The organism is Streptomyces tropicalis (assembly GCF_029269835.1).
Lineage (GTDB): Bacteria > Actinomycetota > Actinomycetes > Streptomycetales > Streptomycetaceae > Streptomyces > Streptomyces tropicalis.
This window is the reverse complement of the sequence record NZ_JARJBB010000001.1, coordinates 685555-799634: the sequence shown is the minus strand read 5'-3', so window position 1 is coordinate 799634 and position 114080 is coordinate 685555. Positions and strand designations below refer to the sequence as shown.

Here is a 114080-nt window from a genome sequence, read left to right as displayed (position 1 = left end):
GTAGACGTCCGGGTCGAGGCGCGAGGACGCCTCGAACGTCGTGCCCTTGGCCCGGAAGCGCGAGCCCACCAGGTAGGAGGCGGCGCCGTAGCGCTCCACCACCCGGCGCTTGCGGGCGATCCAGGCGTCGTTGTCGGGCGTGGAGCCGGGCAGCGCCGCGTGGAAGAGCTGCTGGCCCGCGCGGTGGATGTCGACGGCGACCGGGGCCTGCCGCTCCCGGGCCAGCTCCACCAGCAGCGATCCGAGCGCCCAGGCGTCGTCGTGGGTGAACCGGCGGAAGACCAGGCGGCGTTCCTGCGCCTCCAGTTCCTCCACGGTGGGCGTGCTCTCCGCCGCGGCCCCCGGGGAGGCCGTCTTGTCGCTGCTCACAGGGTGACCTCCACACGGTCGCGGGTGGAGCGGCGGGCCGCTTCGAGGACGTCGAGCGCGGCTGCCGCCTCCCGTGCCGTCACCGGGTTCGGGGCGCCCTCGCGCAGCGCGGCGGCGACGGCGGCGTAGTACGCGGGGTAGTCGCCCGGCAGCGTCGGCACGGCGCTCCCGCCGCCGGTCACCGGGGACTCGCCGGCGCCCAGCCGGCCCCACAGCTCCTCGGGCTCGGCACCCCAGCCGGGCCCGGTGCCGGGGCGGCCGCCCTCGCGCAGCGCCGCCTCCTGCGGGTCCAGGCCGTACTTGACGAAGCCGGCCCGCGAGCCGAGCACCCGGAAGCGCGGGCCGAGCTGGGCGGCCGTGGCGGACACGTGGAGGTGGGAGCGGACGCCACCGGCGTGGGTGACGGCGATGAACGTGTCGTCGTCGGCCTCGGCGCCCGGCCGGCGGACGTCCGCCTCCGCGTAGACGGCGGTCGCGGGGCCGAACAGCACCAGGGCCTGGTCGACGACGTGGCTGCCGAGGTCGTAGAGCAGGCCGCCGATCTCGGCGGGGTCACCGGACTCGCGCCAGCCGCCCTTGGGCCGCGGCCGCCACCGCTCGAACCGGGACTCGAACCGCCATACGTCCCCCAGGCCGCCGTCGGCGATCAGCCGGCGCAGGGTGAGGAAGTCGTTGTCCCAGCGGCGGTTCTGGAAGACCGAGAGCAGCAGGCCGCGTCGTTCGGCCAGGGCGGCCAGGTCCCGCGCCTCGGCCGCGGTGCCGGCGACCGGCTTGTCCACGACCACCGGCAGACCGGCCTCCAGGGCGGCGCTGGCCAGTGGGACGTGCGTCTTGTTGGGGGAGGCCACGACGACCAGGTCGAGGTCGCCGGCCCGGTCGAGCAGCTCCTCGGGGCGGGCCACGACGCGGACGTCCGGGAACTCCGCCAGGGCCTGCGCCCGGCGCTCGGGGTTCGAGGTGACGACCGTGTCCAGGGCCAGGCCCTCGGTCGCGGCGATCAGCGGGGCGTGGAAGACGGAGCCCGCGAGGCCGTAGCCGACGAGGCCGACGCGCAGGGGGGTACCGGTCAGGGGCGTGCCAGTCATGCGCCCTACTTTCGCAACGCTGTTGCCAAAGTGCAAGCGCGGGGGACAATGAGGGAGCGGTCGGCTGATCGGGCGGCCGGCGGAAGGGCGGCACGGTGACGGGGACGGCGGGGACGGCGGGGATGGCGGGCATGCGGAGCGCGGCGACGGGGGCGAACCTGCTGGCGCTGCGCAGCCACAACACCGCCCTGGTGCTCGACCTGCTGCGCGCCGCCGGTGCGCAGGGCATCAGCCGGCTGGAGCTGGCCGAGCGGACCGGGCTCACCCCGCAGGCGGTCAGCAAGATCACCGCACGGCTCCGCGAGGACGGACTGGCGGCGGAGGCGGGACGGCGGGCGTCGACCGGGGGCAAGCCGCGGACGGTGCTGCGCCTGGTGCCGGAGGCGGCGCACGCCGTGGGCGTGCACGTCGACCGGGACGAGGTGCGCACGGTCCTGGCCGACCTCGACGGCACCGTGGTCGGCGAACGCCGCCGCCCGCTGGACCTCGGGGATCCCGCGGACCGCGTGGTGGAGGGCGTGGCCGCCGAGGTCGAGGCACTGGTGGCGCAGGTGCTGGGGGGAGCGGGGGAGTCCACGTCGCCGGCGGCCGGGGCCGGCCCCCGCGGGGGCGCGCGCCTCGGCCCCGGCGCGGGGGCCCTCCTCCCCGATTCCGGTTCCGGCGCGGGTACGTTCCCCGACTCCGGTCCCGGCCCGGGTGTGCTCCTCGCGGCCGGTCCCGGCGAGGGCGCGCTCCCCGGATCCGGTCCTCGCGCGGGCGCCCTCCCCGCCGCCGGTTCGCTGCTCGGGGTCGGGGTGGCGCTGCCCGGCCCGCTCGACCACGTCCGGGGCGTGCTGCACCGGGTGACGGGGTTCCCGCAGTGGGACGGCCATCCGCTGCGCGACGCGCTGGCCCGGCGGCTCGGCGTGCCCGTGGTGGTCGACAAGGACACCAACGCGGCCGCCCTGGGACTCGCGGTCGCGGGCGAGGGCGGTTCCTTCGCGTACCTGCACCTCGGGACCGGGCTCGGCGCCGGTCTGGTGATCGGCGGGCACGTGCACCGCGGGCCGCGGACCGGGGCCGGTGAGTTCGGGCACCAGGTGATCCAGCTGGACGGCCCGCCGTGCGGCTGCGGTGACCGCGGCTGCATCGAGGCGCTGTGCCTGGCCGCCGTGGAGCGCGGCGAGGCGGGGGAGGCGGCCCGCGTCCTGGGCGCCGGGGCGGCGAACCTCGTGGGGCTCCTCGACATCGACCTGGTCCTCCTCGGCGGCCGAACGGTCGCCGCCGCGCCGGACGCGTTCCGGGCGGGCGTGGCCGCGGTGCTGGGTGCGCGCGCCCGGCGCGAGGGGCTCCCGGCCCGCGCCGTCCCCGTGCGTATCGCGCCCGGCGGCGCACGCGGGGTCGCGGAGGGCGCGGCCCAGTTGCTGCTGGCGCCGCTGTTCGGCCGGGGGGAGGCGTAGGACCCGGCACGCCGGGCTGGAGGCCCGCCCGGGGTGCCGCCGGTACCGGCCCGCCCGGAGGCACCGCCCGCGGCCGCGCGCCGGTCTGCGACGATCCCGGGGTGGACTACCCGAACGACCAGGCGCCCGGCGCCCCCGTCCGCGCCGGCATCCCGGAGCACGGCCGCATTCCGAAGTACTACGCGGTGAAGGCGCGGATCGGCCACCTCGTCGCGCAGCTCGGCGAGGGGCGGCCGATCCCCACCGAGCGCGACCTGTCGGAGGAGTACGGGGTCGCCCGCGAGACCGTGCGCCAGGCGCTGCGCGAGCTGGTCCTGGAGGGCAGGCTGCGCCGCCGTGGGCGGGGCACCGTCGTCGCCGGGCCCAAGCTGGAGCAGCCGCTGTCCCTGGCCAGCTACACCGAGGGCGTCCGGCGCCAGGGGCGCACCCCCGGGCGGGCCCTCGTGGGCCTGGAGCAGTTCCCCTGCCCGGACGCCCTCGCCGCCGAGACGGGGCTCACCCGGGGCACGCCCGTGTGGCACCTGGAGCGCGTGCTGCTCGCCGACGACGAGCGGGTCGGCCTGGAGAGCACCTACGTGGCGGTGGACCGCGTCCCCCGCCTGGACGCCGACTTCGACCCCGACTCCTCCTTCTACGCCTACCTGCGGGAACGGGGCGTCGTCTTCGGCGACGCCGACGAGCGGATCGAGACGGTGCTCGCCACGCCCCGCGAGGCGCTGCTCGTCGGCACGCCCCCGGCCCTGCCGATGCTGCTGATGCACCGCGTGTCCCGGGACGCCGAGGGGCTCCCGCTGGAACGGGTACGGACGCTGTACCGCGGGGACCGCTTCTCCTTCTCGACGCATCTGCGCGGCTGAGCGGCGGCCGCCTGCGCCGCCCCGCGCCGCGGCCGGAGCCGCGACCACCGGCCCGCGACATGAACCGCCCCGCGACATGAACCGCCCCGCGACCTGTACCGCCCCGCCCCGCGATCTGCACCGCCCCGCGCCGCGACCTGCGGCGCGCAGAGGCCCGCAGCCTGCGCGGTGCCGCGCCTCGCGCACGGGTCCGCCGCGGGGCGGTGCCCGTGCGAGCCGCCCGGTCCGGACCGGTCCGGACGGTGTCGTCGTCCGACCGCCATTTCATCACGAATGGATAACGGGTCTAGCCCAATCGCGATCGTCTCGGTCAGGCTCGGAACGACAGCCGAATGTCTCCGGTTTCCGACCCCGAGGAGCGTTGCCGTCGTGAGAGTGATCGTCGTGGGAGCGGGCGTGGTAGGCACCATGCACGCGTGGCAGGCCGTGGCGCGCGGCCACGAGGTGGTGCAGATCGAGCGCGAGGCCGAGGCCCGCGGCGCCTCGCTGCGCAACTTCGGGCAGATCTGGGTGAGCGGCCGCGCGGGCGGGGAGGAGCTGGACACCGCACTGCGGGCGCGGGAGCTGTGGGAGGAGATCGGCGCCCGCGTCCCGGCGCTCGGCTTCCGTGCCAACGGCTCCCTCACCCCGGTCCGCGGAGCCCTGGAGCTCGCCGTCGCCGAGGCGGCGGCGGCCCGCGAGGACGCCGCCGCCCGCGGGCACGAGCTGCTCACCCCCGCCGAGGCGCGCGCCCTCAACCCCGCCCTGCGGGGCGCCTTCGACGCGGCCCTGTACTGCGAGCGCGACGCGGCCGTGGAACCCCGCACCGCCCAGCTCGCCCTGCGCGCCGAGCTGCTCGCCTCCCCGCGCTACACCTTCCTGCCCGGCCGCGAGGTCCGCGACGTCGTCGGCGCGGGAGCCGTGCGCGACGACCACGGCGAGCTGCACACGGGCGACGCGGTGGTGCTGTGCACGGGTGCCTGGCTCGGCGGCCTGGTGCGGGAACTGGCCGGGCCCGGCCTGCCCGTGCGCCGGGTGCGGCTGCAGATGATGCAGACCGACCCGCTCGGCGAGCCGCTGCCGACCTCGGTCGCCGACGCGGACAGCTTCCGCTACTACCCCGCGTACGCCTCCGCGGCGCTCGACGAGCTGAACGCCCGCCGGCCGCAGCCGGAGACCGCCGCCGAGCACCGCATGCAGCTGCTCATGGTGCAGCGTGCCGACGGCGGGCTGACCATCGGCGACACCCACGCGTACGAGCACCCCTTCGCCTTCGACACCGTCGAGGACCCCTACGAGCACCTCACCTCGGTCGTGGAGTCCCTGCTGGGCCGCCCGCTGCCGAGGATCCGGCGCCGCTGGGCCGGGGTGTACGCCCAGTGCACCGACCCCGGCCGGGTGGTGCACCGGCAGCAGGTCCGCGACCGCGCGTGGCTGGTGACCGGGCCCGGCGGACGCGGCATGACGTGCTCGCCCGCCGTCGCCGAGCAGACCGCTGACGAACTGGGCTGGTGAGAGAGATGACGTCCGAGAACCGGCAGACCGCAGCACGCGGCACCGACACCGACGCCGACACCGGGGGCGCCGCCGGCATCAGGCTGGTCGTCCTGGACATGGCCGGCACCACCGTCGCCGACGGCGGCCTGGTCGAACTCGCCTTCGACGCGGCCGCGCGCGAGCTGGGCGTCGAGCCCGGCTCCGCCGACCACGCCGGGAAGCTCGCCCATGTCCGCGCCACCATGGGCGAGTCCAAGATCTCCGTCTTCCGGCACCTCTTCGGGGACGAGACATGCGCCCGGCGCGCGAACGACGTCTTCGAGCGGGCCTACGGCGCACTCGTCGCGGACGGCCGTATCGCCCCCGTCCCCGGCGCCCGCGAGACCATCGAGCGGCTGCGCGCGGACGGCCTCGGCGTCGTCCTGACGACCGGCTTCGCCCGCGTCACCCAGGACGCGATCCTCGACGCGCTCGGCTGGCGCGACCTCGTGCCGCTGACGCTCTGCCCGGCGGACGCGGGCGGGCGCGGGCGCCCCTTCCCGGACATGGTGCTGGAGGCGTTCCTGCGGACCGGGGCCGCCGACGACGTGCGCCGGGTCGCCGTCGTGGGCGACACCTCCTACGACGTGCTCAGCGGCCTGCGGGCCGGGGCGGGCCTGGTGGCGGGCGTGCGCACCGGGGCCCACGGGGACGCCGAGTTCCGGGCGGCCGGTGCCACGCACGTCCTCGACTCGGTCGCCGCGCTGCCCGCCCTGCTCGCCGGGGACCGCTGAGGGCGTCCGCCCGGGGACGGACATCCGCTCCGGCTCCGTCACGGCCGTCCGCGACCGGCCCACCCCACCCGGCGGGGAGGCACCCCCACCCGGCGGGGAGGCGCCCCCACCCGGCGGGGAGGCACCGAGACCGGGGGTGCTCCGGGGTGCGGGACGGCCGGGAGCCCTTTCCGGCCACGGCACTAGGCTGGGCTCCCGCAGGCCCGCGTACGGCAGGAGATCGCGCACATGGCAGACCGCAAGCCCGTCGAGTCGTGGCTCACCGACATGGACGGCGTCCTGATCCACGAAGGCGTGCCGATCCCCGGGGCCGACGCCTTCCTGAAGAAGCTGCGTGAGACCGGCCGGCCGTTCCTGGTCCTCACCAACAACTCCATCTACACCCAGCGCGACCTGCACGCCCGGCTGCGGCGGATGGGCCTGGACGTGCCGGTGCAGAACATCTGGACCTCGGCCCTGGCCACCGCGCAGTTCCTGGACGACCAGCGGCCCGGCGGCAGCGCCTACGTCATCGGCGAGGCCGGGCTGACCACCGCGCTGCACGACGTCGGCTACATCCTCACCGACCACGACCCCGACTTCGTGATCCTCGGCGAGACCCGGACCTACTCCTTCGAGGCCATGACGAAGGCGGTGCGCCTCATCAACGACGGGGCCCGCTTCATCGCCACCAACCCCGACAACGTCGGCCCCTCGGCGGAGGGCGCCCTGCCCGCGACCGGCTCGGTGGCGGCCCTGATCACCGCGGCCACCGGCAAGAAGCCGTACTTCGTCGGCAAGCCCAACCCGCTGATGATGCGGGCCGGGCTGAACGCGCTCGGCGCGCACTCGGAGACCTCCGCCATGATCGGGGACCGGATGGACACCGACGTGCTGGCGGGCCTGGAGGCCGGGATGCGGACCGTCCTGGTGCTGACCGGCGTGACCCGGCCCGCGGACGTCGACCGGTACCCGTTCCGGCCGTCCGAGACCGTCGACTCCATCGCCGACCTGGTCGACCGGATCTGACCCGGCCACTCAAACCTTTTTCACCCGCACGGAGCAGCGACTCCGGTGCTGCGGGTGCGGGCCGGGCCCCCGGGGCGTGTGCTGGTGCACGGAGGTCTCACGATGGGTTCACTTCGCCTCACGCTCTGCACAGGGGTCCTCGCGGCCACCGCCCTCGCCCCGGCCGCCGCCACCGGGGTCCGGTCCGCACCCCCGCCGTCCCCGCCCCCGGGCACCGCCGTCCGGCCCGCCGCCGCGCAGGCGGCCGCGCATTCCCCGTTCGCCCGGATCCCGGCGGGGCCGGCCGCCGCTCCGGCCGCCCCCGCCGGGCCCGTCGCCCCGGTGTTCGCCCCCGTCGCCGGTGCCGCGCACGTCACCTCGGCCGTGCCCGGCGCGGCCCACGCGGTGACCGGGCTGCTCCTCGCCGGGGCCGCCGCTGTCGCCGTCGCCTTCCTGCCCCGGGCGCTCGGCTCGGCGCGCTCCGACGGGACCCGCCCGGAGGGTGCGGACCGTACGGAGCGGCCGGACCGGGAGCGGCCCTGAGGCCGGAGTCCGGGCAAGCGAAAGGCCCCTCGCGTGTGCGAGGGGCCTTTCGGTGCGTGCGCCGCCAGGGACTCGAACCCCGGACCCGCTGATTAAGAGTCAGCTGCTCTAACCAACTGAGCTAGCGGCGCCTGCTGACGACGTTAACTCTACATGACGGGCACAGGTGATCCCGACCGCCGGTGGGCGGACCGGGATGCGGAGGCGGCGGGCCGGGCGCCCCGGCCCTCCCCGGGGGGTGCCGGGTACATCATTCGGACCGTCAACATGCGCGCCCGCGCGACCGTTGTGAGACTGATCAACGTGCACCGATCAGGACATAGCCATATCAAATGTGAGGTACCTCGCATGGGGCCTCCGGTGTTCGAGGACACCGACCCCGGAAGCGACTGCGACTGCCCCGGCTGCGTCCACGGCCGGGGCGCCCGGCCGCACCTCCCGGCCCGGCCCGCCGCCCCCCGCGCGTTCGTCGTGGCGGCCGTCACCGCCGCGGCCCTCGGTGCGGCGGGCCAGGCGGCCGCGGCCGACGCGCCCTCCCCGCCGCCCCGGGACCCGGCCGGCGACGACGCCGCGACCCCCCAGGGCCAGGTGGGTCCGCTGTTCGGCTCGGACGGCACCGACGGCCGTACCGAGTCCGGTGACGCCCTCCCCACGACGAACCGTGCGCAGATCATCGAGCGGGCCCTCCGCTGGGTCGACGCGAAGGTGCCGTACCGCACGTCCGCGTACTGGTCGGACGGGTACCGCCAGGACTGCTCCGGCTTCGTCTCGATGGCCTGGCGCCTGCCCGGCAACGAGTGGACCGGCAGCCTCGGCCGGTACGGCGTCAGGATCACCAAGGCGCAGCTCCAGCCCGGCGACATGCTGCTCTTCCACAATGCGGCCAACCCGCAGAAGGGCTCGCACGTGGTGCTCTTCGGCGGCTGGACCGACCGCACCCGCACCGCCTACGTGGCCTACGAGCAGACGCCGCCGCACGCCCGGCGCAAGGTCACCCCGTACGCCTACTGGGTCAACTCCAGCCATTACGTCCCCTATCGCTACAAGGGTCTCGTCGCGCGCACGGCCGGGGCGCCTGTCACGGAAGCGGCGTACCCGGGGGCGCGCTCCTTCGGGCCCGGTGCCGACAACGCGTCCGTGACCCGGCTCGGCCGGATGCTCGTCGGCCGGGGCGCCCGCACCTCCTACGCCGAGGGGCCGGGACCGCGCTGGTCCGATGCGGACCGCCGGGCCACCGCGGCGTTCCAGCGCGCGCAGGGCTGGACCGGGGTGGACGCCGACGGGCTGCCCGGCCCGGCGACCTGGCGGCTGCTGGTCACCGGCACGGGCCGGGACGTCCCGGCCGCGCCCGGCGGATCCGGTCCCCCCGCCTCCCACGGGGTGTCCGGCTACCCGGGCGGCGCGCCCTTCCGGCCCGGCGCCGACAGCCCCTACGTCACCCGGCTGGGCAGGCGGCTGGTGGAGAAGGGGTACGGCCGGTTCTACACGACCGGCCCGGGACCGCACTGGTCGGAGGCGGACCGCAGGGCCGTGGCGGCCTTCCAGCGCGCCCAGGGCTGGCGCGGCGGTGCGGCCGACGGCCATCCGGGGCCGGAGACCTGGCGCCGCCTCTTCGCGTGACCCACCGTCCTGAACCGCCCGGCGCGGAGGCTGGAGGCAGGTATGAGCACGACGTCCACGTCCCACACACCCGAGCCCGGTGGTTGCGGGAAGCCGGGATGCACGGACGGCCAGGCGTCCCGCCCCGCCCGCCTCATCCACAACGAGGCGACCACCGAGATCCCCGTCCACCTGCTGTTCCGCGACGACCCCGACCCGGCGCCGCTGCCGCTGCGGCCCGCGGTCGTCGGACGCCGGCACGGCACCGGCGAGCAGCCGCGGCTGCGGCACGGCACCTCGCCGCCGGCCGCGACGCTCCCGGAGCCGGAGGCCGGACCGGCGGAGCGTCCGGCGCGGGTGCTGCCCGGCACGGTGGGCGTCCTCGCCGGGGCGACCGGTGCAGCGGGCTGCGTGATCACTTCCTGGTGGGCGGGGGCGCTGCCGCCGCTCGCCGCGGAGGCGCTGCGGCTTCCGCCCGGTGCGGGCGCCGGGATCGGGCTGCCGCAGTGGGCCGCCTACGCGGGGGCCGGCGCGCTCGGCGTGCTCGGCTTCGGCGGCCTGGCCCGGGGGCGGACCGGACGCGCCTGGGTGCTCGACCTGTTCGGGCGCTACCGGGGCACCGTCCGGCGCACCGGCCTGATGTGGGTGAACCCGCTGGTGCGGCGCCGCCGGGTGGACGTGCGGCTGCGGCACTGGCGCAGCGACCCCATGCCGGGCGCCGACGGGAGCGGGGTGGCGGTGCGGGCGGTGGTGCTCGCGGTGTGGCGGGTGCGGGACACCGCGCGGGCCGTGTTCGGCATCGACGACCACGAGGCGTACCTGCGGGCGTGCGTGGAGGCCGCACTCGCCCGGGTGGCGGTGGAGCCGCCGGGGGGCGGCGGGCGTGGCTCGGTGGAGGCCGTGGGGGAGGCGCTGACCCGGATGGTGGCGCGGGATGCGGCGCCGGTCGGGCTGGAGGTGCTCTCGGTGCGACCGGCGCTCGTCGAGTACGCGCCCGAGGTGGCGGCGGCGATGCACCGGCGCAGCATCGCCGCGCTGGACGCCCGCCACCGGGCCAGCGTGCTGACCTCCGTCGTGGACTCGGTGGAGGACACGGTGACCCGGCTGACCGTGCGCGGCCTGGTCGAACTGGACGACTACGAACGCAAGGTCCTGGTGCGGGATTTGACGGTCGCGTTCTGCGCGGGGCGCCGCGAATCCGCCCCGTGAACGGTATGGACACGTTCACCGCACGACCATAATCTGAGATTTGGTCTAGACCTGCACGGCTCACCGAACCCCCCACGTTCTCCAGGAGCGGCAGCATGCGCACCAAGGCCACGTTGTACGCCGCCGTGCTCGGCCTCACGACCGCCGGAGCCCTCGTGCTCTCCACCGGCGGCGCCACCGGCCACGGCTACACCGACCTCCCCGTCAGCCGGCAGAGGCTCTGCGCCAACGGCACCGTGCCGAACTGCGGCGACATCCAGTGGGAGCCGCAGAGCGTCGAGGGACCCAAGGGCTTCCCGGCCTCCGGCCCCGCCGACGGACGGATCTGTTCCGCGGGCAACACCCGCTTCGCCCGGCTCGACGCCCCGCGCACCCCCTCGGGCGGCGCCTGGCCGGTCACCCGGGTCACCGGCGGCCAGAGCTACACCTTCCGCTGGCAGTTCACGGCCATGCACGCCACGACCGACTTCACCTACTACGTCACCCGGCAGGGCTGGGACCAGGACCACGCTCTGACCCGTGCCGACCTCACCCCCACGCCGTTCCTGACGGTGCCCTACGGAGGGCGGCGCCCGCCCGCCACGCTCAGCCACAGCGGCGTCCTGCCGACCGGGCTCACCGGCCACCACGTCATCCTCGCGGTCTGGACGGTCGCCGACACCGGGAACGCCTTCTACGCCTGCTCCGACGTCACCTTCTGACCCCCGCGGTTCGTGCGCCGAGCTCTGAGCTTTCCTTGAGGCGCCGGCCGGGCCCCGCCGGGTAGCTTCCTGCCACGGCGGCCGGGGGGCCGGCGCACCGACCTCGGGGGATCTTCATGGATGTGGTGTTCTACGCCCTGCCGTCCGTCATCGCGGCCGCGGCCCTGTACGCCGCCTACCGCGCGGTGCGCCGCTGGGCGCGGCTGCGGCGCGTGTGGGCCGACGGCCTGACGGCCGAGGGCCGCTGCCTGCGGGTGTACACCACCGCCCGCGGCGGCGGCCACCACAGCTCCGTCAGCACCGTGCTGCGCCACGTGTACGAGTTCACCTCACGGGACGGAGTGCGGGTGCGGTTCGAGGAGGAGGGCGGCCCGGGGACCGTGCTGGAGGGGGACACCGTCACCGTCCACTACGCCGAGGGCCGGGAGGACGTCGTCGCCACGGCGCAGCGGCCCAGGCTCGTGCACAGCGCGCTTCTCACGCTGTTCACCCTCGCCGTCCTCGGCACGGTCGTCGCGTTCTGCGTCGCCTTCATGGCGACCTACTCCGTCGTCTTCACCGGCGGGGACTCGCCGGGCTTCTAGGGCGTCCCCCACGCCGCCGCCGCGACGACGAAGGAGCCCCCTCGCTCGCGCGAGGGGGCTCCTTCGGTGGTGCGCCGCCAGGGACTCGAACCCCGGACCCGCTGATTAAGAGTCAGCTGCTCTAACCAACTGAGCTAGCGGCGCATGACTCCCGCCGTCCGCTCACGCGGCCGGCGACGAAGAAAATAATACCCGGTCCCCGGGAGTGCTCCCGACCACCCCCGCGGCCGCGGCGCGGAGGGCCCGAGGACGTCCGCGGGGCGGGCCCCGGGGCCCAGGGCCTTTCTTTCGGATCAGGTCGGCTTCCGCCGGCGGCGCCTTGCCATGGGGTCGTGCCAGACCCCGCGTCCCCCGGCAAGATCCGAAAGAGAGGCCCTAAAGCGTCAGGGAGAGCAGTACCGGTGCCGCGCTGCGGTTCAGCTCGTCGGCGGCCCTCCGCAGCCGGTGGGCGTGCTCGACGGGGAGCGACAGCGCCAGGCAGCCCACCGCGGAGCCCGCGGTGATCGGCACGGCCGCGCAGACCGTGCCGATCGCGTACTCCTGCAGGTCGAGCACCGGCACCGTGGCCGGCTGTGCCTCCAGGCGGGCCAGCAGCAGCCTGTCGCTGGTCATGGTGCGCGAGGTCAGCCGGGCCGGCCGGTGCCGGGCGAGGTGGTCGCGGCGGCCGTCGTGGTCGAGCTGGGTCAGCAGGCTCTTGCCCACCGCGGTGGCGTGGGCCGACTGCCGGAAGTCCACCCACTCGTTGACCGCCGGGGTGGCCGGACCGTCCGCGTACTGGGTGACCTCCACCTCGCCGTCCACGTACCGGCTGATGTAGACCGCCGCGCCCACCGAGTCGCGCAGCCGGTCCAGGTTCCGCTGGAGCTGCCCGCGCAGGGCCTCGGCCCGCCCGTGGGCCGAGGCGAGGCGGGTCAGGGCGTCCCCGGTGACGTAGGCGCCGTCGGCGGCCTGCTCCACGTACGCCTCCCGGCGCAGCATCCGCAGCAGTGCGCCGAGCCGCTCGGGGCCGAGGCCCGTGGAGCGGGACAGCAGGCCGGTGGTCGCCCCGCCCGGTCGCTGCGCCACGGTCTCCAGGACGCGCAGGGCGTCCTGCACCGAGTGGTGCGGGGCGGTCGGCTCGTGCATCAGCGCCACGGTTTCCCCCTGCGCTCGCTTCCTGGGCCGTGATCCGATCGGCGAATCACTCCCACGATAACGGGCAAACGCCCTGAGCGGAGCGGGTGTTGGCGAGAATGTGCCCCCGTGGCCCGCGCTGCCGGACCCCTGGCACATGCCAGGGTCACGACCCGGCGCGCGGACCTCGGCCGATGTCCGGGGCGCCGCCCGGACTCAGAGCACGGCGCTGAGGAATTCCCGCGTCCGCTCCTGTTCCGGGTCGCCGAACAGCTTCTCCGGAGGGCCCGACTCGATGACCCGGCCCGCGTCGAACATCAGCACCTGGTCGGATATGTCACGGGCGAAGTTCATCTCGTGGGTCACGCAGAGCATCGTGATGTCGGTGCTGCGGGCGATGTCGCGCAGCAGGTCGAGCACGCCCGCGACCAGCTCCGGGTCGAGCGCGGAGGTCACCTCGTCCAGGAGCAGCACCCGCGGCCGCATCGCCAGCGCCCGGGCGATGGCGACGCGCTGCTGCTGCCCGCCGGACAGCTGCGTCGGGCGGGCGTCGCACTTGTCGGCCAGGCCCACCAGGTCCAGCAGCTCGCGGGCCCGGACCTCCGCCTCGTCCCGGGACAGGCCGAGGACGGTGACGGGCGCCTCGGTGATGTTGCGCAGCACGGTCATGTTCGGGAACAGGTTGAACTGCTGGAAGACCATCCCGATCTTCTTCCGCGCCTCGCGGCGCTCCTTCTCCGACGCCGGGAAGAGCTGCTCCCCGTCGACGGTGATCGTGCCCTCGTCGGGCTTCGTGAGCGTCATCAGCAGCCGCAGGATCGTCGTCTTGCCGGAGCCGGACGGGCCGATCAGCGTGACGTGCTTGCCGGGGTCCACGGTGAAGTCGAGCCGGTCCAGCACGGTGGTGCCGCCGAAGCGCTTGGTGACCTGGTCGAGGCGGATCAGCTCCCGGCCGCCCGCGGGGGCGGCGCCGGCCGGGTTCGGAAGTGCGGTGTCAGCGGGCAAGACGACGCTCCAGGGCTCGCAGGAGGAGGGAGGCGGGGTAGGCGACGAGGATGAAGGCGATGCCGACGGCCACGATCGGCTCGTTCATGTGGAAGGTCCGCGAACCGTACTGGCGGGCCTGGCCGAGCATCTCCAGCACGCCGATGGTCATCAGCATCGGCGAGTCCTTGAGCATCGCGATGACGTAGTTGCCCAGGGCGGGCGCGACGCGGCGCAGCGCCTGGGGGAGGACCACCGCGGTCCAGGTGCGCGAGCGGGGCAGGCTGAGCGCGGTCGCCGCCTCCCACTGGCCCACCGGCACGCCGTCGATGCCGGCGCGGTACACCTCCGCGGTGTACGTCGAGTAGTGCAGCCCCAGGCCGATCACGCCCGTGGCCATCGCCGACAGGGTCAGGCCCCACTCCGGCAGGACGTAGAAGAAGAAGAACAGCTGCACCAGCAGCGGGGTGTTGCGGATGAACTCCGTGACCGCGGTGACCGGCCAGCGCACGGCACGCAGCGGCGAGCGCTGGGCGAGCGCCCAGACCAGGCCGAGGGCGAACGCGATCAGCGTGCCCAGGACCAGGGCCTGCAGCGTCACCAGCAGGCCGTGCCCGAAGGCGGGCAGGAAGTCGTCCAGCGTGGACCAGTTCCAGTTCACGACGCACCTCCGGGGGCCGACGCGCTCGGGGCGGCGTCACGCCGCCGGTCCGGGCCGGACTGCGCGGCCGCCGCGGGCTCCGGGGACGGACCCCGCCCGACGCCGGCCTTGGCCCGGCGCTCCACCAGGCGCATGGCGCGGGTGAGGAGGAAGGCGAGCACGAAGTACATGACGAGGACCACGGAGTAGACGGGCGCGCTCCGGCCGGTGGCGTTGCGCACCAGCTGGGCCCCGAAGGTGATGTCGCCGACGCCGAGCACCGACACCAGGGCGGTCCCCTTCAGCAGCTCGATCAGCAGGTTGTTGAAGGGCGGGACCATCTCGGGCCAGGCCTGCGGCAGCACGATCTTCCGCAGCCGCTGGGCCGGGGTGAAGCCGAGCGCCACGCCCGCCTCCCGCTGCCCCTGGGGCACCGCCGCCACCGCGCCCCGGACGACTTCGGAGCCGTAGGCGCCGTAGGTGCAGCCGAGGGTGAGCACCGCGGCCCACATCGGCACGAGCTGCCAGCCCAGGGTGAGCGGCACCACGAAGAACACCCAGATCATCAGCACCAGCGCCGAGGTGCCGCGGAAGAGCTCGAAGTAGGCGCCGGAGACGATGCGCACGATCCGCAGCCGGTGGGTGCGGGCCAGGCCCACGGCGAAGGCGACGGCCGCGCCGAGCGCGGCACTGAACACGGTCAACTGGACGGTGACCCACACCCCGTGGAGCAGGATCCCCCAGAGTCCCGGACTGATCTCGCTCATGACCGGCACTTCTCCTCGGCCGTGAGCTTCGTCATCTGCTGCTCGGTGAAACCGAACGGCCGCATGACCTGGAGCAGTTCGCCGCTGCGCTTCATCTTGTGCAGCTCCCGGTTGAAGGCGTCGCGCAGGTTGCGCTCGGGCCTGCGGAAGGCGAAGCCGCCGGCGTCGACCACCGGTTTGCCGTCCACCAGCGGTGTGACCTCGCCGGTCGCCTCCGCCTTGGTGCTGCGGGTCTGCCGCACCACGTTGCGGACCGTGACGGCGGTGCCCGCGAAGACGTCCACCCGGCCCTGTTCGACGGCGAGGAGACCGGCCAGCTGGTCGGGCAGGGTGTCGATGTGCTTCACCCCGGCGGCCTTGGCGTAGTCGATCTCCGCGTAGCCGATCCCGGTCGCCAGGCGGGCCCCGGCCCGGGCGACGTCGGCGTAGGTGTGCAGCTTCTTCGGGTTGCCCCGGGCCACGATGAAGGCGTCCTTCATCTGGTACTCCGGGTCGGCGAAGATGACCTGGCCGCAGCGCTCCGGGGTGATGTACATGCCGGCGGCGACCACGTCGAACTGGAGCGAGTTCAGGCCGAAGATGAGCGAGCCGAACTCCGTCGGGAAGGGCTCGACGCGCTCGACGCCGAGTCTGCGGAAGATGCGGGCGGCGATCGCGGGCGCGGACCCCGTGACCTCGCCGTCCTTGCCTATGTAGCCGTAGGGCTGCTCGCCCGCGATGCCGAGGCGCACGGTGCCCCTGGCCCGCAACTGCCCGAGCAGGTCACCGCCGTCCCCGGTGTCCGCGGCGGCCACCCGGCTGCATCCGCTGCTCGCGCCGATCGCGCCGGCCGTGGCCAGGGCGGCGGCGCCGGTGAGCAGGGCGCGGCGGCCAAGCCCGGGGCCGGCGGGGCGTCTTGCGCCGTCGTGATGTGACTGGACTGGAACCATGGGCGCGTCGCTACCCCGGCCCGTCGCGGGTATTCCGAACGGTTTCCGTCTCCCCACGGTTCCTTCACGGGGTACGCCCGAGCCCGCTGTCCGGGTGCCCGCGGGCGGCACCCGCATGCCCGCGGGCACACCCGTCCCGCCCGGGCGTCGCGCGGGTCTCCGGGCGGCACCCCTCGGCCAACCCGGTCACAACGGGGGCGGCGGCCCGCCGACGGGGTACCCGAGCCAGGGGGCCACCGCGCCGCCGCCCCACGCGGCCCGCACCGGCCCGTACCGCCGCCACGACAGCAGGAAGGCTGGACATGACCGCACTCGGAGTCCTCTACCCGGGCCACCTGGCCGAGGACGACTACCCCCGCATCGAGCAGCTCCTCGGCAGCGACATCCGGGTGGACCTCGTCCACACCCCGGCCGAGGACCCGCGCCGCGCGAGCGCCTCCCGCGGGGCGGGCGGCGCGCCGGGACCGGCCGCGGGCGTCGAGGGGCTGCGGCTGTCCGGCGCGGAGGCGGTGGTGTCGGCCTGCTCCGGCGGCGGCTTCGCCGACGGCTGGGACGGCGCCCACGAACGCGTCCGGTCGCTGGCCCGCGCGGCCGGCATGCCGGCCTCCGCGACCGCCTTCGCCTTCGTCCACGCGGCCGGTGAGGTCGGCGCGCGCCGGGTCGCGGTCGCCACCACAGGCGGCGCGGACACCGGCTCCCTCGTCGCGGACTTCCTGCGGGCCGCGGGGCTGGAGGTCGTCGCCGCCCACGGCGCCGGGCCCCTCGCACCCGAGGAGACGGCCGCCTGGGGCGAGACGGAGATCCTCGCCCTGGCGCGGGAGGCCGACACCGCCGGCGCCGACGCGGTCCTCCTCACCGACACCGCCCTGCACACCGCCTCCCACCTCACCGCGCTGGAGAAGGACCTCGGCAAGCCCGTGCTCACCGCGCACCAGGTCACCGTGTGGGAGGGGCTGCGCCTGACCGACCGCCGGGTGAACGCCCCCGCCCTCGGCGCGCTCTTCACCCGGGAGCCGATCGTGCAGGCCTGACACCCCCCGGCGGACCCGCACGGGGAACACGCGGGGACCGTCTCCTGTTGTCTCCGGGCAGGACAACGCACGGCCACGAACAGGAGGCACCCCCCGTGTCGGCAGACGAGATCCGCGGCGAGGCCCACGGCACCGCACCCGTACCCCTCTCCGTCCTGGACCTGGTCACCGTGGGGGCGGGCCGCACGGCCACCGACGCCCTGCGCACCTCGGTCGCCCTCTCCCGCCTCGCCGAAACCCGCGGCTTCCACCGCTACTGGGTCGCCGAGCACCACTCCATGCCCGGCGTCGCCTCCTCGTCCCCGGCCGTGATCCTCGCCCACCTCGCGGCCCACACCTCCCGCATCCGGCTCGGCTCGGGCGGGGTCATGCTGCCCAACCACGCCCCCCTGGTGATCGCCGAGCAGTTCGGCACCCTGGAGGCCATGGCCCCCGGCCGCGTCGACCTCGGCCTCGGCCGCGCCCCCGGCACCGACGGCGCCACGGCGGCCGCCCTGCGCCGCACCGACCGGCTGAACGAGGGCGCCGACGACTTCCCGCAGCAGCTCGCCGAACTGACCCGCTTCCTCGACGACGACTTCCCCGACGGCCACCCCTACGCCCGGATCCACGCCGTGCCCGGCCCCGTCCAGGCGACCTCCCCCGGCGGCGTCCAGTCGGCGCACCGCCCGCCGATATGGCTGCTCGGCTCCTCCGGCTTCAGCGCCCGGCTGGCCGGCGCGCTCGGGCTGCCCTTCGCCTTCGCCCACCACTTCTCCGCGCACAACACCGTCCCGGCGCTCGACCTCTACCGCGAGTCCTTCCGGCCGGGCGAGGTCCTCGACGCCCCCTACGCCCTGATCGGCGTCGCCGCCCTCGCCACCGACGAGGAGAAGGAGGCCCGCCGCCAGGTGCGGGCCGCCGCGCTCAACATGGTCCGGCTGCGCACCGGCCGCCCCGGCCTCGTCCCCACCCCGGAGGAGGCGGAGGCGTACGACTTCAGCCCCATGGAGGAGGAGTTCGTCTCCTCCTGGACGGCCAACGTGGTGCACGGCACCGCCGACGAGGTACGCGCCGGGCTCGACGACCTCCACAAGCGCACCGGCGCCGACGAGCTGATGATCACCGGCAACGCCCACAGCGGCGAGCTGCGCCTGCGCTCCTACGAGCTGCTCGCCGACGCCTACGGCCTCCCGGTGGCCGGACCGGCCTAGGTTCTGTCTGGAGTTCGGATCACGATTCGGTGGATCGTCTGCGCGCCGAGGCCCGGTCTTGATAGATCGTCAGTCATGGCGCGAGACGATCTCACCGACGAGCACTGGGCCCTGATCGAGCCCCATCTCCCGATCGCCGCGGTCGGACCCATCCCCGACCTGCGGAAACACTTCAACGCGGTGATGTGGCGCTTCCGCACCGGCAGCCCCTGGCGCGACCTGCCGAACGAGTTCGGGCCCTGGCAAAGCACTTACGACCGCTTCCGGATCTGGGTGGGGCAGGGCGCCTTCCAGCACCTGATGGAGGCGTTGATCGCCGAGGCAGCCGCGCGCGGTGAGACCGACATGGGCCTGGTCAGCGTGGACTCCGCCACGTCTCGGGCCCACCACCACGCCGCCGGGATGATCCTCGACGCGAAGCAGTTGGCGGCCCTGGAGGCGGCCGTCGAGTCCGAAAAGGGGGCACCCCGAAGGAACAAGAGCCGCGAGAGGGGCAATCCGACGCCGACGGCCGCACTGAACGGCGCCGGACCCGCCGACGGCACCGCGCCCGCTTGAAGGCTGCTGAGCTGGGGCGCTCCCGGGGCGGGTTGACCAGCAAAATCCACCTGGCGGCCGACCGGCGCTGCCGCCCACTGGCGTTCGTCCTCACGCCCGGACAGGCCGGCGACAGCCCGCAGCTCGTCCCGGTCCTGGAGCGGATCAAGGTGCGCGGGCCGGTCGGACGCCCGAAGACCCGGCCGGACGCGGTGGCCGCCGACAAGGCGTACTCCTCCCGCCGCAACCGCCGCTACCTGCGAGGACGAGGGATCCGCGGGGTGGTCCCGGAGAAGGTCGACCAGGCCGCCAACCGCAAGAAGCGCGGCTCGCATGGCGGCCGCCCCGTCAGCCACGACGCGGGCTTGTACACCGAACGCAACACCGTGGAGCGGTGCATCAACCGCCTGCGGAACTGGCGCGGCGTAGCGACCCGCTTCGACAAGACCCCGCAGAGCTACGAGGCCGGACTCCACCTGTGCGGTGCGATGCTCTGGCTCCGCAGCATCGCACCGCACTCATGATCAAACTCCAGACAGGACCTAGTGCTGCGACCCGGAAGGTCACCGGCTCGCGGCGTCCGGCACGGCACCTCGCTGCGTCGTCGCCTCACCCGGGTACATCCCGTACGCGGGCGACGCTCCGCCCTGCGATGCTCCCCCGCAGCCTGAACGGCGTGGGAGGTGCCCCCGGCACCGGACGCCGCGAGCATCCCGGCACACCCTTCCGGCCACAGCACTAGCCGGGGTGCACCCGGGACGGGCCGCCCGGCCCGCCCGGGGTCCGGGACTCAGGGGCGGCGGCAGGCGGTGCCGCCCAGCAGGTCGGAGATACGATCCGCCGTCACCGGGCGGGAGTACAGCCAGCCCTGCCCGGTGTCGCAGCCGATGCGGCGCAGCCGGCTGGCCTGGTCGGAGGTCTCCACGCACTCCGCGGTCACCGTCAGCCCCAGCCGGTGGGCCAGCTGGATCATCGCCTCGACGACGACCTCGTCGGCCGGGTTGGCGTGCTCGGCGGCGCCGTCCCGCTCCTCGTACTGGAAGCCCCGCACGAAGGACCCGTCCAGCTTCAGCACCGACACCGGCAGGCGGCTGAGGTAGGACAGGTTCGAGTAGCCGGTGCCGAAGTCGTCGATGGCGATGCCCACGCCCATGTCGTTCAGCGCCTGCAGTGCCTGGATCGGGCGGCCGCCGGAGCCCATCACGGCCGACTCGGTCAGCTCCAGCTGCAGCAGGCGCGGCTCCAGGCCCGTCTCCGCGAGCACCTCCGCCACGTCGGAGACCAGGTCGGAGTCCCAGACCTGGCGGACCGCCACGTTGACGCTGACGAAGATCGGCGGCTCGCCCGGGTGGTCCAGCTGCCAGCGGCGGGCCTGGCGGCAGGCGGTGGCCAGGATCCACCGCCCGAGCGGCACGATCGACCCGTCCTCCTCCGCCAGTTGGATGAACCGATTCGGCGTCAGCACCCCGAACTGCGGGTGCCGCCAGCGGACGAGGGCCTCCACCCCGCGCAGCCGCCCGTCCCCCATGCCCACCAGCGGCTGGTACTCCAGCGTGAACTCGCCGCGGTCGATCGCCGCGCGGAGCGTGGAGACCAGGGCCTGGCGGGTCATGCGGTGCGCGTTGCGCTCCGGATCGAACAGGGTCCAGCGGGCCCTGCCGTCCGCCTTCGCCCAGTAGAGCGTCGTGTCCGCGGCCTGCATCAGCGCGGTCGCCGTGGTGCCGGCCGCGTGCCGCTCGACCACGCCGATCGACGCCGACACCGACAGGCGCCGCCCGGAGATCTCGAACGGGCTCTGCAGCGCCGTCAGCACCGACTCGGCGAGCGCCGCGAGATGCTCGGTGCCGGTGGAGTCCTCCACCAGCAGCGCGAACTCGTCCCCGCCGAGGCGGGCGGCCAGGGGCGCGCTCGTCCGGCCGTGGCCCGCCGCGTCGGCGCAGGCGTTCAGCCGCTCGGCCACCGCGGCGAGCAGCCGGTCCCCGACGTGGTGGCCGAGGGTGTCGTTGATCGCCTTGAAGCCGTCCAGGTCCAGGTAGCACAGGCCGATCCGGCCGGTCCCGCCCTGCTCTCCGGCCCCGGCCTCCAGCGCGGCCGACAGGCGTTCGAAGAAGAGGGTGCGGTTGGGCAGCCGGGTCACCGGGTCGTGCATCCGCAAGTGCCGGAGCCGGGCCTGCAGTTCCCGCCGGGCGCTGACGTCGGCGACGGACAGCAGCAGGGTGCCGGACGCCGGCGGTGCCAGGGGCACGAGGGTGACCTGGACCCACAGCCCGTGGCCGTCGGGGTGCTTGAGGCGCCGGGTGCAGCGCAGCCGGGACCGGCTGCCGTGCAGCACCTCGTGGTAGGCGTGCCAGGTGCGGGCGTCGGACACCAGGTCGACCAGGTCGGCGGCGGGCTGCCCGGCGAGTTCGGCGGGGACCGCCCCGACGAGCAGGCCGAAGGAGTCGTTCGCGCTGACGACCAGGCCCTCGCGGTCCACGACGGCCATCGCCAGGGGCGCCGCGGCGAAGGCGGCCCGGACGGGTTCCGGACCGGCTGCCTCCGGCGGACCGGACGCCGTCCCGGCCGTGTCCGCCGGCCCGCCCGCAGCCGAGGCGGTGTCCTCCGGCCCGGCCGGGGGCTCCGGGGGCGCCGGAGAAGTGGGGGGCGGTTCCGCCAAGCCGGTGACGGCGGCGCCCGCCGGACGGATCGCGGCGGCGACGCGGACGGCGGCGCCGGCCGGCGGCTCACCGGGGACGGACCCGGCCGGCCCGGCACCCGGAGGACCCGAGATGTCACTCCCGGTGACGGTCGGCCGGATGAGGTCTGCCGCGGGCGTCGGCCCTTCGGACGTTCCGCTCACTGCTCGCTCCCGCAGTGCACTCGGTGTTCGTATCGGTCTCGTCGGGTTGGCCGACCGGGTGACGATCGACCGCTCGGCCCGTGTCCGCGCAGGAAAGTGCCACCAAAGTGTGCCGATCATAGAGGCTTGCGCGCGACCCCTTCCAGCCACTTCCCGGCCTCCCTCGGCGACCCGCCCCGGTGGCAGATCGTTTCTGCCCACACCTGGCCGGGTTCTTGAGCCGGTCGACCACTTGTGACGTTCCGTGAGTGGTCCGGGGGTGTCGCTTCTCCACGCCGGGGTGGCGAGGGGATCCACGGGCCGGAGTCCTCTCACCCTTCCGGTGCAGACAAACAGGGCGTACATAGACAAACTCGCACAGTCTGGATGCGGTGTCCCCGCGAACCGCTCCCGGAGGTGTCCGTGCCGCGTCAGCTCCCCCCGAAGGCCCCCGGCCGTGGGTGGCTCCCGGGGTGCGCCGGGGCTGGAGCGTGGCGCCGACTGCGCAGCGCGGCGGCCGTGTTCACGGTCCTGTCCGCCGTCGCGGCGACGTCGATCCTGAGCGGGCCCTCGGTCGCCGAGCCGTTCTCGGCGGCCGCCTGCGCACTCCAGCGCAGCGACGCACACCACTCGGAGGGCGTCGACACCTGGAACGCCTCCTACACCCGGCCCACCCACCCGCTCGACGCCGTCCTGGTGTTCCTGTCCTTCCCGGACTCCACCCCGCACACCACGCCGGCCGAACTGACCGCCGACCACTTCCCCGCGACCAGCCGCTTCTACGCGCAGGCGTCGTACGGCCGGTTCACCCTGCGCCCGCACCCCGTGCCGCACTGGATCCGGATGCCGAAGCCGTCCACCGCGTACGCGATACACCGGGACTGGGACGCCCGGGACCGGGCCGCCTACCTGCGCGACGCGGTCGCGGCGGCCGACCCGCAGGTCGACTTCTCGCGCTTCGGCGTCGTCTACTTCGTGGCCGACCCGGACGCGCCCGGCGTCGACTCCGACGCCACGAAGGTCGTCAACCTGGACACCCCGCTGCACGCCGACGGCACCGACATCGACCGGGTGGTGACGGTCTTCGAGCGGCACCCGCCGGACCGGCTGGTGCTCGCCCACGAGACCGGCCACGTGTTCGACCTGCCCGACCTGTACCACCGGCCCGCGGACGGCAAGGGCGACTGGGACACCTACGTCGGCGACTGGGACCTGATGGGCAGCCAGTTCGCGCTGTCCCCGGACTTCTTCGCCTGGCACAAGTGGCGGCTCGGCTGGCTGGACCCCCGCCAGGTGGCGTGCGTACGGGGGACCGGGACGACCCGGCTGACGCTGGAGCCGGTGGAGGAGGGCCCGGCGGACGCGGGGCGCGCTCCGGTCGCCACGGCCGGGGCGCCGGCGTTCGGGACCGGCGACGGGACGAAGCTGGCGGTGGTGCGGACCGGCAGCGACAGCGCCCTGGCCTTCGAGGCGCGGACCTCGCTGGGCGTCGACTCCGAGGGGTGCCGCCAGGGCGTGCTGGTGTACCGGGTGCGCAGCGGCGCGGAGTCCGGCGGCGGCCCCGTCGAAGTGGTCGACGCCCACCCGCACTCCTCGGCCTGCTGGGAGACCTCGGTCTATCCGCCGCTCGCGGACGCCCCGGTCGCCGAGGGGGAGACCTTCACCGTGCCGGGTGACGGGGTCCGCGTCGAGGTGGAGTCCCGCACGCCCTCCGGCGCCTACACGGTCGAGATCACGCCCGGATGAGCCGCGAACGGCGAGGGCGCATACGAAGATGGCGAGACCGCTCGCGTGTACCGCGAAATGGTCTCGCCATCGTCACCGTGCGCCGCCAGGGACTCGAACCCCGGACCCGCTGATTAAGAGTCAGCTGCTCTAACCAACTGAGCTAGCGGCGCCTGCTGACGTCGTAGACCTTAGCATCCTGATCGGCGCGAGGAAAAATCGAAATCCGTACGGCCGACCGGGCCGCCCGCACGGCCGCCCACAGCAGGATCTCGGGGCCCGGCAGCCAGGGGCTGCGGGTGTCCGGGGCGACGAGCCAGCGCGATGCCGGGGGTGCGGGAGAGGGGTCCGCGGCGCGGGTCCCGGCACGCGGGGCGGGGACGGTCACGGCGTCGCCGGTGCCGTGGCACAGCAGCGGCGGGACCGGCCCCGTACGGCTCTCCGCCCGGTCCCGGGACCCCCACTCCTCCCAGTGCAGCAGCGACGGCAGCCGCTGGGCGGTGCCCGGCGCGGCGAACAGCAGCATCCGCCCCCGGTGGACGGCCACCGGCCCGGACCCCGGGCCTTCGCTCCACAGCCGGTCCAGCATCCGGCGGCCGAAGATCGCCGGGACGTTGACCACGTCGAAGACGGTGCCGCAGGGCAGGACCACCGGGGCGTCCGGCCGCTCCTGCCAGAAGGAGAGTGTGCTGCGGGGATACGTTCCTGCCGAGGCGAGCCAGGCGGCGCCCTCCGCGGTGACGCCCGAGGGACCACAGCGGCGGTCGTCGAAGTGGTCGAGGAGCGGTTCGTTCCCTGTAGGGCTCATGGCGCCTACGTCTACCGGCTGTGACCGCACACACCCGCAAGGTTGCCGGAAATCGGGACAGGTGGGGCGGTCGGGGGGTATCGTCCGCACCCGGCATATGCCAGACGGCGGGTCGCCCGGTTCAGACGGCGTCGGCCGGACCGGCCTGCCCGCCCTCGCCGCCGCGCAGCAGACCCCGCCCGAACTCGACCATCTTCCTGGCGTAGTCCTCGGTCCACTCCGCCCGGTCGGCGATGTCCGCCGCGGTGAGCCGGTCGAACCGCCGCGGGTCGGCGAGCTGGGCCGCCGCCATCGCCTGGAACTCCATGGCGCGGTCGGCCGCCGCCCGGAACGCCAGGGTCAGCTCCGTCGCCCGCGCGAGCAGCTCCGCGGGGTCGTCGACGGACTCCAGGTCGAAGAAGTGCTCCGGGTCCGCGGCCGCCTCGGCGGGCTCGAAGAGCAGGGGCGCGGGGCGTAGCCGCGGTTCGTTGCGACGCGGCGTGGGCTCCGCCATGTCTTCTCCTCTGCGTACGTCGGAAGGCACCGTCGTGGGGGACGTGCCACCGTCCATTGTCGCGCGGCGGCGCAAGGGGGCAGTGGGCCCCGGCCCGCTCCGGGGGCGCCGCCCCTCGCTCCGCTCACGGAGCCCAGGACACCCGGTGCTCCCGGAGGTGGGCCAGCACCGCGTGGTTCGCCTCCCAGCCGTCCGGGAACTTCACGGTCACCCCGAGCTGCACCGGCTCCGTCGACGGATGGTCGTCCAGGAGGTCGCCCACCCCCGCCCGGCACACCACGATGCACGCGTGCCGGTGCCGGGACGCGAGCACGCACAGCCGGCCGGTCTCCAGGTGGAAGGCGGTGGCGTCGGGGCGCCCGGAGAGGGGGTGCAGCACCACCGTGACGTCGAACTCCCGGCCCTGGAGCCGGTTCGCGGTGTCCACCGTGACGTCCCGCACACCCCGCTCGGCCAGCGCCGCGCGCACCGCCGCCGCCTGGTCGCGGTGCGCGGTGCCCACCGCGATGCGGTCGGCGGTCAGCGGGACCGGGTCCGGCGACCGCTCCGAGGTGGCCGCGCCGCCCCGCTCCAGCAGCCGCCCCACGACCGCGGCCACCGCCCGCACCGCCTCCGGATCCGTGCGCGGGGTGTGCCGCGCGGGCAGCTCCAGCAGGCCCCAGCCGGACACGGCCGCCTCGTCGACGACCCGGTCCGGGCCGGAGCCGTCCGACGGCACCGCGAAGACGAGCCGGCGGTCGCCGTGGTCCGTGCCGCTGCGGAAGCGCGTGTACGGGTAGAACGCGTCCGACACCAGCGGCGCCGCGGACGCCGGCAGCCGCCAGGACACCGGCAGCCGGTGCTGCGGCAGCTGGGGATTGTGCGCGAGCAGCGTCGTCACGGCGGACGCCGACGGGTCGTACGACAGGCCCGCCCACTGCTCGCCGCCGACGATGGAGAACGGGTCCAACTGCCCGGGGTCGCCCACGAACAGCGCCCGTTCGAACAGGCCCGCCACGGCGAGCAGCGCGTCCGAGCGCATCTGGTAGGCCTCGTCCACGATGGCGTGCCGCCACGGCTCGTCGGTCTTCACGTGTGCCCACTTCGCGGCCGTCGACAGCACCACGCCGAGGCCGGCCAGATCGCCTGCCTTGGCCGAGGTACGCACCTGCGGCAGCTCGTCCAGCGCCTTGTCGTAGGCGTCCGTGTCACTGCTGTGCAGGCGGCCCACCGGCAGCTCGGGGTTCTTCTCCGCCAGGCGCAGGACCAGGTCGTCGACCTGGGCGTTGGTCTGCGCGACCACCATCAGCGGGCGTCCCGCCTCGGCCAGTTCCAGCGCCGCGCGGACCACGAGCGTGGACTTGCCGGCGCCGGGCGGGGAGTCCACGACCACACCGCGATGGGTGCCGTGCAGCGTGTCGTGGAGGATCGCCTCGGTGGCGCGGGCGGCCGCCGCGCCGGGATCGGGCACGGTCTCCCGGGCGTGCGCGGTCACAGGACGTCCTCCTCGGTCACCGGGTCGGCGGGCTCGGGCGCGTCCGACCCGCCCGGCGGGCCGCCGTGGGTCCACGGCGTCCGCTCGGCATCGGGCAGCTTCGCCCCGCCGCGCTGCTCGTGCTCGAAGAGCGTGAAGCAGACCCGGTCGCCCTTCTCCGGCACCGACCCGGCCTCGGGCTCCCTGCCCCGGCCCATCTTGTCCATGATCCGCAGGACGACCAGCGCACCCTCCCCGTCCCCGGCGCCCTCGTCCGGCGCGTACCCGGCGAACTCGGCCGACTGGGGGCGGCCGTCCAGCGAGCGGTGCACCCGGGCCCGCTCGCCCAGGTGCGGCCGGTCGTCGGTGCGCACCGTGACCAGGGGCCGCGGGGAGGGACGCCGGCCCTCGGTGTAGGCCAGGACGACGTCCGTGACCTCGCCCGCGAACGCCTCGCCCGCCAGCCGCCGCCCCGCCATCACCAGCGGGTCGTCCAGCGCCTCCTGGGCGTCCAGCCGGGCCTGCTCCCGCTCCCGGGCGGCGAGCTTGTTCGCCGCGGTGACCGCGTCGTCGCGGCGCGGCTGGGGCGGCTCCCCGGCGAGCACGCGGTCCCGGTGCCCGGTGAACGACCAGCGGTCGCGCGTCCAGCGCTCCTCGACGTGGGCGCCCTCGGGCAGGGTGCGCAGCAGGTCGATGCCGTGCCACACCGCGTCCCAGGTGGGCCGGGTACGGCTCTCGACGAGCGCACGGATCTCCCGCTCGGCCGCGGTGAGGGCGCCGAGCCGGTCGTCCGCCTCCAGCCCGTCCTCGGCCGCGGCCAGCGCGGTGCGGGCCCGGTCGTAGCGCTCTACGGCCGGGGCGAGCAGCCGGTTGTCGAAGGCCGGGTCGGTGGCCGGGCCGGCGGGCGGGCACAGCAACTGGCCGTCCGCGTCCCGGGCGAGCTCCGCGCGCAGCGCGGCCTCGGCGCCCGGCACGCCCTCCGGCGGGTCGATCCACGCCAGCAGTGCGCCCAGGTGCTGGTCCTCCAGTCCGGACTGGCCGGTCGTCCAGTGCCGGGCCAGCAGCTCGCTCAGGGCCGTCAGCAACGAGGAGCCCGGTACCCGCGCCCGCTCGCCGAAGTGGGTCAGCCACCGGCCGAGCAGCGGCACCCGGGGCGGGGCCGGATGCGGCGCCTCCGGGTCCTGCTCGGCGGTGCGCCGGAAGCGCATGGACCGCCCGAGCAGGCGCACGAGGTCGATGCCCGCGCGGCTCGGCACGATCAACTGGGGTGCTTCCGCGCACAGTTCCACCTCGACCTTGACCCGCTTGCCGGTCTCCGGGTCGGTCTCGGTGCGTTCGGCCGCCTCGACGCTCTCCGCGTACCCGTCGATGTACGGCAGCACCACGTCGGCCAGTTCGGCGAGGAAGGCGAATCTCAGGTCGCGGTCGCGCGGCTGCGGCACGGCCAGCAGCCGCGGCGCCGCGCGGTCGGTGCCGACCAGCGCGCCGAGCGGGGCGCCCGTCTCGCCGGCGGTGGTGAGCGGCACGAGGACCAGCGGGCGGTCGGACAGACGGCGGTGCCGGACGGTCGCGGCGGGCTGGGCGTGCCCGGCCCGCACCGCCTCCAGCCGGCCGAGGGTGGTGATCAGCGACAAGGGGACACCTCCCGGCCGGCGCGGGCCGGGTCCCGCGGGCCGTCCGCGCCCGGCGCGGCGGCGAGGGCGAGCGCCTCCGTGCGCAGGGCGGCCGCCCTGCGCAGCGCCGCGACCGCCGGGTCGCCGGGGTCGCCCGCCTCGCCGTGGGCCGCGGCGAGCACGTCGTCGACCGTCGACAGGCCGCCCAGCTCGGCGCGGACCGAGCGGCCCAGAGCGGTCACCGCGCCGGCCGCGCGGGACCGCGCGCGGCAGTGGAAGGCCAGCTCGCAGGCGGCCAGGCACTCGGGCGCGTAGGACGCGGGAACCGTCTCGACGGCGGCCGTCAGCTGCGCGGCGGGCAGCCCGGGGGAGAAGCACACCCCGCCGGGCAGCGCGTCCGCGATGTCCTCGATACGGGTCAGACGGGTCAGCTGACGGGCCGTCACCGCCCGCTGCTTGCGCACGTCGACGGCCGAGGCCGTGGGCAGGTTGGAGAAGTCCTTCGGGCACACGAGCAGGACCCGCTGCCGCACCGGCGGCGCCGGGTCCAGCCGGGCGGCGACCTCCTCCAGCGCCAGCACGTACACCGCCGCCTGCCGTGCGGCGGCGCCCACCTTGCCCGGGTCCGCGGAGCCGTCCAGCATCGGGAAGGACTTGATCTCCACGACCGTCCAGCCGCCGTCCGGGTGCACCACCACCGCGTCCGGCTCCAGGAAGGCCGGGGAGCCCGCCACGTCCAGGGCGAGCAGCGGGTGGTCGAGCAGCGTCCACGCGCCCGTGCCGCCGGGCGCCCCGGTGGCCTCGCGCAGCGCCAGCGCGGTGCGTGCGACCCGGCCCTCGGGGCCGGCGGCCGTCAGGTCGGGGACCTCGGCCCGGCCCGGCGGCTCGGCGCCCGGGTCCAGCGTGCGGTGCACCAGCCGCAGCAGCTCCGCGCCGCCGTCGGCCTTGACCCGGGCCTCGAAGGCATTGCCCCGCATGAAGGCGAATTGCGACTGGCCGAAGCCGGAGGGCACGCCCAGCGCGTCCGCCAGCGCCGCCTTGTCCACGCCTGCGCCGTCCAGGATCGCGCGCCGTCTGCAGCCCGGGTTCGCGGCGAGCGCCGCGAGGGCGCGGGCGTCCAGCGCCTTGGCCTGGACCCCGGGACCGCGCAGGTCAGCGAGCCGCTGCCGGAGCGCCGTCCCCCGCGTCCGCGGGGGAGGCACCCGGCTCGGCTCCGGATCCGGACCGGGCCTCGCGCTGCCGTGGAATTCGCTCACCCGTGGAAGTCTGGCATCCGTCACTGACAACGGGGGACCCCGCGCCGGAACCGGCGGGTGCCGCGGTCCCCGTCCCACCGGTGAGTAGGGCCCGGATCCGGTCCGCGACGCGCGTCACGTACGGCTCCAGCAGCAGTCCCGCGCCCATCACGGCCACGCCGGCGAGGGCGTCCAGGAGGTAGTGGTTGGCGGTGCCCATCACCACGAACGCCGTGAGCAGCGGGTAGGCGACGCCCGCCGCCCTCGCCGTGCGGGTGCCGCCCCGGCGCCAGAGCATCACCCCGCACCACAGGGCCCATCCCACGTGCAGGCTGGGCATGGCCGCGTACTGGTTCGTCATGCCGCCCAGGCCCCGCGGGGCGCTGGCGTCGCCGCCCCACCAGCCGTACTGGCTGTACTGGGCCATGGTGTCCACGAAGCCGTGGCCGGCCGAGAGCAGGCGGGGCGGGCAGGTCGGCACCAGGGTGAAGCCGATCAGGCCGATGAAGGTCGACGTCATCAGCCAGGTGCGGGCCGCGCGGTAGTGCGCGCTGCGGCTCCGGAAGAGCCAGACCAGGATCCCGGGCGTGACGAGGTAGTGCAGCGAGGCGTACCAGAAGTCGGCCGGTATGCCGAGCCAGGGCTCGCGGGTGAACAGCCGGTTGAGCGGGTGCTCGAGATTGAGGTGGAGCAACTGCTCGGCGTGCAGCAGCGCCAGGCCGTGGCCGACGGCTGCGGAGACGTCGCCGCGGACGAGGAGGCGGCCCGCCGAGTAGCAGGCGTACACCAGGAGGATCAGCGGCAGCTCGGACCACCAGCGCAGCCGGGTCCGCGGGGCCGCCGTGATGCCCGGTGTCTCGGTCTGCGGCATCCGATGCCCCTCCCCCTGCTCCTCGTCTCCGCCCGCCCGGTGCCCGGACGGCCGTGTCACTTTACGGTGTACGCGCCGCCCGTCGCGGGGCGCCCCCGGCCCTCGAAGACGCCGCCGCCGCCCCCCGGGTTGCCCGCGGCCGGGGTGGGCGATGATGGGAAGGACCCCTTCCTCCTTCTTCTCCCGGGAAAGGCATCTCATGGCACCGCGGATCCTGCTGGCCCGGCACGGACAGACGCAGTGGTCGCTGTCCGGCAAGCACACCGGCAGGACCGACATCCCCCTCCTGGAGGAGGGCCGGTGCGGCGCCGGGCTGCTCGGCGAGCGGCTGCACCGGGCGCCGCTCGACGGCTTGGACGGGGTGGAGGTGCGCACCAGCCCGCTGTCCCGCGCGCGGGAGACCTGCGAGCTCGCCGGGTTCGGCGACCGCGCCGCGCACTGGGACACGCTCATGGAGTGGGACTACGGCGCCTACGAGGGCCTGACCCCGGCGGACATCCAGGCCGAGCGGCCCGGCTGGCTGATCTGGCGGGACGGCGTCCCCGGCGGCGAGAGCCTGGACGAGGTGACCGCCCGCGCCGACGAGGTGGTGTCCTGGGCGCGTGCCGCGGACCGCGACGTCCTGGTCTTCGCGCACGGCCACATCCTCCGCTCGATCGGCGCCCGCTGGCTGGGCCTCCCCCTGGACTTCGCCGCGCGGATACGCCTCAACCCGACCTCCCTGTCGGTCCTCGGCTGGGCCTACGGCGAACCGGCACTGGAGAGCTGGAACGACGTGGGACATCTGGCGGGGCACCTCTGAGGGCCGTCCCGTGATCCCCGGCGGGCGCACGGCGACAGCCACGGCATCCCGCCGCGTCGTCGAGCCGCCCGGACGCGCCCCGTACGAGGACGACCCTCCGCCGTGCGCCGCACCGCATCCGACGCCGCGCGCCGATCCACCGGGGATCGCCGGGCAGCGCTCAGGGCCGGTCGCCGGCCTCCCGCCGCCCGCTCGGGGGACGGGTGCTGCGAGGCGGTTGGGTGCTCGGCCCCGCAGGGCCGACCGGGTACGGCGGCACGGCCCCTGGGACGGCCGGGTGGCGACCCCCGCTCACACCGTCCGCGGTGTGCTCGCGTGGCGTTCCAGGAACGAGGACACGCCGCTTGCCCGGCGGTGCGGCAGCAGGACCCGGGCGGTGCCCGCGAGCATCGTCTGGATGCGGGACGACTGGACCTGGTCGAGCAGGTCCAGCACCCGCATCCCGGCCGTCGCCGCCTCGTCGGGGTGTCCCCCGCGTGCGAGGTCGTCCGCCAACTCGGCCGTGTACAGCGCGGTGTTCCGCAGGAAGTGCGGATCCTGCAGCTGCGCCGCCCGGTGCGCGTGCCGGGCCGCCCGGGGCCAGTCGCCCAGCGTCGACCAGCACTGCGCCTCCAGCCCCTCCAGCTCGGCCTCGCCGTAGAAGCTCATCCACTCGGGATCGGCGTCCGAGGGGCCGCGGGCGAAGAGCGCCTGCGCGCGCGTGAGTGCCTGTTCGCACCCGGTGCGGTCGGCGAGCCCCGCCCAGCCGCCCGCCTCGCGCAGCGCCAGCAGCGACATCAGGCGCGCGGAGCCCAGCGGGCGGCCGACCCGCTGCGCCGCCTGCGCCGCCCGGACCGCCTCCCGGGGCCGCCCGGCGTCGCGCGCGAGGAACGCCGTGTTGCAGAACGCGTGCGCCTCCAGGGCCGCGTCGCCGGTCGTCCGGGCGGTCGCGAGGGCCTCCGCGTAGTGCGAGCGGGCGTCGTCGAAGCGGCCCGAGTCGTGGGCCAGCCAGCCCACGGAGAGGGCCAGTTCGCCGGCGCCGGAGTGCAGCCGGTCGACGGTGGTCTGCCGGGTGGCTCCGGCGTCGAGCAGCGCGTAGGCGATGCGCAGCGGCTCGGCCGCCCGGCGGTAGAGGCCGTCGGCTCCGTGCCGGTCGTCCAGCAGCCGGATCCGGCGGACGGCCTCCTCCAGGGCGCCGGCCTCGGCCGAGCCGACCCGGCGGCCGGGGCGTTCCGCGGCCGAGGCGTCCAGGGTGAGGCCCAGCGGGCCCAGCGAGGCGGCGGCCACCGTGGCGCTCCCTCGGGTCATGAATGCGCGACGCAGCACGTCGCTCTCCTCGTGTTCTTCGTGCGGGTGGTACGGGTCCTGCGTGTCATACGGGTGGTGCGTCCCGCGCGTTTCATGCGGGATGCCGCCGGGGCTCGTGATGCACGAGGGGGGCGCGTCGTCCTCCCGGGCGCGCGCTCCCCGGCCGCGGACGGAGGAGCGGGGGGCGAATCCCAGGTCGGCCAGCGTGCGGCCCGGGAACATGTGCAGGAACACCCGCTCGTACGCGTAGTTGGGACACCGGATCTCACCCGCCTCCACCCTCCCGATGTAGCGGGCGTCACAGCTGACCCGCTCGCCGATCTCGCGGGCCGCCCGGCGCACCGAGGCGGCGAACTCCGCCGGCGAGCGCTGTCCGCGCAGCCGCCGGAAGGCGAGATTCGGCCGGAGCGGCCGGGGGGACTGGGACGAGGTCACCGCTGACGACGCCATGGCCGGGCCCTCTCTGCGAACCGTCGAACCGTGCCGGAAAGGGGGTGACTTGTCCAGATGGCACCCTGTTTCCGGCGAGCAAGAACGTACCCGGTGCGTCAGGCCCGCCATGCGGTGTTTGGCTACAAACCGGATATCTCATCCACGATCTGCCATGAACTGCCATCCTTTGCGGCGGACTTCCGCCGTAGCCGTTGACGGACCACGTGCGTTGTACTCCGTGGACCGGGAGCCGGGCGGCTCCCGACCCGTCCGCTTCACGAGGAGGGTTCCGTGGTGGAGGCCCGGATGGAGACCAGGCAGAGCACCGGCCCCGGTGCGGCGCCTGAGGGGGAGAGGCGGGGGCCCGCCCCGCACCGCGGCCGGGGCCCCGGCGCGCAGGACACCTGCGACCTGGTCACGGTGCCGGCCCGGCAGGGCCTGGAGGCGGTCGACATCCTCCGCCGCGGGGCGGGCGACGCGGTCGGCCCCGTCCTGCACGACGACGGCGGCGACACGCTCGGCTTCGTGGTGCCGGCCGGGACCGCGGCGGGCTGGGACCTGCCCGGGAGCACCTGCACCCGGACCGACGGGCGGGGCCTGCGGCTGGTGCCGGAGCCGCCGGTGGACGGCGCGGACTGGCTGCTGCCGCCCGACGGCGCCGGCCTCGCGACGGACCCGGCGGAGCTGCGGCGGGCGCTGGGCGAGGCGGCCCGGCTGATCGAGGCCGCGGACAACTGCTGCTGACCCCGGCCGCCGCGTCCGTGCCGGTGCCCGCCGCTCCGGCCGTGGGCGGCCGGGCGGGAGGCCGATCGCCGTCGCCGTCCGGGCATCCGATAATGGTCCGATGGGAAGGTCCAAGGGATCCCGCCGGGAGCGGGAGGCCGTCGAGTCGGTGGTCGAGCAGGTCGACGGCGGGCTCGCCGAGCTCGTGCCCGACCGGGACCGGCCGCGGGCCCGGACCCTGCTGATCGACGGGGCGCCGCAGTCGCACGTCGACCTCGACGACCCGGCCCACCTCGCCTTCGAGTACCAGCGGCGGCTCGGGCACGTCGCCGACCTCGCCGCGCCCGCCGGGAAGCCGGTGCACGCGGTGCACCTCGGCGGCGGTGCCCTCACTCTCGCCCGGTACGTCGCCGCCACCCGGCCCCGCTCCACCCAGCAGGTCGTCGAGCGGGACGCGGCACTCGTGCGGCTGGTGCGCCGGGAGCTGCCGCTGGACCCCGGCGCCCGGATCCGGGTGCGCGCGGCGGACGCCCGGGAGGGGCTCGCCAAGGTGCCCGACGCCTGGGCGGACCTCGTCGTCGCGGACGTGTTCAGCGGGGCCCGCACACCCGCCCACCTCACCTCGACGGAGTTCCTCGACGAGGTGCGCAGGGCCCTGCGGCCGGGCGGTGTCTACGCCGCCAACCTCGCCGACGGCCCGCCCCTCGCCCATCTGCGGGGCCAAATAGCCACCGCCGCGGCACGGTTCGCGCACCTCGCGCTGGTCGCCGATCCGGCGGTGCTGCGCGGCAAGCGGTTCGGCAACGCGGTGCTCGTCGCCTCCGACCTCCCGCTGCCGGTCGCCGAGCTGACCCGGCGGGCCGCCTCGGACCCGCACCCCGGCCGCGTCGAACACGGCCGCTCCCTCACCGACTTCACCGGCGGTGCCGCCCCGGTCGTGGACGCCGCCGCGGTCGCCTCACCGGCACCCCCCGCCTCCGTCTTCCGCTGACCGCGGTGCGGCCACCGGACAGCGGGCTTCCGGCGGTCCGGCGGCCGGGGTCCCACGGCCGGTTCCGCGCGCACGCGCCCCGACGGGGGAGCGGCTCGCCCCTCGACGGCCGCGCCATGCCCGAACGGCCTCAGTACGTGCCCACGTCGACGTGCGGGGGCCCGTCGTGCCAGGTGCAGATCACCGACACCCGGTCCGCGCCCCGGGTGAACTCCACGCGGATCCAGCTTCCGGTCTTCCACAGCTGCATCGACCAGCCCGTGCCCGGACTCGCCGAGACCAGGGACGCGGAGGCCGGCCCGAGGTCGAAGACCACGCGCCCACCGTCGGTGTCGTAACTCCTGACCCGGCCGGGATCGGACGCCGACGGGCTCGCCGCGGCGGAGGCGGCGGAGTCCGCGGAGACGGGCGCCGGCGTGCGCGGCGGCCTGCTCGGTGCCGCGGACGCGCTCCGCGACGGCGCCGGCCGGCGGGACGGGGACGCGGACGGACCGGGCTCCGGCGCGGTCGCGCCGGCCGCCTTGACCGGCAGGGCGCGGGGCGGGTCGTAGGCCGTGCCCGCCATCACCGTGTGCACACCCCACCACGACAGCGTGACCGCCGCACCCGTGGCGAGCGACCATGCCAGAACGTGAACGAGTCCCCTGCGCATCGCGGCCATACTGCCCCACGCGTCCCGTCCGTGTCGCCCCCCGCTCCGGGGCCCGGGGAGTTGTCCACAGGCCCGCACCGGGGCGGCGGACATGGCGTACGGTGCGGCGCATGGCAAGTGTGCTCGTGGTCGAGGACGACCAGTTCGTCCGCTCGGCGCTCATCCGGCACCTCACCGACGCCTCGCACACCGTGCGCAGCGTCGGCACGGCACTGGAGGCGCTGCGGGAGGTCGCCCATCTCCGCTTCGACGTGGTGATCCTGGACCTCGGTCTGCCCGATCTGGACGGCTCCGAGGCCCTGAAGATGCTGCGCGGCATCACGGACGTCCCCGTCATCGTCGCCACGGCCCGTGACGACGAGACGGAGATCGTGCGGCTGCTCAACGCGGGTGCGGACGACTACCTGACCAAACCGTTCTCCGTCGAGCACCTCTCCGCCCGCATGGCCGCCGTGCTCCGCCGGTCCCGGTCCGGCGCCGGGGAGGCCGCGCCGTCCACCGTGATCCGCGTCGGCGGTCTGACGGTGGATCCGCTGCGCCGCCAGGCCGAACTGGACGGCGTGCGGCTCGACCTCACCCGCCGCGAGTTCGACCTGCTCGCCTTCCTCGCCGGCCGCCCCGGGGTCGTCGTCCCGCGCAGGGAACTGCTGGCCGAGGTGTGGCAGCAGTCCTACGGCGACGACCAGACCATCGACGTCCACCTGTCCTGGCTGCGGCGCAAGCTCGGCGAGACCGCCGCCCGGCCCCGCTATCTGCACACCCTGCGCGGCGTCGGCGTGAAGCTGGAGCCGCCCGGAGCGGAGCGGCCGCGATGAGGTGGGCCCTGGTCAAGGTCTGTCTGGCCGTCACCACCATGGTCGTCGTCGCCTTCGCCGTGCCGCTCGGCCTGGTCGTCAAGGAGATGGCCCGGGACCGCGCCTTCTCCAACGCCGAGCGGCAGGCCGCGGCGGTCGCCCCGGCGCTGTCCATCACCACCGAGCGGGACCAGCTGGAGCGGGTCGTCGCCTCGGCGGGCTCGGACACGCAGATGGCCGTGCACCTGCCGGCGGCCGGCACGAAGGCCGCCGTGGACATCGGGCGCACCCGCGCCGCCGCGGTGGACGTCGCCATGGTGCGCCGGCTGGGGCGCGCCTCCACCGCCGGGGTGTCCGGCGGCTTCGCGCTCCTCCAGCCGGTCGCCCTGAGCACCGGGGCGATCGCGGTCGTCGAGGTCTACGTCCCCGAGTCCGAGGTCAGCAACGGCGTCGGCACCGCCTGGGCGGTCCTCGCCGGCGTCGGGGCCGCGCTCGTGGTCGGCTCCGTCGCCGTCGCCGACCGGCTGGGCGTGCGCATGGTGCGGCCCGCGCGGAGGCTGGTCGAGGGCGCGCACGAGCTGGGGGAGGGCCGGCTCGGCGCACGGGTGCCGGAGGACGGCCCGACCGAACTGCGCCTGGCCGCAGTCGCGTTCAACTCCATGGCCGACCAGGTCGTCCAACTCCTGGCCAACGAGCGGGAGCTGGCCGCCGACCTGTCCCACCGGCTGCGCACCCCGCTGACCGTGCTCCGGCTCAACGCGGCCTCGCTCGGCGACGGGCCGGCCGCCGAGCAGACCCGTGAAGCGGTCGCCCAGCTGGAGCGGGAGGTCGACACCATCATCCGCACCGCCCGGGACGCCAAGCCGCAGACGGCCGCCACCGGTCCCGGCGCCGGATGCGACGCCGCCGAGGTCGTCCGGGAACGGATGGAGTTCTGGTCCGCGCTCGCCGAGGACGAGGGGCGCAAGTGGCGGCTGGCCGGGGTCGAGCGGCCGGTGCGCATCCCCGTGGCCCGGGCCGATCTGGCCGCCGCCCTCGACGCCCTCCTGGGCAACGTCTTCCGGCACACTCCCGAGGGCACCGCCTTCGCGGTCGACGTGCACAACGGCGACGACGCCGTGATCGTGCTCGTCTCCGACGCGGGCGCCGGGATACCCGACCCCGAGGCGGCCATGGCCCGCGGCCGGGGCTCCGGCGCCGACGGCTCCACCGGCCTCGGCCTGGACATCGTGCGCCGCCTGGCGGAGGAGACCGGCGGGGACGTCCGGATCGGCTCGTCGGTGCTCGGCGGCACCGAGGTGCGCATCTGGATCCAGCTGGACCGGCGGCGGCCGGAACGCCGGGGCCACCGGGGCTCCGTGCGCCGCCGCAGACCCGGCCGATTGGTCTCTACCTTTAACCGCCCCCGATCCCTTCCTTAAGCCCGCCCTAAGATCCGCAGGGCCCGTCCGGAAGAGGCGTTTCGCCCGGATCCCGCTCGCTAGCGTGCTGCCGCACCACCCCCCGTGAACAGCGAAGGCAGGCACGATGAGCACGCACCGGCGCAGGATCAGTGGCAGGAACAAGGCGATAGGCGGCCTGGTCGCCGCCGCCGTGGCCGGCGGCGGTGCGCTCGTGTTCACCGGCATCGCCCAGGCGGCCGCGGTCGGCGCCGCGTACACGAAGACCAGCTCCTGGTCGACGGGGTACACCGCGCAGTACGTCGTGACGAACAACAGCGGTGCCACGGAGAAGGACTGGACGCTGGCGTTCGACCTCCCGGCGGGCGCGAGGCTCGGCTCCCTGTGGAACGCCGAGTCGAGCGTCAGCGGGCAGCACGTCACCGTCAAGCCGGCCGGCTGGGACACCGCGGGCCTCGCCCCGGGCGCGTCGGTCACCGTCGGCTTCGTGGTCGACGGCTCCGGCGATCCGACCGGGTGCCGCATCGACGACGCCGCCTGCTCGGCGGACGCCGGTGCCACCCCCGAGCCGAGCGGCCGCCCGGCCGGCACCGCGAGCCCCGCGCCCACCGCCACCCAGTCCGCCACACCTACCGCCGTCCCCAGCGCCACGGCGCCCCCCTCCCAGAACACCGGCACCGGCACGGGCACCGGCACCGGCACCAAGGCGGCGACCGCCGGATTCGCCCCCTACGTCGACACCTCGCTCTACCCCGCCTTCGACCTCCTCGCGAGCGCCGACGCGACCGGTGTGAAGGACTACAACCTCGCCTTCGTCACCGACGGCGGCGGCTGCACCCCGAAGTGGGGCGGCGTCACCGACCTCGCGAGCGACGCCGTCGCCTCCCGGATCGGCGCGCTGCGCGCCAAGGGCGGAGACGTCCGGGTCTCCTTCGGCGGCGCCTCCGGCTCGGAGCTCGCCACCACCTGCTCCTCGGCGGACGCGCTCGCCGCGGCCTACGGCAAGGCCGTGGACCAGTTCAAGCTGACCAAGGTCGACTTCGACGTCGAGGGCGGCGCGCTGCCCGACACCGCCGCCAACACCCGCCGCGCGCAGGCCATCGCCGCGCTCCAGAAGCAGCACCCGGGCCTGGACGTCTCCTTCACCCTCCCCGTCATGCCCGAGGGCCTGACCCAGGACGGCGTCAATCTGCTGTCCGACGCCAGGTCCAACGGCGTGCAGATCTCGACCGTCAACGTCATGGCCATGGACTACGGCGCCTCCTACAGCGGCGACATGGGCACCTACGCCGAGCAGGCCGCCACCGCCACCCAGGCCCAGGTCAAGGGCGTCCTCGGCCTGTCCGACAGCGCCGCCTGGAAGACCGTCGCCGTCACGCCCATGATCGGCGTCAACGACGTCTCCTCCGAGGTCTTCACGGTCGCCGACGCCGGCAGGCTGGCCGGCTTCGCCACGTCGAAGGGCCTCGGCGGGCTGTCCATGTGGTCCGCGGCACGCGACAAGCAGTGCGCCGGCGGCACCAAGCCCACCGCCGACCCCACGTGCAGCTCGGTCGCCCAGGACGCGTTCGCCTTCTCCAAGGCGTTCCACGCCTTCGGCTGACCGCCGCCTGCGCGCACCGGCGTGGTGCCCCGGCCCGGACCTCCCCTCGTCCGGGCCGGGACTCCGTCCGCCTCCCCGTCAGGAACCGTCCACCGGCGGGAGTTCCCCGGTCCGCGCCACCCGGCCGTACCAGTGGGCACTGGACTTGGGCGTCCGGGCGAGGGTCGCGTAGTCGACGTGGACGGCGCCGAACCGCTTGCCGTAGCCGTACGACCACTCGAAGTTGTCCATCAGCGACCACAGGTAGTACCCGCGCACGTCCGCCCCGTCGGCCAGGGCGCGGCGGACGGCGGTGAGATGGCCGTGCAGGTAGGCGATGCGCTCCGGGTCGTGCACCCGGCCGTCCGCGTCCACCTTGTCGTCGCAGGCGGCGCCGTTCTCCGTGACGTACAGCGGCAGTCCGGGGGCCTCGCGGGTGTAGCGCATGATCAGCTCGTGCAGCCCGGTCGGGTCGACCGTCCAGCCCATCTCCGTGCGGTCGCCGGGCGTCTGGTGGAACGCCACGTCGTCCGCGCCCGGCCACGGCGAGAAGGCGCTCGCCCCGTGGCCGTCCGACCGCTGCCCCGGACCGGACGCGTCCGCCGCCGACACCAGGGCCGGCGTGTAGTAGTTGAGGCCGAGGGCGTCCAGGGGGCTGCCGATGTGCTCCAGGTCGCCGTCCCGGACATGGGACCAGTCGGTGATCGACGCGGTCGCCTCCAGCAGTGTGGCCGGGTAGGCGCCGTGCAGCATCGGACCGTGGAAGACGCCGTTGGCGAGGTCGTCGATCCGCCGGGCGGCCGCGAGGTCCGCCGGATCCTGCGAAACGGGCCGGACCACCGCCGAGTTCAGGCTGACGGCGACCGTGTTGCGGGCCGGCATCGCCGACCGCAGCGCCTGCAGGCCCAGCCCGTGCGCCAGGTTCAGGTGGTGCGCCGCGCGCAGCGCGGCCGCCGCGTCCGTCCGGCCGGGCGCGTGCACTCCGGAGCCGTAGCCGAGGAAGGCGCTGCACCACGGTTCGTTGAGCGTGATCCACTGCTCCACCCGGTCGCCGAGCGCCTCGCCCACGATCTGCGCGTACTCCGCGAACCGCAGGGCCGTGTCCCGCTCCGGCCAGCCGCCCGCGTCCTCCAGCTCCTGCGGCAGGTCCCAGTGGTAGAGGGTGAGGGCCGGCCGGATCCCGTGGTCCAGCAGCTCGTCGACCAGGCGCCGGTAGAAGTCCAGGCCCACCTGGACGGCGGGTCCGCGGCCGGTGGGCTGGACCCGCGGCCAGGAGACGGAGAAGCGGTAGGCGTCCAGGCCCATGTCCGCCATCAGGGCCACGTCCTCGCGGTAGCGGTGGTAGTGGTCGACGGCGACGTCACCGGTCTCGCCGCCGGCGGTCTTCCCGGGCGTACGGCTGAAGGTGTCCCAGATCGAGGGCGTACGGCCGCCCTCCCGCACCGCCCCCTCGATCTGGTACGCGGAGGTCGCCGCGCCCCAGAGGAAGGCGGGAGGGAAGGACACCGGGGTCACCGGCTGTGCGGACTCAGGCATGGAAGCGCTCCCATTGGAGGTCGTTCAGACCGACGGGCAGGAGAGGACAGAAAGGGGGGAGGGGGAGGAGGGAGGGGGCAGACGGCGGAGGGGGAAGGAGGGGCGGGAGAGAGGAGAAGGGGAGACGGGCGGGACGGGTGTGCCGCGGCGGCGGGCGACCGGTCCCCGTGCAGGTCCCGGCGTCGATGCCGGGAGCGGGACCGGGCGCCCGCCCGCCTCAGCCCTTGACCGCGCCCTGCATGATGCCGCCCACGATCTGCTTGCCGAAGAGGGCGAAGACCAGCAGCAGCGGCAGGGTGCCGAGCAGCGCGCCCGCCATGATCAGGGACTGGTCGGGGGTGTAGCCGCGGCCCAGGCCCGCCAGGGCCACCTGCACGGTCGGGTTGCCGGTCTGCGTGAGGACGAGGAACGGCCACAGGAAGTCGTTCCACGCCTGCACGAACATCAGCATGCCGAGGACCGCCATCGCGGGCCGCGCCGTGGGGAACACCACGTGCCACACCACGCGCCAGCTGCTCGCGCCGTCCACCCGGGCGGCCTCGACGATCTCGTCCGGCAGCGCCTGGATCAGGTACTGCCGCATGAAGAACACGCCGAACGCACTCACCAGCGAGGGCAGGATCACCGCCTGGAGCTGGTCGGTCCAGTCCAGCTTCGCCACCATCATGTACAGCGGGATGATGCTGAGCTGCGGCGGCACCATCATCGTGCCGATCACCAGCAGCATCAGCGCGCCCCGCCCCCGGAACCGCAGCTTGGCGAAGGCGAACCCGGCGACGGTCGACAGCAGGACGATCGTGCCCGCCGACACCCCCGCCACGACGGTGGTGTTGAGGAACGCCTTGCCGAGGTCGGCGTCGGACCAGGCCACCGACAGGTTGTGCGCCAGGTTGGAGCCGAACCAGAACGGCGGCGGCGTCTGCGCCAGCCGGTTGTTGTCCCGGGAGGCCGCGATCGCCGTCCACACCAGCGGGAACAGCGAGCCGACGGTGAACAGGGCCAGCACCACGTACGCGACGGGGCCGGCGTGCAGCTGCCCGCCGGCGCGGGCCGACCTCGGGCCGCGCACCCGGCGCGGCCCGGCCGTCCGGGCGTCGGGCTTCGTCAGGGTCGTCGTCACGCCCGGACCTCCTTAACTGGCGCGCAGGCGGCGCGAGATGACGTGGTTGACGATGCCGATCACGATGAGGATGAGGAACATCATCCAGGCGATCGCCGAGGCCCGGCCGAGGTGCTGGTTCACCCAGCCCTGCTCGTACAGGTACAGCCCCAGCGTCTGGAACTGGTGCTCGGCGCCGCCCGAGGCGCCCTTGTTGGCGTCGAACAGCAGCGGTTCGCCGAAGACCTGGCTGGCGCCGATCGTCGAGACCACCGTGGTGAAGAGGATCGTCGGCCGCAGCTGCGGCAGGGTGACGTGGAGGAACTGCCGCCAGCGGCTGGCGCCGTCCAGCGCCGCCGACTCGTACAGCTCCTGCGGGACGGCCTGCATCGCCGCGAGGTAGATCAGCGCGTTGTAGCCGGTCCAGCGCCAGATGATGATCGACGACACCGCGATCTGCGAGGGCCAGGTGTCGCCCTGCCAGTCGATCCGGCCGCCGCCGACGAGGTGCAGCACCCAGTTGATCACGCCGTAGTCGCGGCCGAAGAGCAGGGCGAAGACCAGCGAGGCGGCGGCGATCGAGGTGGCGTACGGCGCGAGCATCACGACCCGGTAGAAGGTCGACGCCCGCAGGCGGTAGTTGAGGATGTGCGCGAGGCCCATCGCCATCAGCAGCTGCGGGACGGTCGAGATGATCCCGATGGTCAGGGTGTTGCGCGCCGCGTTCCAGAAGAAGTCGTCGTCGAGGAGGCGGGTGTAGTTGCGCAGCCCCGCCCAGTGCATGTCCGTCGGCGCGGTCAGCTCCACCGTGTGCAGCGAGGCCCACGCGGTGTAGATCAGCGGGAACAGTCCGAAGGCCAGGAACAGCAGGAAGAACGGCGAGACGAAGGCGTACGGGCTCAGGCGCACGTCCCGCCGCCAGCGGCGGGACTGCCGGGCCCGGCGCCGCAGTGCGGCCGAGTCGGACGCGGCCCCGGCCGGACGGGCCGGGGCCGCGCCCCCCTCCTTCGCGGGGGGCGCGGCGGTGTCGTGCCGGGTGGCCATACCGGTCACTGCTCCAGGTTGTTGTCGATGGTCTTCGTGGCCGTGCGCCAGGCCTCGTCGGCGGACTTGCCCTTCGTCACGAGGATCACGCCGTTGTCCGTCAGGCCCTGCTGGATGATCTGGTCCTTCGGGCCGATGGGCTGCACCGGGATGGCCTTGGCGGCGGCGGCGAAGATCCTGCCGATCGGGGCGTCACCGGTCATCGCGTTCTTCGCGCCGGTCACGGCGGGCAGGTCGTAGGCGGCCGGCGCGCTCGGGAAGCTGCCCTGGACGGCGAACAGCTTCGCCTGCTGGGCGGGGGCGGTCAGCCAGGCGATGAAGGCCTCCGCCTGCTTCACGTGCCTGCCGCCGGCGGGCACGGTCAGGAAGGTGCCGCCCCAGTTGCCGGACCGGGGGGCGGCGGCCACGTCCCACTTGCCGGCCGCGTCCGCCTTGGACTTGCCCTTGAGGTAGCCGAGCATCCACGGCGGGCAGGCCACGGTGGCGAACCTGCTGTTGGCGATCGTCTGGTCCCACGACGGCTGGAACTGCGTCTGCGACTGGACGAGCCCCTCCTGGGCGGCCTTGGCGGTCAGGTCGAAGGCCTTGCGGACGGCCGGGTTGGTCTTGTAGACGACCTTGCCGGAGGAGTCGTAGAACCTGTCCTTCTCGCTGCTGAGGATCGCGTTGATCAGACCGCCGGGGGAGTCCATGAAGGAGGTGCCCTGCGGCGCCTTCTTCTTGTACGCCTCCCCGGCCGCGACCAGCTTGCTCCAGTCGCCCGCCCAGAGCCTGCCGACGGCCTCGCGGTCGGTGGGCAGGCCGGCCTTCCGGAAGAGGTCCTTGCGGTAGCAGATCGCCATCGGGCCGATGTCGGTGCCGAGGCCGACGGTCCTGCCGTCCTGGGTGGTGGCCTGCTGCCACTTCCAGTCCAGCCAGGCGGACTTGTCCACCCCGGGGGCCTTGGAGACGTCGGCGAGCTTGGCCGCCTGGGTGTTCACGACCTCGGCGATGTTGCCGACTTCGACGGCCTGGACGTCCATCAGGCCGCTGTTGGTGGTCAGGTGGTTGACGAGCGCCGGGTAGTAGTTCTCGTTCCGTTCGGTGACGTTCTCCTGGATCCGGATGTCCGGGTGCAGCTTCTCGTACGCGGTGTAGAGGCCGGCCTCCTTGAATCCCATGGTGCCGAAGAGGCCCAGGGTGAGGGTGGTCCTCCCACCGCCGCTGCCGCCGTCCGGCGAGCCGGCCGCGCCCTTGCCGTCGTCGGCGCAGCCGGTCAGCAGGCCGGCGCCCAGGGCCGCCACCGCCGCCAGGACCGCCGCCCGGCGGGCGATCGGGGTTCCCCCGCTCGAGCGAAGCCGAGACGGAGGGAGGGTACGTGCTCGCATTGCGTCCTCCTGTTGCCCTGACGTGCCGACCCCCCGGCCACCTGCAGGGTGGGCCCGTAAGTTCGCGCTGCGGCTCGGGCGGGGAACGTGCGGGTTGTGTAGGTGTCAGGTACCGTGGGAGCGCTCCCACGAGTGATGTGTTGAAGAGTCGCGGCTCCGGGCGGGGGTGTCAAGGGACCGGGCGCGGCGAAGTGCGTTCAGTTATCGGCCCGTTAACGAAGCGGGCGGAGCGCGTGAGCGGACACCCGTCGGCCCCCGGGCGGTCCCGGGAGCGGGCCGCGCCGCCCGGCATGACTGTTAGATTCCAGCTCGGCGTGATGACGACGGCGGGAGGCGGAGCCCATGGCAGGCCACGGAGCGCGGGGCCGCAGCGGCGGCCGGCCGACCCTGGAAGAGGTCGCCGCGCGGGCCGGCGTCGGCCGCGGCACGGTCTCCCGGGTGATCAACGGCTCGCCCCGGGTGAGCGACGCGACCCGGGCCGCGGTCGAGGCGGCGGTCGCCGAACTCGGCTACGTCCCCAACACGGCGGCCCGCGCCCTGGCCGCCAACCGCACGGACGCCATCGCCCTCGTCGTCCCCGAGCCCGAGACCCGCTTCTTCGCCGAGCCGTACTTCTCCGACATGCTCCGGGGCGTGGGCGCCGAGCTGGCCGACACCGAGATGCAACTGCTGCTGATCTTCGCGGGCAGCGACCGGGAGCGGCAGCGGCTCGCCCAGTACCTCGCCGCGCACCGGGTCGACGGGGTGCTGCTGGTGTCGGTGCACGCCGACGACCCGCTGCCCGACCTGCTGGCCCAGCTGGAGATCCCGGCGGTGATCAGCGGCCCCAGGTCGGCCGCGGAGGCGCTCACCTCGGTGGACTCGGACAACTACGGAGGCGCCCGCTCGGCCGTGGAGCACCTGCTCGCGGGCGGCCGCCGCACCGTGGCGCACATCACCGGCCGGCTGGACGTCTACGGAGCCCAGCGCCGCGTCGACGGCTACCGGGACGCGCTGAGGGGAGCGGGCCGGGGGGCGGACGAACTGCTCGTCGAGCCGGGCGACTTCACGGAGGAGGGCGGCCGCCGGGCGATGGCGCGGCTGCTGGAGCGCCGGCCCGGTCTGGACGCGGTCTTCGCGGCCTCGGACGTGACGGCGGCCGGAGCCCGTCAGGTGCTGCGCGAGGCGGGCCGCCGCATCCCGGAGGACGTGGCGCTGGTCGGCTACGACGACTCGGCCATCGCCCGCCACATGGACCCGCCGCTCACCAGTGTGCGCCAGCCCATACAGGAGATGGGCCGGGAGATGATCGGGCTGCTGCTGGCGGAGATCGCCGACCGCCGCCCGGCGCCGTCCCGGGACGTGGGCCGGCGGCACGCCGTGCTGCCGACGGAGCTGGTGGTGCGGACGTCGTCGTAGCCCCCGGGCGGCCGGGGCCGATGCGTGCCGCGGCCGTCCGCCGGGCCGTGGCCTCGGCCACGTCCGAGGCCGCCGGCCGTGCCTGCGGGAAGCCGGTGGGAACGCAGACAGCCGGTGACTCCGAGCGGAGTCACCGGCTGACCGATGAGGGTGAGTGACGGGACTCGAACCCGCGGCATCCTGGACCACAACCAGGTGCTCTACCAGCTGAGCTACACCCACCATGACCGGTTCTTCGGTTTGATTTCTCCCCGACCGGCCGAGAAAAAGTGTACAGGGTCCGAAGGGGTGCTCGCGCACGGCTTTCGCGGCGCCCCCTCCCGTACCCGTCGCGCGCCGCTATCCGGCGGGCAGTACGTGCTTGGCCGCGATCGCCCTGGCCGTGTCGGAGTCGGGGCCGGGCTGGGGCACGAAGACGGCCTCGCGGTAGTAGCGCAGCTCGGCGATGGACTCGCGGATGTCGGCGAGGGCGCGGTGGTTGCCGTTCTTCTCGGGGCTGTTGAAGTACGCCCGCGGGTACCAGCGCCGGGCCAGCTCCTTGACGGAGGACACGTCGACGATCCGGTAGTGGAGGTAGGACTCCAGCGTCGGCATGTCGCGCAGCAGGAAGCCGCGGTCGGTGCCGACCGAGTTGCCGCACAGGGGGGCCTTGCCCGGCTCCTTCACGTGCTCGCGCACGTAGGCCAGGACCTGCTCCTCGGCGTCCTTCAGGGTCGTCCCGGCGGCCAGTTCGTCGAGCAGGCCGGAGGCGGTGTGCATCTGACGCACCACGTCCGGCATCGTCTCCAGCGCCGCGTCCGGCGGGCGGACGACGATGTCCACTCCGTCGCCGAGCACGTTGAGCTCGGAGTCCGTGACGAGGGCTGCCACCTCGATGAGCGCGTCGTCGGACAGCGAGAGGCCGGTCATCTCGCAGTCGATCCACACCATGCGATCGTTCATGTGTCTCACCATACGGCGCGCCGCCGCCGTCCGGGCCGGCCGTGCACGGTGCGGACGCGGGCCGGGCACCGGGTGGGCGGGCACACGGCCCGCCCACCCGGTCCGTCAGCCTCCGCTGCGCTGGCCCGGCAGGCTCGCCAGCGGCGCCACCCGCCGGCCCTGGTGCGGCAGCGGGCCCTCCGGATGGAGGGAGGGCACCGGGCCGTTCGGGCCAGGGATGCCGACCGGGGCGGCGGGCCCGCCCGGCCCCGTCAGCCCGGAGGTGCTCGCCGGCCCCATCGGGGCGCCCTCGACGTCACCGATGCGCTCGCTCTGCGGCCGGCGCGCCCGGTACGCGGCCCGGTACGCGGCCGGCGACGAGCCGAGCTGCCGCCGGAAGTGCCCGCGCAGCGCCACCGGTGAGCGGAAGCCGCAGCGCCCCGCGACCTCGTCCACCGAGTAGTCCGACGTCTCCAGCAGGCGCTGCGCCTGCAGCACCCGCTGGGTGATCAGCCACTGCAGCGGCGCGCTCCCGGTGAGGGAGCGGAAGCGGCGGTCGAACGTACGGCGGCTCATGTACGCCCGTGCCGCGAGCGTCTCCACGTCGAACTGCTCGTGGAGGTGCTCCAGCGCCCAGGCGACGACCTCGGCGAGCGGGTCGGCGCCGATCTCCTCCGGTAAAGACCTGTCCAGATAGCGCTCCTGCCCGCCGCTGCGGCGCGGTGGGACGACGAGGCGCCGGGCGAGCGCGCCCGCCGCCTCGTTGCCGTGGTCCGTCCGCACGATGTGCAGGCACAGGTCGATCCCGGCCGCGGTGCCGGCCGACGTCAGCACGTCGCCGTCGTCGACGAACAGCTCCCGCGGATCCACGTGCACCGACGGATAGCGCTTGGCCAGCGTCGGCGCGTACATCCAGTGCGTGGTGGCGGGACGCCCGTCGAGCAGACCCGCCGCCGCCAGCACGAAGGCGCCGGTGCACAGTCCGACGATGCGGGCGCCCTCCTCGTGCGCCCGGCGCAGGGCGTCGAGCGCCTCCTCCGGTGGCGGCGAGGTGATCGAGCGCCAGGCCGGCACGACGACGGTCCCGGCACGCGAGATCGCCTCCAGGCCGTGTGGTGCGGTGAGTTCCAGGCCCCCTGTGGTCCGCAGCGGGCCTTCCTCGCCACCGCACACGAGCAGGCGGTAGCGCGGCACTCCGGCGTCCTGGCGGTCAATCCCGAACACCGACAGCGGTATGGAACTCTCGAAAATGGGGCCGCCGCTGAACAGCAGCACCGCGACGATCTCCTTGCGACGTCGCCCGGACAGCTTCCGGGCCGCGGATTCCGGCGCGGCAGTGGAGTCGTGGCTCATCCTGCTAAGCCCCCCTCGGTGGTCGCGGCTCCTCGGTTGTGTCGCTCCTGCACGTTTCCCCTCGGTTTTGCACGAGTCCCCCGCCGTAAGACAGTCAAGATCGAATCTACTGGGTCGCGCCGTGCCGACGTGGCCGGTTCAGCACCCGGTGCATTGTCGACATGGCAACTTGGCGTAAAGCATTCGATCACGAAGCGTTGCACTCGGGGAGCGTGCAGGGAAGTGCGCCTTGTCGCGGTGGCCAATCCCCGTAGGGTGCGCGGGGTCCTCGGACCCCTGTCCGTGCAGGTCGTACCGGGGTTGGGGGGTGTCGGGGCCCGGTAATGCGCCACCCTTGGAAGTTGGCTGAAAAGATACGGGCGAGGGCGCGGAAACCGGTCAGTCGACCGGTGCTGTTCCGCCAGCGTGACGTCCGCCTCGGTGGGCGCCGGTCCCGGCGCGGTGGCGCCGACCGCGGTGCGGGGCGCGCTCCTCGGTCAGCAACCGGGCCGCCCCCCGCTCCGACCGGCGCAGCAGGATCCGGCAGGCCGCGGTGACCGCCGCCAGCCCCAGCGCCGTGCCAGCGGTGCCGGCGAGCGAGGTGCCGAACCAGAGCAGGACCACGGGCACCAGTACGCAGCTGAAGGCGGCCCAGCGCACCACGTCGCTCGCGGAGTCCGCCGCGCGCGGCGGCGACGGACGGCGCTCGGGGACGGTACGGGGTCCGGACACGGGCGCGCTCCCTGGGGCGGTGGTTCGCCCGGTTCCTGAGACGGTGGTTCGCCCGGTTCAACGCCTGTTCGATCCCGGAGTCACTGTGCGGCACCGGTACGGCCCCGTCCGGGTGTCCGCGCCACGCCCAAACCGCCTGTAGGGGGCAGCAACCGTTGCGTTGCGGGCGTCACTCGTGCATGCTCCGGGGACCACCACGTCGGGGGTCCCCCTGCCCGAGCGAAGCCGACGGCCGGGGCGGCGCGCGGGATCTGGCGAAGGAGGCGTGCCGCCGTACCCTTGGGGGTATGGGGACGGAAGACGATTCCCGGACACACCTTCGCCGCACACCGACGTCCCCCACAAAGGATCGCATCGCCGAGACAGCCATGGCCGGTCACGAATTCTTCGAACCCGCGGACCGCAAGCGGCCCGTCGCCGACCCCACGGCGGCCGACCCCCAGGCGGCCGAAGAGTCACGCACATCGTGCGATCCCGCCTTCCAGCACGGTGTCGTCGTCGGCTTCGACGGATCCACCTCCAGCGAGCGCGCCCTCGCCTACGCGATCGGCATGGCGCACCGCTCCCAGTCGGGCCTGATCATCGTCCATGTCGCCAACCGGCTGCCCACCACGGTGTGGGCGGGCTGCGAGCCCCCCGTCTTCGTGGACGTCCCCGACCACCGCACCGAGGTCCTCGGTCTCGAACTGGCCTGCGCGGAGTACCTCGCCGAGGTCCCCTGGATCCTGGTCGAGCGCGGCGGCGACATCTGCCACGAGCTCGAGGAGGTCGGCAAGGAGTACGCGGCGGACGCGATCGTCGTCGGCTCCACGCACGGCATCGTCGGGCGCCTCTTCGGCTCCGTGGCCGGGCGGCTCGCCAAGCGTGCGCAGCGCCCCGTGATCGTCATTCCCTGACCCCCTTCCGCGGGCCGCGGGCGTCTCCCGCGCGCCGTTCCGCGCTCCCTGCGGACCGCCGGCGTCCCGTTCGGCCCGCTTCCGTGCACGGCGCGTGAAACTACCGGCGCGTAGAGGTGTTTGTGCCCTTGTGAAGGGCATATACCGGTCGTCGGCCCCGCTTCGGCCGGATCCGCGCCGTACGCGCGACCCCAGCACCCGCACGAAGGGAGCCCGCCGTGGACCACGACGTCACCGCGGGAAGGACCACCACGATCACCGGCCGCCTCGCCCTCGGCGTCACCCTGCTGGCCTTCGGCCTCGGATGCACCGGGGTCGTGGGCGGAGTCACGGCGGACGACACCCTGACGGTCGCTCACTACGTGGGCGGCGTCGCCCTGTTCGCCGTCGGCCTGCTCGCCCTGCGCGAGCGTGACACCGTGTCCGGTACGTCCTTCACCGCGCTCGGTGCCCTCTGGTTCACCTGGGCCGTGTCGGCCGGCAACCAGATCTCCCGCAACGGTGCGGGACTCTTCCTGCTCCTGTTCGCCCTGGTGGCGCTCACCCTGGCGCTCGCCGGCGGCGACCTGCTCGACAGGACCTGCCACGGGCTGCTCTGCGCCGCCCTGCTCCTGCTCGCCGTCGCCCGGTTCGCCGACAGCGGTGCCCTCACGCGGGCGGGCGGCTGGTGCGCCGTGGCGGCCGGCGCCGCCACCTGGTACGCCGCGACCGCGGCCCTCGCCCACTGGCCCACGGCCCTTCCCCGACGTGCTGCCGGCCGGGGGGTGACGGCCACCGGCTGAGGCAGCCGCGGGGCCGGCGCGTCGGGCGGATCCGGTCCCGCAACGGGGACGACCCCCTGTGCAGGTGGCGCACAGGGGGTCGTCCGCGTCCGCGGGGGCCGGCGGGGTCCCCGGCGGTGCCGTCCTACTCCACCGTCACGGACTTGGCCAGGTTGCGCGGCTTGTCGATGTCCCGGCCGAGCGCCAGTGCCGTGTGGTAGGCGAGCAGCTGGAGCGGGATGCCCATCAGGATCGGGTCCAGCTCGTCCTCGTTCTTCGGGACGATGATCGTCTGGTCGGCCTTCTCCTGCTCCCGGTGCGCGACCGCGAGGATCTGGCCGCTGCGGGCCTTGATCTCCTCCAGGGCCGCGCGGTTCTTCTCCAGCAGGTCGTCGTCCGGCACGATCGCCACGGTCGGCAGTGCCGGCTCGATCAGCGCCAGCGGGCCGTGCTTGAGCTCGGAGGCCGGGTAGGCCTCGGCGTGGATGTACGAGACCTCCTTGAGCTTCAGCGAGGCCTCGCGGGCCACCGGGTAGCCGCGCACGCGGCCGATGAAGAGCATGGAGCGGGCCTCGGCGTAGGTCTCGGCCAGCTTCTTGATCTCCTCCTCCTGCTCCATGATCGCGGAGATCTGCTCCGGCAGCCGGCGCAGGCCCTCGATGATCCGCTTGCCGTCGCGGACCGACAGGTCGCGGATGCGGCCGAGGTGCAGGGCGAGCAGCGCGAAGGCGACCGTGGTGTTGGTGAAGCACTTGGTCGACACGACGCAGACCTCGGGGCCGGCGTGCACGTAGACGCCGCCGTCCGCCTCGCGGGCGATCGCGGAGCCGACCACGTTGACCACGCCGAGGACGCGGGCGCCCTTGCGCTTGAGCTCCTGGACGGCCGCCAGCACGTCGTAGGTCTCACCGGACTGGGAGACCGCGATGTACAGGGTGTCGGGGTCCACGACCGCGTTGCGGTAGCGGAACTCCGAGGCGGGCTCGGCGTCGGCGGGGATCCGCGCCAGCTCCTCGATCATCTGGGCGCCGATCATGCCCGCGTGGTACGAGGTGCCGCAGCCGAGGATCTTCACCCGGCGCACCGCGCGCGCCTCGCGCGGGTCGAGGTTGATGCCGCCGAGGTGCACGGTGGCGAAGCGGTCGTCGATCCGGCCGCGCAGCACCCGGTCCACGGCCTCGGCCTGCTCGTGGATCTCCTTGTGCATGTACGTGTCGTGGCCGCCCATGTCGTACGACTCGGCCTCCCACTCCACGGTGGTCGGCTCGGCGGTCGTCCGGGTGCCCTCGGTGGTGTACGTGCGGAAGTCGTCGGCCTTGAGGGTGGCCATCTCGCCGTCGTCGAGGGTGACTATCTGCCGGGTGTGGGCGACCAGCGCGGCGACGTCGGAGGCGACGAACATCTCCTTCTCGCCGATGCCGAGCACGACCGGGGAGCCGTTGCGGGCCACCACGATCCGGTCCGGGAAGTCGGCGTGCAGGACGGCGACGCCGTAGGTGCCCTCGACCAGGCGGAGCGCGGCGCGAACCTTCTCCTCCAGCTTCTCGGCCGGGGAGCGGGCGATCAGGTGGGTGAGGACCTCGGTGTCGGTCTCGGAGAGGAACTCGACGCCGTCCGCCTCCAGCTTGCGGCGCAGGTCGGCGGCGTTGTCGATGATGCCGTTGTGGACGACGGCGACCGTCTCGTCGGCCGACATGTGCGGGTGGGCGTTCACGTCGGACGGGGCGCCGTGGGTGGCCCAGCGGGTGTGGGCGATGCCGGTGGTGCCCTTGAAGCGCGCCGGGACCTTGGCCTCCAGGTCGCGCACCCGGCCCTTGGCCTTGACCATCTTCAGGGCCGGCGACTTGGGCGAGCTGACGACGACGCCCGCCGAGTCGTACCCGCGGTACTCCAGGCGCTGCAGCCCCTCGAGCAGCAGCGGGGCGACGTCACGCTTCCCGATGTATCCGACGATTCCGCACATGTGTATCCGTATTCCTCAGTCTCGACTCAGCCGTAGACGATGCGTCGCAGTTGCCGCTGCGACAGTTCCGGCGGTGCCACCGCGCGGTACTTCAGGTCCGCCGCGATCCGTTCGAAGATCGTCGCGTTCACCAGGCCCTGGGCCTGGAGCTCGCGGTGGCGGCGACGGACGAACTCCTCGGTCGTCTCGTCGAAGTAGGCGAGCACGTCCTGGATCACCCGCAGTGCCTCGCCCCGGCTCAGTGGCGTGGACCGCGTCAGATGATCGACAAGTTCGTCGTGCACCCGGATGATCCTGGGGTACCGCCGCCCCTTTCGCAAGGAGCCTGCCCGATTTCGGGCAGGCTTGCCGGCAGGTTCCCCCGGAGCGCCGTCTTTTCGCCGCTCGACGTGTGGCATCCGTCACGAGGGACGGCCCGGCGGCTCACATCCGCTGGAGGACGGCCCGCTTCGCCAGGGCGAACTCCTCGTCCGTCAGCACTCCGGTGCGGTGCAGCTCGCCCAGTTCGCGCAGCCGCCGCAGCAGGGCGTCGTGGTCGTCCTCGACGGCGCGCGGGAGCTGCCGCGGGACACCGCCCGGCGCCAGGGCCCCGACCGTCTCGTGTCCTTCCCGTCCCTCCTGCCCCTCCGGCTGTCCCGGATGCGGCAGCCGCGCCTGCACGGCCGCCGCGACCAGCGCCATCAGCGGGTCCCGCCGGAAGCCCCACAGCTCCACCGCGTGCGGGTCGTACTTGGGCGGGGACGCCGTCACCGCGTTCCGCACGGTGAAGCGCAGATGGCCGTTGTCCAGTCCGGCGGCGGGCTGCCACTGCACGGCGGTGACGTCTGCCAGGGCGAGCGTCCGGGCGCCGGCCGCCGCCTTGGCGTCCTCAGTCTTCCAGTTCCACTCCAGGCGCACCCGTTCGCCGTCGAAGGCGGCCGAGCCGTCGCCCGCGGCGGCGGACACCGGCACGGGTGGGCCGGGCAGCAGGTACTCCGTCACCGGTTCGGGTGAAACCTGTTCGAGGAGCAGGGCGTTGCGCACCTCGTCCACCAGGTACTCGGCGACGCCCAGGCGGTCGGAGTCCACCACCAGCCGGTAGGGGTCGTGCGGTTCGGCCAGCCGGCCGCCGGTCGCCAGCAGCAGGGGGTCGCTGCCGTCGCGCAGCCGCAGCCTGAGCCGCCCCGACTTCTTCCCCTGTTCGCACGAGATGCCCGCCAACGCCTGCAGCGGTACGACGAGTTCGCCCAGACTTCTGCGCAGGAGCCCGACGCTCCGGTCCCGCCCGGGGACCAGCCGCAGGGCGTCGCCGTCGAGCACCCACGTGCCGTCCCTCTGGATGATCTCCGCCATGGGGGCGATTGTTCCACCGCTTATCGTTTCCCCGCTTCTGCGAGAGAGTGGTGCGTACCGCCGGGGCCACCGGCCCCCCGAGACGAGTCCCAGGGAGTGCATGTGAGACGGCACCACGGCACGCTTCCCCGCCCGGCCCGCACCACCCGCGTCCTCGGTTCGCTGCTGCTCGTCGCGGCGGCCGGCGCCTTCGCCGTCGGCGCGGCACCCGTCGGCGCGGCCCCCGGGGGTCCCGCGGCGGCGCCCGCGACACCGCTGGACCGGGTCGTCCCGGCCCCCGCCTCGGTCCGCGCGGCCGGATCCCCGTACCGCCTCACCCGGGACGCGGCCATCCGGGTGGACGACTCCGGCGAGGTGCGCCGGATCGGCGGGTACCTCGCGGACGTCCTGCGTCCGTCGACGGGCTACCGCCTGCCCGTGACCACCCGCGGCTCCGGAGGCATCCGGCTGCACCTCGCCCACGGCCGCTACGGCGCCGAGGGCTACCGCCTGGACAGCGGCCGCGCGGGCGTGACGATCACCGCGGGCGCCCCGGCCGGCCTCTTCCACGGGGTGCAGACGCTGCGCCAGCTGCTGCCCGCGGCCGTCGAGCGCCGCTCCGTGCAGCCCGGGCCCTGGCAGATCGCCGGCGGCACCGTGGAGGACCGCCCGCGCTACGCCTACCGCGGCGCCATGCTGGACGTCTCCCGCCACTTCTTCACCGTCGCGCAGGTCAAGCGCTACATCGACGAACTCGCCCTCTACAAGATCAACGAGCTGCACCTGCACCTCAGCGACGACCAGGGCTGGCGCATCGCGATCGACTCCTGGCCGCGCCTGGCCTCCTACGGCGGCTCGACCGAGGTGGGCGGCGGGAAGGGCGGCCACTACACCAAGGCCGACTACCGCGAGATCGTCCGCTACGCCGCCTCCCGCTACCTGGAGGTCGTCCCCGAGATCGACACGCCCGGCCACACCAACGCGGCCCTCGCCTCGTACGCCCAGCTGAACTGCAACGGCACGGCGCCGCCGCTCTACACCGGCACCAACGTCGGCTTCAGCTCGCTGTGCGTGTCCAAGGACGTCACCTACACCTTCCTGAACGACGTCGTCCGGGAACTGGCCGCGATGACCCCCGGCCGCTATCTCCACATCGGCGGCGACGAGGCGCACTCCACCAGCCACGACGACTACGTGACGTTCATGAACCGGGTGCAGCCCCTGGTCGCCCGGTACGGCAAGACGGTGATGGGCTGGCACCAGCTCACCGGCGCCACCCCGGCCAAGGGCGCGCTCGCCCAGTACTGGGGCCTGGACTCCACCGGCGCCGCCGAGAAGGCGCAGGTCGTCCGGGCGGCCCAGCACGGCACCGGGCTGATCCTCTCCCCGGCCGACCGCGTCTACCTCGACATGAAGTACACCAAGGACACCCCGCTGGGCCTGTCCTGGGCGGGCTACGTCGAGGTGAAGCGGTCCTACGACTGGGATCCCGCCACCTACCTGCCCGGCGCCCCCGCGTCCGCCGTCCGGGGCGTCGAGGCGCCGCTGTGGTCCGAGACCCTCTCGACCTCCGCGCACCTCGACTACATGGCCTTCCCGAGGCTGCCCGGGGTCGCCGAGCTCGGCTGGTCGCCCGCCGCCACCCACGGCTGGGACGCCTACAAGGTGCGGCTCGCGGCCCAGGCCCCGCGCTGGGAGGCGCTCGGCATCGGCTACTACCGCTCGCCGCAGGTGCCCTGGCCGAACGGCTGAGCGGCGGGCCCGGCCCGGGCCCCCGCCCGTGCCGGCCGCCCGGATGCCCGGGCGGCCGGCACGCACCGCGCGGTCAGCGGCCCGCGAGCGGGTTCTCCAGGGTGCCGACGAGCTGGAGGGCGCTCGACGGGTCGGCGAGGTCCACCATGGCGCGGTTGTCCCGCAGCTGGAGCCGGTTCAGGCAGGACCGCGCGAACCGCGGCGCGAACAGGTCGTACTGCCGGAAGCGGTCGGCGAGTTCGGGCACCGACTCCTGGTACTCCCGCACCACCGCGGCGACCGTCCCCCAGAACGCGTCCTCGGTCAGGACGCCCTCGTCGGCGAGGAGGGCGGCCAGGAAGCGGAAGAAGGAGTCGAAGACGTCGGTGAAGAGCGACAGGAGCCGGTGGTCCTCCGGCACCTCGACCCGGATCCGCCGCACCTCGGGGGGCAGTGCCGCGTCCGGGTCCAGGACCGCGATCTCCTCGGCGATGTCCTTGAAGACCGCGCGCTGCACCGCGCCGTCGCGCAGCACCAGGATCACGTTCTCGCCGTGCGGCATGAAGACCAGGTCGTAGGCGTAGAAGCTGTGCAGCAGCGGGGTCAGGTACGCCCGCAGGTAGCCGCGCAGCCACACGTCCGGGTCCAGCCCCGAGCGCTCGACCAGCGCGCCGGCGACGCTGCGCCCCTCGTGGTCCACGTGCAGCAGGGACGCCATGGTGGCGAGGCTCTCGCCGTCCCGGAGGGCGGCCACCGGGCTCTCCCGCCACAGCGCGGCCAGCATCTTCCGGTACGGCGAGTGGCGGTCCGTCGCCGCCTCGTACTCCAGGTGCCGGTAGCCGACCGCGGCCCGCTCGCGCAGGACGGTCAGGCCCGTCGCCCTGAGCACCGGGTCGCCGTCGACCAGCCGGGCCAGCCAGTCGTTGACGGCCGGGGTGGCCTCCATGTAGGCGGCGGACAGCCCGCGCGTGAAACCCATGTTGAGGACGGACAGGGCCGTCTTCACGTAGTGCTTCTCCGGGTGGGAGGTGTTGAAGAAGGTCCGGATCGACTGCTGTGCCAGGTACGCGTCGTCGCCCTCGCCGAGGCAGACCAGGTTCCGGCGGGCGACCTCGGCGGCGAAGGTGACGGCGAGCTTGTGCTGCCACTGCCAGGGGTGCACGGGTATGAGGAGGTAGTCGGCGGGGTCGAGTCCCAGGGCGGTGAGCCGGTGGTCGAAGCGCTCGACGGCCGCCGTGCCCAGCTCCGCGCGGACGAAGGTCCCGTAGGCGATGCCGGCGCCCGCGGTGAAGGCGGCCCGGGAGCGGTGCGCGGCGAGCCACACCAGCCGCACCGGGCTCGCGGTCTCCGGCGCGTACGCCCGGTAGGCGTCGATACCGAAGCCGAGCCGCCCGTTGTTGGCGACGAAGCAGGGGTGGCCCTCGGTCATGCCGGTCTCGATCGCCTGGAAGCCGCCCTGCGCCAGCTCCCGTGCGCTGACCTGCGGCTTGGCGAGCTTGTAGCAGGTGCTGGAGAGGGTGGAGGAGATCTCCTCCAGGTAGACCGGCAGGATCTCGTCGCTCAGCCCCAGGGTCCGCCTCAGCTCGGTGAAGAAGCCGAGCGCGTCGAGGGGGAGCGCGGTGCCGTCCTCCCCGTGCCGGGAGAGGGAGCCGGGGTCCACCCGCCAGTGGTCGAGGGCGCGACGGGTGGCGGTGAAGCGGTACCGGACGCGCCCGTCGTCGCTGCGGACGCTCCAGGCGTCCCCGCCCACGGGCTCGGGCCGCACGAGCCGCTCGTGGGCGAACTCGGCCAGCGCCTTGGCCAGCAGGAGGCGGCCGGCCCGCTCCCAGCGTCCGGGGGTCAGGTGGGTCACGGCGTCGGCGAGGGTCATGCGGCCACCGCCTGTGCGAAGCGGGTGCGGGTGCAGAAGCTGAGCAGCGCGGTCTTCTCCGGCTTGCGGATCTCGCGCTCCGGGACGAACCCGACGGCCGCGTTCAGCGCGTGCACGGCCGTGTTGCGCACGTCCGGCTCCACGACGATCCGGCCGGTGGCGGGGTCGTCGAACAGGTGCCGCACGACCGCGGTGATCACGGCGCGGGTGAAGCCGTGCACGGGGGCGTCGGCCGGTGCGACCAGGAAGTGCATGCCCACGTCGCCCGGCTCCGGCGCGTACAGCCCGGCCAGTTCGCGGCGGGCGGGGTCGTAGTGCTCCATGAGGAAGGCGGGCCGCCCGTCGTGCAGTCCGAGGAGCGCGTGGTGGTGCGGGTCGGCGGCGATGTCCCGGTAGGCCCGCTCGACGTCCTCGGGGGTCGCGTCCTGCATCAGCCAGAAGACCGCCTTCGGGTGGGTGACCCAGCGGTGCAGCAGCCCGGCGTCCCCGGAGGGGTCGAGGGGGCGCAGGGTGAGGGTGCCGATCTCGGCGGGGGCGGTCATACGGCGAACTCCTGGAAGGCGATGCTCTTCTCGACCGGGTAGTGCTCCGTGCCGAGCAGCTCGCGGATGATGCAGCTGTTGCGGTAGGCGCCCATGCCCAGGTCGGGGCTGGTGACGCTGTGGGTGTGGACGCCGGCGTTCTGCAGGAAGACGCCCCGGCCCGTGACGTCGATGGCGTAGTTGCGGGCCACGTCGTGGCGGCCGTGGGAGTCGTAGCGCAGGCGGTCCCGGATCGGCCGGAGGAACTCCGGCTCGGTGTAGCGGTAGCCGGTGGCCAGGACCAGCCCCTGGGACCGCAGCTCGAAGTCCTTGCCCTGCTCCTCCTGACGGAAGGTCAGGGTGTAGGTGCCGTCCTCGTGGCGTGCCGCTCTCAGCGCGGAGTTGGTGAGCAGGCGGGTGGGCACCGGCCCGGCGAGGTTCTTGCGGTACAGCAGGTCGAAGATCTCGTCGATCAGATCGCCGTCGATGCCCTTGTACAGGCCCTTCTGAATCTCGGTGAGGCGGTGGCGGGTCGGCTCGGGCAGCGCGTGGAAGTAGTCGGCGTACTCCGGGGAGGTCATCTCCAGGGTGAGCTTGGTGTACTCCAGCGGGAAGAAGCGCGGGGAGCGGGTCACCCAGTTCAGCCGGTAGCCGTGGACGTCGATCTCGCTCAGCAGGTCGAGGTAGATCTCCGCGGCGGACTGGCCGCTGCCCACCAGCGTGATCGACTCCTTGCGCTGGAGCTCCGCCTTGTGCTCCAGATAGCGGGAGTTGTGGAGGGCGTCGCCGGGCAGGCCGCGGCAGGGCTCGGGGACGTGGGGCGGGGTGCCGGTGCCGAGGACGAGCCGGCGGGCCAGGAAGACCGCGCCGGTGTGCGTGCGCACCGCGTACAGCTCGCCCGCCTCGTCGTACGTGACCTCGGTGACGGTGGTGCCGAAGCGGACGCTGCTCAGCTTCGACGCGGCCCAGCGGCAGTAGTCGTCGTACTCGACGCGCAGCGGGTGGAAGTTCTCCCGGATGTAGAACGAGTACAGCCGGCCGCGCTCCTTCAGGTAGTTGAGGAAGGAGTACGGGGAGGTCGGGTCGGCCAGGGTGACCAGGTCCGACAGGAACGGGGTCTGGAGGTGGGCTCCGTCGAGGAACATCCCCGCGTGCCAGGCGAAGTCGGGCTTGGACTCCAGGAAGACGCCGGTGACGTGGTCGATCGGCTCGGTCAGGCAGGCGAGGCCGAGGTTGAAGGGGCCGAGGCCGATGCCCACGAAGTCGTAGGGGCCGTGGACGGCTTCGGCGGAATCAGCAGGCGCGGTCAAGGGACTCTCCCAGGTACTGCTCGGCGTGGCCGGCGATCAGGTCGAGCACGGCGGACAGGTCGGCCGTCGTGGTCTCGGGGTTGAGCAGGGTGAACTTCAGGTGGTGGCGGCCACCGACCGTGGTGCCGGCGACGACGGCGTCGCCGGAGGCGAACAGGGCCTCGCGGGCGTACAGGTTGGCGCGGTCGATCACCGCCGGGTCGGTGACCGCGGCCGGGACGTGGCGGAAGACCAGGGTGGACAGGGCCGGTTCGGCGACAACCTCGAAGCGGGGGTCGCCGGCCAGCAGCCGCCAGCCCTCCCGGGCCAGGCCGCACACCTCGTCGAAGAGGCCGCCGATCGCGTCGGCGCCCATGACGCGCAGGGTCATCCACAGCTTGAGGGCGTCGAAGCGGCGGGTGGTCTGGAGGGACTTGTCGACCTGGTTGGGGATGCGCTCGGCGACAGCTCGGCGCGGGTTGAGGTAGTCGGCGTGGTAGGTCGCGTGCCGCAGGGTGGCGGCGTCCCGGACCAGCAGGGCGGAGCAGCTGACCGGCTGGAAGAAGGACTTGTGGTAGTCGACGGTGACCGAGTCGGCCCGCTCGATGCCCGCGAGGAGGCCGCGCCGGGTGGGGGAGACCAGCAGCCCGCAGCCGTAGGCCGCGTCGGCGTGCAGCCACACGCCGTACCGGTCGCACAGCTCGGCGATCTCCGGCAGCGGGTCGATGGAGCCGAAGTCGGTGGTGCCGGCGGTGGCGACCACGGCCATCGGGACGTGGCCGTCCCGGCGGCAGCGCTCCAGCTCGCGGGCGAGCGCGACGGCCTGCATGCGCCGGTCCCGCTCGACGGGCACGGGGATCACCGCCCCGGGGCCCAGGCCCAGCAGCTTCGCCGCCTTGCGCACGCTGAAGTGGCCCGCCTCGGAGACGAGGATCCGCAGCTTCTCCGGGGCGTCCGTCTTGGCCTCCTCGCGGGCCAGGAGCAGTGCCTGGAGGTTGGACTGGGTGCCGCCGGAGGTGAACACGCCGTCGGCGGCCGGGCCGAGGCCGATCCGGGCGGCCGTCCAGTCCACCAGCCGGCGCTCGATCAGGGTGCCGCCGGTGGACTGGTCCCAGGTGTCGAGGGAGGAGTTGACGGCGGAGAGGACCGCCTCGGCGAGCACGGCCGGGACGACGACCGGGCAGTTGAGGTGGGCGAGGTAGCGGGGGTGGTGGAAGTAGACCGCGTCCCGCAGGTAGACCTCCTCCAGTTCGTCGAGGGCCGCGGCGGTGTCGTGCAGCGGCCGGTCCAGGTCGATCCCGTCGACGCGGGGGGCGAGGGCGTCGACCGTGGTGCCGGTGAACGGCTGTCCGGTGGCGGCGAGTCGGGCGGCCACCCGCTCCACTCCGTCGGTCACGGAGCGGCGGTAGTGCTCCGCGGTCCGGTCGTTGAGCAGGTGCGAGCGCATGTGGGGGTCCTCCGGTGGGTGGGGACGGTCCGTGCGGGACGACGGGAGAGGGGCGGAACAGCCCGCAGTAACTTAGGTTAGCCTAACCTAATTTTGAGGGAATCCCGCCCCTCCTCCGCCCGCGTCGCCTCACTCCCGGGCGCGCGGTTCCTCCTCGCTGGGCCCGCGCCGCCAGTGGCCCGCGAAGGTGACCCGCCGCCGGTCGGTGCCGGGTTCGCGTGAGGGGGGCGTGTGCCGGTCGGGACCCGCGTGGGCGCCGCGGACCGGGGGCGGGTTGAGCCGCCTCGTCCGCGCGACCTGCAGGGCGAAGAAGCGGAACGGGGCGGCCGCTGCGGTCGTCACGAGGGCTCCCCGGTGTCTCAGGCGACCTTCTTCGCCTTCTCCAGGGCCTCGGCGAGGTCCTCCAGCAGTGGGGCGCACTTGGCGTAGGAGAGGATCGGCTCCGGATTGCGGGCGATGACCTGGCCGGCCCGGACGGCGGGGAGCCTCTTCCAGGTGCCCTCGGTGATGGCGGCGGGCTGCAGGGCCGAACTGCGGTTGTCCATCATGATGATGTCGGCGGCGTACCGGTCGGCGTTCTCCCAGCTGAGGGACTCGTACCAGCCGCCGCCCCCGGCCTTGGCCTTCTCCGGGGGCTCGACGAAGCCGACGCCCAGGGCCTTGAAGTACTCCAGGTCGGCGGACAGGTTCGTGCCGGAGACGTAGAGCAGGTCCGCACTGGCGGAGGCCGCCATCACCGTGATGCCGCGCTTCGCCTTCGCCGCGGCCCGCAGCCGGGCGGCCGCGTCCTCGAAGCGCTTCCTGGCCTGCCCGACCTCCGTGCCCGCCGCGTCCGCGCCGAGCGACGTCGCCAGGGCGAGCATCCGCTCCAGGGACACGGTCAGCTGCCGGTCGTAGACGGAGATGCCGACGGTCGGTGCGCCCACGTCGAGGATCTTCTGCCGGGACTCCTCGGGGACGTACCAGAGGGTGCCGGCGTCGTCGAACAGTGTGGAGACGAGGAGGTCGGGCGCGAGGGCCGCGTACTTCTCGATGTTGAACTGGCCCCACTCGTTGCCGAGGAGCGTCACCTTGCCGACGTCCAGGTCGCCGGCCTGCACGTCGGCCCGGCCGTCCTTGGTCCGGGTCGGGCCGAAGACGCCGGTGACGCCGACCCCGTAGTCGTGCAGCGCGGCGGCGGCGCCGGCGAAGGCGACGATGCTCGACGGGGTGCGGTCCGCCTTCGCGGTGCGGCCGCGGTCGTCCCGGAAGGACCAGGGGCCCTGGCGGCCGGCGGCTGCTCCGCCGCCCGCGCCACCGCTTTTCGTGCCGCCGTCCCCGCAGGCCGCGAGCGCGGCTCCGAGGCCGAGGGCGCCGCCGGCGGCGAGGACGCCGCGACGGGAGGGGGGCAGGGCACGGGAGTGGGGCATGGCTGCGACTGCTTTCGAACGAGGCAGGCGGAACGCCCGCCGGACAGGTCGAAGATAGGTTAGCCTAACCTCACTTTGCATCCAGGGGGGTGGCACGGCCCGCACCCCTGCCACAGGGAGTCGCGCGTGTGACGTCAGGGCCCGGGACGGATCCGGGTCGGCCCGGGACGGGTCCGGCCCGCGCCCAGGTCGGGCGCGGGCCGGAGGAGCCGCAAGGGCCGGGGCCGAAGGGGTCGGGGTGTCAGCCGGTCAGTCCCAGTTCCCGGGCGATCAGCAGGCGCTGGACCTCGCTGGTGCCCTCGCCGATCTCGAGGATCTTGGAATCCCGCCACATCCGGGCGACCGGGTACTCGTTCATGAAGCCGTAGCCGCCGTGGACCTGGGTGGCCTCACGGGCGTTGTCGACGGCGACCGTGGAGGAGTAGAGCTTCGCCAGCGCCGCCTCCTTCTTGAAGGGCTCGCCCGCGACCAGCCGGGAGGCCGCGTCCCGCCAGGCCAGCCGGGCCGTGTGGGCCTTCATCTCCATGTCGGCGATCTTGAACTGGATGGCCTGGTTGGCGCCGATGGGCCGGCCGAAGGCGTGACGCTCCTTGGCGTACTTCACCGACTCGTCCACACAGCCCTGCGCCAGCCCGGTGGCCAGCGCCGCGATGGCGATTCGGCCCTCGTCCAGGATCCGCAGGAACTGCGCGTAGCCGCGGCCCTCCTCGCCCAGCAGGTTCGCCGCCGGCACGCGCACGTCGGCGAAGGACAGCTCGCGGGTGTCGGAGGCGTTCCAGCCGACCTTGGAGTAGGCGGGGGCGACCGTGAACCCGGGGGTGCCCGACGGGACGATGATCGCCGAGATCAGCGGGCGGCCGTCCGGCTTGCGTCCGGTCACCGCGGTGACCGTCACCAGACCGGTGATGTCGGTGCCGGAGTTGGTGATGAAGCACTTGGTGCCGTTGATCACCCATTCGTCGGTGTCCGGGTCCAGCCGGGCCGTCGTCCGGGTGGCGCCCGCGTCGGAGCCGCCGTCCGGCTCGGTCAGACCGAAGGCGCCGAGCATCTCCCCGGAGCACAGCTTCGGCAGCCACCGGCGCTTCTGCTCCTCGGTGCCGAACAGGTGCAGCGGCATGGCCCCCAGGGAGACGCCCGCCTCCAGGGTGATCGCGACCGAGGAGTCCACCCGGGCCAGCTCCTCCAGCGCGATGCCGAGCGCCAGGTAGTCCCCGCCCATGCCGCCGTACTCCTCGGGGAACGGCAGCCCGAACAGACCCATCCGGCCCATCTCACGGACGATCTCGTACGGGAACTCGTGCCGCTCGTAGAAGTCGCCGATCTTGGGCGCCACGACGTCGTGTGCGAACTCCTCCACCGTGCGGCGGAGTTCCTCCAGCTCGGGGGAGAGGCGGTGGTCCATCGTTGATCACAGCTCCTTGTGGGAGAGGGCGCGGAGGGTGCGGGAGGGGCTGGGGCGGCCCAGCCGTTCGGCCATCCACGCGCTCGTGGCGACGAGGCGGCCGAGGTCGACCCCGGTCTCGATGCCGAGACCCTGCAGCATCCACACCAGGTCTTCGGTGGCGAGGTTGCCGGTGGCGGACTTGGCGTACGGGCAGCCGCCGAGGCCGCCGGCGGAGGCGTCCACGGTGGTGACCCCGTGCTCCAGTGCCGCATAGGTGTTGGCCAGCGCCTGGCCGTAGGTGTCGTGGAAGTGCACGCCGATGACGTTGGTCGGCACGCCCGACTCGTTGAGCGCGGAGAGCAGCTCGAGCACATGGCCCGGGGTGGCGACGCCGATGGTGTCGCCGAGGCTCAGCTCGTCGCAGCCCATGTCCAGCAGTGCCCGGCAGACGTGGACGACCTGGTGGAGGGGCACGGCACCTTCCCAGGGGTCGCCGAAGCACATCGAGACGTACCCGCGGACGTGGGCGCCCTCGTCCTTCGCGCGGCCCACCACCGGGGCGAAGACCGCGAGGGACTCCTCCACCGTGCGGTTGAGGTTGGCCTTGGCGAAGGACTCGGTGGCGCTGGCGAACACCGCCAGGCGCCGGGCCCCGAGGGCGAGGGCGCGGTCCAGGCCGCGGGTGTTCGGCACGAGGACCGGCAGGTGCACCCCCCTCAGGTCCCGCACCTGCGGGAACAGCTCCTCCGCGTCCGCCAGTTGGGGCACCCACTTGGGGTGCACGAAGCTGGTCGCCTCGATCGTCGTCAGGCCCGCGTCGGCGAGGCGGCGGATGAACTCCGCCTTCACCTCGGTCGGCACGGTGGTCTTCTCGTTCTGCAGGCCGTCGCGCGGGCCGACCTCGTGGATCCTGACCCGCCCGGGCAGGTCCTGCGCGGGGACGACCATCGGCAGTCCCGGTTCCTGCGCGGTCACGGCGCCACCGCCTCCTCCTCGTGCGGAGCGATCACGGCCAGCACCTGGTCCATGGCGACCGTGGTGCCCGGCGAGACGTCCAGCCCGGTGACGGTGCCGGCGTGCGGGGCGGAGATGACGTGCTCCATCTTCATCGCCTCGACCACCAGCAGGCTCTGGCCCGCGGCCACCTCGTCTCCGACGGCGACCTTCACCACCGTCACCGTGCCGGGCATGGGTGCGGTGAGCGAGTCGGCGCCGGCATGGGCCGCGCGCATCAGGGACGCGGCCACCGGGTCGTGGTCGCGCACCTGCCAGGCGTCGCCGTCCCGGCCGAGCCAGTCCCCGGCGCGGTCGAAGGTGTGGCGGACGCCGTCCACCGTCACGGACACCCGGTCGCCGGTGACGTCGTGGGTGCCGCGCGGGGCGTGCTCCACCGGCTCGCCCACCCTCAGCGGGAAGGCCACCGGCCGGGGCTCGCCGCCCAGCCGCCAGCCGCTCGGCACCGAGAAGGGGTCCGTCCAGCCCTCGCCGCGCGGGCGCAGCGCGTCCAGGCGCACCGCCGCGGCCGCCTCGTAGACCTCGTCGGGCACGTCCGTGGAGACCAGGTCGTCGACCACCCGCTCCACCAGGCCGGTGTCCAGGTCGCCCGCGACCACCGCCGGGTGCGCCAGCAGCCGCCGCAGGAAGCCCGCGTTGGTCTGCACGCCCAGGGTGACCGTCTCCGCCAGGGCCGCCCGCAGCCTGCGCAGCGCGGTCGCGCGGTCGGGACCGTACGCGATCACCTTGGACAGCATCGGGTCGTAGAGGCTGCCGACCTCGGTGCCCTCGCTGAGCCCGGAGTCGGTGCGCAGGCCCTCACCCTGCGGCTCGCGCAGCCGCAGCACGGTGCCGCCGGAGGGCAGGAAGCCGCGCGCCGGGTCCTCGGCGCAGATCCGGGCCTCGACCGCGTGCCCGGTCAGCCGGATGTCCTCCTGCGCGAACGGCAGTGCCTCGCCCGCGGCCACCCGCAGCTGCCACTCCACCAGGTCCAGGCCCGTGACGAACTCGGTGACCGGGTGCTCCACCTGGAGACGGGTGTTCATCTCCATGAAGTAGTACGACGACGGGTCGCCGCCCGGGACGATGAACTCCACCGTGCCCGCGCCCCGGTACCCGCAGGAGCGGGCCGCCTGTACGGCCGCCTCGCCCATCGCGGCACGGGTCCGCTCGTCGAGGAGCACGCTCGGCGCCTCCTCGATGATCTTCTGGTGGCGGCGCTGGAGCGAGCACTCGCGCTCGCCGAGGTGGACCACCCCGCCGTGCCCGTCGGCCAGCACCTGGATCTCGATGTGGCGGGGCCGGTCGACCCAGCGCTCGACGAGGAGGGTGTCGTCGCCGAAGGAGGCGCGCGCCTCGCGCCGGGCGGCGGCGATCTCGTCCGCCAGCAGGTCCGCGTCGCGGACCAGCCGCATGCCCTTGCCGCCGCCGCCCGCGGACGGCTTCAGCAGCACCGGCATGCCGATCCCGCGGGCCGCCTCGGCGAGTTCGGCGTCGGTGAGGCCGGAGCCGTGCGAGCCGGGGACCACCGGCACCCCGGCCGCGCGGACCGTCTCCTTGGCGCGGATCTTGTCGCCCATGAGGGCGATCGCGTCGGCCGGCGGGCCGATGAAGACGAGCCCGGCGTCGGCGCAGGCGCGGGCGAACCCGGCGTTCTCCGCGAGGAAGCCGTAGCCGGGGTGGACCGCCTGGGCGCCGGAGCGGGCCGCCGCCTCGAGCAGCCGCTCCACCGACAGATAGCTCTCGGACGCGGGGGCCGGCCCGAGCCGGACCGCGGTGTCGGCCTCGCGCACGTGCCGGGCGTCGGCGTCGGCGTCGGAGAAGACGGCCACCGAGCGCACGCCCAGCGACCGCAGGGTGCGGATGACACGGACCGCGATCTCGCCGCGGTTGGCCACCAGAACTGTGTCGAACATGATCGGAAGGTCCCCCCTCACATCCGGAAGACGCCGAACTGGGGCTCGCCCAGCGGCGCGTTGGCACACGCCGTCAGGGCCAGGCCCAGCACCTGACGGGTCTCCATCGGGTCGATGACGCCGTCGTCCCAGAGGCGGGCCGTGGCGTAGTAGGCGCTGCCCTGGCGCTCGTACTGGGCACGGATCGGGGCCTTGAAGGCGTCCTCCTCCGCGGCCGGCCATTCCTCGCCGCGGGCCTCCGTCTGGTCCCGCTTGACGGTGGCGAGGACGGAGGCGGCCTGCTCGCCGCCCATGACGGAGATCTTGGCGTTCGGCCACATCCACAGGAAGCGGGGGGAGTAGGCCCGGCCGCACATCGAGTAGTTGCCCGCGCCGTAGGAGCCGCCGACGACGACCGTCAGCTTCGGCACGCGCGTGCAGGCGACGGCCGTGACCATCTTGGCGCCGTGCTTGGCGATGCCGCCCGCCTCGTAGTCCCGGCCGACCATGAAGCCGGAGATGTTCTGCAGGAAGACCAGCGGGATGCCGCGCTGGTCGCACAGCTCGATGAAGTGGGCGCCCTTCTGGGCGGACTCCGAGAACAGGATGCCGTTGTTGGCGACGATGCCGACCGGGTGGCCGTGGATCCGGGCGAAGCCGGTGACCAGGGTCTGCCCGAACTCGGACTTGAACTCGGCGAAGCGCGAGCCGTCCACCACGCGCGCGATGACCTCGCGGACGTCGTAGGGGGTGCGGGAGTCGACGGGCACCGCGCCGTACAGCCCGGCCGGGTCCACCTTCGGCTCGGCGATCCCGGTGACCTCCCACGGCGGGGGTCCGCCGGCGGGGAGGGTGGACACGATGTTCCGCACGATGCGCAGGGCGTGGGCGTCGTCCTCCGCGAGGTGGTCGGTCACACCCGACACCCGCGCGTGCACCTCGCCGCCGCCCAGCTCCTCGGCGGTGACGACCTCGCCGGTGGCCGCCTTCACCAGCGGCGGGCCGCCGAGGAAGATCGTGCCCTGGTTGCGGACGATCACGGCCTCGTCGCTCATCGCCGGGACGTACGCGCCGCCCGCGGTGCAGGAGCCGAGCACGGCGGCGATCTGCGGGATGCCCGCGCCGGACATCCGCGCCTGGTTGTAGAAGATGCGGCCGAAGTGCTCGCGGTCGGGGAACACCTCGTCCTGCATCGGCAGGAAGGCGCCGCCGGAGTCGACCAGGTACAGGCAGGGCAGGCGGTTCTCCAGCGCCACCTCCTGGGCGCGCAGGTGCTTCTTCACCGTCATCGGGTAGTAGGTGCCGCCCTTGACGGTGGCGTCGTTGGCCACGATCACGCAGGTGCGGCCGCTGACCCGGCCGATCCCGGCGATCACCCCGGCCGCGGGCGCCTGCCCGTCGTACAGTCCCTCGGCGGCCAGCGGAGCCAGCTCGAGGAAGGGCGAGCCCGGATCGAGCAGCGCGTCCACGCGGTCGCGGGGCAGCAGCTTCCCGCGCGCGGTGTGGCGGGCGCGGGCCTTCTCGCCGCCGCCGAGACGGGCCGCGGCGAGCCTGCCGCGCAGCTCCTCGGCGAGGACGCGGTGCGCCTCCTCGTTGGCCCGCCAGGCCTCCGACGCGGGGTCGGCCGCGCTCGTCAGCTCCGGTGCCTCGTGCATCCTGCGGTCCCCTCACCCATCGGTGATCGACTGTTAATGAGCGTTAACCATTTCCTTCAGGTTAACGACCGCTAACCTCCCTGTCTAGAATTGATTTCATGGCCACGCGAACCGACGCCCCCACCCGCCGCGAGCAGATCCTGAAGGAGGCCGCCCGGCTCTTCGCCGAGCGCGGCTTCCACGGCGTCGGAGTCGACGAGATAGGCGCGGCCGTCGGCATCAGCGGACCGGGTCTGTACCGGCACTTCGCGGGCAAGGACGCCATGCTCGCGGAGCTGCTGGTGGGCATCAGCGGTCAGCTGCTGACCGGCGCGAAGCAGCGCCTGAAGGAGGCCGACGGCGTGGCCGCCGGGGCGGTCCTCGACTCGCTGATCGAGGGCCACATCGACTTCGCGCTCGACGACCGCCCTTTGATCACCTTGCACGACCGCGAGCTGGACCGCCTCCGGGACAGCGACCGCAAGCTCGTCCGCCAGCTCCAGCGGCAGTACGTGGAGCTGTGGGTGGCCGCGCTGCGCGAGGTCTACCCGGTGCTGGCCGAGCCCGCCGCCCGCTCGGCCGTCCACTCGGTCTTCGGTCTGCTGAACTCCACCCCGCACCTGGGCCGCGTGGGCTCCCTCCCGGGCCGCGGCACCACCGCGACGCTGCTGCACCGGATGGCCCGGGGCGCCTTCGCCGCGGCGGCCGGCGCCGAGTAGGGCCTCCCCGGACCGGCCGCCGGGGAGGGTGACGTGCGTTACCGCGCCCACCTCTGGACTCCTTTGCCTACTCGCCGGTACGTTGGCATGAGCAAGCGCTTAGACAGGCCGAGGTACGTGGAGGTGGCGGCGTGCGCCGTACGGTTTTCAACGAGGATCACGAGGCGTTCCGGGAGACCCTGCGCGCCTTCATCGAGGCCGAGGTCGTCCCCGTCTACGACGAGTGGTTCACTGCGGGCCAGGCACCGCGCGACTTCTACCACAAGCTGGGTGAGCTGGGCATCTTCGGCATCAACGTGCCCGAGGAGTTCGGCGGCGCGGGCATGGACAGCCACAAGTTCGAGGCCGTCCTGTACGAGGAGACCGCGCGCGCGGGCGTCCAGTTCGGCGGCTCCGGCGTGCACGTGCTGCTCGCCCTGCCCTACATCAAGATGCTGGCCTCCGACGAGCAGAAGAAGCGGTACCTGCCGAAGTTCGTCACCGGCGAGGAGATGTGGGCCATCGCGATGACCGAGCCGGGCACCGGCTCCGACCTCGCGGGCATGAAGACCACCGCCAAGCTCTCCGAGGACGGCACCCACTACGTCCTCAACGGCGCCAAGACCTTCATCACCGGCGGCGTGCACGCCGACAAGGTGATCGTCTGCGCCCGGACCTCCGCCCCGAGCGCCGAGGACCGCCGCTTCGGCATCTCCCTGTTCGCCGTGGACACCAAGTCCGAGGGCTACTCCGTCGGCCGCAAGCTGGACAAGCTGGGCCTGCGCACCTCCGACACCGCCGAGCTGGCCTTCGTCGACGTCAAGGTCCCGGTCGAGGACCTGCTCGGTGAGGAGAACAAGGGCTTCCACTACCTCGGCCACAACCTCGCCTCCGAGCGCTGGGGCATCGCCTTCGGCGCCTACGCGCAGGCCAAGGCCGCCGTCCGGTTCGCCCAGCAGTACGTGCAGGACCGCACCGTCTTCGGCAAGCCCGTCGCGCACTTCCAGAACACCAAGTTCGAGCTGGCCGCCTGCCAGGCCGAGGTGGACGCGGCCGAGGCCGTCGCCGACCGCGCCACGGAGGCCCTGGACGCCGGCGAGCTGACCCCCGCCGAGGCCGCCTCCGCCAAGCTCTTCTGCACCGAGGTCGCGCACCGCGTCATCGACCGCTGCCTCCAGCTGCACGGCGGCTACGGCTACATGAACGAGTACCCGATCGCCCGGCTGTACGCGGACAACCGCGTCAACCGCATCTACGGCGGCACCAGCGAGATCATGAAGACGATCATCGCGAAGAACATGGGCCTGTAAGGTCCCGGAAACCAGTGCGGGATACAACTGCCGTATGAGTCAGGCACTTCAGTCACTGCTCGATCTGCTCGACCTCGAGCGGATCGAGCAGGACATCTTCCGCGGCCAGTCCCGCTCCGCCGTCGTCCCCCGTGTCTTCGGCGGGCAGGTCGCGGCGCAGGCGCTGGTCGCCGCCGGACGGACCGTCCCCGAGGACCGGCACGCGCACTCGCTGCACGCGTACTTCCTGCGCCCCGGCGACCCGGGCGCGCCGATCGTCTACACCGTCGACCGCATCCGCGACGGCCGGTCCTTCACCACCCGCCGGGTGGTCGCGGTCCAGCACGGGCAGCCGATCTTCCACCTCTCGGCGTCCTTCCAGACGTTCGAGGAGGGCCTGGACCACCAGGCGCCGATGCCGTCCGCCCCGGACCCGGCCACGCTGCCGACCTCGGACGAGCGGCTGCGCGACTACGGCCACCTCGACGCGGCCGTGGTGGAGAAGTTCCAGGAGGCGCGGGAGTCGGTCGACCTGCGCTACGTGGACGAGCCGCCCTACGGGCGCTTCGGCGAGCCGCGCGAACCGCACTCCCAGGTGTGGTTCCGCACCAACGGCAAGCTCGGCGGTGCCATCGACCAGCCGCTGCTGCACGTCGTGCTGGCGACCTACGTCTCCGACATGACGCTGCTGGACTCGGTGCTGCTCGCGCACGGCCGCGGCGGCTGGGCCGTCGGGGACGTCGTGGGCGCCTCGCTGGACCACGCCATGTGGTTCCACCGCCCGTTCCGCGCGGACGAGTGGCTGCTGTACGACCAGGAGTCGCCCTCGGCCCACGGCGGCCGCGGCCTCGGCCAGGCCCGCATCTACACGCAGGACGGCCGGCTCGCGATATCGGTCATCCAGGAAGGCGTGGTGCGCGTTCCGCGCTGACACCGGCCGTACGGCGGCGGGGCGGGTGCCGGACTTCCGGTCCCCGCCCCGCCGTTGTGCGTGGGGGCTACTCCAGCCCCGCCTGCGCCAGCAGATACGCCGTCATCGGGTCGTAGTGCCGCGGGCTGACGACGTGGTCGTCGAGCGGCACCGTCACCTGGAGGGTGCCCTCGGCCTCGGCGAGGAACAGGGCCGGGTCGTTGGAGTCCGCGTAGCCGACCGCGTCGACGCCGTGCTGCCCGGCGTACCCGGCCCAGCCGTGGTCGGCGACGACGAGGTCCGGCAGCGGCCGGCCCTCCCGCTCCAGACCGGTGAGGATCGCCTGCATCGGCCGGCCGGAGTGCGTGTGCCACAGCGTCGCGCCGTGCTCCAGCACCGCCACGTCCGCGAACTGCATGACGTAGCCCTCGTCCGTCTGCAGCCCGTCCGGGATGACGACGATCTCGCAGCCGGCGGCGCGCAGCGCGGCGGCGGTGGCCCGGTGCACGTCGAGCAGGCCGCCGGGGTGCCCGGTGGCGAACAGCACCCGCTGCCCGTCCTCGGCCGCCTTGCGCAGCCGGCCCGCCAGCCGCTCCAGGGCGTCCACGGTCAGCTCGGGGTCGATGGTGTCCTGGCCGTACCGGTGCCCCGGGTCGTCGCTGACGCCGGCCCGCTCCGCCATGACGGCGAGCACGTCCTGCTCGTCCCGCCACCGGTCGCCGAGTTCCAGGCCCAGCCAGTAGTGGCGGTCGCCGTTCGCCAGCTTCCGGTAGTGGGAGAGGTTGTTCTCGCGCGGTGTGGCGACCTCTCCCGCGATACGGGTTCTGACGAGGTGCTCGACGAGCTCGGTGCGGCTGGGTGTCCCGGGTATCGGCATGGCTCCCATTGTGAGGCAGCGGACCCCGTCCGTCCCGGGGTGCCCCGCGCTGGGACGCGGGTCACGCGGGTCAGGCGCGGCGCAGCGCGAACCACAGCTCCATGCGGGTGTCGGGATCGTCCAGGTCCGTGCCGAGCAGGGCCGCGCAGCGCGCGATCCGCTGCCGCACGGTGTTGCGGTGCACGGACAGGGCGACCGCCGTGCGGTCCCAACTCCCGTGCAACGACAGCCAGGTGCGCAGCGTCTCGGTGAGCGCCGGGACCGCGGCGACGGGGGCGAGCAGCGCGCGTGCGTGCGCGTCGGCCTCCTCCGCCGGGACCAGCTCGGCCAGGCCGCGCCGGTCGCCGTCGCGCACCAGCGCGGTGCGGGTGGCGCGGGCGCGGGCCAGGGCGCGGGCGGCCCGGGTGTCGGCGGCCGGCCAGTCGCCCGGGGCGACGGCGGCACTGGCGCCGAGGGTCCAGCCGGGCTGGGCGGCGGGCTCCCGCGCGGCGGGCACCAGGACCCGGACCACCCCGTCGGCGAGGTCGACCAGCGGCGAGCCGAGGGCGGCGCCGAGCGCGGACGCGGCGACGGCGTCGGCGGCCTGCCCGTCCGGCCGGGCGTGCACCACGATCCACCGCCCGTCGCCGAGCAGCGGCGCGACCTCCTCGGGCGGGGCGCCCAGCAGCAGCCGCACCAGCGCGGCGGAGCGGGCGGCCCCGGTGCCGCTCTGGTGCTCCCCGGTGAGCAGCGAGAGCAGGACCGCGGCGACCGAGGCGATGGTGTGGTCCCCGGGGTCGCGGCGCGCCGCGGCCACGCCGAGCACGAAGCCCTGGCCGGTGCCGAGGGCGTACGCGGTCAGATGCACGCCCGCCGCGGTGTCCGAGGCGGTCGCGGAGGAGCGGCTGCCGACGACGTGCGCCAGGGCGGCCAGGGCCCGGCCCGCCTCGGGGCCCGGATCCTGCCCGGCGGCCGCGATCCGGGTGCCGTCCGGTCCGTACAGCGCGGCCCGGCCCGTCACCTGCCGGGCCAGCCGGCGCAGCACCGCGGGCACCGGGTCGGGGCGGGAGGCCGCGGCGGCCAGGCTCTGCTGGGCCTCGGTGACCCGGCGCAGCTCGGCCAGCCGGGCCTGCGCCATCAGCTGCCAGACCGCGCGGGCCACCCCGGAGAAGGTGGTCTGCGGCGGGACCTCCAGCAGCGGCAGCCCCTGCGCGTCGCAGGCGGCGACCAGTGCGCGGGGCACCGTGTCGTGCACCGGCGCCAGGCCGAAACCGAGGGCGGCCCCGCCCGCCGCGACGATCCGGGAGACGTAGTCGTCGAAGTAGGTGCCGGACCCCGCGGCGCCGGGGACGTGCACGCCGGCCGTGAGGAGCAGCTCGCCGCCCAGCAGGTAGGGGTAGGGGTCGGCCATCTCCGAGGTGTGCGCCCAGTGGATCGCGGTGTCGGGGTCGGTGGGACCGGCGATCCGGCGCAGCGCGAGGTCCTCCCGGGCCAGCAGCGCCGACAGCGGGACCGGCGGGGTCGGGGGGACCGCGGGGGCGGAGGCGTCCGGCATCCTGTGCGTTTCCTCCATGCTCGACCGTGCGAATGGATGAAACGTACACTTCGCAGTCGCTTTCCGGCCACCTAGGGTCAAGCGCAGACCGGCAGCCGCGGGTACGGGCGGATGTCCCCGCGTGCACGCTGCCGGCGCCCCGCTCCACGGAACCCACCCGTCTCTGCACGACACGCCACCGGGATGTGCGCGAAGGAGGGCCCCACATGGCCGTCGACTACACCGTGATCGTCGTCTATCTGGCCGGCATGCTGGCCATGGGCTGGTGGGGCATGCGCCGCGCCAGGTCCAAGAGCGAGTTCCTGGTGGCGGGCCGCCGCCTCGGGCCCGCGATGTACTCCGGCACCATGGCGGCCATCGTCCTCGGCGGCGCGTCCACCATCGGCGGCGTCGGCCTCGGCTACAAGTACGGCCTGTCCGGGGCCTGGATGGTGTTCGCCATCGGCCTCGGCCTGCTGGCCCTGTCGGTCTTCTTCTCCGCCCGCATCGCCCGGCTGAGGGTCTACACCGTCTCCGAGATGCTCGACCTGCGCTACGGCGGCCGGGCGGGCGTCATCTCCGGCGTCGTGATGTGGGCGTACACCCTGATGCTCGCGGTGACCTCCACCATCGCCTACGCCACGATCTTCGACGTGCTGTTCGACGTGAACCGCACGGTGGCGATCGTCCTCGGCGGCTCCATCGTCGTCGCCTACTCCACGCTCGGCGGCATGTGGTCGATCACGCTGACCGACATGGTGCAGTTCGTCGTCAAGACGATCGGTGTGCTGCTGCTCCTGCTGCCCATCGCCGTGGTCAAGGCGGGCGGCTTCTCCGCGATGCGGGCCAAGCTGCCGACCTCCTACGTCGACCCGCTGGGCATCGGCGGCGAGACGATCTTCACCTACGTCCTGATCTACACGTTCGGCATGCTCATCGGCCAGGACATCTGGCAGCGCGTCTTCACCGCCCGCAACGACCGGACCGCCCGCTGGGGAGGCACCGTCGCCGGCACCTACTGCCTGGTGTACGCGCTGGCCGGCGCGGTCATCGGCACCGCGGCCCGGGTGCTCTACCCGCACCTCGGCAGCGCCGACGACGCCTTCGCCACCATCGTCAAGGACGAACTCCCCGTCGGCGTCCGCGGCCTGGTGCTCGCCGCCGCCCTGGCCGCCGTGATGTCGACGTCCTCCGGCGCGCTGATCGCCTGCGCCACCGTCGCCAACAACGACATCTGGTCCCGGCTGCGCGGCCTCACCCGGCGCGCCCCGGACGGCGACGGGCACGACGAGGTCAGGGGCAACCGCGCGTTCATCCTGATCATGGGCGTCGTGGTGATCGTCACCGCCATCGCGCTCAACGACGTCGTGGAGGCGCTGACCGTCGCCTACAACCTCCTCGTCGGCGGGCTGCTCGTGCCGATCCTCGGCGGCCTGCTGTGGAAGCGCGGCACCGTGCAGGGTGCCCTCGCCTCCGTCGTCGTCGGCGGCGTCGCGGTCGTCGGCCTGATGGCCGTCTACGGCATCCTCGCCAACGAGCCCGTCTACTACGGCCTGCTGGCCTCGCTCGCCGCGTACCTCGCCGGCTCCCTGGCGACCCGGCCCACCGACGCGGCCGTCCTCGCCGCCTGGCGCGAACGCCTCGCCGGGCGCACCCCCGAACTCGCGTCCGAACCGGTCCCGGCTCCCCAGTAGAGTCGTACGACAAGCAGCACATGCGCGACATTGCGCAGAAAGAAGGCATCCGATCATGAGCAGCAACGAGACGCCCCGCGGTCCCGTCGACTCCTCCCGCGTCCCGCGGTACGCCGGCCCCGCGACCTTCGCCCGGCTGCCCCGCCTCGACGAGGTCGGCACCGCCGACGTCGCCGTCGTGGGCGTGCCGTTCGACTCCGGCGTCTCGTACCGGCCGGGCGCCCGCTTCGGCGGCAACGCCATCCGCGAGGCGTCCCGGCTGCTGCGCCCCTACAACCCGGCCCAGGACGCCTCCCCCTTCGCCCTCGCCCAGGTCGCCGACGGCGGCGACATCGCCGTGAACCCGTTCGACATCCACGAGGCCGTGGACACGATCGAGGCGGCGGCCGACGACCTGCTCGGCACCGGCGCCCGCCTGATGACGCTCGGCGGCGACCACACCATCGCGCTGCCGCTGCTGCGCTCGGTCGCGAAGAAGCACGGCCCGGTCGCCCTGCTCCACTTCGACGCCCACCTCGACACCTGGGACACCTACTTCGGCGCCGAGTACACGCACGGCACCCCGTTCCGCCGCGCGGTCGAGGAGGGCATCCTCGACACCGAGGCGCTCTCCCACGTCGGCACCCGCGGCCCGCTGTACGGCAAGCAGGACCTCACCGACGACGAGAAGATGGGCTTCGGCATCGTCACCTCCGCCGACGTCTACCGGCGGGGCGCCGACGAGGTCGCCGACCAGCTGCGGCAGCGCATCGGCGACCGCCCGCTGTACATCTCCATCGACATCGACTGCCTCGACCCGGCCCACGCGCCCGGCACCGGCACCCCCGAGGCGGGTGGCATGTCCTCCCGCGAACTGCTGGAGATCCTGCGCGGACTCGCCTCCTGCAACCTGGTGTCCGCGGACGTCGTCGAGGTGGCGCCCGCCTACGACCACGCCGAGATCACGTCGGTGGCGGCCTCCCACACGGCGTACGAGCTCACCACGATCATGGCCCGCCGGATCGCCGCGGCCCGCACCGCGTAATTCCCGCGCCCGACCCCCGAGGAGACCGAGCACAAGTGACCCACGACCACGACCTGGTACTCCGTCCGACGCCCGCCCAGAAGGAGGCCGCTCTCCAACCTCCCCCCGGCCGCATCGGCGGAGACCTGGTCGTGGAGACCCTGACCGGGCTCGGCGCGACCACCGTCTTCGGACTGCCCGGCCAGCACGCCCTCGGCATGTTCGACGCGCTGCGCCGCTCGGAACTGCGGTACGTGGGCCTGCGGGTGGAGAACAACGCGGGCTTCGCGGCGGACGCGTACGGCCGGATCACGGGCGAGGCGGCGCCCCTGCTGCTGTCGACCGGCCCGGGAGCCCTCACCTCCCTGGCCGCGCTCCAGGAGGCGGCGGCCGCCTCCGCGCCGGTCCTGGCGATCAGCAGCCAGGTCCCGACGGCCGGACTCGGCGGCGGCCGGCACGGCTATCTGCACGAACTGCCGGACCAGGCGGCCTCGTTCCGGGGCGTGGTGAAGTCGGTCCACACGGTCCGCACCGAGTCCCAGATCCCCTCGGCGATCGCCGCCGCCTGGAAGTCGGCGCTCACCGTGCCGCACGGCCCGGTGTGGGTGGAGATCCCCCAGGACGTGCTGCTGGCCGAGGCGCGGCTGCCGGTGGTGACGGCGATGGACGCGACTTTGGAGGAAGTGCCGCCGCGCCCCGAACTGACGGCGCTGGCGGCCGAGTCGCTGTCGAAGGCGGCCCGCCCGGCGATCATCGCGGGCGGCGGGGTGGTCCGGGCGGACGCCTCGGGCAGACTGCTGGCACTGGCCGAGAGGCTGAACGCCCCGGTGGTCACCACCTTCGGCGGCAAGGGCGCGTTCCCCTGGGAGCACCCGCTGTCCCTCCAGTCGTGGCTGGAGGACCGGCACACCACGGACTTCCTGGAGGACGCGGACGTCCTGCTGGTCGTCGGCTCGGGCCTCGGCGAACTGTCCTCGAACTACCACACGTTCAGGCCGCGCGGCCGGGTGATCCAGATCGAGGCGGACGCCGGCAAGCTCGAGTCCAACCATCCGGCACTGGGGATCCACGCCGACGCCCGTCTTGCCCTGCAGGCGCTGCTGGAGACGGTCGAGGACCGCGTGGACGCGGGCGCCGAGCAGCGCGTACGGGATGTGCTGGCCAAGGTCCGCGACCGCATCGCGGCGCAGGAACTCACCCTGGAGCAGGACGTGCTGGCCGCGGTCCGCCGCGCCCTGCCCGCGCACGCCCCGTCCTTCTGGGACATGACGATCCTGGCCTACTGGGCCTGGTCCGCCTTCGACCCGCGCGGTGCCAACACCATGCACTCGGCCCAGGGCGCCGGCGGCCTCGGCTACGGCTTCCCGGCGGCCCTGGGCGCCGCGGCCGCGGACCCCACCCGCCCGGTGCTTGCGGTCTCCGGCGACGGCGGCGCCCTGTACTCGATCGCCGAACTCGCCACGGCCCGCCAGTACGACCTGAACGTCACCTGGCTGATCATCGACGACGGCGGCTACGGCATCCTCCGCGAGTACATGACCGACGCCTTCGGCCGGCCCACGGCGACGGAGCTCACCCGCCCCGACTACGTGGCCCTGGCCGAGTCCTTCGGCGTCCCGGGGGTCCGCACGACCCCCGAGACCCTGGAGACCGACCTGGCGAAGGCACTGACCGGACCAGGGCCGTCCGTGGTGGTCCTCCCGGCGCTGCTGCGGATGTTCGCCCCCACTCACCTGGGCGGAGGCTGACATCGAGGGGGACGGCCGCCGTCCAGGAGTCCGGCCAGTCCGCTCACCTCCGCGTCGATCGCGAGGGCGCACCCGTGCAGTACGTCCCGGGGCTTCCCCCACGGGTCGGCGATGTCGTCCGCGGCCGGTGGAACCGGGGCGACAGCTCCCCGGCGGCCTGCTGCGGCCGCCACCACGGTCTCGAAGCACCTCGGATCCACCGGGTCCGTCCCGCCGCCTCGTGCCCCGCCGGATTCCGGGGTGGCCAGACGCACGAACTCCCTCAGGGTGAAACACCGTCGCAGCGCCGACGGCACCAGCCGCACCGCCGCCTCCCGGTGCTCGCGTGCGAGCCCGAGGACCAGCGCCGCCTCCGCCACGAGCGACTCGGTGAGCATGCGGGCCGTGAAGCCCGAGCCGTCACCTCCCAGCTTCTCCAGCACCTGCCTGGTGGAGACGTCCATGCCGAGGCCGGGCCAAGGGGCCGTGCCGGCGCTCCCCGGCCGCACGGCCGAGCCGGGCCGCAGCCGGGCGGTGAGCAGCCGTTCGGCGAGCACCGAGCGGTGCAGGTTGCCCGTGCAGACGAACAGGACCCGGGTCACCTCTGACCCGCGCCGCCCGCGCCCGCAGGCTCGTCGGCCTCCTCCTCGGGAGCGGACGCGCGGGGAGCGGGCAGCTCGCCGTACCGTCCGTAGGTGCCGTAGGGGTCGCCCTTGGGTACGGGGGCCATGCTGAAGACGGTGCCGAGGACGCGGACGCCCACACGGTCCAGCGACGCCGCGGCGGTGCGTACCTGGTCCCGGCTGGTCCTGGCGGCGCGGACCACGAGCAGCGCACCCTGGGCGAGCGAGGCGAGTCCGACGGTGTCGGCGACCGGCAGCAGCGGCGCGGTGTCGACGATCACGACCTCGTAGGTGTCCGCCAGTTCGTTCAGCACCTCTGTCATGCGCCCCGAGGAGAGCAGCTCGGTGGGGTTGGGCGGCACGGCCCCGCTGGCGAGGACCGCGAGCCTGCCCTCGGCCTGCTGCATCACGTCCTCGATGCGAGCCTGCCCGATGAGCACCGTGGTGAGACCGGCGTCCTGGACCAGGCCGAAGGTCGAGGCCACACACGGACGGCGCAGGTCGCCGTCCACCAGGCATGTGGAGACGCCGGCCTCGGCCAGCGAGAGGGCGAGGTTCACCGCGGTGTTGGTCTTTCCCTCCCCAGGCACCGAACTCGTCACCACGATGATCCGGGGCCGGTCGTCGACCTGTGAGAACTGCAGATTGGTCCGCAGCTTGCGAAAGGCCTCCGCCCGCTTGGAGTGGCCGTCCATGCTGACGAGCGGCCGCCTCGGGACGTTCCTGTCGAACGGGATGGTCCCGAGGCCCGGCAACGCGGTGAGCTCGCCGAGCGCCTCGCTGCTCTTGAGCGTGGTGTCGAGGGTCTCGCGCAGGACGACCGATCCGGCACCCAGCAGCAGTCCGCCGAACACCCCTGCGGACAGGTTCAGCAGCGGGCGGGGCGAGACCGGGTGGGTGGGGGCGACGGCTGTCTCGGTGACGCCCAGTGAGACCGGTGACGTCGTGGTCTCGTCGTCCGCGTGGCTCTTGGACCTTGCCGTGCCGGGTCTGTGCTTGGGCGTCTCCAGCCGCTCGACGACTGCGCTGAACCGCGCGGCCACGGCGTTGGCGATGCGCGCGGCGCGCTCGGGCACGGTGTCCCGTACGGCGATGTCGATCAGCACGGTGTTGAGCGGAGCGACGGCGGTGATCTGCGACGCGAGCTCCTCCGGTGTGGTGTGCAGCCCCAGCTCCTTCACCACCGGTTCGGTGACCTGACGGGTCGGCACGATCGCCGCGTACGACTGGACGCGTGCCTGCGAGAAGCTCTGCCCCTGGTTCAGCTGGGCCGAGTCCTCACCGCTCCGGGTGGCGACGAAGAGCTGCGTCCTGGCCTCGTAGACGGGAGCGCTGAGGAACGTAACGGCGAGTGCCGCCCCGACGGTGGGCACCAGGCAGAGCAGGACGGTCGGCCAGCGCCTGACAAGAGCCTTCAGGAATCCGTGGAGATCCAAGCTGCACCCCTCATAGTTCGAAGGGAACGGCCCGTACCCAGACATTCTGTTCCCTCTTGCGCAGAGCAGAACATAGGGATTCAGGCGTCCCCGCGCAGGCAGCCACCCCCATTCCGCCCACCGAATGACCCGAGCGGCACACAGGGCCGCCACTCCATCCGGTGACTCCTGGGTGGCGTCGTGTTAGCCGTTCCCCCTTCGTCCCATCTATTTCCTATGTCTGATCTTGTCGACCAGGTTTGAGCATGGCCGATGTCGGCCGCCCGGACTGGACCGAGGGAGAGCGAGTGAGGGAAATGACGACATCGTCCAGGTGGCGCGTCGCGCTTGCATCGACGGCCTCCGCAGTGGTGCTGGCCGCCGTACCGCTGGCGGCAGCGCAGACCGCCCAAGCGCAACCGTATCCGCCGCCGCCTCCGCCGCTGAGTGTCAGCAGCAACACCGTGACCGTCGGAGAGACCTTGAGCTTCAGCTCGAGCGGCGTCTTCGGCCGCCGCTCGGCCATCACGGTGCTGCTGGAATCGAGGCCGATCGTTCTCGGCCACTTCCGGGCCGACAGCCACGGAACGGTGTCGGGAACCGTGACCATTCCGAGGAACGCCCCCCACGGCTGGCACGTCTTCCGGCTTACTTCGAACCACCCCGACCAGAGCGTCGGCACCACCATCTACGTGCAGGGCAGAGTCACCGGCCCGAGCCCGTCCCCCACCCCGCCGCACCACCCCGGCGGACACGACCGGGGAGGTGTGGACGACGGACGCAACCCGGGCCACCCGGGTGGGCACGGCCACGGTCCTGGAGACGAGGGACGCGGTCCGGGCCACCCGGCGCCGGGGCCGCACCAGGCCGGCCTCGCCAACACCGGCAGCAGCGAGAAGTCCCTGGCCCTGGGTGGCGCCGCGGCGGCTCTGCTCGTGACGGGAAGTGGCGGGATGCTGGCCGTGCGCCGTCGCCGCAGTTCGTGACGGTGCCTCACCTCCACGCGGGGAAACCACGGCGCCCAGGCTTCGGCCGGGGCGCCGTGCCCGTGGTCGGTTTCCGCCGGATGCGCCTGCGGCGGCCGGGGGCCATGGCACTCGCGGGGGCGCTCGCCCTCGGATCGTGCGGGGCCGGAGGTCCGGTGCACCGTGGGGCCGAGACCTTCGGCGCCGCGCATCGGCCCCGGAACGCCGACCGGCAGCCGACCGCCGCCGTGCCCGGGGTCGAGCAGTTGCGGGCCGAAGTGCTGCAGACCCTGCCCCACGACCCGAAGGCGTTCACCGAGGGCCTGGAGATGGCCGGTGGCACGCTCTACGAGAGCACAGGGCTGGCGGCCCGGTCAGCCGTCGGGGCCGGTCCGGCGGGCGAACCACCCGCGGTGCGCGCCGCGTTGCCGGCGCCGCTCTTCGGTGAGGGGATCACGCTGCTCGGCCGGACGCTGTGGCAGTTGACCTGGAGGGACCGCATCGCCATCGAGCGGGACGCCGGTACCCTCGCGGAGCTGCGCCGTGTCCGCTATCCGGACGACGGCTGGGGAGTATGCCTCCAGCGGGGACGCAACCGGTTGGTGACGAGTGACGGCTCGAGTCGGCTGACGTTCCGTGACCCGCGTACGCTCGCGAAAACGGGTGAGGTCGTCGTGACCGACGGGGGCCGGCCGCTGACGGAACTGAACGAGCTCGAGTGCGTCGGTGGCGTCGTGTACGCCAACGTGCTTCCCACCGACCGGATCGTGCGCATCGACCCCGGAACCGGTGCGGTGACGGCGGGTATCGACGCATCGGGCCTGCTCCGCCCGGAGGAGCTCGCCCCGGGGGCGACGCTGAACGGCATCGCGGCAGTCCCCGGAACGGACCAGTTCCTGATCACCGGGAAGTTCTGGCCCAAGATGTTCCGTGTGGCGTTCGTCCCGGCCCGACGGACAGGGAGCCGCGACGCAGTCGGGGGCGGCGATCAGGCGCACACCCGGCCGCGTACTCCATAGGTGTGGCGCCGCCCCCGACCGGACGGCACGGCACCCCCGTCGCCCCGGACGCCCCTGCCAGCATGGCCGTGCGTGGTGATCACGTAACGGTGGCGGACCAGGGAACGCGGTGAGGCTCTATGGTTGTTGCCCGGCATCGTGCCGACGGCCCCGCGGACTCCCGGATCCGGGTGATGAGAGTCATCGCGCGGATGAACGTGGGCGGTCCGGCCCTCCAGGTCTCCACGCTGATGCGGGGACTCGACACCGCGTCGTTCGACCACCGGCTCTACGCCGGTTTCGTCGGCCCGGACGAGGCCGACTACGTGGACCAGAGGGCGCCCGATGTGCGGATCTGCCGGGTTCCCACCCTGGGCCGGGCCGTGAGGCCCACCGACGACCTTCGGGCACTGGCCGAACTGGCGGCTGCCATGCGCCGGTTCCGACCGCACATCGTGCACACGCACACCGCCAAGGCGGGCGCGCTCGGACGCGCGGCGGCCGTGCTCGCGCGCGTGCCGGCAAGGGTGCACACCTTTCACGGCCACCTCCTGCACGGCTACTTCACACCGGCGAAGACGCGGCTGGTGGTCCAGGCCGAGCGTGGCATGGCGACCGTCACCGACCGCCTGGTGGCAGTGGGCCAGAGCGTTCGCGACGATCTCCTGGACGCAGGGATCGGCCGGATCCGGCAGTACGCCGTGGTGCCGCCCGGCACGTCACTGGCCGCGTCTCCTCCACGTTCGGAGGCACGGGAACGACTCGGCCTGCCGGCGGACTGCCCGGTCGTGGCCTTTGTCGGGCGGGTGACGAGAATCAAACGCCCCGACCGGTTTCTGTCGGTGGCCCGGGAGGTGCGCCGCGCGGTGCCGGACGCCCGGTTCGTGGTCTGCGGGGACGGCGACCTGCTGGGCGACCTGAGGGCGGCCACCGATCTCAGCGAGTCCCTCCACCTGCTGGGCTGGCGCCCCGATGTGGAGACGGTGTACGCCGCCGCGGATCTGGTGCTGCTCACCTCCGACAACGAGGGCACGCCGGTCAGCCTCATCGAGGCGGCCCTTGCCGGTGTACCCACTGTGGCCACGAACGTGGGCAGTGTCGCTGAAGTGGTACAGGACGGGCACACCGGGTTGCTGGCACCTCCCGACACCCCGGAGCTCGTCCGCCAGGTCGTCCGCCTCCTGCGCGACGACCGGCTCCGCCACCGGATGGGGCAGCAGGCCCGCGTCCGGGCGGCACAGCGGTTCGGGGCCGAGCGCCTGGTCCAGGACACCCATGACCTCTATGCCTCCATCGCCCGTGCGCGCGGCTGGTGGCCGACCTCCCTACCGAAAGGTGCGAACCGTTGAATGTCGTAGTGACCGGAGGCGCCGGGTTCATCGGATCGAACCTCTGCCGCGAACTCGCTTCCCGCTCCACCGTCGGCAAGGTCGTCGCCCTGGACGACCTGAGCACCGGGTTCGCGGCCAATCTCGCGGGAACCGACGTGGAGCTGGTCGAGGGCAGCATCCTCGACCGGGAACTGGTCGAGGACGTGCTGGCAGACGCCGACGCCGTGGTGCACCTGGCCGCGCGGCCGTCGGTGCCGCGTTCCCTGGCGGATCCGTTCGCCAGCCACGAGGTCAACGCCACGGGCACCGTACGCATCCTCGAGGCGTGCCGCCGCCGGCGGACCCACGTGGTCGCCGCGTCGTCGTCATCGGTGTACGGCTCGGTCACCGCCCTGCCCAAGCACGAGGATCTGCCGACCCGTCCGCTCAGCCCGTACGCGGCCAGCAAACTCGCCACCGAGGCCTACGTGCTCGCCTACGGAACGGCGTTCGGGCTTCCGGCCCTCGCCTTCCGCTTCTTCAACGTCTACGGCCCGAGGCAGTCGGCCGGGCACGCCTACGCGGCGGTCGTGCCGGCCTTCATCGACGCCGCTCTGCGCGGCCGGCCGCTGACGGTCTTCGGGGACGGCCACCAGACCCGCGACTTCACGTACGTCGGCACGGTGGCGCGGGTACTCGCGGACGCCGTCGTGCGCAAGGTGACCCACGCGAGCCCGGTCAACCTGGCCTTCGGCACCAGAGTCAGCGTCCTGGAACTCGCCCACCGGCTCGCCAAGACACTGGAACTGGCGGTCGAGATCCGTCATGAGGCGCCCCGACGTGGGGATGTACGGGACTCCCAGGCCGACGATGCGGCGCTCCGCGGTCTCTTCATGAGGCTGGAGGCGGTTCCGCTCGAAGAGGGGCTGGCCGAGACCGTCGAGTGGTTCCGCTCGCTGCCTGCGTACGCGTAGGCCCTCAAGGCCCCGGCCCAGGACGGGAATGTCCGGGACCCCGTGCATCGCGCGGGGTCCCGGACATTCCCGGTGGCCTCGGGGCCGACCCGGTCAGAGGATCTCCACACGCTCCCCCCTGCAGCGGTTGCGGGTGTCGAGCACGTAGGCGCCCGCCTCTTCCACGAGTGCGTAGTCGAAGGCGTCGTGGTCGGTCGCCACGACGATCACGTCGGCAGCCCGGATCTCCGCCTCCGTGAGTTCCACCCGCGTGATGTCCGGGGGGATGAGGTAGGAGTCGGTGTGCGGTTCCGCCGCCACCAGCCGGGCACCGAGCTCGACCAGTGACCGCGCGAGCACCAGGGCCGGCGACTCGCGGATGTCGCCGGTGTTCTTCTTGTAGGCCAGGCCGAGTTGCAGCACCCGGGAACCCCTGACCGGCTTGCCGCGCTGGTTCAGCCCGCGGATGACCCGCCGGACCACGTGAGCGGGCATGTGGTCGTTGATCTCGTTCGCCAGGGTGATGAACCGGAGGTCCTGTTTCAGCAGCCGCTTGACCTGCCAGGACAGATAGGACGGATCCACCGGCAGACAGTGCCCGCCCACGCCCGGGCCGGGTCTGAACGGCATGAATCCGAACGGCTTGGTGGCGGCGGCCTCGATGGCCTCCCAGATGTCCGCCCCCAACTCTCTGGCCACCAGGGCCATTTCGTTGACCATGGCGATGTTGACATGCCGGTAGGTGTTCTCGAGCAGCTTGGTCAGCTCGGCGGTCCGGCAGGAGCTCACGGGCACCGTGCGCTCCACGATGTCGCCGTAGAAGCGCTCGATGCGCCGCAACGACGAGGGGACGATGCCGGAGATCACCTTGGGCGTGTTCTCCAGTTGCCAGTCGGGGTTTCCTGGATCGATGCGTTCCGGGCTGTAACCGAGGTGGAAGTCACTGCCTGCCTTCAGTCCGCTGCCCGCCTCCAGCAGCGGACGCAGCAGGCTCTCGGTCGTCCCCGGATAGGTGGTGGACTCCAGGACCACGGTGGCGCCCGGAGTGAGACGCGGGGCGACGGCCCGTCCGGCGCACTCCACGAAACTGAGGTCGGGAACACCCTCGCGCAGCGGCGTCGGCACGGTGATGACGCATACGTCGAAACCGTCGATCTGCTCGTACGAGTTGGTGGCGCGGAAGCGGCCGCTGTCCGCGGCGGCCATGAGGCGCGCGTCGTCGACACCCTCGATGTAGGAGTCGCACGCCTCGAGGCGCTTCACCCGCAACTCGTCCGTGTCCACGCCCACCACGGAATATCCCGCCTCGACCCCCCGCAAGGCAAGGGGAAGTCCCACGTATCCCTGACCTACGACGACCAATGTGCCCCTGTCGGCATTGCGTCCTTGACGCACTATCATCCACTCCGTCATGTCGGGGACCGGAACAAGCCCCCCAATTGACCCATGTTCGGTGGATCACCTGAGAATCTGTGCCATGTGTCCCGCCAGCGTCACCCTGATTCCGTATTCGACGGACGCGCCGAGGGGTGAGGTTCACCCGGCGGGTTTCAACGTAGGTTATTCGTCGCATAGGTGAACGTTGGCTCAGTCAGCCATCGAGCTCCGTGGAACCGCCCGTACCCGAACCGGAGTGAAGCCGCACATGGATCGTAGTTCGAATTACCTTGTCACCGGTGGAGCAGGCTTCATCGGCTCCCATCTCGTGGACGCATTGCTCGGCGCCGGACACGGCGTGGTGGTTCTCGACGACCTGACCACCGGACGGCAGGACAACCTTGTTCGGGCCCGGACAAACCCCCGGTTCCGCTTCTGTCATGGTTCGGTTCTGGACTCACCACTCGTCGATCGTCTGGTGCGGGAGTGCGACACCGTCGTCCATCTGGCTGCGGCCGTAGGGGTCAAGCTCATCGTCGAACAGCCGTTGCAGTCCTTCATCACGAACACGAAGGGCGCCGAGGCCGTCATCGACGCGGCGCAGCGACACGACCGGAGGATCCTGATTGCGAGCACGTCGGAGATCTACGGAAAGAACTCGTCCGGACCCCTCGCCGAGACCTCCGACCGCATCCTGGGAAGCCCGTCCGTGGCCCGGTGGTCGTACAGCACGGCCAAGGCGGTCGACGAGATCCTGGCCTGCCTCTACCACCAGGAACGAGGACTGAGGTCCACCGTCGTCAGGTTCTTCAACACCGTGGGTCCCCGTCAGAGCCCGGCGTACGGCATGGTCATCCCGCGCTTCGCCGGTCAGGCGGTGCGCGGCGAACCGCTGACGGTCCACGCCGACGGACGCCAGAGGCGCTGCTTCCTGCATGTCTCCGACGCTGTCGCGGCGCTCGTGCTCCTGCTGGAACACCCGGGGGCGGTGGGGGAGACCTTCAACATCGGCGCGGACGGGGAGATCAGCATCCGAGAGCTCGCCGACCGCGTCATCGCCCAAGCCGGCAGTGCCTCGCGGGTGCAGCACGTGTCGTACGCCGAAGCCTACGGACGGGGGTTCGAGGACATGGAACGACGAGTCCCCGACACGACGAAGCTTCACGCCCTGACCGGCTGGCGGCCCTGGTGCACGCTCACCGACGTGATCAACGACGCTGTCAGGGACGCTCGTACCGCATGGGGCGGCGAGCACCAGCCGGCCCTTGTGCCGGGCGCGCCCGAGCAGCGTCTTCCCGGGGCCCACGGGTTCGTGGCCGGCACCGCCGCGGCGGGGCGGTGACCGGGGTGGACACACAGGTGGTGACGGCGGGCGCGGGCGGGGTGGCCCTGCTGATCGGCCTGTTGCTGACGGAGCCCCTGAGGCGCTTCGCGCTGCGCCGGGGGATCGCCGACCTCCCCAGCGCCCGCAAGTCGCACACCAGGCCGACGCCCTATCTCGGGGGTGTCGCGGTCGCGGTGGCCACCCTTGCCGCCGGTGCGGTCGCCGCGCGCGTGGTGGACGCCTGGGACCCGGCCCTCAATGTGGTGCTCGGGGGCGCGGGGCTCATGTGCGTGCTCGGTCTCGTCGACGATCTGCGCCCGCTCAGCCCACGGCTCCGGCTGGGCATCGAGACAACGGCGGCCGTGGTGGTGGTTCTCGCAGGGGGGCATCCCACCGTTCTCGGTGGCCCGTTCGACGTGGTGTTCGCCGTCGTGTGGATCGTGTTCGTGACGAACGCGTTCAATCTGCTCGACAACATGGACGGCGCCGCGACCTCCCTGTGCGTCGTCATCGGCGGCTGCCTCTGCGTGACCGCCCTGGCCGCCGGATCGGTGGGACTGGGCGTGACCATGGCGGCCCTCGCCGGATCCTGCCTCGGTTTCCTCTACCACAACAGGCACCCGGCCCGGATCTTCCTCGGCGACGCAGGCTCGCTCTTCCTGGGTTTCACGCTGTCCTCGACGATGGTGGTGGTCCACGACGACGTCCAGGGCCTCTCCGGGCCCGCCGGGCTTCTGCTCGTCGGTCTCGTCCCCACGGTGGACACCACCTTGGTGATGCTGTCCCGCTACCTGGAATCGAGGCCCCTGATGCAGGGCGGCACCGACCACATCGCCCATCGGTTGCGGCGGTTGGGCATGACGGTGCATCAGGTCGTGCGGTCCCTGAACGTCCTCGCGGTGGCGGGCTGCGTGGCAGCGATGCTCGTGGCTCACGGGTTCCTCGCCCCCGGGACCGCGCTCGACGCCGCCTGCGTGGTGGGCGTCGGTGCTGTGCTCCTGCTGCTCGGAGTCCCCTCCGGAGCGACCCTGCTGCCGCCCGTCAGGCCGGCCGCAGGCGGCATCGGCTTCACCCTCCGAGTCGGACCCGGCGCCAGGGCCACACGTCTTCGCAGCCTCCCCGGGCCGCTCGCGGTGCCGCAGTACCCGGCACGGAAGGCTGCCCCGCTGTCCCCGGCCACGGGCTCTCCGGTGGTCTAGCAGCGAAGCCCACAACCCACGGGGCCGTGTTCAAGCGCTCCTGCCCGATCCCGCGCATCCCGCGGGACCGGGCCGACAGGAAAATCATCCCTTTCGTGAGGGCGCTCCGTGGAGGGGCCGCTCCGGTCTGACACGGAACGTGCGGCCGTCGAAACCGGAGGTTCGATCGGCCTGAGGAATAGAGTGTGTGACGACATCCCCGGTCGCGGAAAATGGGTCGAGCCGCACATGCCATTGACTGATGAGACACCGGAACTCGAGCCTTCGGGCGTTGAGCATGCGAGGCCACTTCACTCTCCTTCCCGCGTATGTCTGTTGATCGGACAGTTGGGGCTCGGGGGCGCGGAGAAACAACTCGTCCTGCTCGCGAAGGGATTGAGCGCCCGGGGTATCCGGACCCATTTGCTGGTGCTCTTCGAGAGGGGGGCGAGAGAGGAGGATCTCCGGGACTCGGGGGTATCCGTCGTGGACCTCGGATTCCGCCGCCGCTCCCTCGGGCGCCGGTCGGTCGTCGGCAATGTCCGTGCCTTCGTTCGCTTGGTGTCCTTCTTGCGCAGGGAGAGACCGCAGGTCCTCCAGGCCTTCCTTTTCCACGCCTACCTGCTGGCGGCTCCGGCCGCGCGGATGGCTCGTGTTCCGGTGCTGGTGGCGGGGCGACGGAGCCTCGGTTTCTTCAAGAAGGGGAACCGTCCGGCCCTCGCACTGGAGAAGATCTCCACTCGCTGGACGGACTTCCTGGTCGCCAACGCGACCGCGATCGCCGACGAGGTCCGGCAGGACGAGGGCGTGCCCGCGGCCAAGATCTCCGTCATCCCCAATGGGATGCCGCGGAACGAGTTCGAGCCCGCCGAGCCCGCCGAAGTCCTCACCTCGCTGCCCGTGGTGCTGTGCGTCGCCAACCTGGCCGCCCACAAGGGGCATCGGTACCTCCTGGAGGCCTGCGCGGCACTGCAGCGCACCGGGAGCCCCTGCACTCTCGTCCTCATCGGCGACGGCCCCGAGCGCCTCACACTGCAGCGACTGGCGAATCGGCTGGACCTCGACGCCCGGTTCCTCGGCGCCCGTGCCGACGTGGCCGGTTTCCTGGCGCGGGCCGATGCGGTCGTCCTGCCCTCCCTGTACGAGGGGTCCAGCAACGCCGTCATGGAGGCCATGGCGGCGGGCCGACCGGTCGTGGCCACAGGAGTGGGCGGCACACCGGAACTCCTCGAAGGGCGGGGGGTCCTGGTGCCCCCGGCCGACGCGGACGCCCTCGCCGACGGGATTCGCCAGGTGCTCACCGACCGGGAGGCCGCCACTGCCTTGGGACGCAGGGCCCGCGCATGGGCTCTGGCGAACCTCACCGCCGACGTCATGGTGGACCGCTACCTCGCTCTCTACCGTCACCTGCTGGAGCGGCGATCCACGTCATGACGGACAGGCCCGAGCGGACCGCGGAGCCTGCACGGTGGGCGCCGTCGTACTGCACGCTCCCCGACCGTCCCCACGAGGCCGAGCGTCGCCCGGGAGGTCCCCGACACAGTGACTGACCGCAAACCCCAATTCCTCTGGATGCTGGTGGCCCGCACCGGCACCCTCGTCATGGGCGTCGTCGCCAGCGTCGTCGTGGCCAGAGCCCTGCCCCCCGAGGGGCGCGGGACCTACTACATGGCTGTCACCGTCGCCACGGCGGCCATGGCGTTGGGCCACCTCTCCGTCGAGCAGGCGCAGACTGCCATGTGGTCGGAGAAGGAACAACGGTCCTCTCTCGGCGCGAACAGCGCTCCTCTGGGGCTGTTCGTGGGAACCGTCGCAGCCGTGGCGGCGGTCGGACTGGGGCTGATGTTCCAAGGCCGGGGCAACGTTCCCGACATCTGGCTTCTCGGAACGGCCTGTGCCGGTGTGCCACTGGGCACGGCAGCGCTGTACGGGACGAACATCACCGTCCTGCGCAACCGTCCGAAGGTGGCGGGATCGGCCATGCTGGCCAGTGCGGTCGTGCAGTGCCTCTGCCTGATCGTCCTCGGGCTGACCGGTCGGCTCACCGTCCGGCTGGTGGTGGTGGCCTGGGTCATCTCGTTCGCCGTCTCCCTGGGCGTACTCGTCGCTGGTGGCGGAGTCACCATCGGGCGGCCCGACCTGCCGCTCGCCCGGGCGACATGCGCCAAGGGACTGCGGTTCCACACCGGTTCGGCAGCCGGATACCTCCTCCTGCGGTCGGACGTCTTTCTGCTCAACACTCTCGGAGGGCCGCGCGACGTCGGGATCTACACACTCGCGGTGACCCTGGCCGAACTGAGTCGACTGGTCGTGGACGTCTTCGCTCAGGTGACCCTGGCGCGGCAGTTCGACGCCGACATCGGCGACTCTGCGATGGTCACGGCCCGGATCGTCCGATTCATGGTGATGCTGGGCGCTGCGTCGGCGGTGACGACGGTGGCCGCGGTGTGGGTCCTGATCACCCCGGTGTACGGCCATGCGTATGCCGAGGCGGCCACCGTCGTCGCCTGGCTGGTCCCCGGGGTCCTGCTGCTGGGGGCCGGCAGGCCCCTGTCCGGATTCCTGCTGCGCATGCGGTCGTCGCGTGTGGTCGTCCTCCCGTCGCTGATCGCTCTCGGGATGAACATCGCGCTGAACTGCGTTCTGATTCCTGTGCAGGGGCCGATCGGCTGCGCGATCGCCTCAACCGTGGCGTACGCGACCCTCGTCGCCTACCACGTGACGTACTTCAGGCGGATGAGCGGGCTCGGTTGGAGGTCCCTGTTGCCCACGAGAGCCGAGGCCACGTGGATCGCGGCGGAAGTGAGGCGCCACCGACCGGAGTTGCGGCCCGGCCGGTTCCAGGACCGGCGGGCCGGCCGGTGGTTTGCCCGACTCCGGGGCGGCCGGTGTCACCCGCCCGCGACGGGCCCGGCGAACACGAACTCGTTGCAGCCGATGCCTCCGCGGCAGGTCTTCAGGTGGCGGAGTTCGAAGCCGCGTTCACGGCAGAAGGTGAAGACCTCCTCGGGCGAGGCCACCTCGAAGGGATAACCACCCACCCAGTCGACGAGGTCGTGTTTGCGGGACATGCCTCGCGGTCGGGGGACGCTCGCTTCCGCGGTGCCCTGGGCGCGCTTGGCGAGCGACAGCGCGGCACGCGCCGGGTAGTGCCTGCCCAGATAGAGCACGCTGCCGGTCAGCAGCATGCGGCGCGCCACGGGCCCGGACTTGTTGTAGCGCCGCTTCACCGACGTCCACATCCGGCTCTCGGCCCCCTGGTCATTGTAGATCGACACGTACAGCGTCCCGCCCGGGGCGACCAGCCCGCAGGCAGCCTCCATGGCGGCCCACAGGGCACCCGTGTGGTGCAGGACGCCCCATGAGTAGACGATGTCGGCCCGGCCCACCTGTTGGACGAACGCGGTGTCGAGGACGGAGCCCCGGCAGATGCTCCAGTCGCCGTCGGGCGCGAACTCCCGGCGCACCTTCTCCGCGGCGTTCACCGAGTCGGCGTCGTAGTCGAACGACCGCACGCGCGCGCCCATGCGCAGGGCGGCCAGGGAGAAGAGGCCGCTGCCGCACCCTACGTCCAGGAAGGTGCGTCCGGTCAGGTCGTGGGTGCCCAGGGCCTTCTCGAGCGATCTCCGGGCATGCGCGATGCGCTCCTCGTCGATCAGTTGTCCGAACCGGAGCCAGTTCCGGCCGAAGGCGAAGCGCCGGCCCTGGTTGATCTCTGTCTCGCAGTCGATCATTCGGCCTTCCTGCTTTCTCGTGATGGTGGTGAGAGGGACGGAGCCGGCTTCCGGTGTGCACCGTGGGCCAGCAGACAGCCGAGGGAGACCCAGAAGGGCGTGGAAATGACGACATTGGTGAGGACGTTGGCGAACAGCAGCCCGACCGCGTAGGCGACGCCCAGGGACTGCAGGGTGGCGTGGTGTCCCGAAAGCCGGCGCGCGAGGCCGCGCCACAACAGGGCGCCCAGGAGGGCGAGGGTCACCAGCCCGGACTCGGCCGCCAGCCTCAGGTAGTCGTTGTGGGTGTTGATGTAGATGCCCAGCGAGGGCGAGGAGCGGGCGAATTCGGGAAACATCGCGTACCCGATGCCGCGCAGGGGGTGGTCCCATGCCACGTGGACGGCCAGTAGGGCGGCCTGCTTGCGTACCTCGGAGTTCGCCGTGAGCTCGGCCGATGTCCGGCTTCCGGTCAGGCCGCCTTCCAGCGAGTCCAGGCTTCCCGGGAGCACGGTCACCGCAGCCAGGATGGCCGCCGCGATCAGTACCTTGTGCCGCCGCGGACGATCGACGAGAAGAACGCAGGCCAGGCCCGCCCCGGCCGCCAGGAAGGCCCCGCGGGACCGGGTCTGCAGGAGCGCGGCTGCACTGACGGCCACGGGCACGAGCCACTGCCAGGAGCGGCTGAACCGTGCCAGTCCGACACCGGCGACGAGGGAGACACTCACAGCGGCTCCCAGGTAGTTGGGGTTCAGGCCGAGTCCCGTCAGGCGGCCGGAGGCGTACTCCCCGCGGACGAGGAGATATGCGGCGACGCCTGCTCCCGAGGTGGCGACCACCTGCGCGATGCGCCGGGGATCGGGTGGCGCCAGGACGGAGGCCGTGAGCACACCCAGGCCCGTCAGTAGGAGGGCGCAGGCCTTCCACTGCCGTCCGACGAGGAAGCTTTCCTGCGGCAGCAGACAACTCACCGTGACGGCGCAGGCCAGGAGCAGGATGAGAAGGACGTCCAAGCGCGGCCGTACTCCGCTCAGTACGGCCCGGAACAGGAGCAGGACCACCGTGCCCAGGACGAGCGTTGGCAGGAACGTACCCTCGGGGTCGGCGGCGGCGGCCACCGGAACCAGGCCGAGCAGCATCAACTGGGCCACGTCCGGTCGAGTCCAGACCGCCAGGGCCAGACACACCACCACCGCCGCGGCGGCGGCCAGCGTGCCGTGGAGCAGGACGAGGTACATGGCGACCGGCCCCGCGACCAGCATCGGCACCCGGCCGATCACGACGGCGGCGATCGAGCCCAGGTTCCGTCTCCCGGTGTCCGTCACTCGTCCTCCGCCCGTCCGCAGGGAGTCCGCCTGACCGCGACGAGCCGTACCGTGGGGGCGCGGGGCGCGGCGCGGGATCGCGGACGGGGCACCCGGGCGTCCCGCGCCGGTCAGCCGATGCATCGTGAGGACTGTGTGGTTGCTGCGGGAGCCCCGGACAGCGGTTGGTCGACGAACCTGCGGTGCCATAGTTCGAACTGCATGAGCGCCCAGAGCCGGCGTGCATGGTCGCTCCCGGCCACGTGTTCCTCCAGAAGGGTGCTGACGGCCTCCGGCCGGAAGTAGCCCCGGGACGTCGCGGTCCGGTCGGTCAGCACGTCCCGTGCCACGTCCCTGAGGTCCGTACGGAGCCAGTGCGCCAGCGGCACCCCGAATCCCTGCTTGGGCCGGTGCAGCACGTCGTGGGGGAGCCAGTCCCGCAGTGCCTTCTTGAGCAGGTACTTGGTGGTGCCGCCTCGCACCTTCAGCTCTGCGGGAAGCCGCGCCGCCCATTCCATGAGGTGATGGTCGAGAAAGGGGGACCGGCCTTCGAGGGAGTTGGCCATGGTGGTGATGTCGACCTTCACCAGCAGGTCACCGGGAAGGTAGGTGTTCACGTCGACGTCCATCAGCCGGTTGACCCAGTCGGTCGCACGCGAACGGCGGAAGGCCTGGTCCAGCAGGTCGTAGCTGTCGCGTCCGGAGGTCGCCTCGCACATCCCCGCCGTGTACAGATCCTGCTTCTGCTCCGGCGTGAAGTACGACATCATCCTGGCGTAACGCCGCGGGGACGTCTCGCCCAGCATGGCGAGGCCGAGACCGGCCCTTCGCAGGTGCGTCCCGACCTGACCCGATCCGACGAGGGTCCGGCCCAGATGCCTGAGCGCCGGATGCGCGGCGCGGTGGACCCGGAACCGCTCCAGGCGCGCCGCGCGGGCGTAGCGGGTGTAGCCACCGAACGTCTCGTCACCGCCGTCGCCATTGAGGGCGACCGTCACATGTCGGCGGCTGAGCTGGGCGACGTAGAAGGAAGGGATCGCAGAGGAGTCGGCGAACGGTTCGTCGAAATACCAGGCGAGCGTGGGAAGAACGTCCAATGCGGACGCGTCCACGACGAATTCGTGGTGATCGGTTCCGTAGCGCCGCGCCACCGCCCGGGCATGCGTCCGCTCGTCGAACCGGGCGTCGTCGAAACCGATGGCGAACGTCTTCACGGGCCTGTCGGAAATCCGTGCCATCGCCGCCACGACGGCGGAGGAGTCGATTCCACCGGAGAGAAAGGCTCCCAGGGGCCGCTCCGACACCATGCGCAGGCGCGTGGCCTCGAGCAGAAGCTCCCGCGTCCGCTCGGCCGCCTCCTCCTCGCTCGCGACGTCGGCGGGGGAGAAGTCCAGCTCCCAGTAGCGGCGTACCCGCACCCGCCCGTCGTGCCAGGTGAGGAGGGAACCGGGCGGCAGTTTGCGGATACCGCGGAGGATCGACCACGGAGCCGGCACGTACTGGTAGGTCAGGTAGTGGTGCAGAGCCTCCGGATCGACCTCGCGACCGGCCTCTGCGACGGTGCTCAGTGCCTTGAGCTCGGAGGCGAAGGTCAGCGATCCGGCGCGGTCCTGGTAGAACAACGGCTTCTTGCCGACGCGGTCGCGGGCCAGCAGCAGACGCCTGTTGCCCGCGTCCCACACGGCGAGGGCGAACATGCCCCGCAGATGGTGAACGAGGTCTTCGCCGTGCTCCTCGTACAGGTGGACGATGCACTCCCCGTCGCCGTTGGTGCGGAAGGTGTGGCCGCGGCTCAGCAGTTCCCTGCGCAGGTCCCGGTAGTTGTAGATCTCCCCGTTGAAGACCGCGACGACGCCGCGGTCCTCGCTGAAGACGGGCTGGTCCCCGCCCTCGACATCGATGACGGCCAACCGCCGCATACCGAGGGAGACATGGGTACCGGTGTGGAAACCCTCACCGTCCGGGCCGCGATGAGCGAGAACGTCGCACATCTTCTTGACGACCGCCTGATCGGCTGAGGTCGTCGACACCATGCCCGCTACCCCGCACATCGGCCCTCCGTGTTGAGGTGTGAAAGTCATTCCTGCACCTGACGACTGCACGCGCCCGCGAAGGCACCATACCGACGCAAACGGAACATGGAGAGAAACCCGCGGAGCCGTGGTGTCGTCGGGTGACCTGGACGTCCTACGCGCCGTCCACCGGACACCCCGCCCCGGGGCGCACCGTCACCCGCATCGGTCGGGACAGCCGTTGGCGCAGCACCGTGGGTGGCTGGTCGGAGACGGGTTCCAGCAGGTGCAGCGTCACCGTCCGCCTCCCGCCGACGGGCACCTCGACGTCGAGCGTGTACACCGGGTGTCCCCGTTCGGTGCCCGGGGACACCAGGACCCGCCTGCCGTCCACGGTCGCCTCGGTCAGCCGTGCCCCCGTCGTGCCGAAGTAGGAGAGCAGCAGGCGGTTGTCACCCTCGTGTGTCTTGTAGGCGGGCTTGTCCAACCGGTCGGTGACGTAGGGGGGCAGGCCCGCGGACGGAGCACGGTTGGAGAGGACCGCCTTGACCGTGACCTCGCGGCCGGCGGCCGTGCAGCGGTCGGAGGACCACTCCAGCGAGCGGTCGAGGTAGTAGTCCAGTTTGGTGCCCGCGGCGTTGTTGAGCACCAGGCCGGCGTAGGGGCGGGGCCCCTGCGGCACCGAGCCGCCGACGGGGCGTGCCGCCAGCTCGCGTTCCTCCGGTGCATGGGCGCTCCACGCCGTCATGTCCCCGCTGCTCAGCACCTCGTACAGACTCCGGAGGAGGACGGGCCGCTGCCGGGGGTCGCCGGCGGCGGCCAGCAGCCGGCCCGCGGCGGTGCGGGCCACGTCCAGCAGGAAGGCCTTGCGCCTGACGGAGTCGCGGTACATCGCGTAGTTGGTCCGCTCGGTCAGGTCCACCACGTTGCGCGCGGTGACGAGGACGCCGTCGGCCGTCCGCGCCGGCCCGACAGCCGCCAGCAGTCCGGCGAGCGAACCCGGCCCCAGCGACAGCACGCCGTCGACCCGCTCTCCGCTCTTGCGGGCCCACGCGGCGGACCAGATGCGCGCGGCGTAGGGGAAGTGGGGGCTCATATTGGAATTGGCCCAGGTGTTCACCGCATCGTAGTGCGCGTACATGGCCGCGAAATCGGCACCGAGATCGATGCCGGGCCGGGCGGTCGCCATGTCGGTGTCCCGTCCGAACTCCGGCAGCGCCAGCCGCCCCCCGTCGGCGGTCAGCACGGCGTAGGCACCGGGCATCCCGCCGGTGCCACGCGCCTCCGCGGGGTTCTGGAACACCAGGAGGTAGCGCCGCATACCGTCCTCGCCCAACATCGGCGGCAGCAGACGGGCGCCCGCTGCGGCGTTCTCCATGGCGGGTGCCATCGTGCCCAGGGTGCCGGCGAGCCGGCCGCGGACCCGGTCCACGGTGGACGACCAGGTCTGTCTCGGCAGCCCGTCCACCTCGGCCCGGGCCGCGGTCACCTCCGTCGCGGCGTGTTCGAGGTCCGGGCCGGCCCTGCGAAGCCCCGCGAGGTCGATATGGCCGCCGCCGGTGTCGGTCGAGAGGTGATCGACGCTGCGCACCACGGCGGGCAGCGCCCTCCCGGCAAGCCGGTCGAGCGCGTCGGTCGTCCCGCGTACGGTGCGCAAAGGGCCGCCGACGAGGGGCAACTGCGCCGCCAGGTACCACGCCGGTCCGGTGGTGAGCCGGTGCGCGCGTCCGGCCCGCTGCGCCGCTGAACGGGCAGCCCATTCAGCGAGTTCCCGGCCGCCCGGCTTCCGTCCCGCCGCCGAGGTCGCGCCCGGGGGCGACATCAGAGAGCCGCGCAGTGTCTTCAAGTCGACCTGCACGGCGCTGAGTTCGCTGCGAGCCATCAGCCCGGTGGCGGCGATCCAGCCAGCACCGGCGAGAACGAGGCCCGCGGCGAGCCACAGCAGTGGTCTGACGTCACGGAGGTGTGGCCGCAGCAGTCTTCCGGGGGCGGGACGTCTGAACATGGAATCGTGCTCCTCCACAGGCCGCGCAGGGTGTTCAGTGGTCCGGCGTGCCGTTCCCGCCGTTCGCACCGCCTCTCCTCCCCTCATGCGTATACGCTGCCGGGGACACCCGCTAACGCCCCCTGATTCCCAAGTAACCGAGTTGACCAATAAGTCTGATTAGTGCATCGATGGCGATGGCGAAGTGCAAGGGGCAGCGAGGCTCGCGACAGGGCGCACGAAGTCCAAGCCCGGGTGACAGCACGTCATGGTCCGTGAAGACTTGCGAAGCCCTTCCCGGCTCGTACAACCTTTCCCGCACGCTCGTGTGTCAACTGGGCATGACTCACTGGATATCCCGACACGCCAGAGTGCTCGCGGCCGTCGGCGCCGGCGCCGGGATGCTCGTCCCCTGCGTGGCCGCCGCGACGCCTGCTGCGGCCACCACCCCGACGGTCACCTGCACGTCCAGCAGCCCGGCCCTCGCCGCCAAGCTGCAGAAGGACATCACCGCCGCCGTGGCGGCCCGCAAGGGGACCGTCGCCGTCGGTCTCTACGACCGGAGTACCGGCACCACCTGCTCGCTGCGCGCCACCAGCTCCTACGACTCGGCGAGCACCGTCAAGGTGACCGTGCTCGCCACGCTGCTGTGGGACGCGAAGAAGCACAACCGGTATCTGACGGACACCGAGAACAAGCTCGCCACGGCGATGATCACCCAGTCGGACAACAACGCGACCAGCAAGCTCTGGAAGCAGCTCGGGCTGACGAAGGTCAAGGGGTTCCTGACCGCCGCCGGGATGACGAGGACGACGCCGGGCGCGAACGGCTACTGGGGCCTGACCCAGGAGAACGTCACCGACGAGCAGAAGCTGCTGAAGCTCGTCACCGCCCACAACAGCGTGCTCAGCGACAACTCCCGCGCCTACATCCAGAAGCTGATGGGCAAGGTCGTCGCCTCGCAGCGCTGGGGCACGCCCGCGGGGGCCCCGTCCTCGGTCTCCGTGCACGTCAAGAACGGCTGGCTGCAGCGGGCCACGCACGGCTGGCGCGTGCACAGCCTGGGCACCTTCCAGGGGGCCGGGCACGACTACATGATCACCGTGCTGACGCAGGACGACGCCACCATGGACTACGGCGTGACCACCATTCAGAACGTGGCTCGCGCCATCCACAGGGACCTGGTGCCCACGGCGTCCGGTGCCACCCGCTACACCCCGACGAGCACGCCCCGTGAGGCGTTCGTGGCGGCGCCCCCGCAGGGCTGACGCCGAGCGGCGCCGCTTCACGCGAACGCCCCCCGCCGGTCACCGGTCCGTCCTACGGTGACCGGCATGCGTTCCGGACACGTACTCGCCGCCCTCGCCGCCTCGCTGGCGGCCGCCGTCTGCCCGACCGCCGCCTGGCCTGCCTCCGCGGGCCCGGCGGCGCCGGCCGCCCGGCCCGCCGCCGCGGATCCCGCCCCCGGCCACGCCTGCTCGCCCCGCGTCGCCCTCGACCGCTTCTCCGACGCGCTCGACAAGACCACGTACGACGGCACCTTCGTCGGCAACTTCTCCGCGCTGGCCGTGGACCGCGACGGCTCGCTCGCCGCGCTGGAGGACCGCTCCTCCCTCTTCCGCCTGGACCCGGACACGCTCAGGCCCGAGGCGGCGGTCCACCTCGCCGACGAGCACGGCGCCGACCTCGACTCCGAGGGGCTGGCCGTGGACGTCGACGGCACCCGGCTGGTCGCCTCCGAGGTCGAGCCGTCGGTGCGCCGCTACTCCCGCGACGGCCGCATCCTCGACCGGCTGCCCGTGCCCGACGCCCTCAGGGTCGCCCCGGCCGGCCGCGCCACCGCGAACCAGACCTTCGAGGGCCTGACCCTGCTGCCCGGCGGCCGCACCCTGCTCGCGTCGATGGAGTACGCGATCTCCGGGGACAGCGACGGCATCGTCCGCCTCCAGACCTGGCGCCGGACCGGGCACGGCCCCTTCCGCCTCGCCGCCCAGTACGCCTACCGCACCGACCCCGGTCTCGGGGTGCCCGAGGTGCAGGCGACCCCGGACGGCCGTCTGCTCGTCCTGGAGCGCGGCTTCACCCCGGGCGTCGGCAACACCGTCCGCCTCTACCTGGCCGACCTGCGGCACGCCACCGACACCCGCGGCGTCGACCGCCTGACCGGGCAGCCCGGGGTCCGCCCGGCCACGAAGACCCTGCTCGCCGACATCGCCTCGTGTCCCACGCTGGGCGCCACCGCGAAGCAGCCCCAGCCGAACCCGCTGCTCGACAACATCGAGGGCATGACGATCACCGGCCGCGACCGGCACGGCCGTCTGAAGGTCCTCCTGGTCAGCGACGACAACCAGAACCCGGCCCAGACGACCCGCTTCTTCTTTCTGCGTGTGGCCCTGCGGAGCCCGGTCGGTGCCTCAGCCGCCGCCCCCTCCGCTGCCCGGTGAGCGACTGCCGCTGGGAGAGGCGCCGGTGGTGCCGGAAGGGCTGACGGAGGGCCGCGGCGAGGGGCGCGGCGAAGGGCGCGGCGTCCGCGAGGGCAGGCTGGTGCGGGCGCCGGAGGGGCGGGGGGCCGGGGCCGGCCCGGTCGTGGCCGGTGGTGGTGGCGGCGCGCTGGTGGTGGCGGGAGGGCTGGACGCCGGTGACGCGCTGCGGGCCGGCGTCGGCGCGGGACGCCGGAGCCCCTCGCTGTTCCGGCCGGGGACGTCGTCCCGGGCGGGGTGCGTGGTCGCCCGCTTCAGGGGTGGGGACGGTGAGCCGGTACCGGGGAACGGGGACTCCTCGGGGAGCGGCCGGTCCGGGACCGACGCTGCTCCAGGGGCCGTCGACCGGGGGAGCACCGATGCGGTGGCCACGCCGCCGATGACGGTGAAGGCGGCCGCGGCGAGAGCCCTGACGGCGTACTTCCTCAGCCGCGGCGGACGGTGGTGCCGGGCCGCCGGCAGGTCCTGCACGGGAGCCGGGGGCCAGGGAGCGCCGGGGGACCCGGCGGGGCCCGATCCCTCCTCGCCCCCGGCCTCCGGCATCGGGGCCGTGGAGTCGGCGGCCGGGGGACGCGGCTCTGCCATGCCGGCGTCGTACGCCCCGCACTCGGGGCATGTCACGGCGCCGTTGAGTGTGCGGCGGCACGGGATGCAGTAGTCCATGACGCGACCGCTCAGCCTTCGAGCCGGCACGAGGGGACGTGCGCCCGGGCCGGGCACCGGCCGGCGGCCGGGAGACACCGCGTGACGTGTTCCGGAGCGATCTTTGCCATGTGCGAACCTCATTCACCGGTCTGCAGGTGGGTCACCGGTTACCGGGGTCAACGGAGCGGATCGAAGGCGCGCTCAGCCGGCGGCTGAAAAAGTGGGATAGGTAACGTGCCCGGTGCGCGCCGGCTCTCTTCGCTTCTGCGACCTGCGCGCGTTGCCCGAGGGCTGCCCGGACCCGCGGGCAGCGCGTATCCGCCGATGCCCGCCGGCACACGGTGGCCGCGCGGTCCCGACCGGGTTTCCCCTCCCGCCACCGGGGCCCGCTCAGCCGCTCCCGCCCCCGGACCGGATCCGAATGGCGCGGAGGGATGAAATCCGCCGCTCCGGGCGTTGGTGCCTTCCGGAAGATCAGGTCGTCAGGGAGGCATCGACGTGGCAGCGCAGCCGGGATGGGCGCGAAGACTGGCCGGGTACGCCTGGCGCCATCGCAAGGACACCCTCCTCGCGCTCGGCTCGTCCCTCGGCGGCATGGCCGTCATGGCGCTGGTCCCGCTGATCACCAAGGTGATCATCGACGACGTCATCGGCGACCACAGCCGGGCCATGGCCCCCTGGGCGGGTGCCCTGGTCGGCGCGGCGCTCCTCGTCTACGGCATGACGTACGTCCGCCGCTACTACGGCGGCCGCCTCGCCCTCGACGTCCAGCACGACCTGCGGACGGAGATGTACGGGACGATCACCCGCCTCGACGGCCGCCGCCAGGACGAGCTGTCGACCGGGCAGGTGGTCGGCCGGGCCACCAGCGACCTGCAGCTGATCCAGGGCCTGCTCTTCATGCTGCCGATGACCATCGGCAACGTGCTGCTGTTCCTGATCTCCCTGGTGATCATGGCGTGGCTGTCGCTGCCGCTCACCCTGGTCGCCCTGGCGGTCGCGCCCGCCCTCGGCTGGATCACCCGCCGCAGCCGGACCAGGCTGCACCCGGCCACCTGGTACGCCCAGGCGCAGGCCGCCGCGGTCGCCGGCGTGGTCGACGGCGCCGTCAGCGGGGTGCGCGTGGTGAAGGGCTTCGGCCAGGAGGACCAGGAGACCGGCAAGCTCCGCGAGGTCGGCCGCCGGCTGTTCGCCGGGCGGCTGCGCACCATCCGGCTGAACGCCCGGTACACCCCCGCGCTCCAGGCCGTGCCCGCACTCGGCCAGGTCGCGATGCTGGCCCTCGGCGGCTGGCTGGCGGTGCGCGGGCACATCACCCTCGGCACCTTCGTCGCCTTCTCCACCTATCTGGCCCAGCTCGTCGGCCCGGTCCGCATGCTCGCCGTGGTGCTCACGGTCGGGCAGCAGGCCCGCGCGGGCACCGAGCGCGTCCTGGAGCTGATCGACACCGAGCCCTCGCTGCGCGACGGCACGAAGACGCTGCCCGCGGACGCGCCCGCCACCGTCGAGTTCGACGACGTCTCCTTCGGCTACGCCGACGGCCGCCCGGTGCTGCAGGGCCTGTCCTTCGAGATCCGGCCGGGGGAGACCCTGGCCGTCGTCGGCTCCTCCGGCTCCGGCAAGTCCACCGTCTCCCTGCTCCTGCCGCGCTTCTACGACGTCACCCACGGCGCGGTCCTGGTCGGCGGGCACGACGTGCGCGAGCTGACCCTCGACTCGCTGCGGGCGGCGATCGGCCTGGTGCCCGAGGACTCCTTCCTGTTCTCCGACACGGTCCGCAACAACATCGCCTACGGCCGCCCGGACGCCACCCGGGAGGAGATCGAGGCCGCCGCCCGCGCCGCCCAGGCGGACCGTTTCATCGCCGAGCTGCCGGACGGCTACGACACCACCGTCGGCGAGCACGGCCTGACCCTGTCCGGCGGCCAGCGCCAGCGCATGGCCCTGGCCCGCGCGATCCTCACCGACCCCCGCCTGCTCGTCCTGGACGACGCGACCTCCGCGGTGGACGCCCGGGTCGAGCACGAGATCCACGAGGCGCTGCGGCAGGTCATGCGGGACCGGACCACGCTGCTCATCGCCCACCGCCGCTCCACTCTCGGCCTCGCCGACCGCATCGCCGTCCTCGACGGCGGCCGCCTGGCCGACCTGGGCACCCACGAGGAGCTCCAGGAGCGCTCCGCGCTCTACCGGCGCCTGCTCACCGACCCCGACGAGCTCGGCGGGGTCTCCCCGGGCCACGCCCTGCCCGAGGCGCCCCGGGAGGACACCTCGGTCCGCGCGGAGCTGGACGCCGAGTTCGACGCCGAGCACGGCGTCACGCCCGCCCTGTGGGCCGGCGAACGCGAGCCCCGGGACACGGCGCTGGACGGCATGCCGGCGACCCCCGGGCTGCTCGCCCAGGTCGAGGCGCTGCCGCCGGCGACGGACACCCCGCAGGTCGACGAGGCGCGGGCGGTGCGGCCCGAGCCGTCCTACGGCCTGCGCCGCCTCCTGGCCGGTTTCGGTCTCCCGCTGCTGGTCAGCCTCGTCCTGGTCGCCGCGGACGCCGGGCTCGGCCTGCTGCTGCCCGTCATGATCCGGCACGGCATCGACCAGGGCGTCTCCCGGCTGGCCCTCGGCGCGGTCTGGTCGGCGTCCCTGCTCGCCCTGCTGGCGGTGTGCCTGCAGTGGGCGGCGCAGACGGGGGAGACCCGGATGACCGGCCGCACCGGTGAGCGGGTGCTGTACGCGCTGCGCCTGAAGATCTTCGCCCAGCTCCAGCGCCTCGGCCTCGACTACTACGAGCGCGAGCTGACCGGCCGGATCATGACGCGGATGACGACCGACGTGGACGCGCTGTCGACGTTCCTGCAGACCGGCCTGGTCACGGCGTTCGTCTCGGTGGTCACCTTCTTCGGGATCATGGTGGCCCTGCTGGTGATCGACGTGCAGCTGGCGCTGGTGGTCTTCGCGACCCTGCCGCCGCTGGTCGTCGCCACCTACTTCTTCCGCCGGGCGAGTGTGAGGGCGTACCGGCTGGCCCGCGAGCGGGTGTCGGTGGTCAACGCCGACCTGCAGGAGTCCGTCGCCGGGCTGCGGATCGTGCAGGCCTTCCGGCGCGAGGACGACGGCGTGCGCCGGTTCGCGGAGCGCAGCGACTCCTACCGCCGGGCCCGCATCCGCGGGCAGTGGCTGATCTCGGTCTACTTCCCCTTCGTGCAGCTGCTGTCGTCGGTCGCGGCGGCCTCGGTGCTGGTCTCGGGTGCGCACCGGATCGAGGCGGCCACCCTCACCACCGGCGCGCTGGTGGCATACCTGCTCTACATCGACCTGTTCTTCACGCCGGTCCAGCAGCTGTCCCAGGTCTTCGACGGCTACCAGCAGGCGTCCGTCTCGCTGGGCCGCATCCGGGAACTGCTCCAGGAACCGACGTCGACCGGATCCGCCGACGAGCCGCTGGAGGTGCTCTCGCTGCGCGGCGAGATCGCCTTCGAGGACGTGGACTTCGCCTACGGGGGCGGGGACGGCGCCGAGACCGCGCTCAGTGGCATCGACCTGCGCATCCCGGCCGGCCAGACCGTCGCCTTCGTCGGCGAGACCGGCGCGGGCAAGTCGACGCTGGTGAAGCTGGTGGCCCGGTTCTACGACCCGACCGGCGGCCGGGTCACGGTGGACGGCACCGACCTCAGGGCGCTGGACCTGACCTCCTACCGGCACCGGCTCGGCGTGGTCCCGCAGGAGGCGTACCTCTTCCCGGGCACGGTGCGCGACGCCATCGCCTACGGCCGCCCCGACGCCGGGGACGCCGAGGTGGAGGCGGCGGCGCGGGCGGTCGGCGCGCACGAGATGATCGCGACGCTGGAGGGCGGCTACCTGCACGAGGTCGCCGAACGCGGACGCAACCTGTCGGCCGGGCAGCGCCAGCTGATCGCGCTGGCCCGCGCCGAGCTGGTCGACCCCGACGTGCTGCTGCTCGACGAGGCGACCGCCGCCCTGGACCTGGCCACCGAGGCCCAGGTCAACCAGGCCACGGACCGTCTCGCCGGCCGCCGCACCACCCTGGTGGTCGCCCACCGCCTGACCACCGCGGCCCGTGCCGACCGGGTGGTGGTGATGGACCACGGGCGGGTCTCCGAGGACGGTACGCACGCGGAGCTGCTGGCCCTGGGCGGCCGGTACGCGGATCTGTGGCGCGTCTTCGTCGGCGCGGCCGAGCCGGAGGAGCCGGTCGGCGCGGCCGGCTGACGGCCCGGGCGATCGCAGGAGGGTCGGCCCGGGCGATCGCAGAAGGGTCGGCCCGGCCGGACACCGGGCCGAGGGCCGGGCCACCGCGGGGCCGACGGCCGGGCCGCCACCGGCCCGACGGTCCTGGCAACCGTCGGGCACAGGTACGGCGTCCGTACACCAGTACGCTGCTGTGTCCGGTGTGACGGGAGGGACGACGTGGACCGTGGTGCGATACGCCGGCGGCTGGTGCTCGGCCTGGGGGTGCTGACCGCCTCGGGAGTGCTGGGGCTCGCCGTGCCCGGCACGGCGCAGGCGGCGTCCTCGACGTGCTCCGGCCGCCAGGTCAAGATCCTGTCCTTCGCCGCCGGCTCCGTGCGCGTCTACAAGGAGGACGGCTGGGTCTGCGCGCTCACCCTGGCCCGCTTCCCCGGCCCCCGGCGCTCCATGGCGGTCACCGTGCAGGCCCGCGGCAACCTTCCGGTCACCGACCAGGGCAGGTTCAGCCGCGTCGCCGGCCCGGTGACCGTGCACGCGGGCCACCGCTGCGTGCGGATCACCGGAAAGGTGGGCTCCGCCTCGGTCGGTTCCGGCTGGATCCTGTGCTGAACGGCTGACCCCGCCGGGGGTTTTCCCCGACTCCCCTGGTGTGCAACCGAGTTGCTCCGATAGCTTCCGGCGCACATCCGTCTCACAGGGGAGTGTGCATGCGCAAGGCGCTCAGATGGCTGCTCGCGCTCACCGTGTCCGTCGGCACGCTGAGCACGGCCGGGACGGCCACCGCCGCCCCGGTGGAGGCCGCAGGTCACGCCGCGAGCAGGGCGGACACGGACATCAAGGACCGGCTGCTCGCCATTCCGGGGATGAGCCTGGTGGAGGAGAAGCCGTACGCCGGCTACCGCTACTTCGTCCTCACCTACACTCAGCCGGTCGACCACAGCGACCCGTCCCGCGGCACCTTCCAGCAGCGGATCACCGTGCTGCACAAGGGAGTCGACCGGCCGACGGTCTTCTACACCGGGGGCTACAACGTCTCCACGACCCCGAGCCGCCGCGAGCCCACGCAGATCGTGGACGGCAACCAGGTCTCCATGGAGTACCGCTTCTTCACCCCGTCCCGGCCGGACCCGGCCGACTGGTCCACGCTCGACATCCAGCAGGCGGCCGCCGACCAGCACCGCATCTTCCGCGCGCTGAAGACGGTCTACCCCGACCGGTGGATCGCCACGGGCGGCTCCAAGGGCGGCATGACGGCCACCTACTACAAGCGCTTCTACCCGCACGACATGGACGGCGTCGTCGCCTACGTCGCCCCCAACGACGTCGTCAACGACGAGGACTCCGCCTACGACCGCTTCTTCACGGCCGTCGGCACCCAGGAGTGCCGGGACCGGCTCAACGCGGTCCAGCGCGAGGCCCTGGTGCGCCGGGAGCCGCTGGAGAAGAAGTACGCCCGGTACGCCGCCGACAACGGCTACACCTTCACCACCGTCGGCAGCCTGGACCGCGCCTACGAGGCCGTCGTCCTCGACTACGTCTGGGGCTTCTGGCAGTACAGCCTGCTGAAGGACTGCGACACCGTCCCGGCCGACGCCCGCACCGCCACCGACCAGGCCATCTGGGACTCGGTGGAGACCATCTCCGGCTTCTCCGCCTACACCGACCAGGGCCTGGAGCCCTACACGCCGTACTACTACCAGGCGGGCACCCAGCTGGGCGCCCCCACCATCCACTTCCCGGCCATCGAGAAGAACCTGATCCGCTACGGCTACCAGCCGCCGCGCAACTTCGTGCCGCGCTCCATCCCGATGCGGTTCCAGCCGTGGGTGATGCGGGACGTCGACACCTGGGTGCGTCACCAGGCGCAGCACATGCTCTTCGTCTACGGCCAGAACGACCCGTGGGGCTCGGAGCGCTTCCGCCTCGGCCACGGCGCGCGCGACTCCTACGTGTTCACCGCCCCGGGAATGAACCACGGCGCCAACGTCGCCGGCCTGGTGCCGGATCAGAAGGCACTCGCCACCGCACGGATCCTGCAGTGGGCGGGCGTCGCCTCCCCGGCCGTGCAGGCGGACCCGTCGTCGGCCCGCCCGCTGGCCCGCTACGACGCCAGGATCGACGTGCGCGGCGCGGAGCGGGAGCCGGGACTGCGCCCGTGACTCCGGAGCCCCGCCGTTGACCCGGGGGCTGTGCGCGGCGGGTCACCACCGCCGGGCACAGCCCACCGGTTCGGCGCCCCCCGGATCGGCGTGCGCCGCCCGATTGCGCGACCCCGGTCAGTACGTCAGGCCGTACCCGAGGGGATACAGCACCGCCGTCGGGTCGTCCGCCCGCTGCACGGGCACCGGCAGCCTCCCGCGCGGCCGGACCCGCCCGGCGACGACCCGGGCGGCCGCGCGCAGCTCCGTGTCGGTCCACGCGTACGCCGCCAGGAAGGCCGGGACCGTGGGCAGTCGGGCCACGTCGTACGGGTTCCTGATGGCGACGGCGACCACCGGGCGGCCGGTGGCCACCAGCCGTTCCACCAGGGTCCGCTGGGAGCTGCCCGCGGAGACGTTGTAGGTGCCGACGACCACCGCGTCCGCGTCGCCCGCCGCCGCGACCGCCGCGTCGATCGCGGCCGCGGACGGCGTGATCCCGGTGGACCGGGCGGTGGCGGAGAACCCCAGCTCGGTCAGTGCGGCGGCGAGCACGCCGGTGGGCGGCCCGTCGGTGCCCGTCGGGGAGGCGGGGTCGGCGCCGACGACGAGGATCCGGCGGTGCGTGCGGCGGGACAGCGGCAGCAGCCGCTCCCGGTTGACCAGCAGGGTGGTCGTCCGGTCGGCGATGCGGTCGGCGGCCGCCCGGTGCGCCGGGGTGCCGACGGTGCGGTCGAGGGCGGCCGGGTCGGCGTACGGGCCGTCGAACAGGCCCAGCCGGGTCTTCAGCCGCAGGATGCGCAGGATCGATTCGTCGAGCCGGGCCTCGGTGAGTTCGCCGCCCCGCACCGCCGACAGCACCGCGTTCCAGGCGACGTCCAGGGAGGGCGGGTTGAGCAGCTGGTCCACGCCCGCCTTGAGCGCGAGCACCGGCACCCGGTCGTCGCCGTACTTGGTGCGCACGCCCTCCATGCCGAGGGAGTCGGTGACCACGACCCCGTCGTAGCCCAGCTCCCCGCGCAGGATGCCGGTGACGATCGGGTGCGAGAGGGTGGCCGGGTCGCCGGAGTCGTCGAGGGCCGGGAACTGGATGTGCGCGGTCATGATCGAGTCGATGCCGGCCCGGATCGCGGCCCGGAAGGGCACCGCGTCCAGCTTCTCCCACAGCTCCCGGCTGTGCGTGATGACGGGGAAGCCGTAGTGGCTGTCGACGGCGGTGTCGCCGTGCCCGGGGAAGTGCTTGGCGGTGGCCGCGACCCGCGAGCCCTGATAGCCCGCCACCTCCGCCGCGACCAGCGAGGCCACCGCGTCCGGGTCCGCGCCGAAGGAGCGCACGCCGATCACCGGGTTGGCCGGGTTGACGTTGACGTCGGCGTCGGGCGAGTAGTCCTGGTTGATGCCCATGGCCCGCAGTTCGGCCCCGGAGAGGCGGCCGAGGGTGCGCGCGTCGGCCGGGGAGCCGCCGGCGCCGACGGCCATCGCGCCGGGGAAGAGGGTGGCGGGCCGGCCCACCCGGCAGACGATGCCGTGCTCCTGGTCGGTCGTCACCAGCACGGGCAGTCCGCGCGGCTGCTCCAGGGAGGCCCGCTGGATGCCGTTGGAGAGGTCGGTGATCTGCCGCGGGTCGCGGGTGTTGTGCGCCCAGGTGAAGTAGATGATGCCGCCGACCCGGTACCGGGCGATCAGCTCGGCCGCCGTGCGGACGCCGATCTCCTTGAGGTTGGCGTCGATGTCGGCCTGGTCGGGGGCGGTGGCCGAGTGGCCGTAGACCCGCATCACGAAGAGCTGGCCGACCTTCTCCTCCAGCGTCATCCGGGAGACGAGGGCACGGAGCTTCGCGTCGTCGGGGGCGGCGGAGGCGGCGGCGTGGGCCCTTCCGCCCACGGCCAGGGCCGCGGTGAGGCCCGCCGACGCGGTGAGGACGGTGCGTCTGGCGGGGCGTGCGGGCTGTCCGGTGCTTCCCGTGCTGGTGTCGTGCACGTGCGCTCCTTCCGGAGGGGTTCCGCTGGAGTGTCGCTGAAGGAAACTTCCGCGGGGTCAGCAATATCCGGGAAGTTTCTGCCAGTCAAGGGAACGCACGGTACCGAGCGAGGGGGCCGCCGCCGGCGCCACCGGAGGGAGGCGCGCCGACGACGGCATCCTGCCGGCCGCGGTACGGCGAGGAGGAGGAACCGGTACTCGCAGGGGGCGGCGAACACCGGCACCGCACGACGGGACCCACCCGGCAGCCACCCGTGGGACGCAGGGGGGCGCGGGCGGGTTCCCCTGCCACGGGGGAGCGCGACGGCGGCCGGCTGAGCGCCCGTCCGCCGCACGCGCGACGTCCGCCGGCCCGCGGGCCGGCGGACGTCGCGCGAGTGCGGTCAGTGTGCGGCCAGCCAGCGGCGGGCGCCGAGTTCGCTCGGGTATGCGCGGACGGTGAAGGCGGCGGTGAGCCAGCCGACGGCGAAGGCCATGCACGCCGGGAGGACCGGGGCCGCGATCAGCAGGGCGAAGCGGCCCGCGAGGACCAGCCCTGGAGTGCGGCGGTACTGGTCGCGGCGGGCCGCGGCCGCCTGCCCCGGCGTGGGCGGGTCCTGGAGCTTCCTGCGGTGGCCCCGGCGCTGGACCACCCAGCCCCGGACGACCGCCACGCAGGACGCGGCGATCTGGACGCCGTCCCAGACCGTGCGCGCCGTCGGCGGCAGGTCGCTGCGGGGCTCGCCCAGGTACAGCAGGACCACCACCCAGCAGGCGAACGCGAGGACGGCCAGCCACACGGCGGCGGAGAGCACCCGGCGCAGCCAGTAGCGCGGGCCGCGCTCGTACCAGCTGGTGCCCAGCCCGGGCAGGGACGGGATCCGGGCGGGGGAGCCGGAGAGGGGGGCGTCAGAAGATGCTCTTGATGCCATGCCAGACGTCATCCTTCAGTCGTACGAAGTCGTCCCCGGTCTGCGAGAGGACATGGCCGGTGCCGTGCAGGACACCGCCGACCACGCCGTGGTCGTGGATGTCCTCGCTCCAGTGCTCGTGGAAGGCGTGGTCGATGACGCCGGTCGCGCCGACCACCACCGCGCCGCCCACCCCGGCCACCGCCAGAGCGGGCACGTCGAAGGGTGCGAGGGCCACCAGTCCGGCGGTGACGGCCGTACCGGCGGCCAGGCCCGCGAGGTTGGCGCCGCCGTCCACCGCGACGGAGTGCTGCCAGGACCAGCCCTTGTCGTGGTCGTCGGACGCCTCCAGCAGACCGCAGGCCCCGGCCGCGGCGACGTCCAGCACCGGGATCTCCTTGAGGAAGTCCGGCAGCTTCTCCAGTCCCTTGCCCACCCGCAGCGCCTCGGCGGCGTCGGCCAGCTTGACGTTGAGGGCCCGGTCGTAGGGGAGCGCGGTGCTGCCGTGGTCGGCGCGGGCGATGTCCTCCTCCAGGGACTCCACCTGCTTGACCGCGTCGGCGTAGGCGCCCTTGGCGGGCAGGTCCTTCGGCAGCGCCCGTCCGGCCTTCCGGAACGCCTTCCGCTCCGCCCGGAGTTCCTTCTTGGCCGCGTGCTCGTCGGCCTTGGCCGCGTCGATCTCCGAGCGGGCCTTCGCACCGCCGGCCCGCGCGTCCTCGGCGTCGTAGGCGTACAGGCCGCGCAGGTAGTCGGCGAGGGTGGTCTTGTCGCCGCGGGACACCGGTGCCGTCGTCTGGGCGTACAGGCCCCGCAGCCTGTCCGCGGCCACCAGGCGCGCGTGCTGCGCGGTGTGCAGGATCTCGGCGCGCACCGTGCCGTACTCGGTCATCGCCGAGATCGTCTTCCGGTCCGCGGCGCTCGGCGGGTTCGCCGTGGCCAGTTGCAGCGGCACGCCCCTGGGGCCCATGGGGACGCCCTTGCGCACGGCGGTGTGCTCGGCGTTCTGCAGGGCGGTCTCGCAGGAGGACAGCGCGTCGACGAGGTCGCCGAGGATGCCGCCCGCGTCGTGCACCAGGTTGGCGAAGGCGCCCGCCGTCAGCGCGTCCTCGCTCCAGCGGCTCCGGAAGCTCTCGGCCGCGTCGCCCTTCCAGCCCGCGTCGTCCACCAGCCGCTCGACGGCCCTGCCGACGGGCTGCACGACCTCCTCGAGCTTGGTCTTGGCGTTCTTGTACGTGTCGGCCATCGTGCGCAGTGCGCCGATGTCGCCGCCGACCCAGCTGTCGCCCATCAGCCGTCACCCACCATCAGGTCCTCGAAGAGTCCGTGCACGTCGACGTCGTGGCGCTGGAAGGAGTCGCGGGACTTCGCGACCAGGTTGCCGTGGTCGTCCAGCCGGTCGGCGAACCCGCAGTGCAGGGCGGCGATGAGGTGGCCGACCTCGCCGATGGCGGCGTCGAGCCCGGCGTCCCCGCCGTCGGCGAGGGGCGGGGTGACGTCCGGCTTCAGCTCCCGGTACGAGCGCGCCTGGTCGTGGAAGGTCCTGGCCATCGCGGTCAGATCGCTCATGACCGCTTTGAAGTCGTCCGCCATCAGCGCGCCTCCTGCGCGAACGCGGCCAGGTCCTCCGGCCGCCAGTTGGGCCGGCCGGGCGCGACCCGCGGGTCCAGCAGGACGGTCGCGCCGTGCTCGCCCATGCCCACGGCCAGCGGCCCGAGCGAGGCGGCGGCCCAGGGCTGCGCGTCGCCGAGCGCGGCCACCAGCTTCTCCAGCGAGGTGAAGGCGAAGGCCACGGCCGCGGTGCCGTCCCCGGGGTGCGCGAAGAGCTCGTAGGCGATGAAGGGGACGCGGACCGGGCGGCCGTCGGGGCCGTCGGTGTCGACGTACCGCGGGTGCGCCGGGACGAACACGGGCGTGTGGTACGGCGGGACGCCCGGCCGGGGAGCGGGCCGGCCGTCCGCCTGTGCCGGGGCGGGTGCCGTCGCCGTGTAGTCGAGCAGCCGGGACCGCGGGCCCTGCGGCACCGGGGGCGGTGGATCCTGCTCGACATAGTCGAGGATGCGTGACCGTATCGGCCCGTCGTCCGCCATGCTCCCCCCAGCTTCCGCGCCATGGCCGGATCCGGCCGCCGTCACCCTAGCGAGCGGACGTGGGGGCGAATCCCGCTATGTCGGACCGAGGGGGCGGTTGCGTGCGCAATCCTCACAGTCGTTTGGTGCGGGCCTGACCTTTCGTTGACCCTGCGATGACGTCCCGGCGGGCCGAGGCCGCCCCCGGTTCACGCCGCTTCGTTGAGAAGGCGGGACAGGTGCTTCCGGCCCGTGTCGAGGAGGTCCGCGAGCGGTGGTGCGGCGGGGTGCCAGCGCTTCTCGTACTCCCAGCACAGCCAGCCGTCCCAGCCGTGCCGGGACAGCACGTCGACGCACTCGGTGAGCGGGAGGACGCCCGCACCCGGCGGCAGCGGGAAGGTGTCCTCGGCCGAGGCGACGTCCTTGACCTGGACGTAGCCGAGGTACGGGGAGAGGGCCGCGAACGTCTCCTGGGGCTGCTCCCCGCCCAGCCAGGTGTGCAGCACGTCCCACAGCGCCCCCACCTGGCGGTGGCCCACCGCGCCCAGCACGCGCAGCGCGTCCGCTCCGGTGGGGTGCGAGTCGTGGGTCTCCAGCAGGATCCGCACCCCGAGGTCGGCGGCGTCGCCCGCGGACGCGCCCAGTCGCCGGGCCGCGGCGGCGTCGGCCTCCTCGCCGCTCTGCCCCTCGGCCGCGCCCGGGAGGACGCGCACGAAGGGGGCGCCCAGGTCGTGCGCCAGGGTGAGCAGGTCGCGGATCTCCGCGAGGACGGGCAGGTCGTCGCCGGGCGCCGCCACCCGGGCGTACCCGGCGACGCCGAGGATCTCCATGCCCTGCCCGGCGACGTCGGAGCGCGCGCGGGACCGCTCACCTGCCGTCATCGCAGGGTGCACCGGTTCCTCGGGGTGGGCGCGCAGCTCGACCCCGTGGTACCCGTGGTCGGCCGCGAGCCGGGCCACGTCCGACAGCGGCAGCCGGGGGACGCCGAGGGTGGAGAACGCCAGCTTCATGTTCCCGGACCCTACTCGCCGCCCGCCCGGACCGCCTGTCGTCACGCGGCCCCGGGCGGGAACCTCCGGCTCCCGGCTCCCGGCCCCGCGCCCCGGAGCCGGCCCGTCCTACGCCCCGCCCGCCGCCCGGTGGACGCACACCTGTGCGCCCGTCCTGGCGGTCGTGGCGGACACCAGCTCCAGTGGCCGCAGCACCCCGTCCTCGGGGAAGATGCTCTTTCCGCCGCCGAGCAGCACGGGCATGCGGATCAGGACCAGTTCGTCGACCAGCCCCGCGCCGAGCAGGGCGCGGACCAGGGTCGGGCTGCCCATCACCAGCAGGTCCCCGCCGTCGGCGGTGCGCAGCGCCCGGATCCGGTCCAGGGCCTCGTCGCCCGGCACCCGCACGCTCCCGCCCCAGGTCAGCTCGTCGTCGCCGAGCGTGCCGGTGACCACGTACTTCGGGAGGGAGTTCATCCGGTCGGCGAACGGGTCCCCGGCGCGCTCCGGCCAGGCCGCGGCCATCGACTGCCAGGTGCGGCGCCCGAAGAGCAGGGCGTCGGCCCGGCCCAGCGCCTCGCTGAAGACACCGCCGACCACCTCCGGGTCGAAGTACGCGTGCGACCACCCGCCGTGCGCGAAGCCTCCGTCGGTGTCCTCCTCGGGACCGCCGGGCGCCTGCACGACACCGTCCAGGCTGATGAACGAACTGACCACGAGACGCATCCCAAGCACTCCTCTTCCACTGCTCTCCGGGACGTCCGGGACGCCCCCTGCTCTTCCTGCTCTTCGCGGCGGCCCCCAGGCGCAGGACGCCCGCGACGCCCACCATGCCCGGGACGTCCCCGGCAGCCACAGCGCTCCACGGTCGCCGGCACCCATGAAGACCGGACCGGCCCACGGAACTCATCGTCGGACCCGGCCCACGGAACTCATCGGCGGGCGCGGCCCCCGGGACTCCGGCCCACGCACAAGGGGAGGGCCGCACCCGTCGGGAAATCCCGTGCGGTCCGGAGTGCAACCCTTCGGGCGCCGAGCGTGTCGTAGTGGGCGTCGGAGTGTTCCGGAGGGGGATCCGGGGGGGATCGCGGAGCTCCGGCAGGAGGGGAAGGCCGAGGGGGCCCGGTCCACGGACCGGGCCCCCTCCACGCCCGGGGCGCACCACGGGAGTGCGACGACGGGGGCCCGGTACCGCATCAGGGAGCCTTCGCCCTGCGGCGACGGTGAGTGGGCGCTGAGGTCGGCCCGAGGGTGCTCCGGTCGTCCGAGGGGAGGTTCGGGCAGCCTGCGGGGCCGCCGCGTTCCAGCGTCGACGCCCTGGCCCAGATCACGTCTCAGGGGTGGCCTGCGGGGAGACCGGCCGCTCGAAGAAGGTCTCCAGCACGATCGTCGCCCGGGTCTCGCCGACTCCGTCGACGGAGTGGATCCGGCGCAGCACATCCTGCAGTTGCCCGGTGGTCGCGGTCCTGACCTTCACCAGCACCGAGGCGCTGCCGGCGATGATGTGCGCCTCCAGGATCTCGGGGAGCGCCGCGAAGTCCTTCGCCGAGTCGCCCATCCAGGCGGTCGAGTTGACCATCACATAGGCCAGGACGCCGCCGCCCACCGCCGCCGGGTCCACCTCCGCCGTGGTGCGCCGGATGACCCCGCGCTCCCGCAGCTTGCGCACGCGCTCATGGGCCGCGCCGGCGGACAGGCCCACGGCCTGGCCGAGCGCAGCGTAGGACTGCGTGGCGTCCTGCTGAAGCTGCGCCAGCAGGGCGCGATCAATGTGATCCACAACTCTCCATTCGACAGAGGCTTGCCTGGACCATAGCTCATCTTGCATTGTCGCCATCACGCCGAAGGCTGTTCGGCATTATGGGGGAGGGGACCCACATGACCAGCGAACGTCCTGCGCTGTACGAGGTGCTCGACGACCGGTTTCGAACCGGGCGGTGCGCGAACGGCGACAACGGCTTGGAGGTGCTGTACACCGGGTGCCGCTGGGCCGAGGGGCCGATCTACCTCCCCGCCTGGAGGCAGGTGGTCTGGAGCGACATCCCCAACGACCGGATGCTGCGCTGGGACGAGGAGACCGGTGCGGTCGGCGTCTTCCGCCGCTCTGCCGGGCACACCAACGGCAACACCCTCGACCGCCAAGGGCGGCTGGTCACCTGTGAGCAGGGCAACCGCCGGGTGACACGAACCGAACACGACGGCAGTGTCACGGTGCTGGCGGACCGCTGGCAAGGCAAGCGGCTGAACAGCCCGAACGACGCCGTGGTGAAGTCGGACGGCTCCGTCTGGTTCTCCGATCCGGACTTCGGCATCACCAGCGACTACGAGGGCCGGCGCGCCGAGAGCGAGATAGGCGCCAACAACGTCTACCGGATCGACCCGGACACCGGTGACGTACGCCTGGTCGCCGACTGCTTGGCGGCGCCGAACGGTCTGGTCTTCTCGGCCGACGAGCGGCGGCTCTTCGTCTCCGACACCCGGGCCGGCTGCATCCGGGTCTTCGAGGTGCGGGACGACGGCACGCTCTCCGACGGCACGGTGTTCGCCGAGGCCGCACCCCGCAGGAACGCCCGGTTCGACAACCTCCGCTTCGACGACGACGGCCGGCTCTGGGTGGCCGCGATGGACGACGGGGTGCACTGCTACGACCCTGACGGCACGCTGATCGGGCGCCTCGACATCCCCGAGGCGGTGGCCAACATCTCCTGGGGCGGAGCCAAACGCAACCGGCTCTTCATCACCGCGGAGACCAGCCTCTACTCGGTGGTCATGGGCGTGACCGGCACGCACC

Annotated in this window: 95 protein-coding genes, 4 tRNA genes and 2 pseudogenes (2 of these 101 only partly in view); 44 read left to right on the top strand and 57 right to left on the bottom strand. The window is 73.3% G+C overall.

Going from position 1 to position 114080, the window contains the following annotated elements; genetic code table 11:
• Positions 1 to 369 carry the 5' portion of a heme-degrading domain-containing protein gene (locus tag P3H78_RS03490; RefSeq protein ID WP_276107220.1) on the bottom strand. The gene continues 171 nt to the left of window position 1, outside the view, so the window shows 369 of its 540 coding nt (coding positions 1-369); the start codon lies at positions 367 to 369; its stop codon lies off the left edge, out of view.
• Positions 366 to 1454: a Gfo/Idh/MocA family protein gene (locus tag P3H78_RS03485; protein WP_276107219.1), complete on the bottom strand. Its 1089-nt coding sequence runs from the start codon at positions 1452 to 1454 to the stop codon at positions 366 to 368. Before P3H78_RS03485 ends, P3H78_RS03490 begins: the two co-directional genes overlap by 4 nt.
• 131 nt (positions 1455 to 1585) lie before the next feature.
• Between P3H78_RS03485 and P3H78_RS03480 the strand changes: the two genes are divergently transcribed.
• The 6 genes from P3H78_RS03480 to P3H78_RS03455 all read left to right on the top strand — a co-directional run bounded on the left by P3H78_RS03480 (position 1586) and on the right by P3H78_RS03455 (position 7529).
• Positions 1586 to 2893: an ROK family transcriptional regulator gene (locus tag P3H78_RS03480; protein WP_276107218.1), complete on the top strand. Its 1308-nt coding sequence runs from the start codon at positions 1586 to 1588 to the stop codon at positions 2891 to 2893.
• Positions 2894 to 2994: 101 nt separating this feature from the next.
• The gene (locus tag P3H78_RS03475; protein ID WP_276107217.1) at positions 2995 to 3750 is read left to right on the top strand and encodes a GntR family transcriptional regulator; all 756 of its coding nucleotides are present in this window, start codon (positions 2995 to 2997) and stop codon (positions 3748 to 3750) included.
• A gap of 369 nt (positions 3751 to 4119) precedes the next feature.
• Entirely contained in the window at positions 4120 to 5244 is a 1125-nt protein-coding gene (locus tag P3H78_RS03470; protein ID WP_276107216.1) for a TIGR03364 family FAD-dependent oxidoreductase, read from the top strand.
• Positions 5245 to 5249: 5 nt separating this feature from the next.
• Positions 5250 to 5999, top strand: a complete 750-nt coding sequence (locus tag P3H78_RS03465; RefSeq protein WP_276107215.1) for a phosphonatase-like hydrolase — start codon at positions 5250 to 5252, stop codon at positions 5997 to 5999.
• Between the two features lie 228 nt (positions 6000 to 6227).
• Positions 6228 to 7007: an HAD-IIA family hydrolase gene (locus tag P3H78_RS03460; protein ID WP_276107214.1), complete on the top strand. Its 780-nt coding sequence runs from the start codon at positions 6228 to 6230 to the stop codon at positions 7005 to 7007.
• Between the two features lie 102 nt (positions 7008 to 7109).
• The gene (locus P3H78_RS03455; protein WP_276107213.1) at positions 7110 to 7529 is read left to right on the top strand and encodes a hypothetical protein; all 420 of its coding nucleotides are present in this window, start codon (positions 7110 to 7112) and stop codon (positions 7527 to 7529) included.
• Positions 7530 to 7586: 57 nt separating this feature from the next.
• On the opposite strand, the gene P3H78_RS03450 is transcribed toward P3H78_RS03455, so the two are convergent.
• Positions 7587 to 7660: transfer RNA gene (locus tag P3H78_RS03450), tRNA-Lys, on the bottom strand.
• Between the two features lie 217 nt (positions 7661 to 7877).
• Here P3H78_RS03450 and P3H78_RS03445 point away from each other — a divergent pair.
• The 4 genes from P3H78_RS03445 (at position 7878) to P3H78_RS03430 (ending at position 11622) form a co-directional block, all read left to right on the top strand.
• Complete coding sequence (locus P3H78_RS03445; protein ID WP_276107212.1) at positions 7878 to 9149, top strand: peptidoglycan-binding protein; 1272 nt, start codon at positions 7878 to 7880, stop codon at positions 9147 to 9149.
• A 42-nt stretch (positions 9150 to 9191) separates the two neighbouring features.
• Positions 9192 to 10337 carry an SPFH domain-containing protein gene (locus P3H78_RS03440; protein WP_276107211.1) on the top strand — a complete coding sequence of 382 codons (1146 nt, stop codon included), beginning with the start codon at positions 9192 to 9194 and terminating at the stop codon, positions 10335 to 10337.
• 95 nt (positions 10338 to 10432) lie between these two features.
• Positions 10433 to 11038 (top strand): lytic polysaccharide monooxygenase auxiliary activity family 9 protein, encoded by a 606-nt coding sequence (locus P3H78_RS03435; RefSeq protein WP_276107210.1) that lies wholly within the window; start codon positions 10433 to 10435, stop codon positions 11036 to 11038.
• Positions 11039 to 11154: 116 nt separating this feature from the next.
• Positions 11155 to 11622 (top strand): hypothetical protein, encoded by a 468-nt coding sequence (locus tag P3H78_RS03430; RefSeq protein ID WP_276107209.1) that lies wholly within the window; start codon positions 11155 to 11157, stop codon positions 11620 to 11622.
• A gap of 67 nt (positions 11623 to 11689) precedes the next feature.
• Here the strand turns inward: P3H78_RS03430 and P3H78_RS03425 are convergent.
• The 6 genes from P3H78_RS03425 to ehuB all read right to left on the bottom strand — a co-directional run bounded on the left by P3H78_RS03425 (position 11690) and on the right by ehuB (position 16055).
• Positions 11690 to 11766 (bottom strand) — tRNA-Lys (locus P3H78_RS03425).
• Positions 11767 to 11997: 231 nt separating this feature from the next.
• The gene (locus P3H78_RS03420) at positions 11998 to 12756 is read right to left on the bottom strand and encodes an IclR family transcriptional regulator (RefSeq protein WP_276107208.1); all 759 of its coding nucleotides are present in this window, start codon (positions 12754 to 12756) and stop codon (positions 11998 to 12000) included.
• Between the two features lie 195 nt (positions 12757 to 12951).
• On the bottom strand, positions 12952 to 13740 hold the full coding sequence (gene ehuA, locus P3H78_RS03415; protein WP_276107207.1) for an ectoine/hydroxyectoine ABC transporter ATP-binding protein EhuA: 789 nt from the start codon (positions 13738 to 13740) through the stop codon (positions 12952 to 12954).
• The gene (gene ehuD / locus P3H78_RS03410) at positions 13730 to 14380 is read right to left on the bottom strand and encodes an ectoine/hydroxyectoine ABC transporter permease subunit EhuD (protein ID WP_276107206.1); all 651 of its coding nucleotides are present in this window, start codon (positions 14378 to 14380) and stop codon (positions 13730 to 13732) included. Before ehuD ends, ehuA begins: the two co-directional genes overlap by 11 nt.
• Complete coding sequence (gene ehuC / locus P3H78_RS03405) at positions 14377 to 15126, bottom strand: ectoine/hydroxyectoine ABC transporter permease subunit EhuC (protein WP_276107205.1); 750 nt, start codon at positions 15124 to 15126, stop codon at positions 14377 to 14379. The genes ehuD and ehuC overlap by 4 nt, the downstream gene beginning before the upstream one ends.
• Positions 15123 to 16055, bottom strand: coding sequence for an ectoine/hydroxyectoine ABC transporter substrate-binding protein EhuB (ehuB, locus tag P3H78_RS03400; RefSeq protein WP_276107204.1), 933 nt, complete (start codon positions 16053 to 16055; stop codon positions 15123 to 15125). The genes ehuC and ehuB overlap by 4 nt, the downstream gene beginning before the upstream one ends.
• Before the next feature lie 302 nt (positions 16056 to 16357).
• On the opposite strand from ehuB, the gene P3H78_RS03395 reads away from it, so the two are divergent.
• The 3 genes and pseudogenes from P3H78_RS03395 (at position 16358) to P3H78_RS03385 (ending at position 19340) form a co-directional block, all read left to right on the top strand.
• The gene (locus P3H78_RS03395) at positions 16358 to 17086 is read left to right on the top strand and encodes a maleate cis-trans isomerase family protein (RefSeq protein ID WP_276107203.1); all 729 of its coding nucleotides are present in this window, start codon (positions 16358 to 16360) and stop codon (positions 17084 to 17086) included.
• A 95-nt stretch (positions 17087 to 17181) separates the two neighbouring features.
• Complete coding sequence (locus tag P3H78_RS03390) at positions 17182 to 18279, top strand: LLM class flavin-dependent oxidoreductase (protein ID WP_276107202.1); 1098 nt, start codon at positions 17182 to 17184, stop codon at positions 18277 to 18279.
• 75 nt (positions 18280 to 18354) lie between these two features.
• Positions 18355 to 19340: pseudogene (locus P3H78_RS03385) on the top strand (IS5 family transposase).
• A 266-nt stretch (positions 19341 to 19606) separates the two neighbouring features.
• Here the strand turns inward: P3H78_RS03385 and P3H78_RS03380 are convergent.
• Complete coding sequence (locus P3H78_RS03380; protein ID WP_276107201.1) at positions 19607 to 21655, bottom strand: putative bifunctional diguanylate cyclase/phosphodiesterase; 2049 nt, start codon at positions 21653 to 21655, stop codon at positions 19607 to 19609.
• A gap of 402 nt (positions 21656 to 22057) precedes the next feature.
• On the opposite strand from P3H78_RS03380, the gene P3H78_RS03375 reads away from it, so the two are divergent.
• Complete coding sequence (locus tag P3H78_RS03375) at positions 22058 to 23380, top strand: M6 family metalloprotease domain-containing protein (RefSeq protein ID WP_276107200.1); 1323 nt, start codon at positions 22058 to 22060, stop codon at positions 23378 to 23380.
• A gap of 78 nt (positions 23381 to 23458) precedes the next feature.
• Here the strand turns inward: P3H78_RS03375 and P3H78_RS03370 are convergent.
• From P3H78_RS03370 to P3H78_RS03340, 7 genes are all read right to left on the bottom strand, one after another.
• Positions 23459 to 23532: transfer RNA gene (locus tag P3H78_RS03370), tRNA-Lys, on the bottom strand.
• Complete coding sequence (locus P3H78_RS03365) at positions 23523 to 24167, bottom strand: bifunctional DNA primase/polymerase (protein WP_276107199.1); 645 nt, start codon at positions 24165 to 24167, stop codon at positions 23523 to 23525. Before P3H78_RS03365 ends, P3H78_RS03370 begins: the two co-directional genes overlap by 10 nt.
• 121 nt (positions 24168 to 24288) lie before the next feature.
• On the bottom strand, positions 24289 to 24660 hold the full coding sequence (locus P3H78_RS03360) for a DUF8844 domain-containing protein (RefSeq protein ID WP_276107198.1): 372 nt from the start codon (positions 24658 to 24660) through the stop codon (positions 24289 to 24291).
• A gap of 124 nt (positions 24661 to 24784) precedes the next feature.
• A complete protein-coding gene (locus P3H78_RS03355) occupies positions 24785 to 26134 on the bottom strand; it encodes an AAA domain-containing protein (RefSeq protein WP_276107197.1) in 1350 nt (449 codons plus the stop codon).
• Positions 26131 to 27747, bottom strand: a complete 1617-nt coding sequence (locus P3H78_RS03350) for a hypothetical protein (RefSeq protein WP_276107196.1) — start codon at positions 27745 to 27747, stop codon at positions 26131 to 26133. The genes P3H78_RS03355 and P3H78_RS03350 overlap by 4 nt, the downstream gene beginning before the upstream one ends.
• A complete protein-coding gene (locus tag P3H78_RS03345) occupies positions 27738 to 28928 on the bottom strand; it encodes a hypothetical protein (protein ID WP_276107339.1) in 1191 nt (396 codons plus the stop codon). The genes P3H78_RS03350 and P3H78_RS03345 overlap by 10 nt, the downstream gene beginning before the upstream one ends.
• A complete protein-coding gene (locus tag P3H78_RS03340; RefSeq protein ID WP_276107195.1) occupies positions 28879 to 29832 on the bottom strand; it encodes a phosphatase PAP2 family protein in 954 nt (317 codons plus the stop codon). Before P3H78_RS03340 ends, P3H78_RS03345 begins: the two co-directional genes overlap by 50 nt.
• A gap of 199 nt (positions 29833 to 30031) precedes the next feature.
• Here P3H78_RS03340 and P3H78_RS03335 point away from each other — a divergent pair, with 199 nt between their 5' ends.
• The gene (locus P3H78_RS03335) at positions 30032 to 30634 is read left to right on the top strand and encodes a histidine phosphatase family protein (RefSeq protein WP_276107194.1); all 603 of its coding nucleotides are present in this window, start codon (positions 30032 to 30034) and stop codon (positions 30632 to 30634) included.
• 291 nt (positions 30635 to 30925) lie between these two features.
• Here the strand turns inward: P3H78_RS03335 and P3H78_RS03330 are convergent, their stop codons facing one another.
• Entirely contained in the window at positions 30926 to 32371 is a 1446-nt protein-coding gene (locus P3H78_RS03330; RefSeq protein WP_276107193.1) for an NsdA family TPR-like regulatory protein, read from the bottom strand.
• A gap of 288 nt (positions 32372 to 32659) precedes the next feature.
• Between P3H78_RS03330 and P3H78_RS03325 the strand changes: the two genes are divergently transcribed.
• Both P3H78_RS03325 and P3H78_RS03320 read left to right on the top strand, forming a co-directional pair.
• Complete coding sequence (locus P3H78_RS03325) at positions 32660 to 33097, top strand: hypothetical protein (RefSeq protein WP_438827901.1); 438 nt, start codon at positions 32660 to 32662, stop codon at positions 33095 to 33097.
• 100 nt (positions 33098 to 33197) lie between these two features.
• Positions 33198 to 34067, top strand: a complete 870-nt coding sequence (locus tag P3H78_RS03320) for a spermidine synthase (protein ID WP_276107192.1) — start codon at positions 33198 to 33200, stop codon at positions 34065 to 34067.
• Between the two features lie 130 nt (positions 34068 to 34197).
• Here the strand turns inward: P3H78_RS03320 and P3H78_RS03315 are convergent, their stop codons facing one another.
• Positions 34198 to 34719 carry a hypothetical protein gene (locus tag P3H78_RS03315; RefSeq protein WP_276107191.1) on the bottom strand — a complete coding sequence of 174 codons (522 nt, stop codon included), beginning with the start codon at positions 34717 to 34719 and terminating at the stop codon, positions 34198 to 34200.
• Positions 34720 to 34829: 110 nt separating this feature from the next.
• Here P3H78_RS03315 and P3H78_RS03310 point away from each other — a divergent pair, with 110 nt between their 5' ends.
• From P3H78_RS03310 to P3H78_RS03300, 3 genes are all read left to right on the top strand, one after another.
• Positions 34830 to 35534, top strand: a complete 705-nt coding sequence (locus P3H78_RS03310; protein ID WP_276107190.1) for a response regulator transcription factor — start codon at positions 34830 to 34832, stop codon at positions 35532 to 35534.
• Positions 35531 to 36934, top strand: coding sequence for a sensor histidine kinase (locus tag P3H78_RS03305; RefSeq protein ID WP_276107189.1), 1404 nt, complete (start codon positions 35531 to 35533; stop codon positions 36932 to 36934). The genes P3H78_RS03310 and P3H78_RS03305 overlap by 4 nt, the downstream gene beginning before the upstream one ends.
• Before the next feature lie 106 nt (positions 36935 to 37040).
• Complete coding sequence (locus P3H78_RS03300; protein ID WP_276107188.1) at positions 37041 to 38516, top strand: glycoside hydrolase family 18 protein; 1476 nt, start codon at positions 37041 to 37043, stop codon at positions 38514 to 38516.
• Between the two features lie 78 nt (positions 38517 to 38594).
• On the opposite strand, the gene P3H78_RS03295 is transcribed toward P3H78_RS03300, so the two are convergent.
• The 4 genes from P3H78_RS03295 to P3H78_RS03280 form a co-directional block, all read right to left on the bottom strand.
• A complete protein-coding gene (locus tag P3H78_RS03295) occupies positions 38595 to 40031 on the bottom strand; it encodes a GH1 family beta-glucosidase (protein WP_276107187.1) in 1437 nt (478 codons plus the stop codon).
• 217 nt (positions 40032 to 40248) lie between these two features.
• Positions 40249 to 41151 (bottom strand): carbohydrate ABC transporter permease, encoded by a 903-nt coding sequence (locus tag P3H78_RS03290; RefSeq protein ID WP_276107186.1) that lies wholly within the window; start codon positions 41149 to 41151, stop codon positions 40249 to 40251.
• A 12-nt stretch (positions 41152 to 41163) separates the two neighbouring features.
• Entirely contained in the window at positions 41164 to 42174 is a 1011-nt protein-coding gene (locus tag P3H78_RS03285; RefSeq protein WP_276107337.1) for a carbohydrate ABC transporter permease, read from the bottom strand.
• 5 nt (positions 42175 to 42179) lie between these two features.
• Positions 42180 to 43541 carry an ABC transporter substrate-binding protein gene (locus P3H78_RS03280; RefSeq protein WP_276107185.1) on the bottom strand — a complete coding sequence of 454 codons (1362 nt, stop codon included), beginning with the start codon at positions 43539 to 43541 and terminating at the stop codon, positions 42180 to 42182.
• 342 nt (positions 43542 to 43883) lie between these two features.
• Here P3H78_RS03280 and P3H78_RS03275 point away from each other — a divergent pair, with 342 nt between their 5' ends.
• On the top strand, positions 43884 to 44939 hold the full coding sequence (locus tag P3H78_RS03275; protein WP_276107184.1) for a LacI family DNA-binding transcriptional regulator: 1056 nt from the start codon (positions 43884 to 43886) through the stop codon (positions 44937 to 44939).
• Positions 44940 to 45088: 149 nt separating this feature from the next.
• Here P3H78_RS03275 and P3H78_RS03270 read toward each other — a convergent pair.
• The 4 genes from P3H78_RS03270 to P3H78_RS03255 all read right to left on the bottom strand — a co-directional run bounded on the left by P3H78_RS03270 (position 45089) and on the right by P3H78_RS03255 (position 47924).
• Positions 45089 to 45161, bottom strand: a tRNA-His gene (locus P3H78_RS03270).
• A gap of 117 nt (positions 45162 to 45278) precedes the next feature.
• Positions 45279 to 45881, bottom strand: coding sequence for an oligoribonuclease (orn, locus tag P3H78_RS03265; protein ID WP_276107183.1), 603 nt, complete (start codon positions 45879 to 45881; stop codon positions 45279 to 45281).
• A 105-nt stretch (positions 45882 to 45986) separates the two neighbouring features.
• On the bottom strand, positions 45987 to 47213 hold the full coding sequence (locus P3H78_RS03260; protein ID WP_276107182.1) for a GlxA family transcriptional regulator: 1227 nt from the start codon (positions 47211 to 47213) through the stop codon (positions 45987 to 45989).
• A 378-nt stretch (positions 47214 to 47591) separates the two neighbouring features.
• The gene (locus tag P3H78_RS03255; protein WP_276107181.1) at positions 47592 to 47924 is read right to left on the bottom strand and encodes a hypothetical protein; all 333 of its coding nucleotides are present in this window, start codon (positions 47922 to 47924) and stop codon (positions 47592 to 47594) included.
• Between the two features lie 368 nt (positions 47925 to 48292).
• Between P3H78_RS03255 and P3H78_RS03250 the strand changes: the two genes are divergently transcribed.
• The gene (locus P3H78_RS03250; RefSeq protein WP_276107180.1) at positions 48293 to 48820 is read left to right on the top strand and encodes a universal stress protein; all 528 of its coding nucleotides are present in this window, start codon (positions 48293 to 48295) and stop codon (positions 48818 to 48820) included.
• Between the two features lie 218 nt (positions 48821 to 49038).
• The gene (locus P3H78_RS03245; protein ID WP_276107179.1) at positions 49039 to 49602 is read left to right on the top strand and encodes a GPR1/FUN34/YaaH family transporter; all 564 of its coding nucleotides are present in this window, start codon (positions 49039 to 49041) and stop codon (positions 49600 to 49602) included.
• A 124-nt stretch (positions 49603 to 49726) separates the two neighbouring features.
• On the opposite strand, the gene glmS is transcribed toward P3H78_RS03245, so the two are convergent.
• From glmS to P3H78_RS03230, 3 genes are all read right to left on the bottom strand, one after another.
• On the bottom strand, positions 49727 to 51544 hold the full coding sequence (gene glmS, locus P3H78_RS03240) for a glutamine--fructose-6-phosphate transaminase (isomerizing) (RefSeq protein ID WP_276107178.1): 1818 nt from the start codon (positions 51542 to 51544) through the stop codon (positions 49727 to 49729).
• Positions 51545 to 51570: 26 nt separating this feature from the next.
• On the bottom strand, positions 51571 to 51828 hold the full coding sequence (locus P3H78_RS03235; RefSeq protein WP_276107177.1) for a hypothetical protein: 258 nt from the start codon (positions 51826 to 51828) through the stop codon (positions 51571 to 51573).
• 139 nt (positions 51829 to 51967) lie between these two features.
• Positions 51968 to 52876, bottom strand: a complete 909-nt coding sequence (locus P3H78_RS03230) for a DUF4429 domain-containing protein (RefSeq protein ID WP_276107176.1) — start codon at positions 52874 to 52876, stop codon at positions 51968 to 51970.
• Between the two features lie 102 nt (positions 52877 to 52978).
• Between P3H78_RS03230 and P3H78_RS03225 the strand changes: the two genes are divergently transcribed.
• Complete coding sequence (locus P3H78_RS03225; protein WP_276107175.1) at positions 52979 to 54607, top strand: beta-N-acetylhexosaminidase; 1629 nt, start codon at positions 52979 to 52981, stop codon at positions 54605 to 54607.
• A gap of 73 nt (positions 54608 to 54680) precedes the next feature.
• Here the strand turns inward: P3H78_RS03225 and P3H78_RS03220 are convergent, their stop codons facing one another.
• The 10 genes from P3H78_RS03220 to P3H78_RS03175 form a co-directional block, all read right to left on the bottom strand.
• The gene (locus P3H78_RS03220; protein WP_276107174.1) at positions 54681 to 56456 is read right to left on the bottom strand and encodes an IucA/IucC family protein; all 1776 of its coding nucleotides are present in this window, start codon (positions 56454 to 56456) and stop codon (positions 54681 to 54683) included.
• The gene (locus P3H78_RS03215; protein ID WP_276107173.1) at positions 56453 to 56998 is read right to left on the bottom strand and encodes a GNAT family N-acetyltransferase; all 546 of its coding nucleotides are present in this window, start codon (positions 56996 to 56998) and stop codon (positions 56453 to 56455) included. The genes P3H78_RS03220 and P3H78_RS03215 overlap by 4 nt, the downstream gene beginning before the upstream one ends.
• Positions 56995 to 58287: a lysine N(6)-hydroxylase/L-ornithine N(5)-oxygenase family protein gene (locus P3H78_RS03210; protein WP_276107172.1), complete on the bottom strand. Its 1293-nt coding sequence runs from the start codon at positions 58285 to 58287 to the stop codon at positions 56995 to 56997. Before P3H78_RS03210 ends, P3H78_RS03215 begins: the two co-directional genes overlap by 4 nt.
• Positions 58271 to 59713 (bottom strand): pyridoxal phosphate-dependent decarboxylase family protein, encoded by a 1443-nt coding sequence (locus P3H78_RS03205; protein WP_276107171.1) that lies wholly within the window; start codon positions 59711 to 59713, stop codon positions 58271 to 58273. Before P3H78_RS03205 ends, P3H78_RS03210 begins: the two co-directional genes overlap by 17 nt.
• 129 nt (positions 59714 to 59842) lie before the next feature.
• Positions 59843 to 60055, bottom strand: coding sequence for a hypothetical protein (locus P3H78_RS03200; RefSeq protein WP_276107170.1), 213 nt, complete (start codon positions 60053 to 60055; stop codon positions 59843 to 59845).
• Between the two features lie 17 nt (positions 60056 to 60072).
• On the bottom strand, positions 60073 to 61122 hold the full coding sequence (locus P3H78_RS03195; protein ID WP_276107169.1) for an ABC transporter substrate-binding protein: 1050 nt from the start codon (positions 61120 to 61122) through the stop codon (positions 60073 to 60075).
• A gap of 241 nt (positions 61123 to 61363) precedes the next feature.
• Positions 61364 to 62524 (bottom strand): acyl-CoA dehydrogenase family protein, encoded by a 1161-nt coding sequence (locus tag P3H78_RS03190; protein ID WP_276107168.1) that lies wholly within the window; start codon positions 62522 to 62524, stop codon positions 61364 to 61366.
• A gap of 6 nt (positions 62525 to 62530) precedes the next feature.
• Positions 62531 to 63454, bottom strand: coding sequence for a hydroxymethylglutaryl-CoA lyase (locus tag P3H78_RS03185; RefSeq protein ID WP_276107336.1), 924 nt, complete (start codon positions 63452 to 63454; stop codon positions 62531 to 62533).
• A gap of 23 nt (positions 63455 to 63477) precedes the next feature.
• Positions 63478 to 65415: an ATP-binding protein gene (locus tag P3H78_RS03180; protein ID WP_276107167.1), complete on the bottom strand. Its 1938-nt coding sequence runs from the start codon at positions 65413 to 65415 to the stop codon at positions 63478 to 63480.
• Positions 65416 to 65432: 17 nt separating this feature from the next.
• The gene (locus P3H78_RS03175; RefSeq protein WP_276107166.1) at positions 65433 to 67049 is read right to left on the bottom strand and encodes a carboxyl transferase domain-containing protein; all 1617 of its coding nucleotides are present in this window, start codon (positions 67047 to 67049) and stop codon (positions 65433 to 65435) included.
• A 98-nt stretch (positions 67050 to 67147) separates the two neighbouring features.
• On the opposite strand from P3H78_RS03175, the gene P3H78_RS03170 reads away from it, so the two are divergent.
• The 3 genes from P3H78_RS03170 (at position 67148) to P3H78_RS03160 (ending at position 69946) form a co-directional block, all read left to right on the top strand.
• Positions 67148 to 67747 carry an SACE_7040 family transcriptional regulator gene (locus P3H78_RS03170; protein WP_276107165.1) on the top strand — a complete coding sequence of 200 codons (600 nt, stop codon included), beginning with the start codon at positions 67148 to 67150 and terminating at the stop codon, positions 67745 to 67747.
• A gap of 131 nt (positions 67748 to 67878) precedes the next feature.
• Positions 67879 to 69036, top strand: coding sequence for an acyl-CoA dehydrogenase family protein (locus P3H78_RS03165; protein ID WP_276107164.1), 1158 nt, complete (start codon positions 67879 to 67881; stop codon positions 69034 to 69036).
• A gap of 34 nt (positions 69037 to 69070) precedes the next feature.
• A complete protein-coding gene (locus tag P3H78_RS03160; protein ID WP_276107163.1) occupies positions 69071 to 69946 on the top strand; it encodes an acyl-CoA thioesterase in 876 nt (291 codons plus the stop codon).
• A 67-nt stretch (positions 69947 to 70013) separates the two neighbouring features.
• Here P3H78_RS03160 and P3H78_RS03155 read toward each other — a convergent pair whose 3' ends face one another.
• Positions 70014 to 70802, bottom strand: coding sequence for a phosphatase (locus P3H78_RS03155; protein ID WP_276107162.1), 789 nt, complete (start codon positions 70800 to 70802; stop codon positions 70014 to 70016).
• 70 nt (positions 70803 to 70872) lie between these two features.
• Complete coding sequence (locus P3H78_RS03150; protein WP_276107161.1) at positions 70873 to 72336, bottom strand: PucR family transcriptional regulator; 1464 nt, start codon at positions 72334 to 72336, stop codon at positions 70873 to 70875.
• A 206-nt stretch (positions 72337 to 72542) separates the two neighbouring features.
• Here P3H78_RS03150 and P3H78_RS03145 point away from each other — a divergent pair, with 206 nt between their 5' ends.
• The 3 genes from P3H78_RS03145 to P3H78_RS03135 are packed head-to-tail and all read left to right on the top strand — an operon-like array spanning position 72543 to position 76760.
• Complete coding sequence (locus P3H78_RS03145) at positions 72543 to 74009, top strand: sodium:solute symporter family protein (RefSeq protein ID WP_276107160.1); 1467 nt, start codon at positions 72543 to 72545, stop codon at positions 74007 to 74009.
• A gap of 55 nt (positions 74010 to 74064) precedes the next feature.
• Positions 74065 to 75033: an agmatinase gene (gene speB / locus P3H78_RS03140; RefSeq protein ID WP_276107159.1), complete on the top strand. Its 969-nt coding sequence runs from the start codon at positions 74065 to 74067 to the stop codon at positions 75031 to 75033.
• Positions 75034 to 75068: 35 nt separating this feature from the next.
• Positions 75069 to 76760, top strand: a complete 1692-nt coding sequence (locus P3H78_RS03135; RefSeq protein WP_276107158.1) for a thiamine pyrophosphate-binding protein — start codon at positions 75069 to 75071, stop codon at positions 76758 to 76760.
• Here the strand turns inward: P3H78_RS03135 and P3H78_RS03130 are convergent.
• Both P3H78_RS03130 and P3H78_RS03125 read right to left on the bottom strand, forming a co-directional pair.
• Positions 76742 to 77341: an arsenate reductase/protein-tyrosine-phosphatase family protein gene (locus tag P3H78_RS03130; RefSeq protein WP_276107157.1), complete on the bottom strand. Its 600-nt coding sequence runs from the start codon at positions 77339 to 77341 to the stop codon at positions 76742 to 76744. The genes P3H78_RS03135 and P3H78_RS03130 overlap by 19 nt on opposite strands.
• Entirely contained in the window at positions 77338 to 78798 is a 1461-nt protein-coding gene (locus P3H78_RS03125) for a tyrosine-protein kinase domain-containing protein (RefSeq protein ID WP_276107156.1), read from the bottom strand. Before P3H78_RS03125 ends, P3H78_RS03130 begins: the two co-directional genes overlap by 4 nt.
• Positions 78799 to 79259: 461 nt before the next feature.
• On the opposite strand from P3H78_RS03125, the gene P3H78_RS03120 reads away from it, so the two are divergent.
• From P3H78_RS03120 to P3H78_RS03105, 4 genes are all read left to right on the top strand, one after another.
• A complete protein-coding gene (locus P3H78_RS03120) occupies positions 79260 to 79763 on the top strand; it encodes an LPXTG cell wall anchor domain-containing protein (RefSeq protein ID WP_276107155.1) in 504 nt (167 codons plus the stop codon).
• A 155-nt stretch (positions 79764 to 79918) separates the two neighbouring features.
• Complete coding sequence (locus tag P3H78_RS03115) at positions 79919 to 80761, top strand: glutaminyl-peptide cyclotransferase (RefSeq protein WP_276107154.1); 843 nt, start codon at positions 79919 to 79921, stop codon at positions 80759 to 80761.
• Positions 80762 to 80934: 173 nt separating this feature from the next.
• Positions 80935 to 82089: a glycosyltransferase gene (locus P3H78_RS03110; protein WP_276107153.1), complete on the top strand. Its 1155-nt coding sequence runs from the start codon at positions 80935 to 80937 to the stop codon at positions 82087 to 82089.
• Positions 82086 to 83024, top strand: a complete 939-nt coding sequence (locus tag P3H78_RS03105; RefSeq protein WP_276107152.1) for an NAD-dependent epimerase/dehydratase family protein — start codon at positions 82086 to 82088, stop codon at positions 83022 to 83024. Before P3H78_RS03110 ends, P3H78_RS03105 begins: the two co-directional genes overlap by 4 nt.
• 93 nt (positions 83025 to 83117) lie before the next feature.
• Here P3H78_RS03105 and P3H78_RS03100 read toward each other — a convergent pair whose 3' ends face one another.
• A complete protein-coding gene (locus tag P3H78_RS03100) occupies positions 83118 to 84404 on the bottom strand; it encodes a nucleotide sugar dehydrogenase (protein WP_276107151.1) in 1287 nt (428 codons plus the stop codon).
• 244 nt (positions 84405 to 84648) lie between these two features.
• Here P3H78_RS03100 and P3H78_RS03095 point away from each other — a divergent pair, with 244 nt between their 5' ends.
• The 4 genes and pseudogenes from P3H78_RS03095 to P3H78_RS33480 all read left to right on the top strand — a co-directional run.
• The gene (locus tag P3H78_RS03095; protein ID WP_276107150.1) at positions 84649 to 85722 is read left to right on the top strand and encodes an NAD-dependent epimerase/dehydratase family protein; all 1074 of its coding nucleotides are present in this window, start codon (positions 84649 to 84651) and stop codon (positions 85720 to 85722) included.
• Between the two features lie 5 nt (positions 85723 to 85727).
• The gene (locus P3H78_RS03090; RefSeq protein ID WP_276107149.1) at positions 85728 to 86903 is read left to right on the top strand and encodes a glycosyltransferase family 4 protein; all 1176 of its coding nucleotides are present in this window, start codon (positions 85728 to 85730) and stop codon (positions 86901 to 86903) included.
• 228 nt (positions 86904 to 87131) lie between these two features.
• Positions 87132 to 88316: a glycosyltransferase gene (locus tag P3H78_RS03085; protein WP_276107148.1), complete on the top strand. Its 1185-nt coding sequence runs from the start codon at positions 87132 to 87134 to the stop codon at positions 88314 to 88316.
• 138 nt (positions 88317 to 88454) lie between these two features.
• Positions 88455 to 89198, top strand: a pseudogene (locus P3H78_RS33480) (oligosaccharide flippase family protein); the annotation flags it as partial.
• Positions 89199 to 89773: 575 nt separating this feature from the next.
• Here P3H78_RS33480 and P3H78_RS03075 read toward each other — a convergent pair.
• The 4 genes from P3H78_RS03075 to P3H78_RS03060 all read right to left on the bottom strand — a co-directional run bounded on the left by P3H78_RS03075 (position 89774) and on the right by P3H78_RS03060 (position 95916).
• Positions 89774 to 90616, bottom strand: coding sequence for a class I SAM-dependent methyltransferase (locus P3H78_RS03075; RefSeq protein WP_276107147.1), 843 nt, complete (start codon positions 90614 to 90616; stop codon positions 89774 to 89776).
• Positions 90613 to 91920, bottom strand: a complete 1308-nt coding sequence (locus P3H78_RS03070; protein WP_276107146.1) for an O-antigen ligase family protein — start codon at positions 91918 to 91920, stop codon at positions 90613 to 90615. The genes P3H78_RS03075 and P3H78_RS03070 overlap by 4 nt, the downstream gene beginning before the upstream one ends.
• 110 nt (positions 91921 to 92030) lie before the next feature.
• Positions 92031 to 93950 carry an asparagine synthase (glutamine-hydrolyzing) gene (gene asnB, locus P3H78_RS03065; protein ID WP_276107145.1) on the bottom strand — a complete coding sequence of 640 codons (1920 nt, stop codon included), beginning with the start codon at positions 93948 to 93950 and terminating at the stop codon, positions 92031 to 92033.
• 136 nt (positions 93951 to 94086) lie between these two features.
• Positions 94087 to 95916, bottom strand: coding sequence for a DUF4012 domain-containing protein (locus tag P3H78_RS03060; RefSeq protein ID WP_276107144.1), 1830 nt, complete (start codon positions 95914 to 95916; stop codon positions 94087 to 94089).
• Positions 95917 to 96236: 320 nt separating this feature from the next.
• Between P3H78_RS03060 and P3H78_RS03055 the strand changes: the two genes are divergently transcribed.
• The 5 genes from P3H78_RS03055 to P3H78_RS03035 all read left to right on the top strand — a co-directional run bounded on the left by P3H78_RS03055 (position 96237) and on the right by P3H78_RS03035 (position 105385).
• Positions 96237 to 97163, top strand: coding sequence for a serine hydrolase (locus P3H78_RS03055; protein ID WP_276107143.1), 927 nt, complete (start codon positions 96237 to 96239; stop codon positions 97161 to 97163).
• A gap of 66 nt (positions 97164 to 97229) precedes the next feature.
• Positions 97230 to 98339 carry an esterase-like activity of phytase family protein gene (locus P3H78_RS03050; protein WP_276107142.1) on the top strand — a complete coding sequence of 370 codons (1110 nt, stop codon included), beginning with the start codon at positions 97230 to 97232 and terminating at the stop codon, positions 98337 to 98339.
• Positions 98340 to 99518: 1179 nt separating this feature from the next.
• Positions 99519 to 103247, top strand: a complete 3729-nt coding sequence (locus P3H78_RS03045; protein WP_276107141.1) for an ABC transporter ATP-binding protein — start codon at positions 99519 to 99521, stop codon at positions 103245 to 103247.
• 198 nt (positions 103248 to 103445) lie between these two features.
• Positions 103446 to 103835 (top strand): hypothetical protein, encoded by a 390-nt coding sequence (locus P3H78_RS03040; protein ID WP_276107140.1) that lies wholly within the window; start codon positions 103446 to 103448, stop codon positions 103833 to 103835.
• Between the two features lie 98 nt (positions 103836 to 103933).
• Positions 103934 to 105385: a S28 family serine protease gene (locus P3H78_RS03035; RefSeq protein ID WP_276107139.1), complete on the top strand. Its 1452-nt coding sequence runs from the start codon at positions 103934 to 103936 to the stop codon at positions 105383 to 105385.
• A 117-nt stretch (positions 105386 to 105502) separates the two neighbouring features.
• Here the strand turns inward: P3H78_RS03035 and P3H78_RS03030 are convergent, their stop codons facing one another.
• The 8 genes from P3H78_RS03030 to P3H78_RS02995 form a co-directional block, all read right to left on the bottom strand.
• On the bottom strand, positions 105503 to 107344 hold the full coding sequence (locus P3H78_RS03030) for a glycoside hydrolase family 3 protein (protein ID WP_276107138.1): 1842 nt from the start codon (positions 107342 to 107344) through the stop codon (positions 105503 to 105505).
• Between the two features lie 383 nt (positions 107345 to 107727).
• Positions 107728 to 108255: a hypothetical protein gene (locus P3H78_RS03025; RefSeq protein ID WP_276107137.1), complete on the bottom strand. Its 528-nt coding sequence runs from the start codon at positions 108253 to 108255 to the stop codon at positions 107728 to 107730.
• On the bottom strand, positions 108233 to 109522 hold the full coding sequence (locus P3H78_RS03020; RefSeq protein WP_276107136.1) for a WXG100 family type VII secretion target: 1290 nt from the start codon (positions 109520 to 109522) through the stop codon (positions 108233 to 108235). Before P3H78_RS03020 ends, P3H78_RS03025 begins: the two co-directional genes overlap by 23 nt.
• Positions 109522 to 109824: a DUF6317 family protein gene (locus tag P3H78_RS03015; protein ID WP_276107135.1), complete on the bottom strand. Its 303-nt coding sequence runs from the start codon at positions 109822 to 109824 to the stop codon at positions 109522 to 109524. Before P3H78_RS03015 ends, P3H78_RS03020 begins: the two co-directional genes overlap by 1 nt.
• Positions 109824 to 110321, bottom strand: a complete 498-nt coding sequence (locus P3H78_RS03010) for a hypothetical protein (RefSeq protein WP_276107134.1) — start codon at positions 110319 to 110321, stop codon at positions 109824 to 109826. Before P3H78_RS03010 ends, P3H78_RS03015 begins: the two co-directional genes overlap by 1 nt.
• A 188-nt stretch (positions 110322 to 110509) precedes the next feature.
• Positions 110510 to 111310 carry a sugar phosphate isomerase/epimerase family protein gene (locus P3H78_RS03005; protein ID WP_276107133.1) on the bottom strand — a complete coding sequence of 267 codons (801 nt, stop codon included), beginning with the start codon at positions 111308 to 111310 and terminating at the stop codon, positions 110510 to 110512.
• 108 nt (positions 111311 to 111418) lie between these two features.
• Entirely contained in the window at positions 111419 to 112015 is a 597-nt protein-coding gene (locus P3H78_RS03000) for a dihydrofolate reductase family protein (protein WP_276107132.1), read from the bottom strand.
• A gap of 601 nt (positions 112016 to 112616) precedes the next feature.
• Positions 112617 to 113069, bottom strand: a complete 453-nt coding sequence (locus P3H78_RS02995) for an Lrp/AsnC family transcriptional regulator (protein ID WP_276107131.1) — start codon at positions 113067 to 113069, stop codon at positions 112617 to 112619.
• A 98-nt stretch (positions 113070 to 113167) separates the two neighbouring features.
• Here P3H78_RS02995 and P3H78_RS02990 point away from each other — a divergent pair, with 98 nt between their 5' ends.
• Positions 113168 to 114080, top strand: partial view of an SMP-30/gluconolactonase/LRE family protein gene (locus P3H78_RS02990; protein ID WP_276107130.1) — the 5' portion only. The gene runs 59 nt beyond the window's last position; only the first 913 of its 972 coding nucleotides appear in the window; its start codon is at positions 113168 to 113170; its stop codon lies beyond the right edge, outside the window.

Excerpts from the sequence above, each read along its gene's own strand:
- P3H78_RS03485 (WP_276107219.1), bottom strand. The coding sequence starts at position 1,454 with ATGACTGGCACGCCCCTGACCGGTACCCCCCTGCGCGTCGGCCTCGTC.
- P3H78_RS03480 (WP_276107218.1), top strand. The coding sequence starts at position 1,586 with ATGCGGAGCGCGGCGACGGGGGCGAACCTGCTGGCGCTGCGCAGCCAC.
- P3H78_RS03465 (WP_276107215.1), top strand. The coding sequence starts at position 5,250 with ATGACGTCCGAGAACCGGCAGACCGCAGCACGCGGCACCGACACCGAC.
- P3H78_RS03460 (WP_276107214.1), top strand. The coding sequence starts at position 6,228 with ATGGCAGACCGCAAGCCCGTCGAGTCGTGGCTCACCGACATGGACGGC.
- P3H78_RS03455 (WP_276107213.1), top strand. The coding sequence starts at position 7,110 with ATGGGTTCACTTCGCCTCACGCTCTGCACAGGGGTCCTCGCGGCCACC.
- P3H78_RS03445 (WP_276107212.1), top strand. The coding sequence starts at position 7,878 with ATGGGGCCTCCGGTGTTCGAGGACACCGACCCCGGAAGCGACTGCGAC.
- P3H78_RS03440 (WP_276107211.1), top strand. The coding sequence starts at position 9,192 with ATGAGCACGACGTCCACGTCCCACACACCCGAGCCCGGTGGTTGCGGG.
- P3H78_RS03435 (WP_276107210.1), top strand. The coding sequence starts at position 10,433 with ATGCGCACCAAGGCCACGTTGTACGCCGCCGTGCTCGGCCTCACGACC.
- P3H78_RS03430 (WP_276107209.1), top strand. The coding sequence starts at position 11,155 with ATGGATGTGGTGTTCTACGCCCTGCCGTCCGTCATCGCGGCCGCGGCC.
- ehuC (WP_276107205.1), bottom strand. The coding sequence starts at position 15,126 with ATGAGCGAGATCAGTCCGGGACTCTGGGGGATCCTGCTCCACGGGGTG.
- ehuB (WP_276107204.1), bottom strand. The coding sequence starts at position 16,055 with ATGGTTCCAGTCCAGTCACATCACGACGGCGCAAGACGCCCCGCCGGC.
- P3H78_RS03395 (WP_276107203.1), top strand. The coding sequence starts at position 16,358 with ATGACCGCACTCGGAGTCCTCTACCCGGGCCACCTGGCCGAGGACGAC.
- P3H78_RS03365 (WP_276107199.1), bottom strand. The coding sequence starts at position 24,167 with ATGAGCCCTACAGGGAACGAACCGCTCCTCGACCACTTCGACGACCGC.
- P3H78_RS03360 (WP_276107198.1), bottom strand. The coding sequence starts at position 24,660 with ATGGCGGAGCCCACGCCGCGTCGCAACGAACCGCGGCTACGCCCCGCG.
- P3H78_RS03340 (WP_276107195.1), bottom strand. The coding sequence starts at position 29,832 with ATGCCGCAGACCGAGACACCGGGCATCACGGCGGCCCCGCGGACCCGG.
- P3H78_RS03335 (WP_276107194.1), top strand. The coding sequence starts at position 30,032 with ATGGCACCGCGGATCCTGCTGGCCCGGCACGGACAGACGCAGTGGTCG.
- P3H78_RS03330 (WP_276107193.1), bottom strand. The coding sequence starts at position 32,371 with ATGGCGTCGTCAGCGGTGACCTCGTCCCAGTCCCCCCGGCCGCTCCGG.
- P3H78_RS03325 (WP_438827901.1), top strand. The coding sequence starts at position 32,660 with ATGGAGACCAGGCAGAGCACCGGCCCCGGTGCGGCGCCTGAGGGGGAG.
- P3H78_RS03320 (WP_276107192.1), top strand. The coding sequence starts at position 33,198 with ATGGGAAGGTCCAAGGGATCCCGCCGGGAGCGGGAGGCCGTCGAGTCG.
- P3H78_RS03315 (WP_276107191.1), bottom strand. The coding sequence starts at position 34,719 with ATGCGCAGGGGACTCGTTCACGTTCTGGCATGGTCGCTCGCCACGGGT.
- P3H78_RS03310 (WP_276107190.1), top strand. The coding sequence starts at position 34,830 with ATGGCAAGTGTGCTCGTGGTCGAGGACGACCAGTTCGTCCGCTCGGCG.
- P3H78_RS03305 (WP_276107189.1), top strand. The coding sequence starts at position 35,531 with ATGAGGTGGGCCCTGGTCAAGGTCTGTCTGGCCGTCACCACCATGGTC.
- P3H78_RS03300 (WP_276107188.1), top strand. The coding sequence starts at position 37,041 with ATGAGCACGCACCGGCGCAGGATCAGTGGCAGGAACAAGGCGATAGGC.
- P3H78_RS03295 (WP_276107187.1), bottom strand. The coding sequence starts at position 40,031 with ATGCCTGAGTCCGCACAGCCGGTGACCCCGGTGTCCTTCCCTCCCGCC.
- P3H78_RS03285 (WP_276107337.1), bottom strand. The coding sequence starts at position 42,174 with ATGGCCACCCGGCACGACACCGCCGCGCCCCCCGCGAAGGAGGGGGGC.
- P3H78_RS03280 (WP_276107185.1), bottom strand. The coding sequence starts at position 43,541 with ATGCGAGCACGTACCCTCCCTCCGTCTCGGCTTCGCTCGAGCGGGGGA.
- P3H78_RS03275 (WP_276107184.1), top strand. The coding sequence starts at position 43,884 with ATGGCAGGCCACGGAGCGCGGGGCCGCAGCGGCGGCCGGCCGACCCTG.
- orn (WP_276107183.1), bottom strand. The coding sequence starts at position 45,881 with ATGAACGATCGCATGGTGTGGATCGACTGCGAGATGACCGGCCTCTCG.
- P3H78_RS03260 (WP_276107182.1), bottom strand. The coding sequence starts at position 47,213 with ATGAGCCACGACTCCACTGCCGCGCCGGAATCCGCGGCCCGGAAGCTG.
- P3H78_RS03250 (WP_276107180.1), top strand. The coding sequence starts at position 48,293 with ATGGCCGGTCACGAATTCTTCGAACCCGCGGACCGCAAGCGGCCCGTC.
- glmS (WP_276107178.1), bottom strand. The coding sequence starts at position 51,544 with ATGTGCGGAATCGTCGGATACATCGGGAAGCGTGACGTCGCCCCGCTG.
- P3H78_RS03230 (WP_276107176.1), bottom strand. The coding sequence starts at position 52,876 with ATGGCGGAGATCATCCAGAGGGACGGCACGTGGGTGCTCGACGGCGAC.
- P3H78_RS03220 (WP_276107174.1), bottom strand. The coding sequence starts at position 56,456 with ATGACCCTCGCCGACGCCGTGACCCACCTGACCCCCGGACGCTGGGAG.
- P3H78_RS03215 (WP_276107173.1), bottom strand. The coding sequence starts at position 56,998 with ATGACCGCCCCCGCCGAGATCGGCACCCTCACCCTGCGCCCCCTCGAC.
- P3H78_RS03205 (WP_276107171.1), bottom strand. The coding sequence starts at position 59,713 with ATGCGCTCGCACCTGCTCAACGACCGGACCGCGGAGCACTACCGCCGC.
- P3H78_RS03195 (WP_276107169.1), bottom strand. The coding sequence starts at position 61,122 with ATGCCCCACTCCCGTGCCCTGCCCCCCTCCCGTCGCGGCGTCCTCGCC.
- P3H78_RS03190 (WP_276107168.1), bottom strand. The coding sequence starts at position 62,524 with ATGGACCACCGCCTCTCCCCCGAGCTGGAGGAACTCCGCCGCACGGTG.
- P3H78_RS03185 (WP_276107336.1), bottom strand. The coding sequence starts at position 63,454 with ATGGTCGTCCCCGCGCAGGACCTGCCCGGGCGGGTCAGGATCCACGAG.
- P3H78_RS03180 (WP_276107167.1), bottom strand. The coding sequence starts at position 65,415 with ATGTTCGACACAGTTCTGGTGGCCAACCGCGGCGAGATCGCGGTCCGT.
- P3H78_RS03175 (WP_276107166.1), bottom strand. The coding sequence starts at position 67,049 with ATGCACGAGGCACCGGAGCTGACGAGCGCGGCCGACCCCGCGTCGGAG.
- P3H78_RS03170 (WP_276107165.1), top strand. The coding sequence starts at position 67,148 with ATGGCCACGCGAACCGACGCCCCCACCCGCCGCGAGCAGATCCTGAAG.
- P3H78_RS03160 (WP_276107163.1), top strand. The coding sequence starts at position 69,071 with ATGAGTCAGGCACTTCAGTCACTGCTCGATCTGCTCGACCTCGAGCGG.
- P3H78_RS03155 (WP_276107162.1), bottom strand. The coding sequence starts at position 70,802 with ATGCCGATACCCGGGACACCCAGCCGCACCGAGCTCGTCGAGCACCTC.
- P3H78_RS03150 (WP_276107161.1), bottom strand. The coding sequence starts at position 72,336 with ATGCCGGACGCCTCCGCCCCCGCGGTCCCCCCGACCCCGCCGGTCCCG.
- P3H78_RS03145 (WP_276107160.1), top strand. The coding sequence starts at position 72,543 with ATGGCCGTCGACTACACCGTGATCGTCGTCTATCTGGCCGGCATGCTG.
- speB (WP_276107159.1), top strand. The coding sequence starts at position 74,065 with ATGAGCAGCAACGAGACGCCCCGCGGTCCCGTCGACTCCTCCCGCGTC.
- P3H78_RS03110 (WP_276107153.1), top strand. The coding sequence starts at position 80,935 with ATGAGAGTCATCGCGCGGATGAACGTGGGCGGTCCGGCCCTCCAGGTC.
- P3H78_RS03100 (WP_276107151.1), bottom strand. The coding sequence starts at position 84,404 with ATGATAGTGCGTCAAGGACGCAATGCCGACAGGGGCACATTGGTCGTC.
- P3H78_RS03095 (WP_276107150.1), top strand. The coding sequence starts at position 84,649 with ATGGATCGTAGTTCGAATTACCTTGTCACCGGTGGAGCAGGCTTCATC.
- P3H78_RS03085 (WP_276107148.1), top strand. The coding sequence starts at position 87,132 with ATGCCATTGACTGATGAGACACCGGAACTCGAGCCTTCGGGCGTTGAG.
- P3H78_RS03075 (WP_276107147.1), bottom strand. The coding sequence starts at position 90,616 with ATGATCGACTGCGAGACAGAGATCAACCAGGGCCGGCGCTTCGCCTTC.
- asnB (WP_276107145.1), bottom strand. The coding sequence starts at position 93,950 with ATGTGCGGGGTAGCGGGCATGGTGTCGACGACCTCAGCCGATCAGGCG.
- P3H78_RS03060 (WP_276107144.1), bottom strand. The coding sequence starts at position 95,916 with ATGTTCAGACGTCCCGCCCCCGGAAGACTGCTGCGGCCACACCTCCGT.
- P3H78_RS03055 (WP_276107143.1), top strand. The coding sequence starts at position 96,237 with ATGACTCACTGGATATCCCGACACGCCAGAGTGCTCGCGGCCGTCGGC.
- P3H78_RS03050 (WP_276107142.1), top strand. The coding sequence starts at position 97,230 with ATGCGTTCCGGACACGTACTCGCCGCCCTCGCCGCCTCGCTGGCGGCC.
- P3H78_RS03035 (WP_276107139.1), top strand. The coding sequence starts at position 103,934 with ATGCGCAAGGCGCTCAGATGGCTGCTCGCGCTCACCGTGTCCGTCGGC.
- P3H78_RS03025 (WP_276107137.1), bottom strand. The coding sequence starts at position 108,255 with ATGGCATCAAGAGCATCTTCTGACGCCCCCCTCTCCGGCTCCCCCGCC.
- P3H78_RS03020 (WP_276107136.1), bottom strand. The coding sequence starts at position 109,522 with ATGGGCGACAGCTGGGTCGGCGGCGACATCGGCGCACTGCGCACGATG.
- P3H78_RS03015 (WP_276107135.1), bottom strand. The coding sequence starts at position 109,824 with ATGGCGGACGACTTCAAAGCGGTCATGAGCGATCTGACCGCGATGGCC.
- P3H78_RS03010 (WP_276107134.1), bottom strand. The coding sequence starts at position 110,321 with ATGGCGGACGACGGGCCGATACGGTCACGCATCCTCGACTATGTCGAG.
- P3H78_RS03005 (WP_276107133.1), bottom strand. The coding sequence starts at position 111,310 with ATGAAGCTGGCGTTCTCCACCCTCGGCGTCCCCCGGCTGCCGCTGTCG.
- P3H78_RS03000 (WP_276107132.1), bottom strand. The coding sequence starts at position 112,015 with ATGCGTCTCGTGGTCAGTTCGTTCATCAGCCTGGACGGTGTCGTGCAG.